The organism is Acidimicrobiales bacterium, assembly GCA_036491125.1.
GTDB lineage: Bacteria > Actinomycetota > Acidimicrobiia > Acidimicrobiales > AC-9 > AC-9.
Map to the genome: position 1 here is coordinate 1 of DASXCO010000064.1, position 94,141 is coordinate 94,141.

General features: G+C 70.2%; 81 protein-coding genes and 1 pseudogene. 38 read left to right on the forward strand and 44 right to left on the reverse strand.

All coding sequences use genetic code 11. The annotated features are described in order from the left end of the window. Positions 1-222 (forward strand): hypothetical protein (locus VGF64_04970; GenBank protein ID HEY1634088.1); only part of this gene is annotated, 222 nt, incomplete at its 5' end. Here VGF64_04970 and VGF64_04975 read toward each other — a convergent pair. The 3 genes from VGF64_04975 to VGF64_04985 form a co-directional block, all read right to left on the reverse strand. After that, the gene (locus VGF64_04975; GenBank protein ID HEY1634089.1) at positions 223-873 is read right to left on the reverse strand and encodes a dienelactone hydrolase family protein; all 651 of its coding nucleotides are present in this window, start codon (positions 871-873) and stop codon (positions 223-225) included. 13 nt (positions 874-886) lie between these two features. After that, positions 887-1,732 (reverse strand): ZIP family metal transporter, encoded by an 846-nt coding sequence (locus VGF64_04980; GenBank protein HEY1634090.1) that lies wholly within the window; start codon positions 1,730-1,732, stop codon positions 887-889. Positions 1,733-1,838: 106 nt separating this feature from the next. Then, entirely contained in the window at positions 1,839-3,098 is a 1,260-nt protein-coding gene (locus VGF64_04985) for a Glu/Leu/Phe/Val dehydrogenase (GenBank protein HEY1634091.1), read from the reverse strand. Between VGF64_04985 and VGF64_04990 the strand changes: the two genes are divergently transcribed. Together VGF64_04990 and VGF64_04995 are read left to right on the forward strand one after the other, a co-directional pair. After that, positions 3,061-4,434, forward strand: a complete 1,374-nt coding sequence (locus VGF64_04990) for a TIGR00300 family protein (protein HEY1634092.1) — start codon at positions 3,061-3,063, stop codon at positions 4,432-4,434. The genes VGF64_04985 and VGF64_04990 overlap by 38 nt on opposite strands. Beyond that, entirely contained in the window at positions 4,431-5,276 is an 846-nt protein-coding gene (locus tag VGF64_04995; GenBank protein HEY1634093.1) for an arginine deiminase-related protein, read from the forward strand. The genes VGF64_04990 and VGF64_04995 overlap by 4 nt, the downstream gene beginning before the upstream one ends. Before the next feature lie 6 nt (positions 5,277-5,282). Here the strand turns inward: VGF64_04995 and VGF64_05000 are convergent, their stop codons facing one another. The 3 genes from VGF64_05000 to VGF64_05010 are packed head-to-tail and all read right to left on the reverse strand — an operon-like array spanning position 5,283 to position 10,791. Continuing rightward, positions 5,283-8,945 (reverse strand): ABC transporter ATP-binding protein, encoded by a 3,663-nt coding sequence (locus VGF64_05000; GenBank protein ID HEY1634094.1) that lies wholly within the window; start codon positions 8,943-8,945, stop codon positions 5,283-5,285. 58 nt (positions 8,946-9,003) lie between these two features. Continuing rightward, positions 9,004-10,005 (reverse strand): hypothetical protein, encoded by a 1,002-nt coding sequence (locus VGF64_05005; GenBank protein HEY1634095.1) that lies wholly within the window; start codon positions 10,003-10,005, stop codon positions 9,004-9,006. A 24-nt stretch (positions 10,006-10,029) separates the two neighbouring features. Further along, entirely contained in the window at positions 10,030-10,791 is a 762-nt protein-coding gene (locus VGF64_05010) for a maleylpyruvate isomerase family mycothiol-dependent enzyme (GenBank protein HEY1634096.1), read from the reverse strand. A 130-nt stretch (positions 10,792-10,921) separates the two neighbouring features. Here VGF64_05010 and VGF64_05015 point away from each other — a divergent pair, with 130 nt between their 5' ends. Genes VGF64_05015 through VGF64_05040 form a run of 6 tightly spaced genes read left to right on the forward strand, consistent with a single transcriptional unit; the run spans position 10,922 to position 15,874 of the window. After that, complete coding sequence (locus VGF64_05015) at positions 10,922-11,263, forward strand: DUF5655 domain-containing protein (GenBank protein ID HEY1634097.1); 342 nt, start codon at positions 10,922-10,924, stop codon at positions 11,261-11,263. A gap of 60 nt (positions 11,264-11,323) precedes the next feature. After that, positions 11,324-11,731: a DUF1330 domain-containing protein gene (locus tag VGF64_05020; protein ID HEY1634098.1), complete on the forward strand. Its 408-nt coding sequence runs from the start codon at positions 11,324-11,326 to the stop codon at positions 11,729-11,731. Further along, entirely contained in the window at positions 11,724-13,367 is a 1,644-nt protein-coding gene (locus tag VGF64_05025) for a sulfatase-like hydrolase/transferase (protein HEY1634099.1), read from the forward strand. Before VGF64_05020 ends, VGF64_05025 begins: the two co-directional genes overlap by 8 nt. Further along, the gene (locus tag VGF64_05030; GenBank protein ID HEY1634100.1) at positions 13,364-13,960 is read left to right on the forward strand and encodes a TetR/AcrR family transcriptional regulator; all 597 of its coding nucleotides are present in this window, start codon (positions 13,364-13,366) and stop codon (positions 13,958-13,960) included. Before VGF64_05025 ends, VGF64_05030 begins: the two co-directional genes overlap by 4 nt. After that, a complete protein-coding gene (locus VGF64_05035) occupies positions 13,960-14,799 on the forward strand; it encodes an amidohydrolase family protein (protein HEY1634101.1) in 840 nt (279 codons plus the stop codon). Before VGF64_05030 ends, VGF64_05035 begins: the two co-directional genes overlap by 1 nt. A gap of 43 nt (positions 14,800-14,842) precedes the next feature. Then, complete coding sequence (locus VGF64_05040) at positions 14,843-15,874, forward strand: prenyltransferase (protein HEY1634102.1); 1,032 nt, start codon at positions 14,843-14,845, stop codon at positions 15,872-15,874. Between the two features lie 13 nt (positions 15,875-15,887). Here VGF64_05040 and VGF64_05045 read toward each other — a convergent pair whose 3' ends face one another. Further along, positions 15,888-16,376, reverse strand: a complete 489-nt coding sequence (locus VGF64_05045; protein ID HEY1634103.1) for a carbonic anhydrase — start codon at positions 16,374-16,376, stop codon at positions 15,888-15,890. Between the two features lie 120 nt (positions 16,377-16,496). On the opposite strand from VGF64_05045, the gene VGF64_05050 reads away from it, so the two are divergent. Continuing rightward, positions 16,497-17,726, forward strand: a complete 1,230-nt coding sequence (locus tag VGF64_05050) for an acyl-CoA dehydrogenase family protein (GenBank protein HEY1634104.1) — start codon at positions 16,497-16,499, stop codon at positions 17,724-17,726. Here VGF64_05050 and VGF64_05055 read toward each other — a convergent pair. Next, positions 17,706-18,440 (reverse strand): ribonuclease HII, encoded by a 735-nt coding sequence (locus VGF64_05055; protein ID HEY1634105.1) that lies wholly within the window; start codon positions 18,438-18,440, stop codon positions 17,706-17,708. The genes VGF64_05050 and VGF64_05055 overlap by 21 nt on opposite strands. Before the next feature lie 9 nt (positions 18,441-18,449). Beyond that, positions 18,450-19,487 carry a selenide, water dikinase SelD gene (gene selD, locus VGF64_05060; GenBank protein ID HEY1634106.1) on the reverse strand — a complete coding sequence of 346 codons (1,038 nt, stop codon included), beginning with the start codon at positions 19,485-19,487 and terminating at the stop codon, positions 18,450-18,452. 251 nt (positions 19,488-19,738) lie between these two features. On the opposite strand from selD, the gene VGF64_05065 reads away from it, so the two are divergent. Then, complete coding sequence (locus tag VGF64_05065; GenBank protein HEY1634107.1) at positions 19,739-19,978, forward strand: hypothetical protein; 240 nt, start codon at positions 19,739-19,741, stop codon at positions 19,976-19,978. Positions 19,979-19,999: 21 nt separating this feature from the next. On the opposite strand, the gene VGF64_05070 is transcribed toward VGF64_05065, so the two are convergent. After that, the gene (locus tag VGF64_05070) at positions 20,000-20,287 is read right to left on the reverse strand and encodes a GYD domain-containing protein (GenBank protein HEY1634108.1); all 288 of its coding nucleotides are present in this window, start codon (positions 20,285-20,287) and stop codon (positions 20,000-20,002) included. Positions 20,288-20,298: 11 nt separating this feature from the next. After that, complete coding sequence (locus tag VGF64_05075) at positions 20,299-20,706, reverse strand: RpiB/LacA/LacB family sugar-phosphate isomerase (GenBank protein ID HEY1634109.1); 408 nt, start codon at positions 20,704-20,706, stop codon at positions 20,299-20,301. A 164-nt stretch (positions 20,707-20,870) separates the two neighbouring features. Here VGF64_05075 and VGF64_05080 point away from each other — a divergent pair, with 164 nt between their 5' ends. Further along, positions 20,871-23,513 (forward strand): glycoside hydrolase family 38 C-terminal domain-containing protein, encoded by a 2,643-nt coding sequence (locus VGF64_05080; protein ID HEY1634110.1) that lies wholly within the window; start codon positions 20,871-20,873, stop codon positions 23,511-23,513. 10 nt (positions 23,514-23,523) lie between these two features. Here the strand turns inward: VGF64_05080 and VGF64_05085 are convergent, their stop codons facing one another. Genes VGF64_05085 through VGF64_05095 form a run of 3 tightly spaced genes read right to left on the reverse strand, consistent with a single transcriptional unit; the run spans position 23,524 to position 28,127 of the window. Continuing rightward, positions 23,524-24,756 (reverse strand): adenylate cyclase regulatory domain-containing protein, encoded by a 1,233-nt coding sequence (locus VGF64_05085; protein ID HEY1634111.1) that lies wholly within the window; start codon positions 24,754-24,756, stop codon positions 23,524-23,526. Beyond that, positions 24,753-27,107 carry a hypothetical protein gene (locus tag VGF64_05090; protein ID HEY1634112.1) on the reverse strand — a complete coding sequence of 785 codons (2,355 nt, stop codon included), beginning with the start codon at positions 27,105-27,107 and terminating at the stop codon, positions 24,753-24,755. Before VGF64_05090 ends, VGF64_05085 begins: the two co-directional genes overlap by 4 nt. A gap of 9 nt (positions 27,108-27,116) precedes the next feature. Then, complete coding sequence (locus VGF64_05095; GenBank protein HEY1634113.1) at positions 27,117-28,127, reverse strand: NAD(P)H-dependent glycerol-3-phosphate dehydrogenase; 1,011 nt, start codon at positions 28,125-28,127, stop codon at positions 27,117-27,119. Positions 28,128-28,301: 174 nt separating this feature from the next. Between VGF64_05095 and cofC the strand changes: the two genes are divergently transcribed. The 3 genes from cofC (at position 28,302) to VGF64_05110 (ending at position 30,290) form a co-directional block, all read left to right on the forward strand. Next, the gene (cofC, locus tag VGF64_05100) at positions 28,302-28,934 is read left to right on the forward strand and encodes a 2-phospho-L-lactate guanylyltransferase (GenBank protein ID HEY1634114.1); all 633 of its coding nucleotides are present in this window, start codon (positions 28,302-28,304) and stop codon (positions 28,932-28,934) included. A 7-nt stretch (positions 28,935-28,941) separates the two neighbouring features. Further along, positions 28,942-29,703, forward strand: a complete 762-nt coding sequence (locus VGF64_05105) for a PIG-L deacetylase family protein (protein HEY1634115.1) — start codon at positions 28,942-28,944, stop codon at positions 29,701-29,703. A gap of 188 nt (positions 29,704-29,891) precedes the next feature. Next, positions 29,892-30,290, forward strand: a complete 399-nt coding sequence (locus VGF64_05110) for a hypothetical protein (GenBank protein HEY1634116.1) — start codon at positions 29,892-29,894, stop codon at positions 30,288-30,290. 139 nt (positions 30,291-30,429) lie between these two features. Here the strand turns inward: VGF64_05110 and VGF64_05115 are convergent. Beyond that, positions 30,430-30,699: pseudogene (locus VGF64_05115) on the reverse strand (HU family DNA-binding protein). A gap of 151 nt (positions 30,700-30,850) precedes the next feature. Between VGF64_05115 and VGF64_05120 the strand changes: the two are divergent. Next, positions 30,851-31,072, forward strand: coding sequence for a hypothetical protein (locus VGF64_05120; protein HEY1634117.1), 222 nt, complete (start codon positions 30,851-30,853; stop codon positions 31,070-31,072). A gap of 191 nt (positions 31,073-31,263) precedes the next feature. Beyond that, positions 31,264-34,809, forward strand: a complete 3,546-nt coding sequence (locus VGF64_05125; GenBank protein HEY1634118.1) for a tetratricopeptide repeat protein — start codon at positions 31,264-31,266, stop codon at positions 34,807-34,809. Here the strand turns inward: VGF64_05125 and VGF64_05130 are convergent. Further along, complete coding sequence (locus VGF64_05130) at positions 34,785-35,696, reverse strand: LLM class flavin-dependent oxidoreductase (protein ID HEY1634119.1); 912 nt, start codon at positions 35,694-35,696, stop codon at positions 34,785-34,787. The genes VGF64_05125 and VGF64_05130 overlap by 25 nt on opposite strands. 18 nt (positions 35,697-35,714) lie before the next feature. Here VGF64_05130 and VGF64_05135 point away from each other — a divergent pair, with 18 nt between their 5' ends. Continuing rightward, positions 35,715-36,752, forward strand: coding sequence for a D-2-hydroxyacid dehydrogenase (locus VGF64_05135; protein ID HEY1634120.1), 1,038 nt, complete (start codon positions 35,715-35,717; stop codon positions 36,750-36,752). 98 nt (positions 36,753-36,850) lie between these two features. Here VGF64_05135 and VGF64_05140 read toward each other — a convergent pair whose 3' ends face one another. The 9 genes from VGF64_05140 to VGF64_05180 form a co-directional block, all read right to left on the reverse strand. Beyond that, complete coding sequence (locus VGF64_05140; protein HEY1634121.1) at positions 36,851-38,434, reverse strand: AMP-binding protein; 1,584 nt, start codon at positions 38,432-38,434, stop codon at positions 36,851-36,853. A 54-nt stretch (positions 38,435-38,488) separates the two neighbouring features. Next, positions 38,489-41,617 carry a MobF family relaxase gene (gene mobF, locus VGF64_05145; GenBank protein HEY1634122.1) on the reverse strand — a complete coding sequence of 1,043 codons (3,129 nt, stop codon included), beginning with the start codon at positions 41,615-41,617 and terminating at the stop codon, positions 38,489-38,491. A 125-nt stretch (positions 41,618-41,742) separates the two neighbouring features. After that, complete coding sequence (locus VGF64_05150; protein HEY1634123.1) at positions 41,743-42,672, reverse strand: WYL domain-containing protein; 930 nt, start codon at positions 42,670-42,672, stop codon at positions 41,743-41,745. After that, complete coding sequence (locus tag VGF64_05155) at positions 42,669-43,619, reverse strand: WYL domain-containing protein (protein ID HEY1634124.1); 951 nt, start codon at positions 43,617-43,619, stop codon at positions 42,669-42,671. Before VGF64_05155 ends, VGF64_05150 begins: the two co-directional genes overlap by 4 nt. Before the next feature lie 20 nt (positions 43,620-43,639). After that, complete coding sequence (locus VGF64_05160; protein HEY1634125.1) at positions 43,640-44,074, reverse strand: hypothetical protein; 435 nt, start codon at positions 44,072-44,074, stop codon at positions 43,640-43,642. After that, entirely contained in the window at positions 44,071-45,183 is a 1,113-nt protein-coding gene (locus tag VGF64_05165; GenBank protein ID HEY1634126.1) for a YbhN family protein, read from the reverse strand. Before VGF64_05165 ends, VGF64_05160 begins: the two co-directional genes overlap by 4 nt. Then, complete coding sequence (locus VGF64_05170) at positions 45,168-45,593, reverse strand: TIGR03668 family PPOX class F420-dependent oxidoreductase (protein ID HEY1634127.1); 426 nt, start codon at positions 45,591-45,593, stop codon at positions 45,168-45,170. The genes VGF64_05165 and VGF64_05170 overlap by 16 nt, the downstream gene beginning before the upstream one ends. Before the next feature lie 57 nt (positions 45,594-45,650). Then, positions 45,651-46,556, reverse strand: a complete 906-nt coding sequence (locus VGF64_05175; protein ID HEY1634128.1) for a Tim44-like domain-containing protein — start codon at positions 46,554-46,556, stop codon at positions 45,651-45,653. A gap of 5 nt (positions 46,557-46,561) precedes the next feature. Then, positions 46,562-47,710, reverse strand: a complete 1,149-nt coding sequence (locus VGF64_05180; protein HEY1634129.1) for an SPFH domain-containing protein — start codon at positions 47,708-47,710, stop codon at positions 46,562-46,564. Between the two features lie 185 nt (positions 47,711-47,895). Here VGF64_05180 and VGF64_05185 point away from each other — a divergent pair, with 185 nt between their 5' ends. Beyond that, positions 47,896-49,317, forward strand: coding sequence for a class I SAM-dependent methyltransferase (locus tag VGF64_05185; protein ID HEY1634130.1), 1,422 nt, complete (start codon positions 47,896-47,898; stop codon positions 49,315-49,317). A gap of 20 nt (positions 49,318-49,337) precedes the next feature. Here VGF64_05185 and VGF64_05190 read toward each other — a convergent pair whose 3' ends face one another. The 5 genes from VGF64_05190 to VGF64_05210 all read right to left on the reverse strand — a co-directional run bounded on the left by VGF64_05190 (position 49,338) and on the right by VGF64_05210 (position 55,464). Beyond that, entirely contained in the window at positions 49,338-50,540 is a 1,203-nt protein-coding gene (locus VGF64_05190) for an Ig-like domain-containing protein (protein ID HEY1634131.1), read from the reverse strand. Between the two features lie 236 nt (positions 50,541-50,776). Then, the gene (locus VGF64_05195; protein HEY1634132.1) at positions 50,777-51,106 is read right to left on the reverse strand and encodes a hypothetical protein; all 330 of its coding nucleotides are present in this window, start codon (positions 51,104-51,106) and stop codon (positions 50,777-50,779) included. Between the two features lie 148 nt (positions 51,107-51,254). After that, positions 51,255-52,613, reverse strand: a complete 1,359-nt coding sequence (locus VGF64_05200) for an alkaline phosphatase family protein (GenBank protein ID HEY1634133.1) — start codon at positions 52,611-52,613, stop codon at positions 51,255-51,257. A 55-nt stretch (positions 52,614-52,668) separates the two neighbouring features. Then, the gene (locus VGF64_05205; GenBank protein HEY1634134.1) at positions 52,669-54,102 is read right to left on the reverse strand and encodes an FAD-dependent oxidoreductase; all 1,434 of its coding nucleotides are present in this window, start codon (positions 54,100-54,102) and stop codon (positions 52,669-52,671) included. Between the two features lie 42 nt (positions 54,103-54,144). Beyond that, positions 54,145-55,464 (reverse strand): nicotinate phosphoribosyltransferase, encoded by a 1,320-nt coding sequence (locus VGF64_05210; GenBank protein HEY1634135.1) that lies wholly within the window; start codon positions 55,462-55,464, stop codon positions 54,145-54,147. Between the two features lie 195 nt (positions 55,465-55,659). On the opposite strand from VGF64_05210, the gene egtA reads away from it, so the two are divergent. The 6 genes from egtA to VGF64_05240 are packed head-to-tail and all read left to right on the forward strand — an operon-like array spanning position 55,660 to position 61,243. After that, positions 55,660-56,910 (forward strand): ergothioneine biosynthesis glutamate--cysteine ligase EgtA, encoded by a 1,251-nt coding sequence (gene egtA / locus VGF64_05215; GenBank protein ID HEY1634136.1) that lies wholly within the window; start codon positions 55,660-55,662, stop codon positions 56,908-56,910. Next, positions 56,856-58,250 carry an ergothioneine biosynthesis protein EgtB gene (gene egtB / locus VGF64_05220; protein HEY1634137.1) on the forward strand — a complete coding sequence of 465 codons (1,395 nt, stop codon included), beginning with the start codon at positions 56,856-56,858 and terminating at the stop codon, positions 58,248-58,250. The genes egtA and egtB overlap by 55 nt, the downstream gene beginning before the upstream one ends. Positions 58,251-58,259: 9 nt before the next feature. Then, the gene (egtC, locus tag VGF64_05225) at positions 58,260-59,033 is read left to right on the forward strand and encodes an ergothioneine biosynthesis protein EgtC (protein HEY1634138.1); all 774 of its coding nucleotides are present in this window, start codon (positions 58,260-58,262) and stop codon (positions 59,031-59,033) included. A 46-nt stretch (positions 59,034-59,079) separates the two neighbouring features. After that, positions 59,080-60,090: an L-histidine N(alpha)-methyltransferase gene (gene egtD, locus VGF64_05230; protein HEY1634139.1), complete on the forward strand. Its 1,011-nt coding sequence runs from the start codon at positions 59,080-59,082 to the stop codon at positions 60,088-60,090. 11 nt (positions 60,091-60,101) lie between these two features. After that, positions 60,102-60,818, forward strand: a complete 717-nt coding sequence (locus VGF64_05235; GenBank protein HEY1634140.1) for an NUDIX domain-containing protein — start codon at positions 60,102-60,104, stop codon at positions 60,816-60,818. A 53-nt stretch (positions 60,819-60,871) separates the two neighbouring features. Continuing rightward, positions 60,872-61,243 (forward strand): limonene-1,2-epoxide hydrolase family protein, encoded by a 372-nt coding sequence (locus VGF64_05240; GenBank protein HEY1634141.1) that lies wholly within the window; start codon positions 60,872-60,874, stop codon positions 61,241-61,243. A gap of 74 nt (positions 61,244-61,317) precedes the next feature. Here VGF64_05240 and VGF64_05245 read toward each other — a convergent pair whose 3' ends face one another. After that, a complete protein-coding gene (locus VGF64_05245; GenBank protein HEY1634142.1) occupies positions 61,318-62,481 on the reverse strand; it encodes an endo-1,4-beta-xylanase in 1,164 nt (387 codons plus the stop codon). Positions 62,482-62,672: 191 nt separating this feature from the next. Between VGF64_05245 and VGF64_05250 the strand changes: the two genes are divergently transcribed. Then, positions 62,673-63,362, forward strand: a complete 690-nt coding sequence (locus VGF64_05250; GenBank protein HEY1634143.1) for a response regulator transcription factor — start codon at positions 62,673-62,675, stop codon at positions 63,360-63,362. On the opposite strand, the gene VGF64_05255 is transcribed toward VGF64_05250, so the two are convergent. Together VGF64_05255 and VGF64_05260 are read right to left on the reverse strand one after the other, a co-directional pair. After that, entirely contained in the window at positions 63,359-64,642 is a 1,284-nt protein-coding gene (locus VGF64_05255) for a glycoside hydrolase family 5 protein (protein ID HEY1634144.1), read from the reverse strand. The genes VGF64_05250 and VGF64_05255 overlap by 4 nt on opposite strands. Before the next feature lie 600 nt (positions 64,643-65,242). Further along, positions 65,243-66,331, reverse strand: a complete 1,089-nt coding sequence (locus tag VGF64_05260; GenBank protein HEY1634145.1) for a Zn-dependent alcohol dehydrogenase — start codon at positions 66,329-66,331, stop codon at positions 65,243-65,245. A 199-nt stretch (positions 66,332-66,530) separates the two neighbouring features. On the opposite strand from VGF64_05260, the gene VGF64_05265 reads away from it, so the two are divergent. The 6 genes from VGF64_05265 (at position 66,531) to VGF64_05290 (ending at position 72,410) form a co-directional block, all read left to right on the forward strand. After that, entirely contained in the window at positions 66,531-66,722 is a 192-nt protein-coding gene (locus VGF64_05265) for a hypothetical protein (GenBank protein ID HEY1634146.1), read from the forward strand. Positions 66,723-66,834: 112 nt separating this feature from the next. Further along, positions 66,835-67,518 (forward strand): phosphoribosyltransferase family protein, encoded by a 684-nt coding sequence (locus VGF64_05270; protein ID HEY1634147.1) that lies wholly within the window; start codon positions 66,835-66,837, stop codon positions 67,516-67,518. A 119-nt stretch (positions 67,519-67,637) separates the two neighbouring features. Continuing rightward, positions 67,638-69,056: an OB-fold domain-containing protein gene (locus VGF64_05275; protein ID HEY1634148.1), complete on the forward strand. Its 1,419-nt coding sequence runs from the start codon at positions 67,638-67,640 to the stop codon at positions 69,054-69,056. Between the two features lie 3 nt (positions 69,057-69,059). Continuing rightward, complete coding sequence (locus tag VGF64_05280; GenBank protein ID HEY1634149.1) at positions 69,060-70,259, forward strand: acetyl-CoA acetyltransferase; 1,200 nt, start codon at positions 69,060-69,062, stop codon at positions 70,257-70,259. A 48-nt stretch (positions 70,260-70,307) separates the two neighbouring features. After that, entirely contained in the window at positions 70,308-71,927 is a 1,620-nt protein-coding gene (locus tag VGF64_05285) for an NAD(P)/FAD-dependent oxidoreductase (protein ID HEY1634150.1), read from the forward strand. 18 nt (positions 71,928-71,945) lie between these two features. Further along, on the forward strand, positions 71,946-72,410 hold the full coding sequence (locus VGF64_05290; protein ID HEY1634151.1) for a GNAT family N-acetyltransferase: 465 nt from the start codon (positions 71,946-71,948) through the stop codon (positions 72,408-72,410). A 16-nt stretch (positions 72,411-72,426) separates the two neighbouring features. Here VGF64_05290 and VGF64_05295 read toward each other — a convergent pair whose 3' ends face one another. After that, positions 72,427-75,267 (reverse strand): aconitate hydratase, encoded by a 2,841-nt coding sequence (locus tag VGF64_05295; protein ID HEY1634152.1) that lies wholly within the window; start codon positions 75,265-75,267, stop codon positions 72,427-72,429. Between the two features lie 243 nt (positions 75,268-75,510). Between VGF64_05295 and VGF64_05300 the strand changes: the two genes are divergently transcribed. Beyond that, positions 75,511-76,179, forward strand: a complete 669-nt coding sequence (locus VGF64_05300) for a C40 family peptidase (protein ID HEY1634153.1) — start codon at positions 75,511-75,513, stop codon at positions 76,177-76,179. A gap of 49 nt (positions 76,180-76,228) precedes the next feature. On the opposite strand, the gene VGF64_05305 is transcribed toward VGF64_05300, so the two are convergent. Next, on the reverse strand, positions 76,229-77,089 hold the full coding sequence (locus VGF64_05305; protein ID HEY1634154.1) for a hypothetical protein: 861 nt from the start codon (positions 77,087-77,089) through the stop codon (positions 76,229-76,231). A 498-nt stretch (positions 77,090-77,587) separates the two neighbouring features. On the opposite strand from VGF64_05305, the gene VGF64_05310 reads away from it, so the two are divergent. Further along, entirely contained in the window at positions 77,588-77,950 is a 363-nt protein-coding gene (locus VGF64_05310; GenBank protein HEY1634155.1) for a hypothetical protein, read from the forward strand. 190 nt (positions 77,951-78,140) lie between these two features. Here the strand turns inward: VGF64_05310 and VGF64_05315 are convergent, their stop codons facing one another. Then, complete coding sequence (locus VGF64_05315) at positions 78,141-78,659, reverse strand: PadR family transcriptional regulator (GenBank protein ID HEY1634156.1); 519 nt, start codon at positions 78,657-78,659, stop codon at positions 78,141-78,143. A gap of 83 nt (positions 78,660-78,742) precedes the next feature. Between VGF64_05315 and VGF64_05320 the strand changes: the two genes are divergently transcribed. Beyond that, positions 78,743-79,540 (forward strand): phytanoyl-CoA dioxygenase family protein, encoded by a 798-nt coding sequence (locus VGF64_05320; GenBank protein ID HEY1634157.1) that lies wholly within the window; start codon positions 78,743-78,745, stop codon positions 79,538-79,540. Here the strand turns inward: VGF64_05320 and VGF64_05325 are convergent. After that, on the reverse strand, positions 79,524-80,873 hold the full coding sequence (locus VGF64_05325; GenBank protein ID HEY1634158.1) for an acyl-CoA dehydrogenase family protein: 1,350 nt from the start codon (positions 80,871-80,873) through the stop codon (positions 79,524-79,526). The genes VGF64_05320 and VGF64_05325 overlap by 17 nt on opposite strands. A gap of 165 nt (positions 80,874-81,038) precedes the next feature. Between VGF64_05325 and VGF64_05330 the strand changes: the two genes are divergently transcribed. Beyond that, on the forward strand, positions 81,039-83,150 hold the full coding sequence (locus VGF64_05330; protein ID HEY1634159.1) for a prolyl oligopeptidase family serine peptidase: 2,112 nt from the start codon (positions 81,039-81,041) through the stop codon (positions 83,148-83,150). A 59-nt stretch (positions 83,151-83,209) separates the two neighbouring features. After that, complete coding sequence (locus VGF64_05335; GenBank protein ID HEY1634160.1) at positions 83,210-83,521, forward strand: hypothetical protein; 312 nt, start codon at positions 83,210-83,212, stop codon at positions 83,519-83,521. Here the strand turns inward: VGF64_05335 and VGF64_05340 are convergent. The 6 genes from VGF64_05340 to ppk1 all read right to left on the reverse strand — a co-directional run bounded on the left by VGF64_05340 (position 83,514) and on the right by ppk1 (position 91,701). Further along, entirely contained in the window at positions 83,514-85,679 is a 2,166-nt protein-coding gene (locus VGF64_05340) for a glycoside hydrolase family 3 N-terminal domain-containing protein (GenBank protein HEY1634161.1), read from the reverse strand. The genes VGF64_05335 and VGF64_05340 overlap by 8 nt on opposite strands. 5 nt (positions 85,680-85,684) lie before the next feature. Next, positions 85,685-86,227, reverse strand: a complete 543-nt coding sequence (locus tag VGF64_05345; GenBank protein HEY1634162.1) for a UGSC family (seleno)protein — start codon at positions 86,225-86,227, stop codon at positions 85,685-85,687. Further along, entirely contained in the window at positions 86,224-87,678 is a 1,455-nt protein-coding gene (locus VGF64_05350) for a thioredoxin (GenBank protein HEY1634163.1), read from the reverse strand. Before VGF64_05350 ends, VGF64_05345 begins: the two co-directional genes overlap by 4 nt. Continuing rightward, positions 87,675-88,559 (reverse strand): LLM class F420-dependent oxidoreductase, encoded by an 885-nt coding sequence (locus VGF64_05355; protein ID HEY1634164.1) that lies wholly within the window; start codon positions 88,557-88,559, stop codon positions 87,675-87,677. Before VGF64_05355 ends, VGF64_05350 begins: the two co-directional genes overlap by 4 nt. A gap of 26 nt (positions 88,560-88,585) precedes the next feature. Continuing rightward, the gene (locus tag VGF64_05360; GenBank protein HEY1634165.1) at positions 88,586-89,458 is read right to left on the reverse strand and encodes a DUF72 domain-containing protein; all 873 of its coding nucleotides are present in this window, start codon (positions 89,456-89,458) and stop codon (positions 88,586-88,588) included. Positions 89,459-89,538: 80 nt separating this feature from the next. After that, positions 89,539-91,701: a polyphosphate kinase 1 gene (gene ppk1, locus VGF64_05365; GenBank protein ID HEY1634166.1), complete on the reverse strand. Its 2,163-nt coding sequence runs from the start codon at positions 91,699-91,701 to the stop codon at positions 89,539-89,541. A gap of 183 nt (positions 91,702-91,884) precedes the next feature. On the opposite strand from ppk1, the gene VGF64_05370 reads away from it, so the two are divergent. Further along, entirely contained in the window at positions 91,885-93,138 is a 1,254-nt protein-coding gene (locus VGF64_05370; protein ID HEY1634167.1) for an ATP-binding protein, read from the forward strand. A 20-nt stretch (positions 93,139-93,158) separates the two neighbouring features. On the opposite strand, the gene VGF64_05375 is transcribed toward VGF64_05370, so the two are convergent. Next, positions 93,159-94,141 (reverse strand): response regulator (locus tag VGF64_05375; GenBank protein HEY1634168.1); only part of this gene is annotated, 983 nt, incomplete at its 5' end.

Here is a 94,141-nt window from a genome sequence, read left to right on the forward strand (position 1 = left end):
CCGCCCGCCCACGATGAGCAGGGTCGGTGCTCGCACGGCGCCAAGATCGACGCCGGCCAGATCGGGGCGGCCGCCACGGGAGACCACGGCCGAGACAGCTTCCGGCTGGCGGGCCGCTGCTGGGACTGCCACGAGAAGAAGACCGAGGCCGACCGCCAGGCAGGACTGCTAGGTCGGAAGGGGGATGGGAAACGCAGCCGAGGCAAGCGGGAACCGCCGTGATCAGGCGTCCGATATGAGGTGTTCGAGGAACCAACCGCGTGCCAGCGCGGCGACCGCCTGCAGGGCGCCGGGCTCCTCGAACAGATGCGTCGCCCCGGGAACGACTTCGAGCCGTTTCTCGCCGCGGAGCTCACCGAGCGCTTCCTGGTTGAGACCGAGGACGACGTCGTCCCGCCCGCCCACGATGAGCAGGGTCGGTGCTCGCACGGCGCCAAGATCGACGCCGGCCAGATCGGGGCGGCCGCCACGGGAGACCACGGCCGAGACAGCTTCCGGCTGGCGGGCCGCGGCGACCAGGGCGGCAGCCCCGCCGGTGCTGGCACCGAAGAAGCCCAGCGGCAGCGCGGACGTCCTGCGCTCCTCCGACAGCCAGTCGGCAATGGCCACCAGGCGACCGGCCAGCAGGCCGATGTCGAAGCGCAGGTGGCCGGTCCGCATGTCGGCCTGCTCCTCCTCGGGCGTGAGCAGGTCGGCCAGCAGGGTGGCCAGGCCCGCCTCCTGGAGAACGGCCGCGACCTCGCGGTTGCGAGGGCTGTGGCGGCTGCTGCCGCTCCCGTGGGCGAAGGCGACCACACCTGTCGGTGCCTCGGGCCCAGCCAGGTCGGCGTCGAGCGTGCACCCGGGGGCGGGTATTCGAACCGCCGTGCTCACGAGAGCACCAGGCTCAGACGCCGGCGGCCGTCAGCACGAAGTCGGTCGCGAACCCGGCGAGGAGCCCGCCCAGGATGCCCCACATGAGCATCTCCTTGTGACCCATCTTCTGCGCAACGTTCAGCAGCTGGATCACCACGTACAGGATCGACCCTGCAGCCAGGGCCAGGAAGGCGACGAACAGCGTCTCGTTCACGAACGAGCGCCCGACGATGGTGCCGAGGAACGTCGGCCCGCCACCCACCAATCCCAACAGCGCAAGGAAGCCCCAGCTGGGCCGGGCCTCCTCCACGGCCAGCGGAGCCACGATGCCGAACCCCTCGGTGGCGTTGTGCAACCCGAAACCGATGATCAGGACCAGGGCCAGGCTCACCTCGTTCCTCGCCGCAGACTGCCCGATGGCAAGCCCTTCGGAGAGATTGTGGAGGCCGATGCCGACCGCGATGAGCACCGCCAGGCTCTCGCCCGAGCGCACGATCGCCTCCCGAGGCTGGGAAAGCTCGGCCACCGAGGCGGCGCCCGGTCCGTAGCGCCGGCGCGCCGCCCGCTGGCCGGCCCAGCGGTCGTAGAACACCAGACTGAGGAGGCCGACAGCCAGGCAGCTGACGAAGGTGGCGCACGAGCCGACGAACGCCCACCACGAGCCGTGGTGGTCGACGGCGGACTGGAGCGAGGTCTGCGCCGGCTCCACCGCCTTCGACAGCACGTCCCACAACAGGAAGACGAGGATCCCGATGGCGATGGCGTTGAGCAGCACCCGCAGGCTGGGGTTCACGTGCCGCAGGCGTCCGATGGGTAGGCCGAAGAAGATGGTGAGCCCGGCGATGGCACCCAGCAGAAAGACTTCACCAGCAGGCACGGCACGCTCCTGATGCGGCGGGCAAAACAGTGCTTAGGTCTCCCTAAGTCTTAGGTATACCTAATTCAGCCGTCAACTGCCACCCCCACCGCACCAAGACCCACCCTCACGGGAACAGGCCGCGGGCGGAGATGGCCTCGGCCACCCGCTCGACGGCGATCACGTACGCGGCCCGTCGCAACGACACACCGAGGGCGTCGGCCCTCGCCCATACCGCGGTGAAGGCGTTGTCCATGCTGGCCCGCAGGCGGTTGGCGACCAGGCCCTCCTCCCACGCGAAGCCCTGGCGACTCTGGGCCCACTCGAAGTAGGACACCGTGACGCCGCCCGCGTTGGCCAGGATGTCGGGCACCACGACGATGTGGCGGCGGTCCAGGACCGCGTCCGCTTCGGGCGTGGTCGGCGAGTTGGCCGCCTCGACGACGACCTTGCCCCCAAGTCGGTTGGCGGCCTGCTCGTCCACGGCGCCTTCCAGCGCCGCAGGGACCACGAGCTCGCACTCGAGCTCCCAGAGGTCGTCGGGCGCGACCGGATCGCCGCCGTCGAACCCGGCCACCGTCCCGTGGAGGTCGACGTGGGTGGCCAGCGTCGAGGTGTCGAGCCCGCCCGGGTTGTACACCGCGCCCCCCAGGTCGCTCACCCCGACGACCCGCATGCCGCCCGATGACAACAGGAACGCCAGCGGACCGCCCACCTTGCCGAACCCCTGCAGCACCGCCCGGGCGCCGACGAAGCTCATGTCCAGCTCGCTGAACGCGGCCCGCGTACAGGCGAGCACCCCCGACGCGGTCGCACCAGTGTGGCTTCGCGTGCCACCTATCGAGAGAGGCTTGCCGGTGACCGCACCAGGGTTCACACCGCCCCCCCACATCATCGACAGGGTGTCCATCAGCCACGCCATGACCCGGCCGTCGGTGTTGACGTCGGGCGCCGGGATGTCCCGGTCCGGGCCCAGGATGGGCGCGACCTCGGTGGCGTAGCGGCGGGTGACGCGCTCGAGCTCGCCGTCGGAGAATCGCCGGGGGTCGCAGCGCACACCGCCCTTGCCGCCACCGAAAGGAATGTTCACGACCGACGTCTTGAAGGTCATGTTGGCGGCGAGGGCGACCACCTCCCGGGCGTCCAGCTCGGGGTGGAACCGGATCCCTCCTTTGGCCGGGCCCCGGGTGGTGTCGTGGTGGACCCGCCAACCGGTGAACACCTCCACCCGGCCGTCGTCCATGCGCACGGGCACGGCGACCTCGAGGACGCGGCGGGGCGTGCGCAGCAGGCGGTGCACGTCCGAGTCGAGCCCGGCCAGCTTGGCCGCGTCGTCGAGTCGTTCGAGCGTGGCTTCCCAGGGATCGAAGCGCGCCATCACCTCCATCCTGGTCCACCTCGTTGCCGGGGTCGAGGGGCAGGCGGGCGCCCAGCGACGCCCGGCGCCGCCCGGGGGCGTGGGTACGCTGACGCCGATGGCGCCGGCGATCGAGACGGTCGAGATGGAAGGACACATCATCGACTCGCTGATCCTGGCCAAGGTGATGGACCTGGTGCTCGCCGCGGGCGCCGACTACGAGGTCCAGTCGGTCCACATCGGCAAGACCAATCGAGACATCAGCCGGGCCCGCATCCGGATCTCGGCTCCCAGCGACGAGGTGCTCGGCCCGCTGCTGGCCCAGCTCCAGGCCCAGGGGGCCAACCGCGTCGTCCAGGGCGACGCCGAGCTGCTGGCGGCCGACACCGACGGAGTGCTCCCGGCCGGCTTCTACGCCACGACGAACCTGCCCACGTGGGTGCGTGTCGACGGTCGCTGGGTCAGCGTGGTCAATCCCGAGATGGACTGCGCCATCGTCGTGCGCCCGGGGCCCGGCGCCGATGGCCAGGAGCGGGTGCGAACCGTCCCGATGCACCGGGTTCGGGCCGGCGACCTCGTGGTCGTGGGCACCGATGGGGTCCGGGTGGAGGCGCCCGAGCGGCCGCGGGGTGCCGGGCCGTTCGAGTTCATGACCTCCGAGGTGTCGTCGGAGAAACCCAAGGCCGTGGTCGTGGCCGAGGTGGCCGAGCGGGTCCGGCGGGAGAAGCACGACGGGGGCGGCAGGGTGCTGGCCGTATGCGGACCCGCCGTGATCCACACCGGCGCTGGCCCGGACCTGGCTCGCCTGGTCCGAGAGGGGTGGATCGACATTCTCTTCGCCGGCAACGGCTTCGCTGCCCACGACATCGAGGCCAACGTGATGGGCACGTCGCTCGGCGTCTCCATGGGCGGCGGGATGCCTGCGGACGGGGGACACGCCAACCACCTCCGGGTCATCAACGAGGTCCGCCGCTACGGCTCGATCGCCGCCGCCGTCGAGGCGGGCTACATCGACGGCGGCGTGATGTATGAGTGCGTGCGCCGCGGCGTGCCGTTCGTCCTCGCCGGCTCCCTTCGCGATGACGGCCCGCTGCCCGACGTCTACAGGGACGTGGTCGAGGCGGCCGACGCCATGCGGTACCTCGTCCCCGGCGTCAGCGTGGCGCTGATGTTGGCCTCCACCCTCCACACCATCGCGACAGGCAACCTGCTCCCGGCGGGCGTGGAGACCTTCTGCGTCGACATCAACCAGGCGGTGGTGACCAAGCTGGCCGATCGGGGCAGCCACCAGGCCCTCGGCATCGTCACCGACGTCGGGCTGTTCGTCAGCCAACTCGCCGAGCGGCTCGGTGGGACACCGGGTTGAGCCAGCTCCCGTGGGGCCGGCGCCTTCTGATGTGCCGTCCCCAGCACTTCACCGTCCTCTACGAGATCAACCCGTGGATGCACGCCGAGGTGCGCCCCGATCCCGACCGGGCGATGGAGCAGTTCGATGGCCTGATGGTGCAGCTGCAGGCCGCCGGCGCCGAGATCGAGTTGATGGAACCGGTCGAGCAGCTTCCGGATCTCGTGTTCACCGCCAACGCGGGAGTGGTCAACGGGAGTCAGTTCGTACCGGCAAGATTTCGCCATCCGGAGCGGCACGGAGAGACCGCACATGATGCGGAGTGGTTCGCCGGGCGCGGCTTCGAGGTCGAGTGGCTGCCCGACAACGTGGTGCACGAAGGCGCCGGCGACGCGCTGCCGTTCGGTCCGCAGGGCGAGCTCGTGCTGGTGTCGGCGTACAGGTTTCGCTCGGACGCCGCCTCACACCCCGCACTGTCCAAGCTGACCGGTGCGCCGGTCCGCTCGGTCGAGCTGGCCGACGAGCGGCTCTACCACCTCGATCTCACGTTCTGCCCTCTCGACGACCGGCGGGCCATGGTGGCGCCGCTCGGTCTCGATGCCTACGGGCGCAAGGTCATCGACGCCCTCGTCCCCGAGCCGCTGGTGTTGGAGGACGACGAGGCCTTGGCCTTCTGCGCAAACTCGGTGGTCGTCGGCGGCAACATCATCATGCCCTCCTGCCCGCCGCGGGTCGGTCGGATCCTGGAAGCCTGGGGCTTCGAGGTGGCGGTCGCCCCCGTCGACGAGTTCCTGATGGCCGGCGGCGCCTGCCGTTGCCTCACCCTCGCGCTCGACGTCGACCTTCGCACCGGCCTCAGCTAGCGCGGCTCAGCCCGCCACCGGCTCGACATCGAAGGCGGCCCACATGCTGGCGTAGCGGCCACCCTTGGCGAGGAGCTCCTCGTGACGGCCTTGCTCGACGACGCGACCCTCGTGCATGACCACGATGCGATCGGCGCTGCGCGCCGTGGGGAGCCGATGGGCGATCAGCAGTGTCGTGCGACCACGCGCGACCCTGGCCATGGCGCGGGCCACCCTGGCCTCCGTCCAGAGGTCGAGGTTCGAGGTGGCCTCGTCGAGCACGAGGATGGCGGGGTCGACGAGCCGGGCCCGGGCCAGGGCGATGAGCTGACGCTGTCCGGCCGACAACGCCCGGCCCCGTTCACTCACCAGGTAGTCGTAGCCCCCGGGCAGGCTGGCCACCAGCTCGTGGGCACCGACGGCCCGGGCGGCCGTCTCGACCTCGGCGTCGCTGGCCGACGGGCGCCCGTAGGCGATGTTGTCGCGGATCGTCCCGGAGAAGAGGAACGGCTCCTGCGGCACGTAGCCGAGCTGGGCCCGATAGGCGGCCAGGTCGAGCTCGGACAGCGGCAACCCGTCGATCAGGATCCGCCCACCGGTGACGTCGTAGAAGCGCGCCAGCAGCTTCACCACGGTCGACTTGCCCGCACCCGTCTCGCCGACGAGGGCGACCGTCTCGCCCGGGTCGATCTCGAGGTCGACGCCGCGCAGGGCCTCGACGCGTGACCCCTCGTAACCGAATCGGACCGACTCGAACCGCACCGAACCCTCCAGGCGTCCCGGGCGGATGGGATGGTCCGCTTCGGGAGTGGAGATCGGGATCCGCATGAGCTCACTGATCTTGACCATCGACGCCCGCGCCTGCTGCCACTGGTCGAAGGTCTGGGAGAGCTGCTGGATGGGCGAGAACAGCTGATCGAGGTAGAGCAGGAAGGCGATCAGCACGCCGACGCTGAGCTGGTGGTGGCCAACGAACCAGGCCCCCGCCCCGAGCACGAGCGCAGCGGAAATGTCGGAGAGCAGGAGGACGAACGGAAAGTAGATGGCCACGAGACGCTGGGCCCCAACCCGCGACCCCAGGTAATCGCTGGAGACCTGGCGGAAGGTCTGCTCGTTGCGCCCCTCCTGGACGTAGGCCTGGGCGACGCGAACACCGGAGAGGTTCTCCTGGAAGCTGGCGTTGACCACCGCGATCCGCTCGCGCGCCTGGGCGTAGGCGCGCCGCGAGCGCTGCCGGAACCACCACGTGCCCGCCAACAGAGGTGGGAGCACGATGAAGGTGACGAGGCTCAGGCGGAAGTCCATCACGACGAGCGCAATTGCCACGCCGACGAAGCTGAACAGGTTGACCATGGCGTTGATCAGGCCCGTCTGCAGCAGCTGGGACAGCGATTCCACGTCGGTGGTCATGCGGGTCATGATCCGGCCCGCCATCTCCCGCTCGTAGAAGTCCAGCGCCAGGCGCTGGAGGTGCGAGAAGATGCGCAGCCGCAGGGCGAACAGCAGCCGCTCGGCGGTGCGGCCCGTGTAACGGATCTCCCCCCAGGTGTCGACCCAGTCGGCGAGGACCACGACCAGGTACACGGCCGTGGCGATCGCCAGAGCCAACAGCGAGTGGGCCACGACTCCCTGGTCGATGCCCACCTTCACGAGTACCGGGCCGAGCACGGTCAAGATGGTGTCGATCAGCACCAGTCCCACACCCACCCCCAGCTGCCGGCGGAACGGGCGCACAAAGCGCCGGAACCCGAACCGCGGGTCGTGGGCCGACTCGCGCTCCACGTCCACCTCGGGACGATGGTCGGCGGGGGGAAGCGCCTCCACGGCCGCCATCAGCTCAGGCGTCGGCGCCAGCATGACGCCCTCCATTGGTCCACCGACGCTCGCTAGCGCCGGGCGTGGCGCGACCGGAGCGACGACGGCCGGCACGGGCTCCTCCAGCTCGGCCTCCCCCTCGGCCCCTTCGCCCGGTCCCGCCACCAGGCGGCGGTACTGGACGTTGCGGGCCAGCAGCTCGTCGTGGGTACCGTCATCGACCACCACACCGTTGTCGACGACCGCGATCCTGTCCGCCAGGCGCAGAGTCGAGCGGCGGTGGGCCACGAGCAGCGTCGTCCGGCCCTCCATGAGTCGCCGCAGCGTGGAGTGGATCTCCTCCTCCGTGCTGGCGTCGATCGAGGAGGTGGCGTCGTCGAGGATCAGCACCCGCGGATTGGTGAGCAGGGCCCGAGCCAGAGCGACGCGCTGGCGTTGGCCTCCTGACAGCGTCATCCCACGCTCACCGACGACGGTGTCGTAGCCATCGGGTAGCTCGGCGACGAAGCGGTCCACCTCTGCCGCCCGAGCCGCCGCCAGGACCTGCCCCTCGGTGGCGTCGGGCCGACCGTACGCGATGTTGGCCCGCACCGTGTCGGAGAACAGGAACGTCTCCTCGAACACGACCCCGATCTGGCGCCGCAACGACTCGAACGTGACGTCCCGGACGTCGACGCCGTCGACGCGCACGGACCCGCCGTCGACGTCATAGAAGCGTGGGAGGAGGAGCGCCACCGTCGACTTGCCCGACCCCGACGCACCGACCAGGGCAACCGTCTCGCCCGGACGAACGCACAGCGAGAACCCCGACAAGACGGGACGCGAGCGCATGTAGCCGAATGACACGTCGTCGAAGCTGACCTCGCCGCGCAGCTGGTGGAGGGTCTGGGCGTCGTCGCGCTCGACGACCTTCGGGTTGGAGTCGAGCAGCTCGAGGATTCTCTCGGCGCCAGCCCGGGCCTGTTGCCCGAACGACAGCAGGCCAGCCAGCATCCGCACCGGCGACACCAGCTGGAGGAGATAGGTCGAGAAGGCCAGGAAGGTGCCCAGCGTGATGTCGCCGTTGTAGGCGAGCCACCCGCCCAGGCCGAGGATCGCCACCTGGGCCAGGGCAGGGACCGCCTGGAGGGCGGCCTGGAGGCGGGCCTGGAGCCGTACCGTCCGCACCCGGGCGCCGTACAGCCGCTCGGCGACGGCTGTCAGCCGGCCCAGCTCCCGGCGCTCCTGGCCGAAGCCCTTGACCACCCGGACGCCGGTCACTGCCTCGTCGACCACGCCGGTGACGTCGGCGGCCCGCTGCTGGGCGTCCCAGCTGGCCGGGAACACGGCGCTGCGAAGCCGCCAGGCCACGACGCCGATGGTGGGGATGGCCAGCACCGCCACCAGGGTGAGGGGCGGCGACAGGAACAGCATCACCACAAAGGAGACGACGAGCAGGACGACGTTGCCGCTCACGACGGGGAGGAAGGACAAAAGGCCCTGGATGAGGCCCAGGTCCGAGCTGGCCCTGGACACCAGCTGACCGGTGTCGAGCTGGTCGTGACGGGCGAAGTCCAGGCGCTGGAGGCGCTCGAAGACCGCTGTCCGCAGGTCGAACTGGACGTCGAGAGCGACCCGTCCACCTCTGAACCGCCGGATGTAGGCGGCGCCGAAGCTCACCAGTCCGGCGCCGAGCAGCAGCCCCAGCCAGGGACCGAGGGGCTTGCGATGGCTGAGCACGACGTCGTCGACGATGACCTTCTCGACCACCGGGGTCAGGGCCTGGATGACCATACCGACGACAGCGGCGCCGAACGCCCAGGCCACGTTGCGCCGATGGTTGGCCAGGAAGGGCAGGAGTCCGCGGATCCAGCCCTTTCCGTAGCCGTCTTTCATGCCGTCCGAGGATATTCGGTGACCGTCGAACTTCAGGCTCGCTGCTTGGAGTCGTACCTCACGCAGTCGCCAGCAGCGAGGCGACGAAGACCAGGTAGATGAGGATGATGAACGCGCCGGTGTCCCGACGAAGGCCGCGGTCGCGGTAGGCGAACCCGAGCGCGAAGACGGTAAGCCCGAGATACCACCATGCAATGAGTCTCGTGTCGCCGGATGACCCGCCCAGCCCGAGCACGGCGGCCGGGAGGAGAAGACCTGCGGTGACGTTGAGCGCGTTGCTGTTGAGGGCCGTGCTCAGTACGGCCGCTCCCCGTCCACGTGACGCCAGGTACACCGCGGCCACGGCGTTGGGCAGGCTCGTGACCGCCGCCAGGACGAGCCCGCCGATCACGATCTCGGGCACGCCGAAGCGAGACCCGAGCGACGAGGCCGCCCGTTCCATGGCCACGCTGGCGACGACCACCACGACGAGCGACGCGCCAGCAAGGAGGGCGTCCCCGCCTGTTCCCCGTCGGGGCCGGATGGCGTCCTCGAGCTCGAGCTCCTCGTCGGCCACGGCAGCTCCGAGCCAGGTGATCCAGGTTCGAGGTAGCCGGAGGCGCTCCAGCCCGCTTCGGCCGGCGCCGAGCACGATCACGTAGAGCACGACGGCAACGAGGCTCAGCGCCAGCGCGACCACCACCGAGACCGCGCCCACCACGGCGGCAACACAGACCCCGGCCACCCAGATCGCCACGGCGCCGCTCAGCTCGATCACTCTTCGGTGCAGGGCGATCCGCCCGGCCACGACGGCGCCGAGCCCCAGGAGCGCAGCGAGGTTGAAGACGTTCGAGCCGATGACCACACCGGCGCCCACCTGGTGCTCGTTGTTGCTCAGGGCGGTGATGGCGGCGGTGAGCTCCGGGGCGTCTGCGGCCAGAGCCGCCACGATGCCGAGCAGCGCCTCGGAGAAACCCAGTCGCTCCCCGACCCGCTCGATCCTCGAGACGAGGAGCCAGCTGGTGCCGAGGCTGACGACGGCACCGAGGACGAAGACAATCGCGTCGACAGCCGGCGCCACCCCTGGTGTCCCGCCAGTGCTCGACTAGGCGTAGGTCCGCACGAGCTCGAGCACCGGATCGGGGCCCTCGACGCGTAGCGCCGTGTCCTCGGGGCTGGCCCGGCGGGCGGCCACGAGGCACAGTTCGACGGCGTCGCCGCGGACGATGGTGAGGATCTCGGAGTCCCCGGCAAAACGCCAGCCACCTCCGCTCGGAGCTCGGAGCTCGAACGCCACCGGGCCGGTCAGCTCGCGTCCGGCGCGGCCGAACGCGTACGGCAGCGTGCGCCAGGCCAGACGGGCGACGTGCCACAACCGGTCGGTTGCGGCCGGCATCCATCCGAACCCAGCGCCGATATCCCCGGCGTGGATCCAGGTCTCGGCGATCCGGGTGGTCGCGAGCGTGCGGGCGGAGACCTGACCGGCCACCCACTCCAGCCGCTGGTGGGGATCAGTCCCTTCCAGCCGCCGACAGAGGTCGTCGGCAGTGGCAACCCAACGGTCATGAACTTCACGTCCCGGCTGACCCCGCTCGCGAGCAACCAGGACGTCGGCACCGTCATCCACGGATCCCGTGCGACGCTGACCGCCGGCGAGGTCGTCCAGGGCCTCAGCCATCCGTCCACTGGCGCTCGCCGACGCCAGCTCGTTGGTCTGGGCCAGGTGGAGCACGACGTCAGCGACCGTCCACCCGTCGCAGCGCGAGGGTCGCTGCCAGTCGGTGTCGCCCAGGCCAGACAGCAGGTTGGACAGCTCGGCCTGCTGATCAGCGAGGGCGGCGACGATCACCTTCAACGTGGCCTCCACCGAGGGGAGTGTACCCACGCTGGCCCGTCGCAGAGCTGGGAGCCAACATGGTCGCGTGCCGGGGTGGACCTGTCCTCGATGCGGCCGACGGTTCGCCCGCGCCGGTCAGTCCCACGAATGTGAGCCGGCCATGTCGCTCGAGGAGTACTTCTCGACCGGTCCCGCGCACGAGCGCCCGATCTTCGATGCGGTGATGCGCCACGTGAACAGCTTGGGACCGGTCCACGTGGAGCCCGTATCGGTTGGGATCTTCTTGAAGCGAGCGCAGACCTTCGCCCAGCTACGGCCGATGCAGCGGTGGGTGGCGCTGTCCTTCTCGCTGCCCCGTGCCGTCCGGCACCCGAGGATCACGAAGAACGTCGTGCCGTACCACGGTCGCTACTACCACGTCGCCAACCTCCACAGCCCCGAGGAGTTCGACGACAACCTCCGGGACTTGATCACCGAGGCGTACCTCAACGCCCCAGCCTGACGCCGTTGGTCACCCAGCGAGGTATTGACATTCTAAGTGCCATATCAGTACCGTCTCACCATGGCCATCACCCCCACCCGGGAGCAGTTCGAGGCCTTCGCCAACCACGAGCGGGAGGGCGAGGTCGTGATGATCAACCTGCTCCACTTCGCACCATCTGACGTCTCGAGCCCGTCTGGGGGTGAAGACGCCTACCGCCAATACGGCAAGGCGGCGGTCAAGATGGTCGAGGACCGAGGCGGCCGGGTCGTCTGGATGGGCCGGCCCGAGCATGTGCTGATCGGCGACTCCGAGCACGATCGCTGGGACCTTGCCGTGCTGGTGTCGTACCCCAGTCGCCAGGCGTTCATCGAGATGGTCACGACGGCCGAGTACCAGGACGCCCACAGAGACCGCGAGCAGGGGCTCGATCGAACGGTCCTGCTCGGCTGCGAGCCGGTCGGGGAATGGACTGGGTCGCATGCCTGACCAGGCACCGGCCACCGGCGGCGCTCGCCGCAACATCCTGCTCATCACGACGGACCAGCAGCGCTACGACAGCTTGGGGTGCAACGGCGGCACCATCGCCCGCACCCCCGTGGCCGATCGCCTGGCAGCCGAGGGGGTCAACTACCGACGCGCCTACAACCAGAACACGGTGTGCATGCCGGCCCGTTCGACCATCCTGACGGGCCAGTACGTCCGGACCCACGGGGTCGTGGCGAACGGGATCGCTCTGCCTCCCGACGCCCCGTCGATCGCCGCCTACCTGGCGGAGCGGGCGGGGTACCGGACCGCCCTGCTGGGCAAGGCGCACTTCGAGCCCGGCATCGACCCGCAGCGCCAGTTCGAGGAGAACGCGCGCGCCGCCCGCGGTGATACCGGCCCCTGGCGCGGGTTCGAGCGGTCGATCCAGGCCATGCACATCGCCGCTTGGGGCGACTTTCCCGTTGCGCACTACGGCCGGTGGCTCGCCGAGCAGCATCCGGAGCATCTCCACAGCTTCGCCAACCTGCTCCAGGCGGAGCCCGGCGGGGACACCGACGCGCCGGAGACCAAGAACAACCCCATCCCCAGGCCCTGGTACCACACCGACTGGGTCGCCGACCTCACCGTCGACTGGCTGGCGTCGATCGGCGACGACGAGCCCTGGTTCTGCTGGATGAGCTTCCCCGATCCCCACCATCCATGGGACCCGCCCGCATCGGAGAACTACCGCGTCCCTTGGCAGGAGCTGGAGCTGCCGCCCGGCCACCCCGGAGCCGACGACGACATCCGCGCCGTGCTCTCCGGCAAGCCCCCCCACTGGCTCGCCTTCTGGGAGGGACGTTGGCCGAACGTCGAGGGAGGCCCGGCGGCGTTCGTGCCGTCCCGGCTGACCACCGACGCGCTTCGCGAGATCAACGCCAAGACGCACGTGATGAACGAGCTTGTCGACGAAGCCTGCGGCCGGGTCCTGGACCAGGTCGAGGCGCGCGGATGGACGGACACTACCGACGTGATCTTCACCACCGACCACGGCGAGCTGCAGGGAGACTTCGGCCTGCTGTACAAGGGCCCGTTCCACGTCGACGCCCTGATGCGGCTTCCCCTCATCTGGCGACCCGCTCCGGTGGCGGGGGTGACGCCCGGCGAGGTCGCCGACCCGGTCGGCCAGGTGGACCTGGCGCCGACCCTCTGCACCATCGCCGGCATCGAACCAGCCGAGTGGATGCAGGGCGCCGCTCTGCCCGTCGGTGACGGACAGACGGGGAGGGAACGGATGCTGTGCGAGTGGGACAGCCAGTTCCCCGGCTATGGCATGCACCTGCGTTCGGTGTACCGCGACGGCTGGCTCTGCACCGTCTACGAGCCGTCCACGGCAGGCAAGCCCAACGGACTCGAAGAGGTCTGGGGACCCAGGGTGCTCGAGCCTTCCTCGGTCGTGTACGAGGCCGAGCGCCAGGGTCCGGGCGGCGTCTCGATCGCGACCGGCGAGCTGTACGACGTGGCAGCCGATCCGCTGCAGTGGCACAACCGCTGGGACGATCCCGCCGTACGGACCCTCCGTGAGGACCTGATCAGCGATCTCTACGACCACCTTCCCCGTGAGGTGCGCTCGCTGCCGGTCTCGGCGCCCGCGTGACACTGGGTACGAGCGAGGTCGACGGCCGGGCTCAGCGGTCGGCCCGCAGTCGCGAGGCTGTCGTGGACGCAATGCTGGACCTGCTCGAGGAGGGGTCGTTGCGACCCGGGGCAGCCGAGATCGCGGCACGAGCCGGGGTGTCGGTGCGGACGGTGTTCCGCCACTTCGAGGACCTCGAGCAGCTCTTCGCCACGGCGACGGCGCATCAGGGGATGCGCATCGGCCCGCTCCTGTTGGCCGCGCCGCCCGCCGGCTCGAGGGCCGGCCGGGTCGCCGCCCTGGCGAGCCATCGCGCCCACCTCTACGAGCGGATCGGGCCGGTCCGCCGTGCTGCCCTCCGCCACGAGCCGTTTCACCAGGCCGTACGCGAGGGCCTCGCCCAGGTCCGGCGGCTCCTACGCCGACACCTCCTGGCCACGTTCGGTCCGGAGCTCGAATCGTTGGACGGGACGGATCGGACCACCCTGGTCGCCGCCCTGGAGACGGCGACGAGCTTCGCGGCGTGGGACAACCTGCGGGTCGAGCAGCGCCTGTCGGTTCCCCAGTCCCGGACGGCCCTCACGACCACCGTCGAGGCCCTGCTGGAGCGCTGATGGGGACCCCGATCGACTGCCACGTCCATCCCTCGACCGCCGAGTACCTCGGGGGTTCCATCGGCCCGTACATGGACGACCTCTGCCACCACTTCCGTCTCGACATACCTGTGCGGAGCGTCGAGGAGATGGCGGCCGACTACGAGGGGATGCGCGGTGTGCTCCTGGCGTGGGACGCCGAGACCGCCACGGGTCGCCCGCCGGTCACCAACGACTGGGTGGCAGACGTGTGCCGCCGTTATCCCGAGCGCTTCATACCCTTCGCCTCGGTCGATCCCTGGAAGGGCGAGGCGGCCGTCGCCGAGGCCCGACGGGCGGTGAACGAGCTGGGCATGAAGGGCTTCAAGTTCCAGCAGGCGGCGATGGCCTTCGTACCTTCCGACGAGCGGTTCTCGCCGCTGTGGGAGGAGATCTCGGCCCTCGGCGTGCCGTGCCTGTTCCACGTCGGCACCACGGGCATGGGCGCGGGGACGCCCGGCGGGTCGGGCTTCCAGCTCGACTTCGTGCGCCCCATCCACATCGACACCGTGGCGGCCAGGTTCCCCGCCCTCACGATCATCTGTGCGCACCCGGCCTTCCCCTGGCAGCTGGAGATGAACGCCATCGCTCTCCACAAGGCGAACGTCTTCACCGACCTGTCGGGGTGGGCCCCCCGGTACTTCCCGCCCGAGCTCGTTCGGGAGGTCGGAGGCCGGCTCCAGGACAAGACCCTCTTCGGGACCGACTACCCCTTCATCCTGCCGGAGCGCTGGCTACGGGAGTTCTCGGACCTCGGCCTCAGCGATTCCGTCAGCGAGAAGGTGCTGTGGGGCAACGCCGAGCGCCTGCTCGGGCTGTGACATGGCGGGCGGCTCGTCGGGCGGCCGGATAGCCTCGAGGCCGATGGCCAGAGTGTCTGACGGCGCCGCGTCCGGCGCAACCGCGTCACCCCGGCTCCTGGCCCGCTGGCGGGAAGTGCTCCGTACGTCCAACCCGCCGACGGGCCGTCTCGACCCGGTGTCGAAATGGCTGGTGCTGACCCGGGCCTCCGTCCTGCCGATGACCCTGACGGCCGGCGCCGTGGCCGGTCTGCTGGCGGTGAACCAACACGGGTTTCGCCCCGGGCTGTTCTTCCTCGCCCTGGCGGGCATCCTCCTGGCCCACACCGCCAACAACCTGATGAACGACCTTTTCGATCTGGAGGTCGGCGCCGATACCGACGCCTACCCCCGTGCGCTGTACGCACCACACCCGGTGCTGTCAGGGATGATCTCCCGGCGGGGCCTGCTCACCGCGGCCCTGGCGGTCAACGTCGCCGACCTAGCCATCCTCATCGTGCTGTTCGCCTACCGGGGATGGCCGGTCGTGGCCCTCGCCCTCGGCGGGTTCCTGTTGAGCGCGGCCTACACCGCCCCGCCCCTGCGACTCAAGAAGCGCGGCCTCGGGGAGCCCGACGTGCTGGCGGTGTGGGGCCCGTTGATGGTCGGCGGCACCTACTACGCCGCGGTCGGCAATCTGCCCTGGCACGTCGTGGCGGCTTCGATCCCCTACGGGTTGCTCTGCACCACCGTCCTCATGGGCAAGCACATCGACAAGATCGAGTGGGACGCGCCGCAGGGAACACGCACCCTGCCGGTCCTGCTCGGCGAGCGCCGGGCCCGCCGTCTGACCCAGGCCATGATGGCCGCCTTCTACGTCAGCGTCGCCGTTCTCGTCGGGGTCGGCGCCCTGCCGTGGCCCACACTCCTGGTCTTCGCCGCCCTGCCGGCGCTGGCCAAGGTGTGGAAGGCCTTCGACCGGGCACGTCCGGATCGGCCGCCTCCCCGCTTCCCGGTTTGGCCGCTGTGGTTCGCCGCGATCGCCTTCCTCCACACCCGGCGGGCGGGGGCGCTCCTCGTGGTCGGTCTGGCCGTGGGCGCCATCCTCGGCTACTGAGCACTTCGCCCCGCTACGTCACCTCGCGCAGCGACCCCTTCTCGACCTCGTAGACGAAGCCGCGCACGTTCTTCTTGGGGATGAAGGGGCTGGCGTTGATCCTGGCGATCGACTGGCGGACGTCTTGGTCCAGGTCGGAGAACGCCTCGGCCGACCAGGGCGGGCGGACCCCGGTATCCTCCTCGACCTGCTGGCGGAAGGCGTCATCGGTGAAGGTGAGCATCCCGCAACCGGTGTGGTGTACCAGGATGATCTCGTCGGTGCCGAGGAGCCGCTGGGAGATGGCGAGCGAGCGGATGGCGTCGTCGGTCACGCCGCCACCCGCGTTCCTGATCACGTGGGCGTCACCCTCGCGCAGGCCGAAGATCCCGTACAGGTTGAGCCGGGCGTCCATGCAGGCCAGGATGGCCAGCTTCTTCCCGGGAGGCATCGGCAGGTCGCCCTTGTCGAAGGCGTTGGCGTAGGCCTGCGAGTTGGCTACCAGCTCGTCGGTGGCGCTCATGATCGACCTCCTCACGTCGGCGAATTCCGACCTTATCAGTCAACAATACGCCGGTTTCAGCGCAACGGCCGCCTCCGATAACCTGACCACCCAGTCAAGAGGCGTTCCCCAGGGGGTTTCATGGCCGAGACCGTGTCCGAGGAGCAGTTCGAGCAGGAGGCGCTCGCCTTCCTCGAGGCCAACGCCAAGCTGCGGGTCGAGGAGAAGAGAGGCTGGGGCCAGGGCTCCGACAGCGTCGCGCTCTTCGCCGAGAAGTCAGACCAGGAGGAAGCCGCCGAGGTGGAGGCGGCCAAGGGCTGGCGGCAGCAAGCCTTCGACGCCGGCTTCGGGTGGATCACCGGACCGCAGGCGTACGGTGGCCGGGAGCTGCCCGCCGCCTACGAGCGCATCTACCACTCCCGGGAGGCGGCGTTCGACACCCCGCCCCAGACGCCGTTCGGCATCGGCCTCGGCATGGTGGCCCCGACCATCCTCGCCCACGCCACCGAGGCGACCAAGCAGCGCTACCTGCGGTCGCTGTACCGCGGGGAGATCATCGCCTGCCAGCTCTTCAGCGAGCCGGGCGCCGGCTCCGACCTGGCCAGCCTCCAGACCAGGGCCGAGCGGGACGGCGACGAGTGGCGTATCACGGGGCAGAAGGTCTGGACGTCGGTCGCCCAGTTCGCCGACATCGGCGAGATCATCTGCCGCACCGATCCCAGCCTGCCCAAGCACCGGGGTCTGACCGGCTTCGTCATCGACATGCACGCCCCGGGCGTCGAGGTAAAGCCCTTGCGCCAGATGACCGGCGGCTCGACGTTCAACGAGGTCTTCTTCACCGACGTGCGCGTGCCGGACGACCACCGTCTCGGCGATGTCAACCAGGGCTGGACGGTGGCCCTCACCACGCTCATGAACGAGCGGGCCGCCATCGGCGCCGGCGGAGCAGGCGTAGGTGGGGTCCTCGGCGGCGACCGCCTCATCGAGCTTCTCCGTCACTTCGGCGGCAACGACGATCCGCTGCTTCGCCAGCGCCTGGCCGACGTCTACATCAACGGCAAGGTGGCCGGCTACACCAACCAGCGGGCCATGGCCAAGATCAAGGCGGGTCAGCTCCCGGGTCCGGAGATGTCGATCGCCAAGCTCTCGCTCACCAACAACATGTCGCGCGTCGGCGAGCTGGTGAGCCTGGCCCTGGGCCCGCGGATGATCGCCGACACCGGCGAGTGGGGAACCTACGCGTGGTCGGAGCTGGTGCTGGGTACGCCCGGGGTGAAGGTGGCAGGCGGCACCGACGAGGTCATGAAGAACATCATCGGCGAGCGCGTCCTCGGTCTCCCGAAGGATCCGTCACCCACCGGCGGTTCCTGACGCGCCCTCGGCAAAGGGAAGCTCGACGTCCATGCCCGGCCGCCGATAGCGGGTCCCCCAGATCAGGTGGTCCATGAACACCCAACTGCGCCGGTGGATCGACGTGGGCCCCCACGCCCGCAGGGACATCTTGTGGCGGGGACACGGGTAGCCCTTGTTCAGCTCGAAGTCGTAGCCCGGGAAGTGCCGGGCCTCGCCGCGCATGACGCGATCACGGGTGACCTTGGCGAGGACCGACGCAGCGGCGATGGACAGGCATGTGGCGTCGCCTTTCACGATGCGGCGGGTGTTGGGACCGCCCACGAAGTCCCAGCGACCGTCGATGAGCACGTGGTCGGGCCGCAGCGAGAGGGCGGCCAGGGCGCGGCCCGCGGCCAGGCGCTGCGCTTCGGACATACCCAGCTCGTCGCACTCGTCAGGTGTGGCGTGGCCCACAGCCCAGGTGGTGCACCACCCCGCCACCCGGTCGAACAGCGCCTCCCGCTCGGGCTCGGTCAGCATCTTCGAGTCGCGCACCTTGTAGACGCGGCGATCCCTCGGCAGGACGGCTGCGCCGACACTGAGGGGGCCGGCCCACGCGCCGCGTCCCACCTCGTCCATGCCCACCACGACCGTGTTCCCGCCGTCCCACAGGTCGCGCTCGATCCGAAGCGACGGCACGACCTGGCGGCGTCGCGCGATCGTCGTCCGACCGCGGCCCCCGCTCGAGCCCATGGCCGCAGGCTACCTCAGCGACACGCCAGCGGGGCCGGCGACGACCTCGCCGATCGTGACGAAGTCAGATGCCGATTCCAGAAGGTTGGCATCGGCCGAGCTCACCGCGGCAAGAAGTCCTCCCGAGGTCTGGGGGTCGTACGACAGGGCCTCGAGCGTCGCTGGAGCCGACGAGCGCACCCGTCCCTCGAGGTGGGATCGGTTGCGGGCGTCACCGCCGGTGCGGGTCCCGGCCGAAGCCGCCGCCTCCGCTCCCGGATAGAGGGGCAGCGCCGCCGCCGACAATGACAGGCGGACCTGCGAGCGCTCGGCCATCTCCCAGGCGTGGCCGAGCAGGCCGAAGCCGGTCACGTCGGTGACCGCGTGCGGTGGGCTCGCCAGGCCGGCAAGCGTCTCGGCGGCACCCCGGTTGAGTGTTCGCATGCCGACGACCACCGCTCGGCAGTCAGCCGGTCGGCCTCCGGCCAGCACGATGCCGGTGCCGAGCGGCTTGGACAGCACCAGCGCGTCGCCCGGGCGCGCCCCCGCCTTGGTCCACACCCGCCCGGGGTGGACGACGCCCTGCACGGCCAGGCCGAAGATCGGCTCCTCGGATCGAATTGTGTGACCACCCGCCACCTGCCCGCCCGCTTCGGCGACCACCGCCGCGGCCGCGGCCAGGATGTCGCCGATCGCCTTCGGCGGCATCCGCTCGGGGAACGCCGAGATGTTGAGGGCGAGCACGACCCGTCCTCCCATGGCGAACACGTCGGAGCAGGCGTTGGCGGCGGCCACGGCACCAAAGTCAGCGGGGTCGTCCACAAGGGGCGGGAAGAAATCCGTGGTCGAGACGAGCGCGACGTCGTCGCTGATCCGCCACACGGCGGCGTCGTCGAACGGCGCCAGCCCGACCAACAGGGACGGGTCCGACCCGCCCGCCAGCTGTCGCACCAGAGCCGACAGCGGCGCTGCCCCCCACTTGGCGGCGCAGCCGCCGCAGGACGTCCACTCGGTCAGCTTGACGTCAGCGCCATCGCTGGTATCTGTGGTACCGATCGCCTCGGCCACGTAGCCTCCTCGTCATCAGCGGCGCTCGGCGGCGGTCGCGGTCCGTAGGGTGACCGCCGGGGTCACCGGCACTCCAGAGAAGTTATCGCTGTATAGCGGCGATAACCCCTTGTGCTTCCCGGGTCCATCAAGGAAGATGGCCGCCTGAGCGGGAGCGTTACCGGTTGGCCGACTTCGCCAGGAGCGGATCGGCGAGCACGGATTCTGCTGGGGGACAGCAACCGGCAAGTCACCGCAGGGAGGGCACCTAAATGGGCGAGGCAGTCGCACAACAGACGCGGTCTGGCGACGAGCCGCTGGCTGCCGGCACGCCGGTTGACGTGCGCAGCCGGTACTTGGGCACGTGGAGTCGTGGTTTCGAGGTGGCAGAGACTGTGGGCGACGTCTACCGGGTTCGTCGGCTCTCCGATGGCACTGTCCTGCCCAGCGAGTTCTCCTCCGACGACGTCAGGATGCAACGTCCGAAGAAGTCGGGTTCGTGGTGGTACTGACCCCTTAGAGGCGGCGACTGATCAGGAGCGCAGGGAGCTCAGATAGTCGTCTATCGGTATCGCGTTCAGGGTCAGGGTCTTGATGGTCCCGCGGGCGCCGAGCCGGAGGGCCACCCGGGCGATCGTGGTCTCGTCGGGCGCTTCGAGGATGGTGGCGAAGTCGTACGGCCCCAACAGGGCCCACTGCTGCAGTACCCGGGCCCCCATCGACTCGACGTCGGCGTTCACCTGCTTGAGGCGATCGGGGTTGTCGTGCAGCGTCGACGCCCCGTCGGGACCGATGGTCGAGAGCATCAAGAAGGTGCTCATGGGCGAGCACCCTAACTCAGGCGCCTGACGTTCTCGCGCTCGTCGGCGTCGACATCGGTCGCGAGGAAGGCGTCGAGCATCTCCCGGGCCACCTCCGGTGAGGTGAGCCGAAGCCCGAAGGCGAGCACGTTGGCGTCGTTCCACCGCCGCGCCCCCCGAGCGGTCTCGGCGTCGGTGCACAGCGCCGCCCGCACGCCCGACACCTTGTTGGCCGCCATCGACACGCCGGTGCCCGTCCAGCAGCAGACCACGCCGCGCTCGGCACGACCGGAGACCACCGCCTCCCCCACCAGACGGCCGACGTCAGGCCAAGGCTCGGCCTGAGCCACGGCCGTCACCTGGTGGCCGAGGCGCTCGAGCTCGGCCACGACGGCAGCCGTGAGGGAGGTCGACTCGTCGGTGCCGAAGGCAATTCGCATCGATCAGAGACGCTACCGGCTCTGTTGCTGGCGGCTTCGCCGCGCCCGGGCGGGGCCCCATCCCCGCCCTCCTCCGAAGCGGCTGGGGCCCCCACCCCGCCGCCGGCTCTGTTGCTGGCGGCTTCGCCGCGCCCGGGCGGGGCCCCCAGCCCTAGCCTGACCCCATGGGCCGGCGTCGGGTGGCCATCGTTCCCCACACTCACTGGGACCGGGAGTGGACCCAGCCGTTCGAGGTCGTGCGCCTGGACCTGGTCGACCTGCTCGACGGGGTGATCGACCTGCTCGAGCGCGACGACGCCTTCACCGCCTTCCTGCTCGACGGCCAGACGGCGCCCATCGACGACTATCTCGAGGTGCGACCCGAAGCCGAAGCGCGCATCCGCCACCTGGTCACGTCGGGGAGGCTGGAGATCGGGCCCTGGTACGTGCCAATGGACGAGTTCCTCGTCTCAGGTGAGACGATCGTGCGCAACCTGCAGCTCGGTCTCGCTCGCGCCGCACGGTTCGGCGGCGCCATGCCCGTCGGCTACCTCGCCGACAACTTCGGCCACATCGCCCAGATGCCCCAGCTCCTCAGGCAAGCCGGGTTCGGCCACGCGGTCGTCTGGCGCGGGGTGCCGTCGACGATCGATCGGACCGCGTTCTGGTGGTCCGCGCCCGACGGCTCGACGGTGCGGGCCGAGTATCTGTCCCGCGGCTACGGCAACGGCGCGGCCCTGCCCGACGACCCGGCGGCGTTGACCCGACGGCTGGCCGCCCACGAAGCAGAGCTGGGAAAGCTCCTCGTCGACGGGATCCTGCTCATGAACGGCACCGACCGGGCCCGGCCCCAGCCCGGGCTGGGTGCGCTGGTGGCGGCGACCAACCGCGAGCAGGAGCACTTCGAGCTGTGTGTGACCTCACTCGGCCCCGAGCTGGCCCGTCGGCCGACCGAGGAGCTGCCGAGCTGGTCGGGCGAGCTTCGGTCGGGACAGCGGGCCCACGTGCTGAGGGGCGTGGCCTCCACACGGGTCGACGTGAAGCAGGCCGCAGCACGAGCCGAGCAGGCATTGGAGCGCGTGGCCGAGCCCCTCTGCGCACTGTTCCTTCCTGCCTCGCGCTGGCCCCGGTCACTGCTCGACGCCGCCTGGCTGCAGGTGGTACGCAACTCCGCCCACGACTCGATCTCGGCGTGCTCGGTCGACGACGTGTCGGCCACCGTGCTGCAGCGCTTCGCGGGCGCCACCGGAGCAGCCGAGGGCCTGAGCGCGCGGGCCCTGGCCGAGGCGGCCTCGTCGATGGCCGAGCCCGGCCCCGTGGTGGTCAACACCGCCGCCCGGAGCAGGGGCGGGGTGATCGAGCTGATGCTGCGCGGCGACGAGCAGGTCGAGGGTACTCAGGTGCTGGAGGCGTGGCCCGCGCTCGATCGCAACGACACGATGGGCGTCGATGACCTGCGCGCCCTGCTCGGTCGGATACGGGGCCAGGACCTCGGCGACGGCACCTTCGTGAACGGGGCCGAGGCCGCACACGGCGCCGGCGCCATCGAGGTGTCGTTACACACCGACGCGCACCTGTCACCGAACCCGTCGGTAGAGCAGGTGAAGCGGGAGCTGTACGCCAGCGTCGGCGCCCGACCCGACAGCGCCGTCCGGGTGCACGTCGACCGGCGCCCGAGCCAGCGGGTGCTCGCCCGAGCCGATGCCGTGCCCGGCCTCGGGTGGGCGGCCTGGACCCCGGCGCCGCTGCAACACGCCGTGCAGGTGACCAGTGAAGCGTCGATGGGCAACGGCCTGATCACGGTGGCGATCGATCGGGCAAAAGGAACCTTCGCGCTCGACGATTCCCGCGACCTGGACCGGTTGGTGGACGACGGCGACCAGGGCGACACCTACACCTGGTCGCCGCCCGCCCACGACGTGACCGTCGATCAGCCCGACGCCGTCTCCGTCGAGGTGGCCGAGCGGGGACCCGTCCGTGGCCGGCTGGTCGTCCGGCGGACCTTCGTGTGGCCAGCACGGGTCGACGACGACCGCAGCACCCGCGTGGGCGAGCGCGCAGTGGTCGTCACCACAACCATCGAGCTGCGAGCGGGCGAACGAGTGGTGCGGGTGACGACCACTTTCGACAACCCGTGTCGTGATCATCGGCTGCGGGCACTGTTTCGCCTTCCCGTCCCGGCGTCGGCTTCCCGGGCCGAGTGCGCCTACGGGATCGTCGAGCGGGGCCTCGACACCGAAGGCGGGTCCGACGAGCTGGCGGTGCCCACCTTCCCGTCTCGACGGTTCGTCACCGCCGGTGGCCTCACTGTCGTCCACGAGGGTCTGGTCGAGTACGAGCTGATCGACATCGATGACGGGCGGGCCCGGACGCTGGCCCTCACCCTCCTGCGGGCGACCGGCGTGCTGTCCCGGCCGACGATCAGCCACCGGCGGTCTCCGGCGGGGCCGCCCCTACCGGTCGAGGGCGCGCAGATGCTCGGCCCGATTGAGTGCCGCTACGCGGTGTGCGTCGAGCCGGTCGATCCCTACGCACTGGCCGACGACGTCCTGCTACCGCTGCTCACCACGACGGCGCCAGGCGGCGGCGGCCGGTCGCCGAGCGGACAGTGCCTTGCCGTCGACGGTGCCGAGGTGTCAGCTGTCCGGCGGGACAACGGCGCCCTGGAGGTCCGCGTCTTCAATCCCACCGACGCCGCGACGTCGGTCTCCCTGGGCGGACGATCGGGCGACCTCGTCGATCTCGCCGGACGGCCGGTCGGCGCCTTCGAGGGCAGCTTCGAGCTCGGCCCGCGACAGCTGGCGACCGCACGTCTCTCGGAGAGCTGACCGCCGCGGCCTACTCTTCCCGTCCGTCCCGCTCGCGTCGGACCTGGCGCTCCTCCCGTCGGTCGGTCGCCCGCTCCCGGAGCTCGCTCGCCCGGGCCCGAAGCTCGGCGGGGCCGGGCAGCACGCCAGGCAGGCCGCGCCGTCGACTCCAGGACCAGCGGCCGTCGGTCCGCGCCTCCGTTCCCGCCCAGTGGAGGGCCCAGAGCTGCACCCGACCCACATCCTTCAAGGTGCGGGGCCGGAGGGACTTCCAGGCCAGCTCCTCGTCGTCCGCCAGCCCGGCGTGCACCTCGTCGGACACCAGCACCGTCCCCGGGATGGCGATCTTCACGATGCGACTGGCCAGGTTGACCACCGGCCCGTAGTAGTCACCCTCCATCGCCAGCACCGATCCGGAGGCCAAGCCGACCCGCACGTCCGACAACAACTCGTCGTCGGCGTAGGCGTCGGCCAGCTGCAAGGCGATCCGCGCCGCCTCGGCGGTGTCGCGCACCACGAACATGACCTCGTCCCCGATCACCTTGACCACCTGCCCCCCAAGGGCGCTGACTATGTCGAAGGCGAGGGCCTCGAACCGGCTCACCACCTCGGCCAGGGCCTCGTCGCTCAGCTCCTGGGCGAGCAGCGTGAAACCCACCAGGTCGGCGAAGCCGATCGTCGCCTCTATCGTCCCCCCGCTGAGCTCGCCCCTGCTGAACGCCAGCATCGCCCGCCGGAACGCGGCGTGGAGGTGCCGGCGCCAGGCGTACTCGAGCAGCTGCCCGATGCTGGGAAGGATGACATCGAGGCTGCGGAGGAACAGATCCGCCATCTCGTCGGAGTCGAGTTCGCTGCGTGTAAGCGGCGAGGCTGCGACCTCGGCCTCGGCCACGCGCGCCATCGATAGTCCGATGACCCGCGTCATCTGCAGCGCCACCTCGACGTCGGCCAGCCCCTCCTGGAGGAAGCGCTCGGCGATGGCGAGGGCCTCGACATCCGCGTCGGTGAAGTGACGCTCGTCGTCGGTCACGTCGGTGAAGCCGAGGGCCCGCCAGAAGCGCGCCGTCAGCTCCAACGGCATGCCCGAGCGCTCGGCCACCTCGGTCGCGGTGTAGCGCGGCCCCCCGGCAACGAGGAGCCGGTCGACAGTGAGGAGATAGAGATTGCCCGCGGCCGCGGCCTGGTGGATCTCCTCGGCGCTGACCCCGAGCGACTCGAGGAGCGAGCGCAGGTGGTCCTCCAAGCCCGTCTCCTGGTCGCTCACCGCGGCCCCCCACCCGTGCGCGCCAGCGCGCCTGCCGCGATCTCCGCCTCGCCTCGGAGCTCGCCCGACGACCAGCTGGGATCGAGGCCGGGGGCGGTGAGGCGAACGGCTCCCGCCCCGGGACGACCCTGGAGCTCCCACCGCAACAGGGCCCGGCCGCCCTCCCACCCCAGCTCGAAGGAGAGCAACCCTCGATGCGTGGGCGCCCGGCGCACCGCAAGGGACCGGCCGCTCCATTCCGCTGGCAGCATCGTGCACAACGCCAGGCCGTCGTCGGTCTCTCGCACCAGGAGGCCGCGCACGAAGGAAAGGAACTCGGCGGTCGCCCACCCGTGGTGGCCGTCACCCATGCACCCGTCGCCGAGGAGCGGGTGAATGGCCTCGGGCCAGGTGAACGTTTGACTGGCCGCGCCAACCAGCCATTCCAGGCGGTCGAGGGCCCGCCGGTCACCGGCAGCCAGCTCCACGAACGCCAGCTGGAGCGTCAGGTAGGTGCCGAGACCGGTGTGGCTGATGCCATGGAAGAAGGCGGAGCCGATCAGGAAACGCTCCCTCACGGCGTCCACCGTCGCGGCCATGGCCGGATCGAGCGGCGGGATCAGGCCCAGTGGCTGACACGCCACAAGGGATCCGATGATGCCGGGGTCGACCCGTCGGTGCGGCCCTGCCGGTATCACCGACGTGCCCAGGTGGCGCGAGGTCTGCTCCATCGAGGCCCAGAGTTGAGCACGCATGGAGGCGGCCCACTCGTCGGCGCGGGTCGCGGCCGTCTCGTCGCCTGCGACCCGCAACAAGGGCGCAGCGTCGAGCAGCCCCCGGAGCGACCAGAAGTCGTCCCAGTAGAAGTAGTCGAACGGTCCGAGGTGCTCGGCGGAGACACCCGCCGGCATCAAGCCCCGCAGCGCCGGGTCGGAGCGACGTGACCGCGGCTTGGTATGGCGCTTGTGCTCGATCCATGTCGCAGCACGGGCGATCATGGGAGCCAGACGGACGACGAGCTCGTCGTCGCCGCTGAGCCGCCAGTGCTCTCCCAGCGTCCACAGCGCCGCGCCGTTGGCGTCCCACTCCTGGCGCTGGCTGAAGAAGAACCCATCGTGGCCCTGTCGGTCGGGGTACGAGGCCAGCACCTCGGCCGCCTCGGCGTGGAAGCCGTAGCGATTCAGGGCGGCGAGGAGGTAGGCCGCGTCACGGAACCAGAACCGGTGGTAGGTGAACGGTCCGGGCATCACATCACTGCCTTCGTGCGACAGCAACAGGAAGCGCCGGCAGGCGTCCACGGCGTCGGCCAGCCGCCCGGGCGGCAGCACGAGATCAGTGCCCCGATCGGTGCGGGCCTGCCACTCCCGTGCTGTAGCCGCGCTCGATGGCACAGCCGGGGGCAGCTGGGGCAGCCGCTCGGCTCGACGTCGAGCCAAGCGACGCCGGCGGGTGCGTCGCGCCGCCACGAGGGGGAGGGCCACCCGATGCGTGGCCCCCGGCGCCAGCGGCAGCACGAGGGCGAGCTGCGCCAGACCGACCTCGCAACGAAGCGACATGTCGCGCTGGGCCCCGGCCCCACCGCGCAACACGGTGGTCGCCGAGTCGCCGCCCGCGAACGTCGAGCCCGCCACCGCGCTCGGTGCTCGGGGCAGCAGGACGGCGGGTCGGCCGTCCACCATCACCGTACGATCCTCGAGGGCGATCCTCTCCACGACCGCAAGGCCCTCGGGGTTGTAGGGGCGGACGGCCAGGGCGACGACGAGGTCATCTCGCGTCCGGTTCTCGAGCTCGACGATCAAGAGCTCGGTCCCGCTCCGGGGGTTCGAGACGCTCGTCGTCACCGCGTAGACCCGGTGCGCCGCGTGACCACCCGGCACCTCGAGCGTCGTCTCCACGACTGGGGTGCCGTCGACCAGGCGCTGATCGACCCCGCCGTCCCGCGACGGCAGGTGCCACCCGTCCTGCGACTCGACCCACCAGTCCAGCGACCATCCGTCGTACCAAGGCGTCACGAGACCGCGAGGATCCACGATGCCCTTGCGCGACGAGCGAGGGTTGCCGACCATCGTCCACGCCCGACCGGTCACGTTGGTCAGCAGGGGAAGGTGCCCGCGGGGTACGAAGGCCGGTGATCTCGGATCCAGCTGCCGCTCGAGCCACCACGGCCAGACCCAGTCCATGGCCAGCTGGGCGGCGGCACGCGTGCGGACGGCCCGGAACACGGTCCGGGCGCCCACCGGCAAGAGCTCGCCCGGCACTTCCACCTCGACGGTCTCGCCTAGGCGCTGGAACGTCGACAGGTAGCGGACGATGTCGTCGGTGATGCGCAATCGGCCCATGGCTCGACGCAACATCCAGGTACGGATCCCCATGGGTCAACCTCAGCCGCGGATGCCGTACAGCTCGGTCTTTGCCTCCCTCTGCATCAAGGCGGTGATCGCCTCGGGCACGGTCTTGCCGTCGCGGATGACGGCGGCCACCTGCTCGGCTATGGGCATCTCGACGCCGTGCCGGGTGGCCAACTCGACGACAGGTCCAGAGGTCTTCACTCCTTCGGCCACCATACGCATCTCGGCCACGATCTCCTCGATCTGACGGCCCTGGCCCAGCGCCTCACCGACATAGCGATTGCGGCTCTGGCGGCTGATGCAGGTCGCGACCAGATCACCCATGCCGGCCAGCCCCGAGAACGTCAGGGGGTCGCCACCGATGGCGATGCCGAGCCGGGTGAGCTCGGCGAGACCCCGGGTCACCAGCGCGGCGCGGGTGTTGTCGCCGAAGCCCATACCGTCGGTCATGCCCGCCGCGATGGCGATGACGTTCTTCAACGCTCCGGCGATCTCGCAGCCGATCACGTCGGGATTGGTGTACACACGGAACATCCCGCTCGAGAACAGTTGTTGCAGCTCGGCGGCGATGCCTTCGTCGGTCAGGGCCACGACGCTCGCCGCCGGATGGCCCGCGAGGATCTCACGCGCCAGATTGGGGCCGGTGAGCACACCCACGGGACGGGCAGAGCCGGGCGCCACCTCGACGACGACCTCGGTCATGCGCTTCAGCGAGTCCTGCTCGATTCCCTTGGCGAGGCTGACAACTGGGGTGGTGGCACCGAGGTACGGCGCCAGGTCGGCGATCACGGCCCGGAAGCCGTGCGACGGGACGCCCATCACCACCACGTCCGCACCGGCCACGGCCTCCTCGAGCGACGCCGTGGCACTCAGACGGTCCGGAAGCTGGATGCCGGGCAGGTACGAGCCGTTCACGTGGTCGACGGCGATCTCCTGCGCCAGCTCGGGTCGCCTGGCCCACAGGGTCGCGGGGGCATTGGTGGCGACAAGCGACGCCACCGCTGTCCCCCACGAGCCCGCACCGACGACTGCGACCCTGGTCACCACCCAGCCACCCTAGGCGCAGCAGCGCCTACGGGCTATCTCCCCGCCGGACCTCCCGGGCCGGCCCTAGGCGCAGCAGCGCCTGCGGGCTATCTCTCCGGCCGGCCTCCCGGACCGGCCCTAGGCGCAGCAGCGCCTGCGGGCTATCTCTCCGGCCGGCCCTAGACTGGCCGGGTGGGACGCGAAGGCGTGAGCTCATCGCCGGGGCGTCAGGGCCGGCCGCCCTCGGCCGCCTTTCGTATCGGTCCTGAGGCGGTGCTCGTACCGGTCAAGGCGTTCGCCGACGCCAAGCGGCGCCTGGCACCCGCCCTCCCCCCCGAGGAGCGAGCGAGCCTCGCCCGATCAATGGCCGAGGGCGTCGTGGCTGCCGCCGGCACACTTCCTGTGGCAGTGGTCTGCGACGACAACGACGTCGCCGTGTGGGCCCGCCAACTCGGCGCCCTGGTGATATGGGAGCCGGAACGGGGCCTGAACGGCGCCGTGGAGGCTGGGGTAAGTCGGCTCGGGGCCGCCGGAGCGGTGCGGGTGACCGTTGCCCACGGCGACCTGCCGCTCGCCCTCGATCTCACCTGGGTTGGTCGCTTCCCGGGAGTCACGCTCGTCCCCGACCGCCATCGCGACGGCACCAACGTGGCGTGTGTGCCCACCGCGGTCGGCTTCAGGTTCTCGTACGGGCCAGGCTCGTTCGCGCGCCACGAGCACGAGGCGCGCCGCCTGGGGCTGCCCCTCCGAGTCGTGGAGGAGCCCCTTCTGGCGTGGGACGTCGATCAACCCGCCGATCTGGATTACGGGCGCTGCCGGTCCTGAGAACCCCGTGACATCGCCCGCGGCGGAGGCGTCGCACGCGTCGACCGGGTCGAACCTGGCCACCCCGGCCTGCGCGCTGGCCGTCGGGGCCCATCCCGACGACATCGAGTTCGGCTGCGGCGCCACCCTCGCCAAGTGGGCATCGGCAGGTTGTCGCATCCGACACCTGGTGTGCACCGACGGGGCCAAGGGATCCTGGGATCCGTCCGAGGACCTCACCAGCCTCGTGCGCATCCGCCAGGAGGAGCAGCGGGCCGCGTCGAGAGCGCTCGGCGGCGAAGGAGACGTCATCTTTCTCGGCTGGTCAGACGGCGAGCTCGAGTCCGGCATTCGTCAACGCTGGCAGCTGTGCTCGTGGATCCGCATGGTCCGGCCCGACGTCGTGCTCGGCCATGACCCGTGGAAGCGGTATCGCCTCCATCCGGACCATCGCAACGCCGGGTTCCTCCTCACCGACGCCATCGTGGCGGCGCGCGATCCACACTTCTTCCCCGACCAAGAGGCGCCACCGCACCGTCCATCGGCGCTGCTGCTGTGGGAGGCCGACGAGGCGGACCATCTGGAGGACGTCTCCGGCTTCGTGGAGGCAAAGCTGGACGCCCTGCTCGCCCACCGAAGCCAGTTTCGCTCGACAATGCGCATCGAGCAGTCGACCTCCCACGAGGAGATGGCGCGATTTCGTGATCGGGTGATCCAACGGCTCGCCGATGACGGCCAGCGCGCAGGGTTCGCTGCCGCCGAGGCCTTCAAGCTGATGCGCGACCTCTGATCTCCGATTCCGGCTTCCCGGGCCGGCGTGTCCTGGGGCCGGCCTCCCAGCCGGGCTACCTGGAGGCCCTCTTCGTCGACTTGCGAGCTCGAGACGCGGCGGTCGACTTGGTGCCCTTTCGCGCCGGCGCTCTCGTGGTCTTGCGAGCCCGGCCCTTCACCGCTTTGCGAGCCGGAGCCTTGGTCGCCTTGCGAGCCGGAGCCCTCGTCGTCTTGCGAGTGGTCTTGCGGGTCGCCTTCCGGGCGGTCTTGCGGGCCGGAGCCTTCGTCGCCTTACGAGCCGTCTTGCGGGTCTTCGCCGTCTTGCGGGCCGGAGCCTTGGTCGTCTTGCGAGCGGCCTTCGTGGTCTTCCTGGCCGGGGTACGGCCCGCCGTCCGCGACTTCTTGGCCAGTGACTTCGACGTCTTCGACGCCGACTTGCTGGCCTTCTTGGCCAGGCTGCTGCCCTTGCGCGCCGCGGATGCCCGTGTGCTGCTCACCCGGCGCTTGGCTGACTTTTTGGCCCTGCCCGTCGAACCTGCGACGCGCTTCTCCGCTGCCGAAGCCGCTTTCCTGATCGCTGCCATGGAATCACCTACCGCTTCCTAACGGCTTTCGCCGTCTTGTTGGTCGTCTTCTTCTTCGCCGGAGCCTTCTTGGCCACCGGCCCCTTGTTGGCGGGAGCCCTCTTCGAGGTGGCCTTCCTGCCCGGCGCTGTCTTCTTGGCCTTCTTTATCGGTCGGTTCGTGTTGAGGGCTTCCTTGAACGCCGATCCAGCTGCGAACCGCACACCCTTCGATGCGTTGATTCGTACTGGCGCCCCAGTCTGCGGGTTGCGGCCCATACGGGCGTTGCGCCTCGTCGGGTTGAACGTGCCGAAGCCGATCAGCGCAACCCTGTTACCCGTTCGCACCGCCTCCATAACCGTCGACATCACCGCGTCAACGGCGCGCTCGGCTTGACGCTTCTCGAGAGCAGTAGCTGCGCCGACCGCCTCGATCAGCTGGGACTTGTTCACCGCCACCTCCTCATCCCTTGCTCGTTGTAGTGACGCAGTTTCCCTGTAATGAAAAAGGTTATTGGCCGCGAGGTCAAGTTTTTCCTTGAACGCGAAGTGGTTTTGCTCTCGCGATGGACGTCAGCGCGGTACTTCGCGAGTCTGTCGAATCGTGGAAGCACTGCCGGACGGCACCTACGACGTCATGATCGTGGATGTCGAACGCGATGAACAGCAACACGTTCGGATCGATGTCGTCCTGACGGCGGGATCGCACCGCGGCGAAGTCGTGTCACTGCGCGCATCATCGATGCGACGGGATCCGCTCGGCCTGATGGGACTCCCGGCTCGCCTCGAGGTGAAGAACGGGACGCCCGATCTGAAGATCGATTGACGACAGGCTCGGCACCACAGGGTCCACGCGGCCCCGCGATCAGCGATATGACGCTCTAGACAGCGGATCGGGCGGTTCCGATGGGGCAAAGAACGCCGATGGCATTATCCTGACTGGCGATGACCTGCCCATCCTGCGGGAACACGCTGCCGGAGGGCGCTCGATTCTGCCCCGGATGCGGGCATTCGATTGTGACGATCGGCACGCGGGGCGACGAGCGGCGGGTCGTCACAGTGGCGTTCGCCGACCTCGTCGGCTTCACCACGCTGAGCGAGACGATGGACCCGGAGCAGGTCAAGAACCTGGTGGACAGCTGCTTCGAGCGGCTGGCGGCCGACATCACCGCTTTCGGCGGCAGGGTGGACAAGATCGTGGGTGACGCCATCGTCGCCCTGTTCGGCGCTCCGGTCGCCCACGAGGACGACGCCGAACGGGCGGTGCGGGCGGCTCTCCAGATGCAGGCGAGCGTGGTGGCGCTCTCGGGCGAGCTGGAGTCGGTGCGCCTGCGTATCGGCGTCAACACCGGCGAGGTGCTGGTTGGTGCCCTGCGCGCCGGCGGCGACTACACGGCGATGGGCGACGTGGTCAACGTGGCCAGCCGGCTGCAGACCATGGCCGATCCGGGTCAGGTGCTCGTGGGATCTCCCACGAGGGCCGGCACCGCAGCAGTGGTTCGCTACGAGCCGGCGGGCACGCTGCAGACGCGCGGTCGCGACGGAGCCGTTGAAGCGTGGATCGCCGTCGAGTGTCTTGCTCCTCCGGGGCGGCGGCCGGCCCGGGTCGACGGCCCGCTGATCGGTCGTTGCGAGGAGCTGGGTCTGCTCCAGCACGCCGTCGGTGCCGCTGTCGCCCGTCATCGGGCACAGCTGATCGTGATGCTCGGCGACGCGGGAGTGGGCAAGAGCCGCCTCGCCCGCGAGCTCGCCGACTGGGCCGTCCAGGAGCACGGCGCCACCGTGCTCGAGGGCCGTTGCGTGCCCTATGGGGAAGCCAACGTCTGGTGGCCCATGGCGGAGATGATGCGCCAGGCCTGCGCCATCGAGCCTTCCGATTCGGCCGACCAGACGCTGGCCAAGTGCCGGCTCGCCGTTGCCGCGGCAACAGGCGTCGAGGTCGACGGCAACGAGGCGGAGCGGTTGGCGACCGCCCTGTCGTTCCTCATGGGCAATCAGGGCGCGCTGGCCAACGTCGACCCCGGGCGAACTCGCGAGGAGGTGCGCCTGTCGCTGCTGACCTTTCTCGACGGGCTCGCCCGCCATCGTCCCCTGGTGTTGGCGCTGTCGGAGCTCCACTGGGCGGACGAGCTGGTCTTTGACGCCATCGACGACCTCCTCGATCGCCTCCACCACCTCCCCCTCGTGCTCCTGGCGACTGCCCGTCCGGAGATCCAGCCCCGTTGGGCTCCCCGGCCGGGCCGCCACAGCGAGGTCGTGCTGCACGTCGACCCTCTCGCTCTCGTCGAGGGCCGCCAACTGCTCGCCGCGCTATCGGGCAACGAGCTGGAGCCAGGGATCGGCGACGCGCTCCTCGAGCGCAGTGGGGGCAATCCCTTGTTCCTGGAGGAGCTGTCGGCCTTCCTCGGCGACGCCAGCCGCGGCGAGCAGGGTGTGCTCGCCGAGGCCGGCCCGCCGGGCGCAGAGCTCCCTGCGACCCTCCGCGGCCTGGTGGCAGCCCGCCTCGACGTGCTCAGCCGCGAGGAGCGCGCCGTGGTGGAAGACGCGTCGGTGGTCGGGCTGCGAGGTGGGCTCGAGGCGCTCACCACCTTGGCGACGGCCCGCGGCGGCGCAGAGATCGGCCCCGTCGTCGAGGAGCTGGTGGCCAAGGACGTGATCTCCACGCAGGGCGATACGTGGGCCTTTCGATCCGGGCTGGCCCGCGAGGTCGCCTACGAGATCCTGACCAAGGCCGACCGGGCCCGGCGACACTACGCCCTCGCGTCGTGGCTGACCGAGAGCACTCAGCAGAGTGACCGGCAGCAGGAGATCGTCGAGCAGCTGGCCCACCACTTCAGCGAGGCGTCGGCGTTGAGATCCGAGGTGGGCACGGTCGGCGATGTCCCGTCCGACGTGTGGCGCTCGGCCCTCGAGTACACCACGATGTCGGCGGACCGGTCACGCCAGCGGGGGCTGCATCAAGTGGCGGTGGACCTCCTTTCCCGGGCCGTGGCGATCATCCCGCGGGGCGAAGACGCCACCCGTCGAGAGGTGCTGCTGGAGCGGGCCGATGCCAAGGCCTACCTGCGCGAGCCCAGCGCGGCCCGCGCCGACATCGACAGCGCGCTGGCTTCGGCGTCTGCGGAGGGGGACCAGCGCGCCGTGGCCCGGGCGCTCACCGTGCTGGGCCACGTCGAGCAGGCCGAAGGGTCCTTCGACGCGTCGAGCGCCACCCTCGAACGGGCGACGCGCATCTGGCGCGACGTGGGTGACGACCACGGTGAAGCCGAGGCGCTCAGCCAGCTGGGCACGACCCGCTCGCTCATGGGTGACCCGGACGGGGCAGAGGCGGCCATGACGACCGCCCTCACGACGTTCCGCTCCCTCGGGTCGCGTCGCGAGGAGGCCTGGGCCCTGTGGAACCTGGCCGAGATCGCCTACGCCCTCGGTCGCCTTCCCGAGGCCGAGCAGCGCCTCGGCGAGGCGGCAAGCACGTTCATCGAGGCCGGCGACTGGGGCGGGCTGGGCTGGACGAAGGGGCTGCTCGGCTTCGTGCGCTTCTTCCAGGGTCGCCGAGAAGAAGCAGAGGAGCTGGCGACCCACATTCTCGGCGAGGTGCGCCAGAGCGGCGACCGCTGGGCGCTGGCAATGGTGCAGTTCCTGCTGAGCTCGGTGGCGCTCTGGCAGGGTCGGACGAGCGAGGCGATCGAGCGGAGCCAGGAGGCGGCCCGGCTGTTCCGCGAGCTTGGCAACGGCGACGCCCTGCGCGCCGAGGGCGTCCTGATCCGGGCCCGCGCCGCCGCCGGCGACATCGAGGCGGCGTTCGCCTTGGCCCGCGAGAACCTGATGAACGCTCTGGCGAACGAAGGGTCGAACGGCTGGAGGTCATCCAAGGCCGGCCTGGTGTACGGGCTGGTGCAAGGAGCGGGGCTGGGACTCGCGGGCACGGCCATCCACGTGGGCGACGGCGAACAGGCTCTCTCGGTGCTGAGCGAGCTGTCGCAGCTCTCGAACGGTGCGGTCAGCGAGATCGCCACGACCGAGGTCGATACGGCCCACGGGGCTGCCCTCGCTCAGGTCGGCCGGTTCGAGGAGGCGATCGATCACCTGGAGCAGGCGCGCGCCGGCGCCGCCGCCGCGGGCCCGCGTGCCAATGCCCTGTCCCTGCTCGCCCTTGCCTATGCCGGCGCCCGCCGGCCCGAGGAAGCGATCGACGCGGCCCGGGTGACGGCATCGCTCGAGGAGGCCACGTATCTCGATCGAGCCGTGGCCGATGTCGCCCGGGGCTTCGCCTCGGTACAGCTCGGACGTCCCGATGAGGGAGAGGAGGCGTTCTGCGCCGCTCGATCGATCGTCGACGCCACCGGTGACCGGACCCAGCAGGCAATCGTCCGCCTCGCTCGTGCTCGCGGCCTGGAATCGGCCGATGCACCCGAGGCGGCGGTGGCTCTGGCCGAGGCGCAGGCGGCGCTCGACCACATCGGCATCAGGGCGGAGGGATGGGACATCGCGTTCCGCGCCGCTGCCGGTGGCGGGCCGCTCGTCGAGTCGGCTCGCGCTCAGGAGACCCGGGCTGGGTCCTGAAGGCTGAGCACATGATGGGCGACCTCCTCGAGCTCGTCCGCCCACCGATCGGGCTCGACGGCAGGCACGACGACCAGCTTCGAGAAACCTCGGTCGATGAAGGCCTCGAGCCGCCGGCGCAGCGCCGGGAGTCCAGACAGTACGAGCTCGCCAGGTTCGACATCCGGCCGGCGCGCGGCCAGCGCCTGGGTGAGACGGTCGGGCAACGGGCCGCGGGAGTAGACGACGAGAGCGCCGAAGTGCTCCGGGTCGATCCATCGCCCGGCGCGGTCGGCCGCCTCCTCCACGATCTTGCGGCCCGCGGCGGCCTCGTCAGGGGTGCAGAAGCTCGGCAGCCAGCCGTCGCCCAGCCGACCGGTGCGGCGCAGCTCGCTCGGGACCCGACCGCCCAGCCAGACATCGGGAGGGCGCTGCACGGGCTTGGGACGGACGGTGAGAGCCCTGTAGGCAAAACGGGAGCCGTCGTGATCGACGGCGTCCTCGGTCCACATCCGTCGGATGAGGGGCAGTGCCTCGTCGAACCACGCGGCCCGATCCTCCCGTCGCACACCGAAGGCCTGCTGCTCGTTGGGCTCCGCCACGCCGAGCCCGAACGCGGGAAGCACGCGGCCGCCGGACAGCACATCGAGACTCGCCAGCTCCTTGGCGAGCACGGCCGGGTTGCGCCCCGGCAGCACCAGCACGCTGGTGCCCAACTTGAGGCGTTCGGTCCGACCCGCCGCCACCGCCAGCCCCACGACGGGATCGGGAGCGACGCCGGTGAGCCGTTCCGACAGCCAGAGCGAGTCGAACCGCTGCCGCTCCAAGCCGTCGACCAGGTCGGCGAAGTGCTCACGCCCGCCGCCACCCGCCGCGGTGCCGAGTCCGTACCCGATGCGTACCTTCATGAAGGATGAGCCTAGGGCGTGCCCTTGCAGCCATCGGCCCCGCCCGACCAGGATGACCTGTCGATGAGCCAGGGAGACGCGCCGGTCGGAGTGGCCGGCACCAAGGGGGCGCAGGAGACACTCGCCGCGCTCAACCGGGGTGGACACCTGGCGCGCCCTATCCGGCCGGTGTCGGTCGACAAGGAGGGCCGGGTCGACAAGGCCGAGGCAGCCGGGGTGACGGTGCTGTGGCGTCCGGGGCTCACATCTCGCCAATGGCTGCTGGCCGCCGTCGACCACCTTCCGGATCTGGCGTGGGTCCACTCCGACGCGGTGGGGGTCGACACCCTGCCCGTGGCGGAGCTTGCCGAGCGGGGCATCGTCCTGACCAACGGGGCGGGCAGCTTCTCCCGCCCGATGGCCGAGTGGGTCATGCTGGCCATCCTCTCGGCGGCCAAGCGCTTCCCCCGGTTCGTGCGGCTCTCCGATCGCGGCGTCTGGGACCCCAGCCCCCTCCTGAACGAGCTCGACGGCGGCGTCCTCCTGCTCCTCGGCCTCGGCTCGGTCAACAGTCTGGTGGCGCGGATGGCCGCCGCCTTCGGCATGGAGGTAAGGGCGGTGTCGCGCCAGGCCCGGGCCAACCTTCCCGCCGGCGTGACCCGCATGGTGTCGCCGGACCACTGGCGGGCCGAGCTCTCAGACACCGACTACGTCGCGCTCGGTCTCCCCCTCACCCCGGCCACGGCCAACAGCATCGACGCCGACGCCCTGGACGCCATGAAGCCCACGGCGTGGCTGGTCAACGTGGCCCGTGGGGCGTTGGTCGACGAGGCCGCCCTCGTGCGCGCCCTCGATGCGGGCCAGATCGGTGGCGCCGTGCTCGACACCTTCGTCGAGGAGCCCCTGCCGGAGGGCCATCCCCTATGGGGACGCGAGAACGTCATCGTCGTGCCCCACTTCACCTGGTCCTCACCGCGGTCCATCGCCCGCATCGAGGAGCTCTTCGCCGCCCAGCTCGCCCGCTGGCTCTCGGCCACACCCTTGGCCAACGTCGTCGACGCCGCCGCCGGCTACTGAGCCTTCACCCGTTCGTACGTCGCACTGATCGTGACAAGTTGGGTGACGCGGGCCTCGCTCGGTGAACCTTGCATGTCGAGAAAGGCGCTCAGTGCGCGTCAGTTGATCCGGCGTTCCCGGCCCTCCCAGTAGGGCGAGCGGAGCTTGAACTTCTGCAGCTTGCCTGTGGCCGTGCGCGGCAGGCTGTCGCGAAGCTCGACCGATGTCGGGCACTTGAAGTGCGCCAGCTCGTTGCGGCAGAACTCGATCAGCTCGGCCTCGTCGACCGCGGTACCGGGCCGGGCAACCACGAGGGCCTTCACGGTCTCGCCCCAGCGCTCGTCGGGCACCCCGATCACCGCCGCCTCGGCCACGGCCGGATGCTGGTACAGGTGGCCCTCGACCTCGATCGACGAGACGTTCTCGCCTCCGCTGATGATCACGTCCTTCTTGCGGTCCTCGATCGTGAGGTGAGGACCGTCCATGAAGCCGCCGTCGCCGGTGCGGAACCAGACGTTCTCGTCCTCGGGCCCGCCTTCCGGGCCGGCCGGGCCGAGCACAGCCGCCGACTCCTCCGGTTGGCGCCAGTAGCCGGCGAAGATGTGGTTGGAGCGCGCGAGCACCTCACCCTCCTCGTCGGTGCGGACCTTGACGCCCACGGCCGGGAGCCCGGCCCGGCTGAGCCGCCGGGCCCGCTCAGGAGGATCGAGCTCGTCCCACTCCAGCGGGGCCCTGTTGACGGTGAGCAGCGGCGAGGTCTCGGTCAGGCCGTAGATCTGGATGAACTCCCAACCGAGCTCGTCGCCCACGCGCTCGATGATCCTCGCGGGCGGCGGCGCGCCGGCGACCACGATTCGGACCGTGCCCGCGCCCGGGACCGTGCGGCCCTGCTCCCGACGGGCGGCTGCCGCGTCGAGCACGGCTGCCACCACCGCCGGGGCACCACACATGAGCGTCACGCCCTCGGACTCCACCCGGGCGAGGATCTCCTCACCGTCGACCTTGCGCAGGACGACGTGACGGGCGCCCATCCCCGTGGCGGCGTAGGGCATGCCCCAACCGTTGCAGTGGAACATCGGCAGCGTGTGGAGCAGCACGTCCCGGTCGGTGACAGTCGTGTGCCATCCGAAGACGACGGCGTTCAGCCAGCAGTTGCGGTGCGTGAGCTGCACGCCCTTGGGTCGGGCCGTGGTGCCTGAGGTGTAGTTGATGCTGCAGGTGGCGCGCTCGTCCGGGTCCCATCGGTTCGGGCCGACGGCGTCGTCGCCCAGCTCGGCGAAGAGCTCCCGGTCCCGCACGCCGTCGAGCACGATGCGCTCTTTCACCTTGACCTCGGCCTGCGCCTCGTCCAGCTCGGGGTCGATCAGCATGACCGTGGACCCCGAGTGGTCGACGATGTAGCCGATCTCCTGGGCGTTCAACCTGAAGTTGACCGGCACGAGCACCCGCCCGAAGCCGCTGACGCCGAAGTAGGAGACCAGGAACCGTCCGGAGTTCGGGCTCACGATCGCCACCCGCTCTCCCTGGCCGACACCCATGCGGTCGAGGGCGGCGGCCATTCCCCGGGCCCGCCTGTGCAGCTGGGCGTAGGTCAGCCGGCCGAACGAGCCCGTCTCCCCCGGCTCGTCGACCAGGGCGACCCGGTCGGCGTGAGCGGAGCCCGCCCGCTCGAGGAAGTCGCCGACGGTAAGCGGTACCTCCATGACCCCCCCTCTCGTCGTGGTCAGTAGTGCGCGTCAACTTATCCCAGGTGCCCGTCAGCTGGCGCGGCTGAGCTCGGGTGACTGCTCGGCCGACCGTTCGATCGCCAACTCCGGGCGCAGCTGACGCTGAGCTTCCTCGAGCTGGTGTACCGCCGAGGCCCGCTGGAGACGCTGCGTCGGCGACTCCGGGCGTTCGCCCTGGCCACCCAGGGCGAGGTGCCGGTCCTCCACACCCCACCGCTCCCGATAGCTCTCCACCGCCAGCACCGCCTGGCGCCAGGCGGCCCGCTCGACAGGCGCGGACGGACGCGGACCGAGCTCGGCCACCAGATAGCCGGGGGGAGAGACCTCCGCCGCTCGGGCCAGGGCCCGCTGCCTGCGGCTCGTCGCCTCGACGAGGATCTCGCGGCTCGCCAGGTCGGCCCGCCGCGACGTCAACCCCGCCGACCGGCTCCCGGCGTCGGTCTCCAGCTCGCGGCGGCGGTCGCCCAACAAGGCGTCCCGGTCCTCCCATCGCCGGACCTCCGCCTGGCGAAAGGAGACCTCGATGCGGACATCCTGGGTCTCCTCCATCGCTGCCCGACGACCGATCCAAGGTCTCCTGGCCTCGAGGCGCTCGAGTCGCGCCGCCGCGTCCGATCGGGCCGACCTGGCGGCGATCAGCCGATCGGTGGTCCGTGCCTGCTCCTGGTCGAGCCGGGACAAGCGGGCGGTGGGGTCGGGAGCCGGGGCGCGGGCCAGGCGACGCTCGACATCGTCGAGACGACGACCCAGCTGGCCGAGCGAGCCAGCCAACTCGTGCGGGGAGAGCAGTTCGGGGGGCAGCAGCTCGGGTCCGGTGCGGCGACCGCTCCGACCGACAGTGTCGACGACGTAGCGGTGGTCGTCGCCGGCCGCCGCGCTCACCGCGCGGCCCTCGCCGAGGACCAGGGCCCGATCCGGCCTCACCCTGCGGGCCTCACGGACCGTGGTGGCGTAGGCGTGCCGCAGCTCGACCTTCGTCGCCGCGGCCTCGCTCATCGACAACGTCGGTCCCTTGTCGGTGCGGAGCTCGAGCACCTGGCGCTCGACATCGACGCCGGTCACCGTCGCCCGGTCGCCAGTCACCACGCCTGCCTCTCGGCCCCCGCGACCGATCAGGACACGGTCGCCTACCGCCATCTCGCGGCGGCCGACGTGGATCGACTCGCCCAGCTCGCCGGCGGCGATCAGCTCCGCACGCGCAGCAGCATTGAGCGCATCGATCTCCCACCGGCTGGAGGCGACCATGACGGGCTCGCTTCCTGCTTGCCGGTCGGCCCACCAGTCGTCAACCACCCGTTGGCGAACGGCCGGGGCCGACGAGCCCACGACAACCGGGGCGACGTCGTCGCGATCGACGACCTGAACCCAGCCACTCCCGACGATCCGTTCCGCGGTCGTCGTCGTTCGGGGCGGGTCGAGGGCGATCGACCCGAGGCTGTCACCCAGCCGACGAAAGGCTCCCGCGTCCACGCTTCGCAGCTGGCGGAGCTCGCCGAGCACGATCACCTTCGTGCCGGCTCGGTCGGCGCCGTCCAGCAGCTTCCCGAGGCTGGCCGCGCCCAGTCGGCCTGCGTCGTGGACGACGAGGACGTCAGCGGGTAACGCAGGCCCCGACCGCCCATCCAGCTCGGCCAGCACCTCCTGCTGCGGCGTGGTCTCGATGCCGGTGACCGCCTCGAGGTCTGCCGCCTGCTCAGCGGTCGGCGCGCTGGCTGCGACGCGCAGACCGGAGGACTGCCATCCATCGCGTGCAGCATCGAGGGCGTCGCTGGAGCCGGCCCACCTGGCACCCGTGGCGACGACCACGCCCGCTCCCGAGCACAGCAGCTCTCGCACCGCGGCCGACTGCGTCGACGGCAGCTGCGGCCGCAGCGCCAGGGCCGATTCGAGCGCCGCCGGCTCCACCACACCCACGCCGTCTCGAGTCCGCCGCTGCGCCGAGTCGACGAGCGCGCGCTCGGCAGCCAGCACCTCCGGAGTTGTCCAGCGCGCTTCCTGGACGTGTCGCGATGCCTCGGCCAGCGAGACCGGCCGGACCAGGTCCGACCTCAACACGGCATTGGTGAGTGCTTCGATCCTCGCCACCTCGGCGCCATCCGGAAGCGCCGAGCAGCAGGCCCGCACCACGTCCCGACGGGCGAAGGTCGACGCCGACGCTGTCAGGCCTTCGGGGCCGACGATGCTCCTGATCCAATCCTCGGTCGGGAGGCCGCCATCCGTCGGCTCCGACCGTCGCGTACCTGTCATGGCCGCGGCCAGCTCGCGTCGACCGAGTCCGGACGATTCGGCGCGCGCCCGCCACTCACCGACCAGCGTCTCGAAGCTGATCTCCAGGTCCTTGCCGCTCCGCGTGGCGAGTTGGGCGACCCGGGCCGCTCTCGGCCCCGACAGACCCTCGTCCGCGAGCCGCGCCTGGATCTCCTGGCGTCGCCTCGAGAACGCCAGCACCACCGGGCGCTCGATCCCCTTGATGTCGGCCATGCCAGCGCGCAGCTCGCCCCACTCCAGACCAAGACGCCGGCGCAGCTCGTGGCGAAGGTGGGCCTGGTACAGGAGACCTGCGGTGCGGGCGTGCGCATACAGCCCCCGGGCGTCGAAGGCCGACCACCGACCGTCGCGACCAGCGACCAGGTTCGCCAGCACCACGTGGGTGTGGAGATGGGGATCAGGGGCCCGGCTGGTGCGGTGGAGGAAGGCCGCCCCCACCACGCCGTCGACGGTGACGCTGTGGCGGCCGTCGCCGCTGCCGCGGCGAGCGGTGATCGCCTCCCGTTCGAGGTAGCCGACGGCGGCGGCGACGGCGGACTCGTGGGCGACCCGCACCTGATCGGCGGCCGCGGGGTCCCCGAGGGCGAAGCACAGCGACACCGACTTCGGAGCTGCGAAGGTCAGGTCGAAGCCGGCAACCCGCACCCGGTCCTGGGCCGGGTTGAGCAGCTCGCCTGAAGCGGGGTCGGCGCCGGCCAGCACCGCTTCGAGCTCGGAGGCGGCGACGGATCCCCGCAGGCCGAGGGCCTCGGCGCCCCCGCCCAGCCAGACCCCGTCAGGCTCCTGGCCGGGACGGCGATGGTCCTCCCTGCCGGCGGCGACGCCTTCGAGGTAGTAGCGGGCACCGCCCCGTCTCACCTTGGCGATGCTGAGCATGACAGCCAGCATCATAGCTTTTCACTGCTTTTCATACACTCTCGTGGAGGTGGGCGACGAGAGGGAGGGCCGCGGAGCCAATTTCGAGCAGAACCGGGGTCTCGCCGGGCTGGCCGGGGCCGCCGCCCCCGACCCGCGCCTCAGCGGTAGGTGACGAGGATGCGCTCGGCCGCCCGGCGCCCGGCGCCGACGAGGTCGGGAGGATCGATCACCTCGGCCTCGGGGCCGAGGCGCAGGAGCAGCCGCTCCAGCCACGCCGTGCCGGAGACGGCCAGGGTCACGACCAGGCCGCCATCGGCCCGCTCCTCGACGTCGAGGGTGGGGTACGCCTCGACCACCCAGCGGGCCGACCGGTGGATCGACAGGCGCACGAGCCTGGCCTCGGGGCCGGGAGCGAAGACTCCCTCCGGTACCGTCCCCGGCGCGGCGTCGAATCCCTCGTCGGTCAGGCGGGCGGCCTGCATCCGGTCGATCCGGAAGAGCCGGACGTCGCCTGCCAGGTGGCAGAACCCGTCCAGGTACCAGTGGCCTTCGCTGGAGAACGCCGAGTAGGGATCGACCCGGCGTGTCGTGCGCTCGTCCCGGGAGGCGGCGTAGTAGTCGATCTCGAGCTGTCGACGGTCGGCGATGGCCCGCTGCACGACCTCGAGGTTGGCGGGCTCGTCGAGGTCGATGGCGATTCGGCGCCGATCACCGAGCACCGTCTCGAGCTTGGCCAGGGCGCGAGCGAGGGCGCCGTTGGGATCAGCGCCCGGCACGGCGAGGATGGCACGGGCCGAGGCGGCCACGGTGAAGCCTTCCGCCGCGCTCAGCCGGCGCGGGCGGGCGAGGTGGTCGCCCAGATTGGCCGACACCCACTCGTCGGACACGATGAGCTCGATGAGCTGATCCGGCGTGTAGGGAGGTAGGCCGCAGCAGGCGGCGAGCTCCAGTAGCGCCACCACCTCGCGCTCGGGCATCTCGAAGTGGGCAGCCACCTCGGAGATCGGCGCCCCGCCCCGGTCGGCCAACCAGGGCAGGATGGCGAGCAGCCGCCTGAGCCGGTCGCCGGCGTCGGCCTTCGAGGTCAACGGCCGAGCTCCCCGACGGGCGGGGCGGATGCGGCCGCCGCCTCCAACCACGCCCGCATGCGCTGGCGAAGGGACGCTGGCCCCAGCACGACCGCGTGATCGAGGAGGCCGAGGACCCACGATCTGAAGGCGTCCTCGTTCGCCACATCCAGACGGACGAGGATCGAGCCGTCGCGTCGGCGCTCGAGCACGGCTCCCTCGCCCAGCTCGGCCTCGACCAGCGGGGCCTGCCACTGGTCGATCAGCACCTGGGCCGGTGTGACCTCGCCCTCCCCGAGTCGCCAGGGCTCCTCGGGAAATGCCGTGGCGGCATCGAAATCGGCCGGCGGCTCGAACGCGCCGCCTTCGCCGACCATCAGCCGGCCGTCCATGCGGTCGACACGGAATGTGCGCGAGGCCTGCCGAGCCTGGTCTCTCCCCACCAGGTACCAGAAGCCGGACCGGAACAAGAGTCCGTAGGGCTCGACCCGTCGCTCCTCGCCCCGGTAGCCGAATCGCACCGCGGCGCGGGCCCGCAGGGCTTCGTGCAGCCGCGGCAGCTGTGGCAGCGACGGCAGCGACGCCACCGGGCTGGGGCTGTCGGCGTCGGCGACGCCGAGCTTGACGAGCGCCCCGCGCCCGCTGCCCTCGTCGAGGTGGACGCCGGCCACGGCCAGGTTGAGGGCCACCTGCTCGTCGTGGTCGAGTCCCAGAGGCGGTAGGTAGTAATCCTCGGGCCGGATGCGATAGCCCCACTGCTCCTCGGACTCCACCGGCTCCACGGCGATGGGGATCCCCTCCTCCCGGAGGGTGCGCTTGTCGCGCTCGAACGCCTGGCGGCGGGCCTCGGCGCCATCCGGGTAGCCCGTCACGGCATCCGCGATCTGGTGAATGGTGAGGGGCCGCTCGGTGTCGAGGAGCACCAACACCAGGTTGGTGAGCCGCTCCAGCCGGTCCCGCCTCTCCACGGGCGTGAGCCTAGACAGACTCAGCTCAGGTGGCGGAAGCGCAGCGGCAACGTGTCGGTGACGAACGCCCGCAGCGGCTGGCCACCGTGCTCGCCGACGACCACGATGGCGAAGTTGCCGCTGCGGGGCATGGTCTCGTTGGCGACGTCGCCGGGGGCGTACTTCCCTTGGAAGGCGACTACGCAGACCGAGCGGTTCGACTGGTTCGGTTGATTCGGTTGGTTCGCCTGGGTGGGAGGCGTCGGGGGCCGACGCAGCTGCGACAGCGCCACCCGGCGCACACCGAGCAGGCGGCCCTTGCTGTGGACGGCGTCCGTCGCCGATGGGAGGGCCTGGAAGCAGGTGCTGGAACCCGTGCCGAGGCTGTTGTGGGCCGAGGCGCAGCCACCGAGGGCGACGACACCGAGGGCCAGCCCGACACCGGCCGCGGCGGCCCTCCGGAAGGGGATCCTCACGCTTTCACCAGCTCAGATTGTCCCCCAGCGGGCCCGCCTCGGCCCGTGCGGCGCTGAATTTCCAGCACCACCGCGGTCCCCCACCCAATCGGCAACGACGCCCAGAAGCTGAGGACCCGGTACACGAGGACCGCAGCGACGGTGGTCGCCTCCGCCCCGCCGTAGGCCACGAGGGCGATGGTGATGCTGCCCTCGACCACGCCGAGTCCACCCGGCGTGATGGGAAGATTGGCTGCCAGCTGGCCCGCTCCGTAGGCCAGGAGCACGCCGCGCCAGGGAACCCGCGCGCCCACGACGCCGAAGGAGGCGACCAGGCAGCCGCAGTCGAGCACCCAGTTGGCCATGGCCCACGTGAGAGCCACTCCCCACTGACGGCGGCTGGGGGTCACCGCCGTGAGCCGGGCGACGCCTCGATCCACCACCTCCCGGGGCGACGCCCGGGGCCGGCCCGTGAGCCGCTTGACCAACCGCAGGACGCCGGTCGCCGCGGTCGGGAGGAACCCCCGCCGCCACGCCACCACGACCACCACCACGATCCCGACGATCACGCCGAACGTCGGGGCGACCACGCCGAGACCGGAGCTCTGCGAGGAGCCGGCCACGATCAGGCCCACGGTCGCCAGTGCGGCCAGTGTCACCGCCGCACAGGCGTTGTCCGCCACGATGGCCCACACCGAAAGGGTCTCGTCCGCTCCTCGGCGGCGGAACTGCTGGTAGCTGAACAGGCTGCCCCAGGCCACTCCGCCCGGCAGCGAGTTGGTCAGCGAGTTGTAGGCCAGGGTGATGGCCGTGGAGCTGGGTAGCCCCAGATCGAGGTCGCCGCTCAGGAGAATCTGGCGCTGGAGGGCGCCGTAGGCGACGATCGAGCCGATCTCGAGGACGATCGCCACCACCAGCCACACCCAGTCCATGTGCTCCAGGTAGGACGCAGCGCCCGCCAGCTCGCCCTTGCGCCCGATCACCGCCCAGGCGGCGAGGCCGGCCAGCGCCAGACCCCCGACGACCCGGATGAACGGCCAGGCCCGCTGCCACGCCGACCGATTGCCGCCCACCCGTCGGGGGCCGTCGTCGGATCGACCGGACGCGGTGGGCCCTACCGGGGCGCCCACGATCGCCAGGACTGGAGGGTCAGCGAGATCACTGCGCCACCGGGCGGCCGACCGGCGTACTGGTCGTACTTGCGGGCGAGGAGGTCGACGGCCCGGCCTCGCTCCTCACCGGCCCGAGCGTCCTCGGGCTCGAGCACCATCGCCACCCCATCGGCCCGTACCCACCAGAGACGATCCCAATCCTCTTCGTAGTGGTCGACCAGGACCGAAGCGGCGGGGTTGGCGCGCAGGTTGTCGAGGCGACGCAGGTCCGGGCCTCGTTTCGGCTTGTGGTCGACCGCCGAGTAGAGATGGTCACCGTCGACGGCGAAGCAGATGGGCACGACGTGCGGTCGGCCCCGCTCGTCGGCGGTGGCGAGCCTGGCCACGCGGGCCTCGGCCAGCCGCCGCTGCGCGTCCCGCTCGTTCAAGCGGGAGGTCCCGGATGCGGGCTCACGACCGCTCAGTCGTCGCCGAGCCGGTCGCGGTCAAACCGCCTGGGCCGGACCCAGGACCTGGTCGATGCGGGCGAGCACCCAGTCATACGCACCGCTCATGACCGGCGCCTTGCAGAAATGGCACGCGCCGGCCAGGTCGAGGTCGAGGGGCGCGCCGCAGTTGGGGCAGTGCTGTTGCATGGTGCCGCCGTCGGTCTTGGTCGTGGCGGAGCTCGACCGCTGGAACACCCAGTCCTCGCTCCATTGGTCCACCGACTTGTTGCCCCGCAGCCGCTTGCCCGAGGAGGCGTCGACGTCGTAGTCGGCACAGGCGGCGATGAAGCGGAGGGTGATCGTGTCCTTGGATTGATCGCTGCTGGCGCCGACGATGGTGGCGGCGCCGACCGACAGGTCCTCGAGCACGTTTCGCTTGCCCGCGCGCTCGTAGCCCTCGATCTGGACGCGATGCTGCTGCCAGATCCCGTCCGCCATGACCTGGCGGCTCATCTCGGGCTTCTGGTCGGTCCAGGCCGACTGGACGGTGAAGAATGCCCGCTCGCACGAAGCGATGAAGGCGTCCCGGTCGAAGGCGGGATCGTGGGTCTGGATCGCCGCCAGACCGTCGGACACGTCATCGTGGGCAGCTGGCATCTGCGCCTCCTCGGGAGGGCTCGGAAACGTCGGGCGCCCCAGGTTCTCGTTCGGGAACGGCGGCTGCACGGGCTGTGACCGCCGCCTGGCGGCGGCGAAGCCGACGAGCACGATGATGGCGACGATGATCAGGAAGAAGACCACGCCCCCGCCGGCGCCACCGATGGGGAGGAAGAAGAAGCCGCCGTGCCCGAGGCCTCCTCCCCCGCCGCTGAACCCACTGCCACCGCCGCTGCTGCCGCCTCCACCACCGAAGCTGTGTCCCCCGCCGGCGCGGGCGAGCAGCAAACCGAGAAGTCCAGCCACGGGCGTCAGCCCTCTTGTGGAGTGTCCGGCCCGGCCGCCGGAGGGGGTGCTGCGGCGGTGCCGCACTCGGTGCAGAAACGGGCTCCCGCCGCCAGCTCGGTGCCGCACTGCGAGCAGTGGGTAACCGTGGGGGCGAGACGTGCGCCGCAGGACGAGCAGAACTTGGCGCCAGCCGGATTCTGGACCGAGCACGACGGGCAGGCGATCGTGGCCTGCTCGGTCCCCTGCCCCGGCTGGGCTGACTGGCCGCCGGCACCGACCGCCGGCGGGGCCTGCGCGGGAGGCGGGGCCTGGGCCGGCGGCTGCTGGGTCGCACCGCCCACCGCCTGCTGGCCCACTCCCATGCCCGTGGCCAGGATGGCTCCCCCAGCGGCCGCTCCGCCCTTGGACATGCCCTCTCCGGCGCCGAGCAGGGCCTCGCCCGCTGCGTACTGCTGGAACCCGCCGGCCAGCTTGGAATAGGCGGTGTCCTTGGCCAGTGACTTGAGGGTCGCCTCGTCCTGGTCGGCGAGGTTCACGTCGAAGTTGCCCATACACACGATGGCCAGGCCGTAGGCCTTCAGTATCTCGTTCCCGCCATCGATCACTGTCTGCTCGATGTCGGGCGTGTACGCCGACAGGCTCAGGACCGGCCAGCCATTGCCGAGGATCTGGCGGGTCACCTCGGTGCGCATGACCTTCAGCAGCTGGGCACCGACCCAGTTCGTGATGGCCTCGTTGTTGGTCACGTCCACCGTGCCGGTGAGGTTGGTCACCAGGGGAACAGGGTTGGTGACCTTGAGGGAGTACTCGCCGAAGACCCGCAGCGTCACGATGGTGCCGGTCTGGGGGTCCTTCACGTCGTCGACCCGGCCCCCGAAGGGCTGGCCCGGATACTCGCGCGTGCCGACGAAGAACAGCTCGGCGCGGTAGGCGTTCCCTCCCGTGGCATGGTCGATGAAGGCGCCGAGGAACGGAAGCTCGTCGGCGTCGACCTGGTGCTGACCGGGCGTGATGGTCCCGATGACCTGGCCCTGGTTGAGGAAGAGGGCGGTCTCGTCGGCGTCCACGATGGCCCGGCTCATACGGCGGATGTTGTGGTCGGGCCACTTGTAGACGAGCTGTCCCTTGGCGTTGTCAGGGACGGCTATGAACTCACGGCTGAACAGACCCATTGCAGATTCCTTCCGGCGAGGTCGCTCGGACCCACCCGCCCAGGGTACTGTCCGGCCGGCGCGTTCGGGCGTCTCGGGCTCGGCCCGGTGCTGAACTGGAGGTCAGCCGTAAAGAACCCGGACGGCCAGGGCGGAGTCATAGCATGTAGACGCCTGGCAGAGGATGCGAGCGACGGGGGCCAACGATGACCACCTCCGACATGGCCGGCCCGGGAGGCCGGCGCGATGGCGAGGCCGGCCCGGGAGGCCGGCGCGATGGCGAGGCCGGCCCCGAAGGCCCGCGCGATGGCAAGCCCATGGCGAACCTCCTCGAGCCGATGGTCACCGCCTTCGTGGGCCCGAACCCACCGGTCACCATCCGGTTCTGGGACGGCAGCACGCTCGGTCCCGATCGGGCGCAGGCGACGCTCACGATCCGCTCCCCCAGAGCATTGCGGAGGATCCTCTACGCGCCGCGCGAGCTCGGCGCGGGCAGGGCCTACGTCGCGGGCGAGCTCGACCTCGAGGGCGATGTCTACGCCGCGCTTGCGTTGCGCGACAGCATGGCGAGCCGAGATCGGGAGGGCGAGGCCAAGGTGGGTCTGGGCCGACGGGGCTGGCTCGACCTGCTGCGGGCCGCCCGGAGGTCCGGAGTCTTCGGGCCACCGCCGGCGGCGCCGCCTGAGGAGGCTCGCCTTCGGGGCCGACTCCACTCCAAGGCCCGCGACGCAGCCGCCATCTCCCACCACTACGACGTCTCCAACGATTTCTACCGGCTCGTCCTGGGCGAGACCATGACGTACTCCTGCGCCCACTTCGAGACGCCCGGCGCCAGCCTCGACGACGCTCAGCGCTCGAAGCACGACCTGGTGTGCCAGAAGCTCGGGCTACGCCCCGGCGCGAGGGTCCTCGACGTCGGCTGCGGCTGGGGAACCCTGGCCATGCACGCCGCCCGGCACTACGGCGCTCGGGCGGTGGCCATCACCATCTCCGAGCGGCAGGCTGCCCTTGCCGCTCAGCGGGTGACCGACGCCGGTCTGGCGTCCCAGGTCGAGGTCCGTCAGCAGGACTACCGCGACGTCGACGACGGACCGTACGACGCCATCGCCAGCATCGGCATGTTCGAACACGTCGGACTGTCGCGTCTCGCCGAGTACCTCGGCGACCTCTTCCACCTGCTCCGGCCCGAGGGTCGCCTGCTCAATCACGGCATCTCCCGACCGGGGCCGTCCGGCCTGGATCGCAAGTCGTTCATCAATCGCTACGTGTTTCCCGACGGCGAGCTCCACGAGGTGGGCGCCGTGGTCACTGCCGCACAGGCCCAGCACTTCGAGGTGCGCGACGTCGAGTCGCTGCGGGAGCACTACGCCAAGACTCTGCGCAAGTGGGTGGCCAACCTGGAGTCGGGGTGGGATCGCGCCGTCGATCTGGTCGGGGTCAGCCGGGCCCGGATCTGGCGGCTCTACATGGCGGGCTCGGCGATGAACTTCGAGGCTGCCCGCACGAGCATCCACCAGGTGCTCGCGGTGAAGGACGGTCCCCAGGGCGAGAGTGGCATGCCGCTGACCCGGGCCGAGCTGCTGGGTCTCGCGCCGGCGCGCGCTGGCGCGCCGGCCGGCATGTCGTGAGCTGAGCGCAGACTCCGGGATCAGGACACGGGGAGGGCGCTACCGGCCACCCAGTGGTCCCACGGGGTGTTCCAGTCGACGGTGCCGTTGTCGGTCAGCTCGGGTGGCCTCGGGGAGTTCACGATGTTGACGATGTCGCCCCGCTGGCTGAAGTTGAAGAACCACGTGGCGTCGGTAGGAGCCAGGTTGACGCAACCGTGGGAGACATTGGAGTTCCCCTGGTCACCGACGGACCAGGGCGCCGAGTGCACGAACTCGCCGCCGTCACTGATGTTGACGTCCTGGGCCACGTGCTCGTAGTAGCCGTCGGGAGAGTTGCGGGGGATGCCCACGGACTGCGAGTCCATGATCAGGTCCGCCGTCTTGTACTGCACGAGGTGCACCCCGCCCATGGACGGGTACTTGTCCCGCCCGGCGCTGTCCTTGAAGGTCTGCACGACCTGGCCGTTGTTGGTCACGGTCATCACGTGGGCGTTGATGTCGACGGTGCTGACGTGGGCGTCGCCGACGGTGAAGCCGACCGAGCGGCTGGTCACGCCCCAGATGCCGTTGCCGGCGCTCACACCGCCCAGGTTCGACGCCAGAGTGACGTGCTCACCGGTCGGCCAGTAGGCCTGGGGCCTGTAGTGGACCTCCTTGGAGCTCATCCAGTGCCACGCGCCGAGCACCGGCGTCGACATCTGGACCACCAGAGCCCGCTGCACCGCCGCCTTGTCGGCCACCGGCTGGTTGAACTTGACCACGATGGGCATGCCCACGCCCACGGTCCCGCTGGTCGGCTCGATGTCGTCGGTCAGGGTGGCGACCGGCTGCAGCGTTGTGAACGACGCCTGCTGCTGGACCGCCTTGCCCGAGGAGGTCTTGCCGGTGACCTGGACCGTGTAGCTGGTGAGCGGGGCCAGGCCGCCGGGCACCGACGACCAGCTCCCGCCGCCCGGGTCGAGGGTGCCGGCCACCGGTTGGCCCAGCGGACCGGTCACCTGCACGGCGCTGAGGTGGCCACCGGCGGCGTTGACGGTGATCGGCGCGTTGAGCGGGACCGCCGTCGCCCCGTTTGTCGGGCTGAACGTCAGCTGCAGGCCCGAGCCCCGGGCGTTGTTCACCACGGGCTGCGCCTGGCTGGCGCCACCCTGCGGCTGCCCGTGGGCCGACACCTCCGACTGGAAGTTGTGCGTCCCCAGGTAGACACCGGCAGCGGCGGCCACCACGAGGACGGTGCCCACGAGTACCAGCGGTCCTCGCCGCGGCCACCTGGTCGGCCAGCGAATCATCGTCCGAGGGCCCCGGCGCATCGCGCATATCTGGACAAACAGGACAATTGGTCGACTGGCGGCATCCCGCCCATGAGGCCCCGAACCCCCCTATCGACACACGACGCCACCATACTTATATACACGACTTCGGAACGGGTGCAAACGCCGAGTTGAAGGACCCGATCAGAGCGGGGTCCGGCGTCGGATCAGCCCGAGGCCGGCGTACGCAGCTCCGAGAGGGGCAGCTCGGCGGTCACGTCCCCCGCACAGTGCGGGCAGCCGGCGACGTGCCGCCAGGCCCGGAGCGCCCTGGACCCGGCGGGCTCGACGATCACCATGAAGGAGTCCGAGCGAGAGTCCAGGTCGAGCCGGTAGTAGGGGCGCCACGCCGTCGACGCCTCCTCGATGTCGAGATCCAGTCCCTTGAGCACACGGCGGAACAGCCGGCGCTCGGTGTCGAACAGCCAGGTGCTGTGGCAGGACTCGATCACCAGGACGTCGGGGACCGTCGAACCAGGGTTCGGGCCGAGAGACATGGCGCAACATCATGGCCGGCCCACCGGAGAATGCAAGAGGCTGCACGTTGCGGTTAGGTGACGATTGTCACATAACGGTAGTAATCGGACCTTTCGGGCCGATCGCTCGGGCCGAGTTTGGTCGGGCCGGGTTCGGCGCCACGCCTGGTCATGACGGCGGAATCTGGCCCGGTCCGGTGGCCAGGCAGGCCTCGGTGGCGGCATTGTCGTTCGGAGCGGGGAGGACGGGGGGCTCTCGAAACGCGGGCCGCGAGTGGAGGTCCACGAAGTCGAGCAGGTTGCTGGCGTTGGCGTCCCGGTAGGTCATCGCGGGCAGGTTCCACTTGGTCTCGACCAGCTTCAGGATGGACGTGTGGTCGGCGACGACGTGGGAGACGTGGTTGCGTCGCGCGTAGGGCGAGGCCACCACGCAGGGCACCCGAAACCCGTACCGGTCGAAGCGGCCCTGCTGGTCGGTCGCCGAGATGGCGGGCGGGATCGAGTCGGGCAGCGGCGCCGGGGGCGGAGGCACGTGGTCGTAATAGCCCCCGTGCTCGTCATAGGTCCAGACCAGGAGTGTCCTTCCCCATGCCGGCCCGGACATCACCGCGTTGATCACCTTCGCCGAGAACGCCTCGCCGACGACGATGTCCTGGGGATCCTCCTCCGACGCGTGCTCGAAATCCGTATCGACGATCGAGTACCCCGGCAGCGTGCCGGCGGCCGCATCGGCGTAGAAGCCATCGATAGGGACGATGTTCTGCTTGTCACGGAGGGCGAGCGAGGGCACGAGGAACGCGGTGGGCAGGTTGGTGTAGTAGTTCTTCCACGTGATCCGGTGGGCGTCGAGGCGGTCGAAGATCGTCCCGTTCGGTGGCGGCGGGTCAGACGCAGCAGGCAACGGATTGGAGACCAGGCCCCAGGACGTCCCCGCCAGCAGGTACCGGCGGTTGGGGTACGTCTGGGCCAACACCGAGGCGAAGTACCGGTCTCCGAGGGGGAACGTGCGCGCCAGCCCGTGATAGAAGGGCAGGTCGGCGGCCGTCCAATACCCCATGGAGACCGGTCCGCTCCCGCTGCGGACGAACCCGTCGTTGCGTCCGCCGTCCCACTGGACATGGCTGTCGTTCCAGTTCTGGCTGGGACGGTTCTGCTGCTGGCACGTGGTGGGCATGCGGAACGCCTGCACCACCTTGCCCGCGGCGTCGGCGTTGGCCGCCGTCGGCCGCCCGTCCGGCCCGATGGTGAACCCGTCTCCCCGACCGAGGGTGCCGAGGTAGTTGTCGAAGGAGTGGTTCTCCATCATCAGGACGACGATGTGGTCGATCTGCGGGATCGTGTCCGTGCCCTCGGGCAGCCGCGGGAACGGCCGCGACCCGGGCCCGGCGAGCTGCTTGGCCGCCTGAGGGGAGCTACCGGCCCCGCCACCCCCACCGCTGCACCCGCCGAGGGCCGCCACCGCCCCTGCCGCGGCGGCAGCGCCGAGGAACCGCCGGCGGGACAGGTGGCCGGAGGACGCGCTCGACACTCGACCACCATGGGTCATCGACGGCTCCCCGACAAGAGCGGATGCGAGCCTGGGTTCAAGACCGGTGGCGCTCCCTGCGCACCAGCCAGCGGTAGCGCCTGGCGCCGTCGAAGGCAGCCTCGGCCGCCAGCTGCCCGATCGCGGTGGACAAGGTCGGATACACGTGGATGAAGCCGGCCACCTCGTTGAGCTTGAGCCGCTGGTCGATCGCCAGCGCCAGCTCATGGATCATCTCGCCCGCCGCTGGCGCAAGGATGTGGGCCCCGACGACCCTCGTCTTCTTCCCGGTGACGATGACCACCGACCCGTCACCGGCGCTCTCGGCGCGGGCCCGGTCCGAGTGCTGGAGGTCGAGCCGCCAGACGTCGACGTCGTCTCCGTACCGTGACCGAGCCTGCTCGATCGTCAACCCGGCGTGCGCCAGCTCGGGATCGGTGAAGGTGCACCAGGGCACGAGATCGGTCACGGTGCCCTTCCCCGGAAAGAACATGTCGCGCACGGCGCGGACGCCCTCGTAGCCCGCCGAGTGGGAGAAGAAGAAGCGTCCGGCCACGTCACCGGCGGCGTAGATCGACGAGGTGCTGGTCCGCATCCGGCCATCGACCTCGACGCCACGGGGCCCGACATGGACGCCCGCCACTTCGAGCCCGAGGCCCTCGATGTTCGGCCGACGGCCGGTCGCGACCAGCAGCTCCTCGGAGGTCCAGCTCGAGGCGTTGCCGTTCTCGGTGCCCGAGACGACTTTGCCGTCACCGGTCACGGCGACGGCGTGGGTCTCGACGTTGAGCCGCTGGTCGACACCCTCGTCGACCAGGCGCCGGCTGAGCATCTCCACCAGCTCGGGCTCGTCGCGAGGAAGAATCCGGGGACCCTTCTGGAGCAAAGTGGTGCGCACTCCGAGACGGGCGAACGCCTGGGCCATCTCGACGGCGATCGGCCCTCCGCCGATCATGGTGATGCTGCGGGGCGACCGATCGAGCTCGAAGATGCTCTCGCTGGTGAGGAAGCCGGCCTGCTCGAGGCCCGGGATGGGCGGGATCGAGGGTCTGCTGCCGGTGCACAGCAGGATGAAGCGGGCCTCGAGGTCCCGGTTGCCGTCCGGGCCGGTGACAGTGACGGTGCTCGGCCCCGCCAACCGGCACTCTCCGGAGACGACGTCGACGCCCATGGCCGCGTAGCGGGCGGGATCATCGTCGGAGGAGGCGATCTCGTCCTGCACCGCCCGGATCCGGTTCCAGACCAGGCCCGAATCGATCTCGGGCTCGATCGGTTTCAACCCGTACCTGTCGGCGTGCCGCATGACGTGGGCGGCTCTGGCCGACGCCAGCAGCGCCTTGCTGGGCACACAGCCCGTCCACAGACAGTCCCCTCCGACCCGACCTCGCTCCACCACCGCCACGTGGAGCCCGAGCGTGCTCGCCGCGAACTCCGCCGCCACCATGCCCCCCGAGCCCATCCCCACGATGACGAGGTCGTACCGGTGAGCCACGAGCGGTCCCTCCCAGGGTGGCGACCCTAGTTGCCGGCCCGATCAGCGCCCGTGATCCTGGCGGAACTCCCGGTCCAGCCGGCCCAGCTGCTCGGACAACCGCACCGGCACCGCCTCCGGGCGGTGGAGATCGAGCGCAGCGGCGGGGAGCCAGCCGAGGTCGGCCTCGAAGCGGACCTTCGCCGCCGACAGGGCATCGGGGCCGGCGAGACGGGAGCCGCCCTTCATCACCGGCTGGAGCAGGGCCTCGGCATCGGGTTCGGGCTCCTCCTGCCGCAGCGCCAGCACGTCCCCGTCGCCCGACGACCCGCGGAACACCTGCTTGGGGCCGGGAAGCGTGGCCTTGTCCGCCGACAGCTTGGCCACTGGGCGACCGTCGTAGGAAACGAGCTTGTAGACCGAGTCGAGCGTCGGGGCTTCGGCGGAGGCAACCATGCGGGTGCCGATCCCGACCGCGTCCACGGGAGTGCCCGTCTTGACGAAGTGCTCGATCGCGTACTCGTCCAGCCCCCCGCTGGCAACGATCCGCACGCTGCCGAGCCCGGCCTCGTCGAGACGCCGGCGCGACCACCTGGCAAGGGCTTCGATGTCCCCGCTGTCGAGGCGGATGGACGCCCGATCGGCCAGTGCGAGACGGCGGATCACCCTGATGGCCGCCTCGACCCCGGCCTCGGTGTCGTAGGTGTCGACGAGCAAGGTCGCCTGCTCGGGGCGATCCTCGGCAAACGCGCGCAACGCCGCCTCCTCCGATGGGAAGGCCTGCACGTAGGAATGGGCCATGGTGCCGCCGGGGGTCACGCCATAGCGACGGGCCGCTTCGACGTTGCTGGTCCCGGCGAACCCGACCATGGCGCAGGCGCGCGCCATCGCCAGTGCCGCATCGGTCCCGGGGGCCCGTCGGAACGAGAAATCGAGCATGCCGACGCGGTCCTGCCCGGCAACCCGACAACGGGCTGCGTTGGTGGCCAGCGTCGTCTGCATCGTCACCTGATTGAGAAGGTAGGTCTCGACGAGCTGGGCCTCGGCGATCGGGGCGGTCACCTCGAGCATCGGCTCGTTGGCGACCACGACCCGCCCCTCGGGAACCCCCCACACGTCGCCGGTGAACCGGAGGTGGCGGAACGCCTCGAGGCTCTCGCCCTGAAAGCCGATGGTGGCGAGGTAGGCGAGGTCGGCCTCGGTGAACGCAAATCCCTCCAGAAAGGACAGCACGTCGTCCAGGCCGGCGGCGACCAGGAACCCCCGAGTGGGTGGCAGTTCGCGGACAAACAGGCTGAATACGGCCTCGCCAGCCATGTCCCGGCGGAAGTAGCTGGCCGCCATGTTGAGCTCGTACAGATCGGTGAGCAGCGCACCGGGCATGGAGGTGACCTCGCCTAGACGGCATCCAGACAATAGGCTGGCTCCACAATCGGCGGATCGTCGCTTTGGGGTAGAGGCGAACTGCAACCTCCTCCCGGGAAGGAGCACCAGACCATGAGCGTCCTCCAGCTGTGGATCGCCCCGGTGCGCAACGCCGTCTGGGTCACCGCGCACTTCGGACACCGGTAGCGTTTCGTGCCGACGCCCACACGGCACCTCGACCTCGATCGCGTGCAGGTCCTGGTGCGCGAGCGGTGCTTCCCCGCCTCGACCGCCGCCCTCGTGGGCGCCGAGATCGAGTGGCTGAGCCATTCCCTCCAATCCGACCATGATCTCGGCTGCGGCGAGGTCGAGGCGGCGCTCGACGGCGCGACGGCGTTGCCCGGGGGCAGCTCCCTGACCTTCGAGCCGGGCGGTCAGGTCGAGCTCAGCTCGGCTGCCTTCACTGGCGTGACCGACGCCTGCCGGGCCCTGGGGCGCGACGCCAGTGCGGTGCGCGCCGCCCTGGCCGAGCACGACATCGAGCTGGTCGGCATGGGGCTCGATCCCCTACGACCCCCCCGGCGCGTCGTCGACGGCCCTCGGTACCAGGCCATGGAGGCCTTCTTCGACGCCGACAGCTCGGGCGGGCACGCGGGCCCGACCATGATGTGCAACACGGCGGCGGTCCAGGTGAACCTCGACATCGGCGCCCCCGACGCCATCGGCCGGCGGTGGCGGCTGGCCCACGCGCTGGGGCCGGTGCTGGTTTCCTCCTTCGCCAACTCTCCGCTCGCCGCCGGCCGACCGACGGGGTGGTGCTCGACCCGGATGGCCACGTGGTTGGGCATCGATCCCTCCCGAACCTCCCCGGTGAGCCAGGACGAAGGATGGGCGGACGCTTGGGTCGACTACGCCATGGCCGCCAAGGTGATGCTGATCCGGCGCAGCCCCGACGACTTCGTGCCGGTTCGCAGCGGGCTGTCGTTCGGCGAGTGGATGGCGACCGGACACGAGCTCGGTTACCCCACCATGTCCGATTTCGAGTACCACCTGACCACGCTGTTCCCGCCCGTGCGGCCCAGGGGCTGGCTCGAGCTCCGCTACATCGACGCCCTGCCCGATCCCTGGTGGCAGGTTCCCGTGGTCGTGGCCACGTGCCTGTTGGACGACGACGAGGCCTCGGCGGCGGCCGCCGAGGCGGTCGCCCGATGTGGGGCGTCGTGGCTGGACGCGGCGCGGTGCGGGCCGAGCCACCCCGAGCTGGCCCGGGCGGCCGAGACGTGCTTCGATGCCGCCCTGGGCGCCTGCAGCCGCCTCGGGGTCGACGAGCTCACGGTCGAGGTGGTCGCCCGCTACCGGGACCTCTATGTGGCGAGACACCGATGTCCCGCCGACGACCGTCTCGATGAGTGGGCCGCCAGCGACGGACCGGTCGAACCCCCCTTGGCGGCGTCGTGGACCTGAACGCCATGATGGCCGGGCGCCTCGAGGCGGCGCGGCGTCGCACCCTCGACCTCCTGGCTCCGGTTCCCGACGACGGCCTGATGCGCCAGCATTCGCCGCTCATGTCCCCGCTCGTCTGGGACCTGGCCCACGTCGGCAACTACGAGGAGCAGTGGCTCCTACGGGCCTTGGGCGGGCCCGCCGTCGGCCCGCAGTGGGACTCGGTGTACGACGCCTTCCGCCACCCGCGGCGGGACCGCCCGTCGCTGCCGATGATGGGGCCCGCCGAGGCCCGCGAGTACGCGGCCGTGGTGCGGGGCCGGGTGCTCGACCTGCTGGAGCGTCTCCCGCTCGACGACGGCCCGACGAGGACGCTTCGCCGGCCTGCTCCGGGCCCATCACCGAGCCAGAGCGCGCCGCCTCCCGCCGGCGAGCTCACGCCGGGCGCCTTCGTGCACGGGATGGTCGTCCAGCACGAGCACCAGCACATCGAGACCATGCTGGCCACGCTCGAGCTGGCCGAGGAGTCCGACTGGCTCCCCACGGCAGAGGAGCCCCCGGCGGGCGGCATCGTCTCCGGAGAGGTCCTGGTCGACGGCGGACCCTTCGTCATGGGAACCGACACCGAGCCGTGGGCCTACGACAACGAACGCCCCGCCCACGTGGTCGACCTGGCGCCTTTCTGGATCGACGCGGCGCCGGTGACCAACGCCCAGTACCTGGCCTTCGTGGAATCAGGGGCCTATCAGGAGCCCCGCTGGTGGTCGCCGGCGGGGTGGGCCTGGCGCGAGGAGTCGGGGCTCGCCCACCCGGGCGGATGGTGCGCCGAGGGCGCGGCTTCCAGGTCCGAGATCCGCTTCGGCCGCCGTCACGACCTGGCCCTCGATCAGCCGGTCGAGCACGTGTGCTGGCACGAGGCCGACGCCTTCGCCCGGTGGGCGGGCAAGCGCCTGCCCACCGAGCCCGAGTGGGAAAAGGCCGCCTCATGGGGCCGCGACGGGCACAAGCGCGCCTACCCGTGGGGTGACGACGATCCCACGCCCGCCCTCGCCAACCTGGGGCAGGCCCATCTCGGTCCGGCTCCGGTCGGCGCCTACCCGGCCGGCGTGAGCCCGTGGGGCTGTCACCAGATGATCGGTGACGTGTGGGAGTGGACGGCGTCCGATTTCCTGGCGTACCCCGGGTTCGCCTCGTTCCCGTACCGGGAGTACTCGGAGGTCTTCTACGGGAGTGAGTACAAGGTGCTGCGGGGCGGCTCGTGGGCGACAGACCCCACCGCCATCCGGACCACGTTCCGCAATTGGGACTACCCGATCCGACGCCAGATCTTCGCCGGCTTTCGCTGCGCAAGGGATGCGTGAGAAGGGCCCGTGTGCCGACTGGTCGGCTATCTCGGCCCACCCGTGACGCTCGAAGAGCTCTTGCTGGAACCGGAGAACTCGCTGCTCCACCAGTCCTGGGCCCCGGAACGACAGACGCACGGCACGGTCAACGCCGACGGGTTCGGGGCCGGCTGGTACGACCTGTCGAGCAGGCCAGAGCCGGCGCGGTACCGGCGGGCGGGACCGATGTGGGCCGACCGCTCCTTCGCCAGCCTGGCCGGACTGGTTCGCAGCGGCACTGTCCTGGCCGCGGTGCGCAGCGCCACCCCGCCAGCGCCGGCCGAGGAGAGCGGTACGCCGCCGTTCACCTCGGGAGGGTGGCTGTTCGCCCACAACGGCGCCGTGGACGGCTTTCGCGACAGCCCGGGCGCCACCCTTCGCCGGGCGCTGTCGGACAACCGGCTGGCAGGTATCGAGGGGGCCGCCGACTCCGAGGTGCTCTTCGCCCTCACCCTCGAACGACTCGACGCCGGCGCCGCCCCCGAGGAAGCGCTCGCGTCGGTCGTGGTGCAGGTCACCTCCGTCACCACCGGCCGGCTGACGATGCTGCTCACCGACGGGCGACGGTTGGCCGCCGTGGTGTGCGGCGAGGCGCTGTACCGAATCGGGCGCGACGACGATGGGACCGACGACGACGGGACCGACGGGCTCGTCGTGGCGTCCGAGCCCTCCGACGCCCGGTCCGGTTGGCGACACCTCCCCGAGGGCACGCTGCTGTCGGCCTGGGACGGAGGTGCACGAGTCCGTGAATCGACCTTCTGAGCCGCGCACCGGTGACCACCGAGCCACGCACGAGGAGCCGTATCCCGTGACCAGTCCCCCGAGCATCCGCATCGACGTCCACCTCGACGCCGCGCAGCTCCGGGCCGCGCTGCGGACCGAGGCCCGGGCGGGGCTGACGGCGAGCCCCAAGGAGCTGTCACCCAAATGGTTCTACGACGAGCGGGGCTCGGAGCTGTTCGAGGCGATCACCCGGCTCCCGGAGTACTACCCGACTCGCAGGGAGCAGGAGATCCTCGACACGAACGCCGGGACCATCGCCGATCTGGCGGGCGCCGACACGGTCGTCGAGCTGGGCTCCGGCACCTCGGCGAAGACGAGGACTCTGCTGGACGCCTTCGCCGCCCGTGGCCGACTGGACCGCTTCGTGGCCTTCGACGTGAGTGAGCCGACCCTGCGTGCGGCGGCGGCTTCGATCGCCGGCGAGTACCCCGGCGTCGCCGTCCACGCCGTGGTTGGCGACTTCGACCACCATCTCGGCGACCTGCCCAGAGAAGGTCGACGCCTCGTCGCCTTCCTGGGGGGAACCATCGGCAACCTGGGGCCCGACCGACGGGCGTCGTTCCTGAAGGAGCTCTCGGCGTCGCTGGGCCCGGGGGATACCTTCCTGCTGGGCACCGACCTGGTGAAGGACGTCGCCCGGCTCGAGGCCGCGTACAACGACAGCGCCGGGGTAACGGCCACCTTCAACCGCAACGTCCTGGCCGTGCTCAACCGGGACTTGGGAGCGGACTTCCACCTCGAGCGGTTCGAGCACGTCGCACGGTTCGACCGCGCCCGGGAGTGGATCGAGATGGCGCTGCGCTCCACGTCCGATCAGGTCGTCACTCTGGCCGACCTCGATCTCCAGGTCTCGTTCTTCACCGGCGAGGAGATGCGCACCGAGATCAGCGCCAAGTTCCATCGCTCGGCGCTGGAAACTCAGATGGACGACGCTGGGCTGGAGCTTGTGCACTGGTGGACCGACGCCGCCGGCGACTTCGCCCTGTCGCTCTGGGCTCCGGCAGGAACCGGCCTCGGCGAGGCGGCTTCGTCCTAGCCTCTGGTGGTATGGACGACGTTGCTGCCGGAGCCGGCCCGGGAGGCCGACCCGAGGACCCGGAGACACCCGCCATCCCGGCGGCGACGGTGATCCTGCTGCGGGACCAGGCGTCGGGCCTCGAGACCCTCATGGTCCGGCGCAGTGCCGGGCTGCAGTTCGGCGGCATGTGGGTGTTCCCAGGCGGGCGGATCGATCCCGACGACCACCCGGTGAGCGGGCCTGACGACGTCATGGCCGCGGCCCGGCGGGCCGCGGCCAGAGAGGCGGCCGAGGAAGCCGGGCTGGTGATCGACGAGGGCGGGCTGGTCCCCTTCTCCCACTGGACGCCGCCTGCGGCGACGCCCAGGCGCTTCTCGACGTGGTTCTTCGTCGCAGCTGCCCCCTCGGGCTCGGTCACCGTGGACGGAGGAGAGATCCACGACCACGCCTGGGTACTTCCGGCCGACGCCCTGCGGCGCCGCGACCGGGGAGAGTTCGAGCTGGCCCCGCCCACGTGGGTGTCCCTCCATCGGCTGGCCGGGTACGCCGACGTGGCCGCCGCCGTCGCGGATTCGGAGGTCCGGCGACCAGAGGTCTTCGCCACGAGGGTGGCCAAGGTGGAGGGCGGGGCGGTCGCCCTCTACACCGGTGACGCCGGCTACGAGGACAGCGTGGCCGACCGGCCGGGCCCCCGGCACCGACTCTGGATGCTCGGGTCGGGCTGGCGCTACGAGCGGTCGGCGTGAACGACTACGGTCCTGCTGTTCGTCACTGACAGCTCAACCAGAGGAGGAGTGAGATGGAGAGTCCCCTCGAGTTGGTGCGCAGATTCTGTTCGGCCTGGTCCGACGGCGTGGGCGCCGAGGATCTGGCCGCCTTCTTCACCAAGGACGCCGTCTACCACAACATCCCGTTGGCACCGGTCACTGGCAGGGACGACATCGCCACCACCATCGCGTCGTTCACCACCGGGGTCGAGGGCGTCGAGTTCCGCGTGCTCAACATCGTCGGCGATGGCCCGGTCGTGCTCACCGAACGGGTGGACGTGTTCAAGCTCCCCGACAAGTCGATCGAGCTGCCGGTCATGGGGACCTTCGAGGTGCGAGACGGCGAGATCGCCGCATGGCGCGACTACTTCGACATGAACCAGTTCACGAGCCAGATGGGGTAGTGCTCGGACAATGCAGATGGCCGAGCCGCCAAGCGGCTCGGCCATCTGCGTGCTCCGACGCACGGTAGTTGGCGTCAGGCGCCCTGAAGCGCCACTGCGAGGTCCATGTACGCCCACTTGTGGACATACAAGTTGGTGAAGGGCAGAGCCCAGCCGTACCCCGGGAAGCCAACGGGTATCCACGAGTACTTGTCCGTAAATCCCCAGGTCACGAACGTGGTGCAGGTAGGATGAGCAAGGCACGTCGCCAGAGTGTCGTGATAGATCTTTGCCTGGGCGAGTTGGACACTGGCGCTGGGCGACAGAGCTCCGGAAGGCATGGACACCCGGACATCCATCTCGGTCACCGCCACCTTCAGACCCTCTGAGGCCAGACGGGCCATGTTCGTGGCGATATCGGATTGCCGAGGTGGGTTGAGGTCGAAGTGCGACTCGAGACCAACGCCGTCGATCGGCGCACCATTGGCCTTGTAGTAGGCAGCGACCCAGTTGATGGCGTCCGACTTCGGTCCGAGACCCTCCCCGCCGTAGTCGTTGAGGTAAAGCTGGGCCCTCGGATCAGCCTGACGTGCGAACTGAAACGCCATCGGGATGTAGTCCGGGCCGATGACTCGCTCCCAGACGTTCGGCACCAGCTGACCGGGACCCGCCACCGCCTCGTTCACCACGTCCCATTGCGTCACGGTGCCGGGGAACTTGTCCTTGAAATGAGTGACGACGTTGGAGATGTGGTCGTGCATGATCTGGATGAGCTGGTCACGGGTCCAGGTGCCCTCCTCCAACCAGGCCGGGTTGTTGTCGCCCCACACCAGGTTGTGACCTCGGACGTGCATGTTGTGGGCGGCCGCGAAGGCGACGATGGGGTCGGCCACGCTGAAGTCGTACTGGTCCTTGGCCGGCTCGGTGGGCGCAAACTTCATGGCGTTCTCGGCGGTCACTCCGTTGTAATTGGCCGCGAGGGTCGAGGCATAGAGCGGATCGACCGAGGCCGGGAGATTCCAATAGTCGGCCGCGGATCCGAAGAAGATCCCCCGCTGGTTCGCGTACGGCAGCAACGTTGGAGGGTTGCTGACGACCGAGGAGGCGGAGGCGGCAGTGGTGCCCGCCACGCCACCAAATGTGATCAGCATCACAACCAACAGGATCATCATCCCGCTGGCGCGGACCCGTCGCCACCAGGGCTTTCTGCCATGGTGGTGGCTTGCTGGGGTCTTGACCTGCCCGTGCTCGTTCGCCATGGGGTCCTCCCCGCCAGCACCTTCGCCGTGGCGGCGCCGGTGTCTATCGAGACCATGACAACCGAGGCTTCAGAGAGGCTGACCGCCTCCTGAAGATCAGCTAAATATCGACCGCTTCGACTCAAAAGGTCGGTTCGCGGTAAACTCGCCATTGACGGGACGATCGAGGGCGGAGATCAAATCCACAGGTGATGTCTCGGGTCCGAGTGCTCGCTGTCGAGGACGACACCAGCGTCCAGTACCTCCTCCGCCATGCGGCCGAGGCGGAGGGCCTGGACCTGACGGTCGAGCCCGACGGTCCCAAAGGTCTTGCCACCGCACAATCCTTCAAGCCGGATCTGGCGATCCTCGACGTGATGTTGCCGGGCCCCTTCGATGGCTTCGACGTGGCCAGGCGGCTCCACGACCGCTGCGATGTCGGGGTCTTGTTCCTTACCGGGGCGACCACGCTGGAGGATCGCCTGGCCGGGTTCCGGGCCGGGGGCGATGACTACCTGACCAAGCCGTTCTATGTCGAGGAGCTCCAGGCTCGCATCACGGCCATACTCCGCCGCCGCGGGCTGTCGGCGGCGGCAATTTGGAGGGTCGGGGACCTGAGCGTCGACAACGGAGCGCGCGAGGTGTTCCGGGGCGAAGACCTGATCGAGCTGACCCGGACGGAGTTCGAGCTGATCAGCGTTCTGGTACGCAGGCCCGGCCGCGTCGTCCATCGAGCAGCGTTGGCCACCGAGGTCTGGGGCTACGAGCAGAGCGGCAACGTTATGGAAGCCCACATGAGCTCGTTGCGCCGCAAGCTTGAGGCGTACGGAGACCGGTGCATCCACACCGTGCGGGGCGTTGGGTATGTAGTTCGCAACCCCCGACCGGGGGCCGATCGCTAGGAGTTGCGGGCCAGACCGGCAAGCACGGGCATGCCCGACGCCGCCGGCTCGAACACGTTCTGGTCAGCGAGGTACCCGAATGCCGAGGTCGTCCCCGCCGCTCCACCCTGGGCCCAGACGTACGGCGTCCAACCGATGCCCTTCGACTCCGCCCAGTTGATCACGTTCTGGTTGTAGGTCCCGCTGGCCGGATCGGGCCAGCCGAACTCGGTCAACATCACCGGTAGGCGCCCAGCCAGGGTGGTCCACTGGTTCAGCACAGGCGTCGGGTCATATGGGTTCGGCGTGGTGCAGCTGGGAGGAGGCGCCTGTGGGCACGTGTAGTAGTGGGCGGCGTACACGATGTTTGAGCCCGACAGGAGAGATGTGGCCGGAGGCGGCGTGTTGGCCCAGTTGTCGCCGCTCACGAAGATCAAGTTGTGAGCTCCCCTTCCCCGCACGGCGTTATAGAGCTGCTGCATGCCGGCGGCCTGCCAGGTCACCCCGTCGGAGTCGGTGAGCTGGCCGCCATTGCGCCACACGGCCCACGTGATGTCGTGGGGCTCGTTGTACAGGTCGAAGGCAACGAGAGGATTGTTCTTGTACCGGCTGGCAACCGACTTCCAGAAGTCGACCGAGCCCGGCGAGTCGGCCATGCGCTGTTGATTGGAGACGTGGTTGTCACAGGAGGTCCGGCCGTTGTTATGCAGATCGAGCATCGCCACCATGCCCCGGGAGGTGATGGACTGCACGGCCTGGTCGACCGCCGCGGCGTAGCCCGGAGCGTAGAGGCAATCCTTGGAGTTCCAGAAGTTCTCGCTGAGAAGCACGCGCACGACGTTGGCACCCCACTGCTTCATGTGGGCGACGCTGTTGTCATCGAGTGGCGTCCCCGCCCAGATCGAGGAGTTCCAGTCCAGCCAGTCACTGTTCACGCCCCGCGGTGTCACGATCTGGTTGTTGGCGTCCTCGATCTTGTTCCCCGTCGTGTGCAACGGCCCGATGAGGTTCGTCGAGCCCGAGGCGTGCGTCGTGATCGAAGCGGTGTCCAGGTAGTGCGTCTCGCCTTGATCGGTGCCATAGGCGAGGACGCCGAGCTCCACGTAGGCAGTACCCGGAGGGGCGACACCGACCACGGGGTTGGTCTTGGACCAAGCTGCGGTCGTGTCCGGAGCGGCTTGCCCCCACACGACGTTGGTGACCGAGCCGCTAGAGGAGATGAAGCCGAGGATGGCGCCGACCGATCGGCCCCTCGTTGCCGCCTCGGACCAGGCCGAGCCGGTATAGACCTGTCCGGCCACCGCCGGCGTCCAGCTCCCAGGACCATTGCCCGACAGCGCGCCTTGGTTGGCTGGACCTGGTGCAGTCGTGGTTACGGCCAGCGCACCCGGTCCAGACTGAGTTGGACTCCCGACCTGCGTCACAGTGGCGTTCGAGCCAACCCATCCGCCCGTCGACTGGTCGAAGCTCGCATGGTCGCCGACAAGAAGATTGCCGGACTCCGTAGCTGCGCCCGCCGAGTTGGCCCCGCTCGTCGCAAGAGCTAGGAGCGAAGCCACGAGCAGACCAACGACCGCGACAACGGTGCCACGCGTGTGCAAGCTGTACGGCCGTCGACCTGGATTGCCCCGATCACGGGACCGTCCGGATGTGGATGCAGTCACAGGCCGGGCGTCACGTCGAAGGAGAATTTCACAAATACGTGCGAGAACGCGAGACACCGTTACCTCCCCCGTTCCCAGGACAGCGACGATAACGCGCGGGGCTGAAGAAGCTATGACATCGCAGCTGAACGTTCCGCCAGTCCAGCCGCCGCCGCGCTGGGCGGATAATCGCCTATGCGTAAGGGTATACCGTCCATGGTTCGGCGTGAACCCCAAACGGGCAATTCCCGCGACCCGTCAGCCCTCGCTGAAGACGATGATGCTGCGCGCCACCTCGCCCGCCTCCATGGCCCGGAAGGCGTCGTTCACGTCGTCGAGGGCGATGCGGCGGCTGATCAGGCGGTCCAGCTGGAGGCGTCCAGCCCGATCGAGCTCCAGCAGTCGGGGGAAGTCCCGATCCGGGTCGGCCGACCCGTACACGCACCCGAGAATGGATTTTGCGTCGACGAACAGCTCCATGGCCGTGAAGGACACGTCCTCGTCCGGGCGCCCCGCACCAACGAGAACCGTCGTGCCACCCCGCCGCGTCATCCCGAACGCCTGCTTGATCGTCGGTGGCGAGCCCACCACCTCGAAGGCGAAGTCGACGCCTCGGCCTCCGGTCAGCTCCTGCACGGCGTCAACCGCATCGTTCTTGGACGCGTCCACGACCTCGGTCGCACCCATGCTCCTTGCGAGCGAGAGCTTCTCGTACACCCGGTCCACCGCCACAACCGAGGTGGCTCCCGCCACCACGGCTCCCTGCACCGCCGAGAGCCCGACGCCACCGCATCCCACCACGGCGACCGTCGACCCCGGAGGCACCCGGGCGGTGTTGATGACGGCACCGACGCCAGTGGTCACCGCGCAGCCCACCAGCGCGGCGACCTCGAGCGACAACGAGGAGTCGATCGGCACGACCGACCGCTCCAACACGAGCGTCCGCTCGGCGAACGTCGCCGTGCCCATGCCGGCGAGCAGCGGTCTTCCCTCCCACGTCGCGTACGGCGCCGACAAGGCTTCGGTGAGGCCGCGCTCACAGAGGACGGGCTGGCCGCCGAGGCACCGAGCACAGGCCCGACAAGGTGGGATCCACGAGAGCACGACGTGATCACCGGGCTGCACACGGGTCACCGCCGACCCGACGGCTTCCACCACTCCGGACCCTTCGTGGCCGAGCACTGCTGGCAGCGGATAAGGGATCCCGCCGTTCTGCATCGAGAGGTCCGAGTGGCACACGCCGCTCGCCGCCACCCGCACCTGGACCTGGTGGGGTCCAGGCGACGCCAGGTCGATATCGGCGATCTGGAGCGGGGCTCCGACCTCGGGGAGCACCGCCGCCTTCACGCCGCCACCTCTACGAGATCGCCCGTCGGCAACGTCCACTGTGCCATCACTGCGCCGGATCGTAGGTGGGCGGTCCCCCGGCCACCAGCCGGGCCGGCGGCGGGGTTGGGGCCCGCCGCAGCAGGACGGCCGGTGAAGCCGCAGCAGATAGCCTAATTGGGATGAGCACCAGCTCGACAGCGGCCGACCGAAGGCTCCCATGAGCTCCGCTGAGGATCCCAAGCTGGACGCCGAGGTACCCGAGGCGGACGCCCTCGATCAGCGACGCGAGGTCAGCGACGACGAGTTCGACGAGGCACCGCACCTCGGCAACGAGGTCCCCGAGGCCGACGCCCTCGAGCAGGCCAGGACGGTACCCCTCGACGAGGACGACGAGCACGAGGCCGGCTGACGCGCGCCGGCCTGTCGGGTTCGGGGCGAGGTTCGGCCGCTGGCGGGTAGCCTGGTTGTAGCCACTTCGGCGCTGGTCATGCGCAAGGAGCCGCGACCAGTTCCCGAATGGAGTGAGGGCGACGGCATTTCAGGATCGATTCGATGCCGGCACGACTCTGGCGACACACCTCGCCGCCTACGCCGGTCGCAACGACGTGGTCGTGCTCGCCCTACCGCGGGGTGGGGTCCCGGTCGGCTTCGAGGTGGCGAAGGCGCTGCAGGCTCCGCTCGACGTGTTCCTGGTCCGCAAGCTGGGCGTTCCGGGCCGCGAGGAGCTGGCCATGGGCGCCATCGCCAGCGGCGGCGTCCAGGTCGTGAACGACGACGTGGTGGAGGCGCTCGACGTCCCACCCGAGCGCCTCGCGGCGGTGGCCGCTGCCGAGGAGCAGGAGCTGGAACGCCGCCTGCGGGCGTACCGGTCGGACATGCCACCGCCCGACGTGAAGGGCAAGATCGCCATCCTCGTCGACGACGGGCTGGCCACGGGATCGAGCATGCGGGCAGCGGTGCAGGCCCTCCGCCGTCTTGATCCGGCCCGTGTCGTGGTGGCCGTACCGACCGCCGCCGCCGAGACCTGCGAGCGGTTGGCGGTCGAGGCCGACGAGGTGGTCTGTGCATCGACGCCACGTCCCTTCCACGCCGTGGGTCTCTCGTACCGCGACTTCGCGCAGACCACCGACGCCGAGGTCAGCGACCTGCTTCGGCGCGCCGCCTCAGGGGCCGCAGGACCGGGGCCGCCCGCCACCAGGTCCTGACCCTCTGTCAGCGATGCACCGGGGTGGCGCCTACACTTCGGCTCAGGGAAGCTGACTCGAACGTCAGATCCGGCCCCCACCAGCGACAGAGACCCATAGACCCCAAGACCGAAGGTCCGATGCGAGGAATCCTCAGCTTCAGCAGTTACGTGCCGTATCGACGCCTGGCTCGCTCCGCCATCGCCGAGCTGCTCGGCGGAGCCCCCGCCAAGGGCACCAGGTCGGTGGCCTCCTACGACGAGGACACCACGACCATGGGGGTGGAGGCGGCTCGCCTGGCCCTCGACGGGACCTCCCCCGGACAGCAGCCGGACGAGCTGTGGTTCGCCACCGCAACGCCGGCCTACCTGGACAAGACGAACGCCACCGCCATCCACGCCGCCCTGCGGTTGGACTCCGATCGGCCCGCGATCGACATGGGCGGCGCCGTTCGCTCGGGCGTTGGTGCACTGCGGGCCGCCCTGGACAGCAGCCGCTCGGTCCTCGTGGTGTCCTCGGACATGCGGACGGGACTCCCCTCCGGCGCGGACGAGTCCTCGGGCGGCGACGGCGCCGCAGCCTTCCTGGTCGGAAGCGAGTCGGATGGACCGGTGCTGGCCACTCACCTGGGCGGGGCCTCTGCCACCGAGGAGTTCACCGATCGCTGGCGGGCACCTGGCGATGTTCGCTCGAAGGTGTGGGAGGAGCGCTTCGGCGAGACCGCCTACCTTCCGCTCGGCGAGCAGGCCTGGAACAACGCCCTCAAGGCGTCGTCGATCACGGCCGAGCAGGTCGACCGGCTCGTCGTAACCGGCACCCACGGCCGGGCGGTGCGCCAGCTCGCCAACCGCCTGGGCACGCCCAAGGAGACGCTCGTCGACGACCTGTCAGCGACCGTGGGCAACACCGGCACCGCCCACCCTGGCCTGCTGCTCGCCTCGGCCCTCGAGGGGGCCCGACCGGGTCAGGTCATCGCCCTCGTCGTGCTCGCCGACGGCGCCGATGTGCTGCTGTTCCGCGCCGGCGACGCCCTGTCGTCGTTCACGCCGGCGCGGCCGGTAGCCGCCCAGGTCGAAGCGGGCGGGAGCGTCCCTTACGGCAAGTTCCTGAGCTGGCGGGGGCTGCTGCCCGTGGAGCCGCCCCGCCGGCCTGAGCCCGAGCGGGTCTCGTCATCGGCCGCCGCCCGCAGCGAGGAGTGGAAGTTCGCCTTCGTGGGCTCGCGCGACCGCTCGAGCGGCGCGATCCATCTACCACCCGCCCGGATCTCTATGAAGGGCGACGCGGTCGACGACATGGACCCGATTCCGATGGCAGACATACCTGCCACGGTTGTCACCTTCACAGTCGACCGGCTCGTCTATTCGCAGAGTCCGCCAGTGGTGTTCGCGGTCGTCGACTTCGACGGTGGCGGACGATTCGCGTGCGAGCTCACCGACGTCGACGCTGAGGAACTGTCCATCGGGGACCGGGTCGAGATGACGTTCCGCCGGCTCAACACCGCCGATGGAATCCACAACTATTTTTGGAAGGCCCGACCCATTCGGATCCCAAGGAGCTGATCAGTGGCATCACACGGCATCAAGGACCAGGTGGCCATCGTCGGGATGGGGTGCACGCCCTTCCGCGAGCACTGGGGCAAGAGCACCGATGACATGCTGGTGGACGCGGCGCAGGAGACCTTCGCCTCTGCGGGAGTCGAGAAGGCCGCCGTGGACGCCTACTGGCTCGGGACCGCCATGTCAGGGATGAGCGGGATCGCCCTGGCTCGCCCGCTCAAGCTCCACGACAAGCCCGTCACCCACGTGGAGAATTTCTGCGCGACCGGCTCCGAGGCCCTCCGTGGCGCGGCGTACGCGGTGGCTTCTGGCGCGTACGACGTGGCGATGGCCATTGGGGTCGAGAAGGTGAAGGACGGCGGGTACCAGGGCCTGAGCGGAGCGGGCAAGGCTCCGACGGACGGCACCGGCCGGTCGCTCACCGCGGCCGCGATGTTCAGCCTCGTCGCCCCTGCATACGCCAAGAAGTACGGCGTCGACGAGACCGAGCTCAAGGACGTGCTCGCTCGCATCGCCTGGAAGAACCACTTCAACGGGGCCCGCAACCCGCGGGCCCAGTTCCGCCGGGAGGTCGCCCAGGACGTGATCTGCAACATGCCCCGGGTGGCGGGGCCTCTCGGGGTGTACGACTGTGCTGGAGTGGCCGACGGCGCCGCGGCCGCGATCGTGGTGCGGGCCGAGGACGCCCACCGGTACACGGACCGGCCGATCTACGTGAAGGCGCTGTCGCTCGTGGCCGGCACCGGCTCGGGTGTCATCGACCCGGAGTACGACTTCACCTACTTCCCCGAGGTCGAGCGGTGCGCCGCCGACGCCTACCGGCAGGCGGGCGTCACCGATCCGCGCCGCCAGCTCGCCATGGCCGAGGTCCACGACTGCTTCACGCCGACCGAGCTCGTCCTCATGGAGGACCTGGGCTTCGCCGAGCGGGGGACGGCGTGGAAGGAGGAGCTGGCCGGCAGCTTCGACCTGGATGGCGACCTACCCGTCAACCCCGATGGCGGGCTGAAGAGCTTCGGCCACCCGGTCGGAGCGTCGGGGCTGCGCATGATGTTCGAGTGCTGGCTCCAGCTCCGGGGCGAGGCCCCGGACGAGCGTCGCGTCGCCTCGGCCGCCGATCGCGGCCTGGCGCTCACCCACAACCTCGGCGGCTACCCGGGCGAGATGGTCTCGTTCGTGGGCGTCGTGGGCTCGCAGCCCGGCTGATCGGCACCAGCTCCACGACGGGTTCCTGGGGGCGGTGGGGACCCTCCCGTGCCTGACGCCGTCGTGATCGGGGCCGGCCCCAACGGTCTGGTGGCCGGCAACGTCCTGGCCGACGCCGGCTGGTCGGTCGTGGTCCTCGAAGCCCAGCCCGAGCCCGGCGGCGCGGTGCGAACCGAGGAGCTGACACGCCCGGGCTTCCGCCACGATCTGTTCAGCGCCTTCTACCCCCTGGCGGTGGCGTCACCAGTGCTGCGGTCGATGAATCTCGACCACCACGGCCTGCATTGGTGCCGGGCGCCGATCGCGCTGGCCCACCCGACGCCCGACGGGCGCTGTGCGTACGTGGCTGGCGGCGTGGACGAGACCGCCGCCTCCATCGACTCGTACCAGCCCGGAGACGGGGAGAGTTGGCGACGGCTGTACGCGCAGTGGGAGGTGGTTCACGAGCCGCTCCTGGGCGCCCTCCTCTCGACATTCCCACCCCTGCGCCACGGCCTTCGTCTGGCGACGACGCTAGGTCCGGCCGGGCTGGTGCGCTTCGCCCGCTTCGCCACGCTCCCGGTGCGCCGGCTGGCCGAGGAGGAGTTCGCCGGAGCTGGGGGTGGTCTGTTGCTGGCCGGCAACGCTCTTCACGGCGACTTCAGTCCGGAGGCGACACTCGGCGGGTTCTTCGGCTGGTTGCTGGCTTGCCTCGCCCAGCAGGTGGGTTTCCCGGTCCCCGAGGGTGGTGCGTCCGAGCTGGCCCGCTCGCTGGTGCAACGACTGGACGCCCGTGGTGGGACGGTCGAATGCGATACCCGGGTCAGCGGCATCGTCGTGCGCAAGGGCCGAGCGCGGGGCGTCACGCTCGCTGGCGGCGGTGATATCGTCGCCACCCGGGCGGTCCTGGCCGACGTCGACGCCCCGACCCTCTACCTCGACCTGTTGGAGCCCGAGCACGTCCCGTCGCGGGTGCTCGACGACATCGGGCGCTTTCACTGGGACCCATCGACGATCAAGGTCGACTGGGCCCTCGACGGGCCCGTCCCGTGGGAGGCGGAGCCGGCCAGGCGCGCCGGCACCGTCCACGTGTCCGACAGCATGGACCAGCTCACGCAATGGTCGGCCGACCTGGCCAAGGGGCTCGTACCGGCCGAGCCGTTTCTCATCTTCGGCCAGCAGAGCCTGGCCGACCCCACTCGCTGCCCGCCGGGAACGGCCACGGCCTGGTCGTACACCCGGGTGCCTCGCCGGACTCGCGGTGACGCCGGCGGCGACCTCACCGGCGCCTGGACGCCGGCGGACCTGGGGGCGTTCGCCGACCGCATGGAGGCGCGGGTGGAAGCGCTGGCTCCGGGCTTCCGGGGCCTGGTCCGGGGGCGACACGTCACCGGTCCGGCCCAGATGGAGGCGGCCGACAGCAGCCTTCGCGGCGGCGCCATCAACGGGGGCACCGCGCAACTGCACCAGCAGCTCGTGTTCCGACCCACGCCCGGTATGGCGCGGCCCGAGACGCCGGTCACCGGCCTCTTCCTGGCTTCCTCCTCGGCCCACCCGGGCGGCGGAGTACACGGGGCCCCCGGCGCCAACGCAGCGCACGCCGCCCTTGCCGCCGAAGGATGGCGCGAGCTGCCGGCGCGGGCAGCGCGGCAAGCGCGGCACTTGCTCGATCGGCGGGGGGTTGGATAGGAGCTACGGTTCGGCGCGGTGGACCTGGCTGCTGCCACCGCACGCGATCACGACGAGCTCTTCGCCGCCTTCGCCCGCATCGTGGACGCCCGAGAGGGATTCCCGCAGGCACCTCCGCTCGATCGGGCAGGGTTCCACGACTACTGGTTGGCTCGCTCCGCCGCCGTGGTGGTGGCGCGAGAACGCGGTGAGCTGGTGGGCGCCTACTACGTGAAGGCGAACTTCGTGGGACGGGCCGCCCACATCGCCAACGCCGGGTACTTCGTCATCGCCGAGCACCGGGGAACCGGGATCGGCCGGGCGCTCGTCGAGCACTCCATGAGCGAGGCCCGTCGCCTCGGCTTCGACGCGGTGCTGTTCAATCTCGTGTTCGAGTCCAACCCGGCGCGCCGCCTCTACGAATCCATGGGGTTCACGGTCGTCGGCCGCGTACCGGCAGCGGTCGACGGTGAGGACGCACTCGTCTACTGGCGCCAGCTGTAGCGGCGGAGCGCGACCGTCAGCGCTGACGGAGCACGTAGTGGAGGATGCCGCCGTGGCGGAAGTAGTCCGCCTCCTTGGGCGTGTCGATACGCACCCGGGCCCGGAGCTCGGTTTCGCCCGCCCGCACCGTCAGCTCCTGGGGGATCGGGTCGTCGGGGCCGAGCCCGGCCAGGCCCACGACATCGATGACCTCCTGACCGGTCAGCCCGAGGCTGGCCGCCGACTGGCCATCGGGCAGCTGAAGGGGCAGCACCCCCATACCGATGAGGTTCGAGCGGTGGATGCGCTCGAAGCTGGCTGCCAGCACCGCCCGCACCCCGAGCAGGGCCGTTCCCTTGGCCGCCCAGTCCCGGGAGGAGCCCGATCCGTAGTCCTTGCCGGCGAGGACGACGAGAGGGACACCCTCGTCCGCGTACCGCATGGCGGCCTCGTAGATCGTCATCTGCTCCCCGTCGGGAAGGTGGGTCGTCACCCCGCCTTCGGTGCCCGGGGCCAGCTGGTTGCGAAGCCGGATGTTGGCGAACGTGCCCCTGATCATGACCTCGTGGTTGCCGCGACGGGCCCCGTAGGAGTTGAAGTCGGCGGGTTCGACCCCGTGCTCGACGAGCCACCGCCCGGCCGGGCTGTCCCTGCGGATGACCCCGGCAGGGGAGATGTGATCGGTCGTGACGCTGTCGCCCAGGAGAGCCAGCACCCGCGCACTCGTGATGTCGGTCAGCGGGGCCACGTCGCGCGGCATGGATTCGAAGAAGGGCGGCTTGTGCACGTAGGTCGATGACTCGTCCCAGTCGTAGCTCCGCCCCGCGGCCACGGGCAGGGACACCCATCGCTCGTCACCGTCGAACACGGCGTCGTAAGTGGCGCGGAACATGTCCGAGCGCACGGTGGCCCGGATCACGTCTTCGACCTCCTGCACCGACGGCCAGATATCTCGCAGGTAGACGGGGCGTCCGTTCTCGTCCCGACCCACGGGCTCCGACCCGAAGTCGATGTCCATGGTCCCCGCCAGCGCGTAAGCGACCACGAGCGGCGGCGAAGCGAGGTAGTTCATGCGACACTGCGGGTGGATGCGTCCCTCGAAATTGCGATTGCCGGAGAGCACCGAGGCCACGACCAGGTCAGAATCGTCGACGGCGGCGGCGATCTCGGGGGCGAGAGGCCCGGAGTTGCCGATGCAGGTCGTGCAGCCGAAGCCCACCAGGTTGAAGCCCAGCTTCTCCAGGTACGGCGTCAGACCCGCCCGCTCGTAGTAGTCCATCACCACCTTCGAGCCCGGGGCGAGCGACGTCTTGACCCACGGCTTGGAGCCGATCCCGCGCTCGACCGCCTTTCGAGCCACGAGGGCGGCGGCAACCATCACCGACGGGTTGGAAGTGTTCGTGCAGCTGGTGATGGCGGCGATGACGGCGTGCCCGTGGTCGAGCGTGATCTCCCGCCCGTCGGCGAGACGGACCGGCACCTGGATCTCGGGACGCGCGGGCACGGGCTCCTGGCCGCCGCCACCCAGCGGGGCGTACGGGGCGCTGCTCTCGTCGGAGCTCGCGTCGCCGGCACTCGCCTCGGACGGATCGCTGGCCGGGAACGAGAATGCTGACGCGGCGTCGACCCCGGATTCGGCGACGTGGTTGGGGACGCCGTTCGGCCCCGGATTGGCGCTGGCCTCCTCACCCAGCATCTCGGAGAGCGCCGCTCGGAACGAGCCCTTCGCCGAGGAGAGGGCGACCCGATCCTGGGGGCGGGTCGGACCGGCGATGCTCGGCTCCACCGTGGAGAGATCGAGCTCGACCGTCTCGGAGTAGACGGGATCATCGTCGGGATCGTGGAACAGCCCCTGTTCCTTGGCATACGACTCGACGAGGGCGAGCAGCTCAGGCGGGCGCCCGGTGAGCTCCAGGTACCGCAGCGTCTCGTCGTCGATGGGGAAGATCGAGCACGTCGATCCGTACTCGGGAGACATGTTCCCGATCGTGGCCCGGTTCTCGAGCGGTACGGCGCCGACGCCAGGGCCGTGGAACTCCACGAACTTCCCCACCACTCCCCGTTGACGAAGTATCTCGGTGACGGTGAGCACCAGGTCAGTGGCGGTCACCGCCTCGGGCAGCGAGCCGAAGAGCCTGAACCCGACCACCTGGGGCATGAGCATGGACACGGGTTGTCCCAGCATGGCGGCCTCGGCTTCGATGCCCCCGACGCCCCAGCCCAGCACGCCGAGCCCGTTGACCATTGGCGTGTGGGAGTCGGTCCCGAGGAGGGTGTCCGGATAGGCCTGCCCCGCCTCGTTGCTGAAGACGACCCGAGCGAGGTACTCGAGGTTGACCTGGTGACAAATGCCGGTGTCCGGGGGGACGATGCGCATGTTGTCGAAGGCCATCTGGCCCCACCGCAGGAACTGGTAGCGCTCGCGATTGCGCTCGAACTCCAGGTCGGCGTTGCGACGAAAGGCCTCTGGGACCCCATACACGTCGGCCACGACCGAGTGGTCGATGACGAGCTCGGCCGGGACGAGCGGGTTGATGCGGTCCGGATCTCCACCGGTGTCGGCCAGGGCGTCCCGCATGGCGGCCAGGTCGACGATCGCCGGGACCCCCGTGAAGTCCTGCATGAGGATGCGGGCCGGGGCGAAGGCGATCTCCCTGGTCGGCGTGGCGGTCGCATCCCATCGGGCCAGCGCTTCGACGTCCTCGGCCCGGACGTTCACGCCGTCCTCGTGACGGAGGACGTTCTCGAGCAGGATCTTGATCGAGTACGGGAGGCGGGCCACGTCGAAGCCCGCTTGCAGAGCATCGAGCCGAAAGACCTCGAAGGTCCGCTCACCCACCTCGAGCGAGGACCGGGCGCCAAAGCTGTTGCCTGCCATCTGTTCCTCCTGCCGTCCTCGGTGCGGCCTGTCGGGGCCCTGGAGGCAACCTACCCCCGGCCCCGGTGCACCGCCGCAGGCGGGACCGGGCGCACCGGCGCCGTTTGACACCGGGGCCGTGTGACTCGTTAGCCTCTCCAATATCGATCGGTGACGGCTGGGGGTCTTGGGGTCCGCCACCACAACGAGCTCGAAGTGGGGTACGAGCGCGTGAGATGGCCAATCCGCTCTCTCATCGGCACCATGGCGGCGATCGCCCTCGTACTCTCGGCCCTCCTGGCCGGGCTTCACTCCGGCGGACGAGGAGCCAGCCCCGCCCCGTCTCGACTGGTGGCCCAGGCCAGCTCGGCAACCTCCTCGCTGACTCCTGGCATCGCCTCCGAGCAGGCGGCGGTGGACGCGGTCAACCAGCGCCTGTCGGCCGCGACCGACCAGGCCGAGGCCCAGCAACTCCAATTGGCGGCGGCCTGGCTGAGGGCGGCCAACGCCCGGCCTTCAGCCCCCAGACCGGCCACCGAACCAGCCCCCGCACGGCCCGTCGCCGCCCCCCCGACGGACGCGGGACCGGGTCAGCGGGCCCTGGCCGCCGCCGAAGCCGAGCTGGGCAAGCCCTACCGCTACGCCGGTGCCGGGCCCAACAGCTTCGACTGCTCAGGGCTGACCATGTGGGCATGGAGGACCGCAAGCGTGTCCCTACCTCACTCCGCCACTGATCAGTACCAGTCGACACCGCACGTGGCGCTGTCCAGCCTCCAACCCGGCGACCTGCTGTACTTCGGGTCGAGCACCAGCGACATCGCTCACGTGACCATGTACGTGAGCCCTGGTCGCATGATCGAGGCGGAGGACACGGGCACCGTCGTGAGCATCAACCCCATCCGCTCTGGCCTGGTGGGCGCCAGCCGGCCCTAGGGGCGGCGCGCCGTCAGGCCATTCGCCTGGCCGGCCTCCCGGGCCGGCCTTAGCCACCCGCCCCGGCGGCCCTGGTCAGCTGCACCTGAGGCTGCACGGGGGGGCTCGACGCCCATTTGCCGGACGAGGGCGTCCACCGCAGGCCGGCGAAGGTCACCCCCGTGATGCGATAGGCGTAGGCGTTGGCGACGAGCCAGCTCGCCACGGTCCAGCCCCGTGCCGGCGTCAAGGCGGCGCCCAGGGCGGGGGACCCGAGCTCAGTCGTCATGGCGTCGGTGAGGGTGCCGGTCCCGCTGGTCCGGCTCGGAGTGGAGAACTGACAGGTCAGGCCGCCGGGAACCTCGCCGGTCAGCACCTGGGCCAGGTCCCGGGCCTCGGGCTCCCAGAAGGCGTAGGCCTCGGGTGCGGCGCTGCGCTGCACCCGCTGGGCGGCCTCGGTGACGGGCAGCGAAGCCCATCCAGGGACCTGCACCAGGGCCCGGTAGAAGGCCGACGCTGCGTAGCTGGGGACGATGAGCTGCGAGGCCGATCCCCAACCCTGGGACGGGCGCTGCTGGAAGAGCCCGACGGAGTCCAGATCGCCGTTGGGGATGTTGTGCAGTCGCGATTCCTGGAGGGCGGCGGCCAGGGCGACCGTCACACCGTGGTCCTCGACGCCGTCGCGCTTGCCGACGGCGGCGATCGTGGCCGCACTCGCCGCCTGGGCGAGCTCGAGCGGGTAGCTGCGAGACGCCACCGTGGCCGTGCACCCCGGGGCGGCGCTCGGACGGCCAAAGCGGGTGACCACGATCGTCGCGCCACCGGCGATGATGGCGAGGACCAGGGCGGTGAGGGCCAGTCGCCGGCCCCAACGGGGCCGGCGAGCATTCAGCTCGGTACCGGAGGGCGGTGTGTCTTCCAGGGTGGGCAAAGTCCGTCCTGGGGCTCGGCCGCTGTCGACGCGGCTTGGGTGAGGGACTCCTGGAGGCTCCCAACCCCAGATCGCCCCGCTCAATAGTGCCGTGGCTCGGCGCCCTCTGCGAGTCACCCGAGGCCCGAGTGACAGGCGGAGATGCGACGACGAGGCTACCGATCGCGGCCAGAAGCGACAAAGGAAACACGGGTCACACCGGGAATGTGGCGGTGTCCAACCGCGTCGAGTTCTCGACCCTGGCGATGCCGCTGTTTGTATCCCGTCATCGATCCACATCGCGGCAATCGAGGTTGGACAAACGGCTACAAGATCGGCCAACGAACGACGACGCGCCATCGCGCCTGACCCCGCTGACGTGGACCGCGTCCGCGTGAATACGCGCGCGACACAGCACCATCCACCTCGACACACATAACTCCCGCTACCATTTATGTGCTCCGTCATATAGTCCAACACGAGATGGGGGTGATGACGGTGGTAGTAGCAAGGAGACGGGTGGCAAGAGCTGCACCCAAGAAGTCAGCGAGCAAGAAAGCGGTAAGGCGGCGACCTGCCGCGAGGAAGACCACAGCCAAGAAGGCCGTCAAGCGCAGCCCCGCTGCGCGCAAGACGATCAAGCGCACCACTGCCCGCAAGGCAGTTCGGCGGCCCGCAGCCAAGAAGACGGCCAAGCGGCCCGCAGCCAAGAAGACGGCCCGGCGTCCGGTGGCGAAGAAGGCTGCCCGGCGTCCGGCGGCGAAGAAGGCCGTTCGGCGCACGACAGCCAAGAAGGCCGTGCGGCGCCCGGCAGCCAAGAAGACAACCCGACGTCCCGTCGCCAAGCGGGCCCGGAAGACCACAAGCGCCAGAAAGCGCTGAGCAGGCAGTACCCGCAGTCTGCGGTCCGCTAGTGGGCCCGGGCTCATCGGGTCGGTGTGTGATCGGCCGCTCCACGGTGTGGTCACGTCGTCCTCGGTGTGATGCCAGGGACGGCGTTCCATGCCCTCCGGAGCTTGGTGATCCTGGAGGCGCCGAACACCGGCTTCGTCGAGTCTTCGCTCGGTCGAGCTCAGCTCGTCCGAGGCACGTGTCGTAGCTCGTCGAGCCAGGCGATGACGGCGCGTTCGTAAGCGATGCCGAAGCGGATCACCGCGTCCTTGTACGGGTCGTCATCGTCGAGGTACCCATCGAGGGACGTGTAGAGGTCCAAGCGGCCGGCGTGCTCCTGACGGGCCTCCTCGACGAAGGCGGCGAGCCTCGACGGCTCGAGGTGACGACCGAACCACAAGGAGACGAGCAGGGGAAACCGGATCTGCTCGGCTGCGGGCGGGCGCCGGATCCATTCGCGGAACTCCCTGCGCCCCGCCTCCGTGATGGAAAACGGGACGCGATCCCGTACACCAGGGCGACCGGCTTCGATCAGGCCTCGTTCTTCGAGCACTCGCAGCTCCCGGTACACGTGGCTGGAGGTGACGTTCCAGAAGCGCGAGAGCCCGCCCTCGACCCGTCGGATCAGGTCCCACCCGGTCAGCGGTCCCTCGTGGAGAAAGCCCAACAGCGAGCCCTGGGTCGCGTTCAGCTCAGCCACGCTTTGACATTCCCTTCTGGACGGTTAGAGTGTTCAGACATTCCCTTGGGGAATGATCGCACCGGCGCACGGAGGAGGGACACATGACCGAGGACGCTGCGGCGCTGCTGGCCGAGCGCGGGTACGCGATGATCCCTGACGCAATTAGCGCCGAGCAGGTCAGGTGGGCCCGGGCCGACCTCGAGACGATCCTGGCCAGCACGCCATCGGGTCGGGACGACTTCGAGGGCCGGCGCACGCGGCGCGTGTACGCGCTGTTCGCCAAGACCCGCTCGCTCGACGCCCTGGCCCTGCATCCCGAGGTGCTGGCCACCCTCGACCGGGTGCTCGGGGCCTGTCAGCTGAGCGCCCCGGCCGGCATCTCGATCGGCCCCGGCGAGCAGGCCCAGCCCCTCCATCCCGATGACGCCATCTACCCGCTGCCCCGACCGCACGACGAGGTTGTCATGAACGTGATGTGGCCGTTGCAGGAGTTCACCGAGGCGAACGGGGCCACCCGTATCGTGCCCGGGAGCAACCGCTGGACGACCGAGCGACCCGACCCGGACACCCCGACGGTCACCGTCGAGATGCCGCCAGGCGCGGCGCTGCTCTACAGCGGGAGCGTGTGGCACGGCGGGGGTGCCAACCGGACCGAGCACGACCGCCTGGGTGTGGTGCTGCACTACGCGGCGTCTTGGCTGCGGCCGGTCGAGAACCATGTCCTCGCCGTCCCCCCGAGCCTGGCGTCGACCCTCCCCGAGCGCCTCCAGGAGCTTCTCGGCTACAACATCCACCCGCCGTTCATCGGCTACGTCGACGGCCGCCATCCTCGCAAGCTGCTCGAGGAACGCGAGCCGAACGAGCACGACCGCACGGCGTCGGCTACGGCGAGCTCCTGAGGCCTCGGCCGGCCCGGGAGGCCGGCCGAGGAGAGGAGCCGGCCCGGGAGGCCGGCCGAGGAGAGGAGCCGGCCGGGGAGGCCGGCCCAGAAGAGGAGCCGAGGCCGAACAGGTGCTGGCCCACCTTGCGCATCTGGATCTCCTCGGAGCCCTCGGTGATGCGGTAGCGCCGGTGGTGGCGGTAGATGTGCTCGAAGGGCATGTGCCGGCTGTAGCCCACGCCACCACAGGTCTGCATCGCCCGGTCGGCGGCGTCGCACGCCAGGCGATTGGCGCGGTAGTTGCACATGGCGACCTCGTGGGTGACCTCCATGTGGTGGTGTCGGTCGAGCGCCCAGGCGGTGGACCGCACCAGCTGGCGCAGCATCGCCGCTTCGGTGTGCAGCTCCACCAGCGGGAACTGGATGGCCTGGTTCCGCGACAACGGCCGGCCCCACGTCTCGCGCCCGTTGGCATAGGCCACCGCCTCGTTGATGCAGAACTGCGCAGCGCCCAGCGAGGAGGCCGCCTGGCGGATGCGGTTCTCGTGGACGAAATGCTGGGCCAGCTCGAGACCGTGGTCGACGGCACCGAACACGGCTGACCTCGGCACCCGCACGTCGGCGAGGGTCACCTCGGCATGATCGGTGGGCATGTTGAAGGTCCACCAGAAGAAGTCGACCGAGAAACCCGGCGAGTCAGTGGGCACGAGGAAGGCGCTGATCCCGAACGGTGACGCCGACTCTCCCGACGTCCGGGCGAAGATGATGTCGTGGGTGGCGTGATGCAGCCCCGAGTTGAAGCGCTTGCGCCCGTTGATGACCCACTCGTCACCGTCGAGCACCGCCGTCGTGTCGAGATAGGTCGCGTCGGACCCATGGTCGGGCTCGGTGAGCCCGAAAGCGAGGCGGCGCGTCCCGCCGAAGAACCCGGGCATCCACTCGGCGCGCTGGGCCTCCGTGCCGAAGTCGCGCATCATGAGCACGGTCGGGAAGTTGCCGACGATCGAGCTCTCGTTCTGGAGGTCGTTGTGCAATCCGAGGCCCCGCGAGGCGAGGTGCTCCCGGATGATCGCCATCTCCAGATTGGTGGCCTCATGCCCGCCGTACTCCTTTGGCAGTGCCCACCGCAGCCAACCGGCGGCGTCGGCCCGGCGTCGCATCTCGGCCAGCAGCTCCTCCCATTCCTGGCGAGGGACGCCGCCAGCTTCGAAATCGGTGCGGGCGTACTCACGTCGATGATCGAAGAAGCGAACGTTGTCGTCCTGGCGCTCGAGCGGCACGATCTCCCGCTCGATGAAGTCGTCGAGGGCGCCCAGCGTCGCTTGAATCTCCTGCGGGATCTCGAAGTCCACGGCTGACACCGTAGGACGGCGGCCGGCCGGAAGGCGACCCGCCTGTGCAACCAGATGGATCGGCCCGCACGGTTCGCTTCGAGACATGAAGGGGCCGCGACCCGCGTCCGGGAGGATCGCGGTGGCTCCCCCTCGAAACCATGGACGATGAGGCGACGGGTGGCCATGCTCACCGCGTGCGCCCTCGTCGTCGGGCTGCTGGGCGCCGCGCCCGCCCAGGCCGGGCAGCCAGGAGCCTCGCGCGCATCGAGCGGGATGCCCGATGACGTACCCGCCGCCGCCCTCCGGCCGGCGCCGACGCTGCCCGTCCCCGCTGCATGGCCGGGACCAGAGCGCTTCCCCCGAACGGCCGGCACGGGTCGCCTGGCCGGGGGCGGCTACTACTGGACCGACTGGATCTACGACGACCACGGGGCCCGAGGCCTGCCGGGGGTGCCGGGCGCTCCCGGCGCCGATCCGGCCGAGCAGGGCGTCCCCTCCTTCGGCGACTACAGCTATCCGCCCGGCCCGGCGGACAACAACGGCGCCGACATCTTCCGGGCGGGCATCTTCCTCGAGCCGGCCGCCACGGTGTGGCGGGTGGACTGGAACACGCTCGCCGATCCGAGCGTGCCCATCGCCGAGTGGGCGTTCGCCACCGGTGGATCCACGTCGACCGGCAGCCTGTGGCCGGCCGGCGCCGGAGTTCGCTCGCCCGGGATCGACCGGGCGATGGTTGTCTCGAGCAGGGGCGCCAGTCTCCTGGACGTGCGCAGCGGCGCCGTGCTCGCCCGTCTGCCGGTCGACGTGGATCTCGGGGCCAGGTCCTTCGTCGTCCGGGTCCCCCGTCGCGTCCTCGCCCCGAGCGGTAGCTGGATCGTGCGCCTGGCCTCGGGCCTGGCCAATGCATCCGGCGACGGCTTCGCCCCCGCCCGCGGGGCGCTGCCGACTGAGCCGGCCGTCTACAACGTGGCCTTTCGCGGCGTCGCCCAGGAACCACCGGGTGACAACTTCTGGAACGACGACGGCCAGGCCGCCGCCCTGGCAGGCGGGGACGTGAGCGCCTTCTCGGCGACGATCCGGTGGGCGGACCTGGCCGCCCGGCACACGACGCCCGAGCCCGCCCCGACGGGCTGGAGCGACCGATGGTACGTGTCGTCGATCGAGCCGGGACAGGGAGAGCGAACAGACGTCGGCGGTATCGCCGACGGCAAACCGGTGTATCTGGGCCGGATCCAGCCCTACGCCGTCTACGTCCCCAGTCGGTACGACCCCGCCCGCCCGGCGCCGCTCACCTTCCTACTCCACTCCCTCACCCAGAACCACAACCAGTACGCAGCGACCACTCCGAAGCTCTCCCAGGAAGCTTGCGAGGCCCGGCAGTCCATCTGCGTGGGCACCTTGGGCCGCGGGCCCGCCGGCGGGTTCGTGAACGAGGCCCAGCTGGACTTCTGGGAGGTCTGGCGCGAGGCGGCGTCCGCCTACCGCCTCGACCCCGATCGAACCGTCGTCGCGGGGTACTCGATGGGCGGTTTCGGGGCGGGGCTCCTCGCCGAGGGCCACCCCGACCTCTTCGCCAGGGCGATCCTGCTGGCCGGGGCGGCGGGGAACACGCCCAGCCTGGACAACGTGCGCTGGGTGCCCGTGTACCTCGCCGGTGGCGCGGCGGACGAGCTGGTGCCCGTCACCGACGAGATCGCCGAGGCCCAGGGCCTCGACCGACGAGGCTTCCGCTACCGCTACCTCCTCTATCCCGCAGAGGACCACGTGGCCTTCGAGCTGCAGGACGGGTTCTCCGACGCGGCCCGGTTCATGGGCTCCGCCGCCCGTGCAACCCGGCCAGGACACGTCACGTTCCGCTGGAACGATTCCGGTAACAGCCCTGCGTTCGGGTATGGCACCACGGGCGCCTACTGGTTACGGGACCTTCAGGCTCGCTCGGCGGGCCCCGACGCGCTGATCGACGCCACCTCGGCTGCCGACCCCGACCCGAGCGTCACCGACGTCCGGACCCACGACGTGCTGGTGCCCGGGGACCCGAGCCCGGCGATCGTCACGCAGCTGGACTGGCGGCTCGGGCCCCATCCTCCGCCCGAGCCCGCCATCGCGCTCAACCTGGGCAATGTCGGCGCGCTGTCGATCCGGCTGGCGGACGCCGGCATCGGTCCGCGCACGACGTACACCGTCGACGTGACGACCGACGGGGCGACGACGCTCACGCTGCTGGGCCCCGACGGCAGCGCCACCCAGGTGCAGCTCGGCGCCGGGCGTCAGCACCTCATCGAGTCGAGTCACTGACCGCGACGTCAGGCCAGGTCGGCGATGAGCGCCGCAGGTCAGAGACGTAGGCTTCGCTCATGGCGCTTCGTCTCGGGGACATTCAAGAGCGGCTCAGGCGGGCCAGCCGGGGCCCGTGGCGGTACTCGGGCCAGCAGGTGATGATCGGGCAGGGCCTGGGGTCCTACGCGGTGACGGTGAAGAAGGGGGATGACGGCGAGTTCATCGCCTCGGCGAGGACCGACGTCGAGACCCTGGTCCGCGAGGTCACCCGGCTACGACAGGGCCTGGCGGGGACCCATCAGAGTCTGACCACGCTGCACCGGTATTCCTCGGGACAGGTCGCCGACATGATCGACGGCCTTCTGGCCGACGTGGCCAAGCTCATGTGACGACGCCCGCGTTCACGCGGGCGCTGAGCTCGATGCCGGTCTCGGCGGCGTGGCGGGCGACGGTAAGCACGACCTCGCCGTCCTCCATCTCCATCCGACCCTTGCGCCGCACGGCCAAGGCGTTGAGATGCAGGGGCACCGTCGCCCGGCAGGACCGGCCGGCCTCGAGCTCGATCCGGCGGAAGCCGACGAGCCGACGGCGGGGTCGTGGCACCGACGACACCGGATAGCCGCCGTAGACCTGGACGACCTCGGTGCCGCCGCGGACCCCGACGTTGGCCACGGTGAGGGAGACCTCCCGCGCTCCCCTGTGCAGGCGGGCGTCCCGGAAGTCGAAGGAGGTCGTCGACAAGCCAAAGCCAAAGGGAAAGTGCGCAGCCTTGCCATCTCGGTCGAGCTTCCACTGCCCATGGAACAGGTCGTAGGTCACCGAGCGGGCGTCTTTGTCGAAGGCCACCAGGTCGTGCTCGTCGAGGGGGATGGCGAAGGGCAGCCTGCCGCTCGGGGCCGCCGCGCCGAGGAGGATGTCGGCCAGGGCGTGGCCACCCTCCATACCCGGATACCACGTCAGGAGAACGACCGGCACGTCGCTGCACCACGGCATCACGACCGCGCTGCCGCCCATCACGACGGCGACCGTCCGGGGGTTGTGCGAGGCCACGGATCGAAGCAGCGCCTCGTCCTCGGGCCGCAGGCGCAGATTGGATCGGTCGCCACCCGGGGCCATCGCCGCGGTCTCGCCGGCCGGAGCGGCGGAGACGTCATCAGCGGGACCGGGGGCCGGCGTCGGGGATGACGCCCCGACGCCGAGCGTCGGGTGGTCCGACGGGGGAAACAGCGAGGAAAGATCGGCCGCCCCTGAGGGATCGATGAACTCGCCCTCGTCGTCCTTGGTGAAGCCCACCACAGCGATGGCCACCTCCGAGCCCTCGGCCAACGAGGCGTCGGTGTCGTGATGGACCACGACCGCACCCGGAAGCGCCGCCCGCAGCCCGGCGAGCGGCGTGACCACCTCGGGTGGGTGCACGTCGCTCGAGCCCCCGTCTCCCAGGTTGGACACCGCGGCCAGACGCCCGATCACGGCCACCCGTCGGAGCGCCGATGGATCGAACGGAAGCAGGCCGCCCTCGTTCCGGAGCAGGACGATCGACCGGCGGGCCGCCTCCCGGGCCAGGGCCCGGTGCTCAGTCGATGCAACGACCGACTGCTCGGGCGCCGGCTGGTCCAGTACGGGCCAGAATCGCAGCAGGGTGGCGATGACCCTCGAGGCGGCGGCGTCCACGTCGACCTCGTCCAGGTTCCCGCTGCTGAGCGCCTCCGGCAGATGCTGGGCCCGCTGCTGCGCGAACGGCAGCTCGACGTCCAGTCCGGCCCGGACGGAGGCCGCCGCGTCGCGCAGGCCGAAGATGAAGTCGGACACGACGAAGCCGTCGAAACCCCACTCCCGCCGAAGGACGTCGGTCAGCAGCTCCGGGTTCTGGCCACACCAGGTGCCGTTCACCGAGTTGTAGGCGCTCATGACACTGCCCACGCCTTCGGCCACGATGCGGCGGAACTGCTGGAGGTAGACCTCGTGGAGGGCCCGATCGTCGGCGGCCACGTCCACGGTGAACCGGGCGTTCTCCATGGAGTTGAGGGCGAAGTGCTTCACGCAGGCGATGGCGTGACGTTGCACGCCTCGCACGAGGGCCGCGCCCAGCTCGCCGACGTGGTGGGGATCCTCGCCGTAGGTCTCCTGGGCCCGGCCCCAAGCCGGGTGGCGCAGAAGGTTCACGCACACGCCGCCGTAGAACGTGGCTCCGGCCGCCCTGAGCTCGAGCCCGATAGCGTTCCCGATGCGCTCCTCGAGATCCGGGTCGAATGTCGCGCCGCGCGCCATGCTCACCGGGAAGCAGCTGCTCGAGCCCACGACGACACCGCGGGGGCCGTCGCTGAACCGAAGGCCGGGCACGCCCAGCCGCTCGACGGCAGCGGCGGGCCAGGCGTGGCGGTAGTACCCCCCGGACACCATGTCGGTTATGCCCGGCCAGAAGGGCGTCTCCCCGTCGAGGCAGCCGAGCTTCTCGAGCTGCGTCATAGCGCGCACGAGACCGGCAGCTTCGTCGTGGTGGTCGGCGCCAGCGGCAACCCGGGCTGCAGCGTCGTCGAAGGCTGTCACCCGTGCTACTCGGGGAGCCGCACGATCGCGGCGAGGACCTGGTCGACCGCCGCCTCGGCCAGCGCCGTCATCTCGTCATCGGTCCGGTCCTGGATCGGATGAGGGACGAACACCCGGGCGGGATCGAAGCCGAGGGCGCTGGCCTGGGTCGCGGCGGCCGTGACGAACTCGGTCGAGGCGACGAACACCCCCGGTAGGCCCCGAGCCTCCAGGTCGGCGATGTCGTGCACACTGCACGACGTGCAGCTGCCTCAGTCGGCGAGCGCCTCGATCACGAGATCGCACTTGGTGGTGATCTCGTGCCGCAGGTCGACCGGCGCGACCTTGGCGAAGGTCGGCTTTCGATAGCGCGCGACACGGAGACCGGGGACCCGTGACTTCAGCGCCAACTCCAGGGCGTTCAGGAAGACATCGCCCCGCGGCTTCGAGATGTCCAGCAGCCCGACCGTCAGGCCCTCCAACGACGACGGCCGAGCCACCCGGGGCCGGGTCGTGGGGCGACGCTCGCCGGTCGGGTCCAGCAGCACGGTGCCGGCGTCGGTTGTCATACCCCTACCTCCCGGGTCACGGCCTGGCTGCCGCCGGGCCCGTTGATCCAGCTCCCAATGATGGACGAGAACAGACCGGCCCGCCCACCGGCGTGAACGAACCACAGCCCGTCGGGGCGGAACTTCGGGATGGCGGCCTCCTCCAGACCCTCCGGCAGTCCCTCGTCACACCCACCCGCGCCGCGGACGAGCTCGGCCCCCGGGACGGTGAGGAGCTCGAGCAGCTCCTCGCGGAGCCTGGCCTTGGTCCACGCCGCCTCGCGAAAGACCCGAGCGTGCTCGGGGCTCACCACCAGCATGGCGTCGAGGCCGATCGCCAGCTTGTGGTGGCCGACGGTCCGCAGGCTCCCAGCGAACGACCGGGCGAGAGACTCAGGCGTCCGCGAGAGCTGATCGATGACCCCGCGAGGGCCCTCGCCGGCGTACAGCGTCACCGCCGATACACCCGGAGCGATCCCACGCTCGACCGACAACGGCTCCCAGGGAGATCCCTCCTCGTCCTCGGCGAAGCAGAAGGTGTACTTCCCCGGGTTTCCGAGCGTCGCCCGGTCGACGCCGCCGGGCACCCCACCACCGACGTTGCGCACGATCAGCTGGAGGGCCCGACCGATAGTGGCGTTGGCTCTGTTGCCCTGCCCCAGGACGTTGGCGCCCGAGTTCATGCCGATCGCCTGACGGACCGGACCGTTCACGATGACGACCGGTCCCGAGAAGTGCGTCGTGGCCAGGAGCCCGTGCCCGTTGAACTCATCGGTGCACGTGGCCTCGATCGCCCCCAGCACGAGCGGCAGGTACTCGGGTCGGCAGCCGGCCATGACTGCATTGATCGCCGCCTTCTCCACCGTGCACTCGACCAGATCCGGAGGAACGATCGCCACGACCTCGTCGGCGGCCCGTCGGGTCCCTTCGAGCATGCGCAGCACCCTGGCCTCGGTGGCCGCGACGACGGGAAGCCCATCGGTCCATCCCCGTTCGAACGCCGCCTCGGCCTCGTCCTCCGACGAGCCCAGCGCCACCCGGCGGGACCGTAGCCGACCCGTCGCGAATCGGAGGGCGAGGTCGTCGGCCGTGTCGGGGTCGGCGGTGCGCGACCCACAACCGGGTCGGAGCTCGGGGAGATCAGGGCCGAGCCCGGCGACGCCAGTGAGCTCCTCCCAGCGCGGCCTGTGCCAGCCCTCCGTCCTTGCCGTCTCGACGCCCCCTTCGACGCGCAGGACGGTAGGTACGGTCACGAGGTCGAGGTCCCACGACACCCGCAGCTCGGTGTCGTCCACGACGTCGGGAAGCTCCTTTGGGAACGCGGGATCGTCCTGGGTGTACACCGTCAGGGGCACGCCGGCGCCTTGCAGCTGCACCAGGACCGGCGCGATGGACACGCACGTCTCGCATTCGTGCTTGACCACGGCCACGATGCCGTCAGGGACGCCCGGCGGTATCCGAGTACGCGTCACTCCAACAGGTTAGAGCTGGCGAGGGCGCGCCACTCCTCGAGCGGGAGCCGGGCGGGATCCTCGGTCAGGACCTGCACCGCCACGTGATCGGCGCCCGCCTCCAGATGCTGGCCTACCCGAGCCGACACCTGCTCGAGCGGGCCCCAGGCGACCAGAGCGTCGACCAGCCGGTCGCTGCCCGCGTCGGCGAGATCGTCCTCGCCGTAGCCGAGACGGGCGAGGTTGCGGCGGTAGTTCGCCAGCCGCAGATACGTGCCCAGATGGGCTCGAGCGATGCGGCGGGCCCGCTCGGGCTCCGATTCGAGCACGACCGCGACCTCGGGACACAGCAGCGCCGCGGGCCCGAGGATCTGGCGCGCCCGACTGGTGTGCTCCGCAGGCACCAGGTAGGGGTGGGCGCCGTCTGCACGCTCGGCTGCGAGGTCGAGCATCCGCGGACCGAGGGCCGCCAGCACCCGCACCGTGTCCGCTGCCTCGAGCGCCGGGGCGTCGTAGTGCGCCCGGTCCATGGCGTCGAGATAGGCGCGCATGGCGTCGATCGGCCGCTCGTAGCGATGCCCTCTCGGCGAGACCAGCGGGTCGTGGCTGACTCCCACGCCGAGGAGGAACCTCCCGCCCCAAGCCTCGCTGAGCGTCCGCTGCCCGGCCGCCATGGCCATCGGGTCGCGTACCCAGATGTTGGCGATGCCGGTCGCCACGACCAACCGGGTGCTTGCAGATAACAGAAGGGCGCTGTTGGCAAACGCTTCACGCCGGGCGGCCTCACCGACCCACAGCGTTCCGTAACCGAGGTGCTCGATCTCGGCGACCGCCCGCCGAACGACGGCAGCCGGCTGCCGGTCGAGCGCCGAGGTCCAGATACCGATGCGTCCCAGCTCCACGTCGCGACTCTAGGCGTGGCCGCCTCTTACAGCCGCTCCAGGAGCTGCGCGGCGTTGGTGACGGCGTTGTCGCCGTGCATGTTCCGAAAGACGACGTGCACCTCGCGGGCGTCCTTGGCGAGGCGTCGGAGGTCGGGGATCCAGGCCTCCAGCTCGCGGGGGCGGTAGCGGTAGTCGGTGAGCCCGGCAAACGAGGACCGTTCCCACCCCTCTCGGTTTCGCCCGTGGAACTTGACCACGGCGAGCTCGCTCGAGGTGGCGACGGCGAGACGGGGGATCGCCTTGTCGACGCGTTGGGGCATGTCCGCGCACACGAGCGCAATCGAGTGGTCGGCCAGAAGGGCGAGCGTCCGGTCACGCTCCTCGGGCCGGAACCAGCTCGGGTGGCGGAACTCGACGGCGATGCGGTCTGCCGCCGCCCGATCGGCGCAGTCGACCACGTACTCGCGGTTGGCGCTCCTCGACGAGAACCAGGGCGGAAACTGAAACAGGAGACAGCCCAGCTTGTTCGTCCGCCGCAGCGGGTCGACACCGTCGAGGAACCGGTCCCAGAGCTGGCTGACTCCCCGCTCGTCCAGGTGCCGCAAGTAGACGGACTCCTTGTCCGTGTCCACCTCGATGTCCCTCGGGATGGCCTGCCGTCGCGACGGATGCTGGGTAAGGAGCGCGAACGCCTTCACGTCGAAGACGAAATCCGACGGCGTCCGGCTGGCCCAGTCCCGCGCCATCACCTGGCGAGGAAGGGCGTAGTACGTGCTGTCCACCTCTACCAGTCGAAAGCGGGAGGCGTAGTGGCGCAGGCGGTCCTCAGCCGAGGTGGCGCCCTCCGGGTACCACCCCGAAGCGACCAGCGAGCGGTCTGTCCACGAGGCCGTCCCGACGACGATGCGTCCGCTCACGGTGCCATCTTCGCAGGGGCAGCCCCGCAGGCATCAAGGCCGGCCAGGACCGGCTCCTCGGCTGTCGGGATCGGCCGTTACTATCGGGATCTGCTGCGCCTGGAGGAGAACCAGCCCCAGGTGGTCGGCCGGGCCGAAGGGGGAGCTTCGTGGATCGCCTGCCGGTCCTTGACGAGGTCCTGCAGCCGCTCTTGGGTCGCGACCCCCTCGATGGTCGGGACCCTGCTCCACTCACCATCCGCACCCAGGGCCCAGGACTGGACGTCGTCGGCCAGGTTGATCTCCAGCACCTCGTCGAGCTGGCGGCGAGCCTCCTCGTCGAGCACCGGGATCATGGCCTCGACCCGGCGGTCGAGGTTGCGGCGCCTCAAGTCGGCAGACCCGATGAAGTAACGGACAGGCCGGCCAGCGCTGCCAAACCGGAAGATCCGTGAGTGCTCGAGGAACCTCCCCACGATCGAGCGCACCCGCACGGTCTCGGAGAGGCCGGGAACTCCCGGTCGTAGACAGCAGATACCCCGCACGATGAGATCGACCTGGACCTGCTCGGCAGCGGCTTCGTACAGCGCATCGATCACCTCCGGATCGTCCAGACCGTTGCACTTGATGACGATCCTGCCGTCGGGCCCAGTCAGCGTCTCGGCGCGGATCTCCTCGATCACCCGTTCTTTGATCCCACGAGGCGAGAGGATCAGGTCGTGGTACGCGGGAGGATGGCTCAGCCCGGTGAGCGAGTTGAAGAAGTCCGTCAGGTCGTTGCCGAGCTCGGGTCGGGCCGACAGGATGCCGAGGTCCTCGTACATCTTGGCCGTCTTGGGGTTGTAGTTGCCGGTCCCGACGTGGCAGTAGCGGCGGATCGAACGACCCTCGCGTCTCACCACGAGCGTCGTCTTCGAATGGGTCTTGAGGCCAACCAGCCCGTAGACCACGTGAGCTCCGGCCTCCTCCAGGACCCTGGCCCACTCGATGTTCGCCTGTTCGTCGAAGCGCGCGGTGAGCTCGACGAGCACCACGACCTGCTTGCCTCGCTCAGCGGCCCGGGTCAGCGCGGCGATGATGGAGCTGTCGCCCGAGGTCCGGTACAGGGTCTGCTTGATGGCCAGCACGCCAGGGTCGCCGGCCGCCTCGTTGAGGAGCGCTTCCACCGAGGTCGCGAACGAGTCGTAGGGATGGTGGACGAAGACGTCGCGTCGGCTGAGGATGGAGAACAGATCGACGGGCTCGTCTCCGTCCGAGCCCAGCGGTGGCCGAGTCACCGGCACCCAGGGTTCGTCCAGCAGCTCCGGTCGGTCGAGGCCGTGCAGGGCCCAGATCCCGTCGAGGCCGACGGGACCGTCGATCTGATAGGCGTCGTCAGCGCCGATGCCGAGCTCGGCGAGCAGCAGATTGACTACGTCCGGCGTGGCTTTCGACTCGATCTCCAGCCGGACGACTGGGAGGAACCGCCGTTGCCGGAGGTCCTCGCGAACCGCGGCGAGGATGTTCTCGGCCTCGTCTTCGTCGACCGTGAGATCGGCGTCACGGGTGACGCGGAAGAAGCACGGCTCCCCCACCACCATCCCGGGGAACAGCCCATCGAGGTTGGCCGCCATCACGTCCTCGAGGAAGACGAAGCGCTCGCCGTCGAGAAGCCGGATCAGGCGAGGAAGGATGGGGGGGACCTTGACCCGGGCGAAGCGGGCGTCATTTCCGTCGGGATCCCGAACGACGGTGCCCACGTTGAGCGACCGATCGGAGATGTAGGGGAACGGATGGCGGGGGTCGACCGCCAGAGGCGTGAGAATCGGCAGGATCTCCTGGTCGAACAGCTCGGCGAGGTGGCGCCGATCCGCGGCGTCGAGCGACGTCCAATCGAGCAGTGAGATGCCGGACTTCGCCAGCTCGGGCACGATCTCGCCGGTGAACATGCCCGCCTGACGGGCCACCATGGGAGCGAGCTTGGCGCGAATGGCGCCCAGCTGCTGGGTCGGGGTGCGACCGTCGAGCGAACGAGACGGTAGGTCGGCGCTCACCTGGCGCTTGAGCCCCGCCACCTGGACCTGGAAGAACTCGTCGATGCGCTCGCTGAACAGGGCGAGGAACTTCACCCGTTCGAGGAGCGGGACCGACTGCTCCTCAGCCAAGTCGAGGAGACGATTGTTGAAATCGAGCTCGGAGATCTGGCGGCTCAGATAGCGAGCATCCCCCTCCGGCGCCTCGTCGGTGCTGGCCTGAGTTTCTTCAACCGCGACATCGTCCGTCATCACGCCTCCGCCTGTTCGGACGGCCAGTGCCACTCGTGCCATGCCCTCGACGGTTGACCGACCCGGCCTTGGTCCAGTATGCCTCGACGGCTCGTCTCGTGGTAGCGAGCTCGGTGCTGGGCGACCGAGGCGCCAACTTTCCAGCGGCGAGGTACCCTCGGCAGTGTCCGGGGGGAGGTGACCGTGGCCGAAGAGATAGGCGAGCCGGATCTGCCCACCAGCCCCGAGCTCGACGCGATCGTGCTCGAGCACGCGTACAACGGGGTCCGTCTGCAGCTGGTGCTCCGCGGCCTGTTGGTGGTCTTCGTTGTGCTGACGATCGCGATCGTCCCGCCGGAGCACCACGCCCTGGCGTCATACATCGTCGTCTCCATCTACGGCGTGTGGGCGATCGGCGTCACCGTGTGGAGTGAGCGGGGTGGCCCTGCTCCGGTGCGATTCGTCTGGCTGGCGCTGTTCGTGGACGTCCTGACGCTCGGTGGCCTCACCGTGCTGGCCGGGGTGGCGGCGAGCCAGAGCTGGACGGCGGACGTTCTCATCAACGGCTTCTTCATCATCCCGCTGCTGGCGGCCACCCAGCTGAAGCCGCGTGTGTGCGCAGCCGTCGTCGTGCCGACCGTCGCCGTGTACCTTGCCGTGAGCGTGGTCACCCAATCGTCGAACGGGGAGCCCTGGTCGTCGATCCTCCTTCGCACCTCCGTCCTGGCGGGCCTCGCAGCCGGTTGCATCGCCCTCACCCGCATCCAACAGTCGCGCGTGGCGACGATCGGCCGGCTGGTCGGGGATCGCACCAGCCTGCTCTCGGAGGTGATCACGACTGAGGTTCGAGAGCGTCGACAGCTGGCCGAGCATCTCCATGACGGCGCGCTGCAGTACGTCTTGGCGGCCCGTCACGACGTCGAAGACGTCCAGACCGACCCCGCGGCGATCGACCGTCTCGACCTGGCCCTCACCGAGTCGGCGCGTCTGCTCCGGTCGACCGTCGCCGAGCTGCACCCCGCCGTGCTCGATCGGTTGGGCCTGGCCCAGGCGCTCCGCGACCTGGCAAGGACCACGGAGGCCCGCGGCGGTTTCGCCGTCACACTCGAGCTGGACGGCTGGGAGGAAGACGTGCGAAGCCCGGCCGACGGACTTCTTTACGCGACCGCTCGAGAGCTGCTCAGCAACGTGGTCAAGCACGCCGAGGCGAGCGCCGTGCACATCAACCTCGCCCTCTCGGGCGACCTCGCCCATCTGGTGATCGCCGACGATGGGCGCGGGATCTCAGACGGTGCCGTGGAAACGAGCCTCGATCGCGGCCACATCGGGCTGGCGTCGCACCGGGTGCGGCTCGAAGCAGCTGGTGGCGGCCTCAGCATGACCGGTGCAACCCCATCGGGCACGATCATCACGGTCGACGTGCCGTGCTCACCGACCGAGGCCAACGGGCCCGCGTAGAGACTCCCGGCTCGACGCGCCTACTTCAGGAATCCGCGTCGCATCGCCTCGGCGACCGCCGCGGTCCGGTCAGAGACACCGAGCTTCTCGTACAGATGTTGGGCGTGGGTCCTGATCGTGCTCACCCCCAGATTCAGCTCGGCGGCGACCTGCGGGATGGACCGGCCCCTCGCGAACCCCTGCAACACCTCGAGCTCCTGGTCGCTCGGTGCGGACGTCTCGTTCCGGGCGCGATGCCGGATCTCGCTTGCGAGCTCGGCTGCCAGCTCGGGGGGGAGGACGGTCTGGCCATCCGCAGCCCTCAGCACTGCGTCGACGATCTCCTTGCGGCGGGCGTCTTTCGAGAGGTATCCGGCCGCGCCCTCTTCCAGCGCCCGGAACACGACAGCACTATCGGCGACGGCCGACAGCAGCACCACCCTGGTGGGCAGGTCTTCGTCGACGACAGCGTGCACAAGGTCCAGCCCATCCATCTCGGGCATCTGGTAGTCCACGAGGGCCACGGTGGGCCGCTCCCGCCTGATCACCTCCAAGGCGTCGGCGCCGTTCTCGGCCTCGCCAACGACGTCGATCCGCCCGCTCTCGCTCAGGCCGCGGGTGACACCATCTCGGAAGAACGGATGATCGTCGACCACGACGGCCCTCACCAGGCTCTGGCCCGGCGCCTGCGCTGCTTGGTCGTTCCCGCCGCCGCTCTCGGCGGTTCGCCTCGGCAGGACGACCGTCGACAGCGACGTGTCCGCCGCCGCGGCGGCATTCGGCGTAGGAAGAGCCCGGCTCATATCGTCCGCGGAGCTGAAGCGGCGCCCAGGATCCTTCTCGAGCGACCTCAAGACGAGAGTGTCCAGCGCCGGCGGCACTTCGGGCCGCTCTGTCCGCAGGGAGCGAGGTGTTGCTTGGAGGTGCTGGGCGATCACCCCTACGGGCACCTCAGCCTCGAAGGGCGGATGACCCGCCAGACACTCGTAGAGGACGCACCCGAGCGAGTAGAGGTCCGTCGCCG

Bases quoted from the DNA above. Each gene is read 5' to 3' on its own strand.
- VGF64_04985 (HEY1634091.1), bottom strand. From the start codon at position 3,098: ATGGAGGTGATGGCGCGCTTCGATCCCTGGGAAGCCACGCTCGAACGA.
- VGF64_05000 (HEY1634094.1), bottom strand. From the start codon at position 8,945: ATGAAAGACGGCTACGGAAAGGGCTGGATCCGCGGACTCCTGCCCTTC.
- VGF64_05015 (HEY1634097.1), top strand. From the start codon at position 10,922: ATGTCGCTCGAGGAGTACTTCTCGACCGGTCCCGCGCACGAGCGCCCG.
- VGF64_05020 (HEY1634098.1), top strand. From the start codon at position 11,324: ATGGCCATCACCCCCACCCGGGAGCAGTTCGAGGCCTTCGCCAACCAC.
- VGF64_05025 (HEY1634099.1), top strand. From the start codon at position 11,724: ATGCCTGACCAGGCACCGGCCACCGGCGGCGCTCGCCGCAACATCCTG.
- VGF64_05035 (HEY1634101.1), top strand. From the start codon at position 13,960: ATGGGGACCCCGATCGACTGCCACGTCCATCCCTCGACCGCCGAGTAC.
- VGF64_05040 (HEY1634102.1), top strand. From the start codon at position 14,843: ATGGCCAGAGTGTCTGACGGCGCCGCGTCCGGCGCAACCGCGTCACCC.
- VGF64_05045 (HEY1634103.1), bottom strand. From the start codon at position 16,376: ATGAGCGCCACCGACGAGCTGGTAGCCAACTCGCAGGCCTACGCCAAC.
- VGF64_05050 (HEY1634104.1), top strand. From the start codon at position 16,497: ATGGCCGAGACCGTGTCCGAGGAGCAGTTCGAGCAGGAGGCGCTCGCC.
- VGF64_05055 (HEY1634105.1), bottom strand. From the start codon at position 18,440: ATGGGCTCGAGCGGGGGCCGCGGTCGGACGACGATCGCGCGACGCCGC.
- VGF64_05065 (HEY1634107.1), top strand. From the start codon at position 19,739: ATGGGCGAGGCAGTCGCACAACAGACGCGGTCTGGCGACGAGCCGCTG.
- VGF64_05070 (HEY1634108.1), bottom strand. From the start codon at position 20,287: ATGAGCACCTTCTTGATGCTCTCGACCATCGGTCCCGACGGGGCGTCG.
- VGF64_05075 (HEY1634109.1), bottom strand. From the start codon at position 20,706: ATGCGAATTGCCTTCGGCACCGACGAGTCGACCTCCCTCACGGCTGCC.
- VGF64_05080 (HEY1634110.1), top strand. From the start codon at position 20,871: ATGGGCCGGCGTCGGGTGGCCATCGTTCCCCACACTCACTGGGACCGG.
- VGF64_05090 (HEY1634112.1), bottom strand. From the start codon at position 27,107: ATGGGGATCCGTACCTGGATGTTGCGTCGAGCCATGGGCCGATTGCGC.
- VGF64_05130 (HEY1634119.1), bottom strand. From the start codon at position 35,696: ATGAAGGTACGCATCGGGTACGGACTCGGCACCGCGGCGGGTGGCGGC.
- VGF64_05140 (HEY1634121.1), bottom strand. From the start codon at position 38,434: ATGGAGGTACCGCTTACCGTCGGCGACTTCCTCGAGCGGGCGGGCTCC.
- mobF (HEY1634122.1), bottom strand. From the start codon at position 41,617: ATGATGCTGGCTGTCATGCTCAGCATCGCCAAGGTGAGACGGGGCGGT.
- VGF64_05180 (HEY1634129.1), bottom strand. From the start codon at position 47,710: ATGGGTCTGTTCAGCCGTGAGTTCATAGCCGTCCCTGACAACGCCAAG.
- VGF64_05185 (HEY1634130.1), top strand. From the start codon at position 47,896: ATGACCACCTCCGACATGGCCGGCCCGGGAGGCCGGCGCGATGGCGAG.
- VGF64_05195 (HEY1634132.1), bottom strand. From the start codon at position 51,106: ATGTCTCTCGGCCCGAACCCTGGTTCGACGGTCCCCGACGTCCTGGTG.
- VGF64_05210 (HEY1634135.1), bottom strand. From the start codon at position 55,464: ATGCCCGGTGCGCTGCTCACCGATCTGTACGAGCTCAACATGGCGGCC.
- VGF64_05235 (HEY1634140.1), top strand. From the start codon at position 60,102: ATGGACGACGTTGCTGCCGGAGCCGGCCCGGGAGGCCGACCCGAGGAC.
- VGF64_05240 (HEY1634141.1), top strand. From the start codon at position 60,872: ATGGAGAGTCCCCTCGAGTTGGTGCGCAGATTCTGTTCGGCCTGGTCC.
- VGF64_05245 (HEY1634142.1), bottom strand. From the start codon at position 62,481: ATGGCGAACGAGCACGGGCAGGTCAAGACCCCAGCAAGCCACCACCAT.
- VGF64_05250 (HEY1634143.1), top strand. From the start codon at position 62,673: ATGTCTCGGGTCCGAGTGCTCGCTGTCGAGGACGACACCAGCGTCCAG.
- VGF64_05265 (HEY1634146.1), top strand. From the start codon at position 66,531: ATGAGCTCCGCTGAGGATCCCAAGCTGGACGCCGAGGTACCCGAGGCG.
- VGF64_05275 (HEY1634148.1), top strand. From the start codon at position 67,638: ATGCGAGGAATCCTCAGCTTCAGCAGTTACGTGCCGTATCGACGCCTG.
- VGF64_05295 (HEY1634152.1), bottom strand. From the start codon at position 75,267: ATGGCAGGCAACAGCTTTGGCGCCCGGTCCTCGCTCGAGGTGGGTGAG.
- VGF64_05300 (HEY1634153.1), top strand. From the start codon at position 75,511: ATGGCGGCGATCGCCCTCGTACTCTCGGCCCTCCTGGCCGGGCTTCAC.
- VGF64_05320 (HEY1634157.1), top strand. From the start codon at position 78,743: ATGACCGAGGACGCTGCGGCGCTGCTGGCCGAGCGCGGGTACGCGATG.
- VGF64_05330 (HEY1634159.1), top strand. From the start codon at position 81,039: ATGCTCACCGCGTGCGCCCTCGTCGTCGGGCTGCTGGGCGCCGCGCCC.
- VGF64_05335 (HEY1634160.1), top strand. From the start codon at position 83,210: ATGGCGCTTCGTCTCGGGGACATTCAAGAGCGGCTCAGGCGGGCCAGC.
- ppk1 (HEY1634166.1), bottom strand. From the start codon at position 91,701: ATGACGGACGATGTCGCGGTTGAAGAAACTCAGGCCAGCACCGACGAG.